This window comes from Chitinophaga sp. CB10, from assembly GCA_001870995.2.
Lineage (GTDB): Bacteria > Bacteroidota > Bacteroidia > Chitinophagales > Chitinophagaceae > Chitinophaga.
Window position 1 is genome coordinate 57,672 of record MLAV02000011.1, and the last position, 115,343, is coordinate 173,014.

Consider the following 115,343-nt stretch of genomic DNA (forward strand, 5'->3'; position numbering starts at 1 on the left):
CAGCAACTTTAACTTATTGCCAAACGGCGGGTACTTCGTCGGCACATCCAGCCAGGTCCCGGTTTTCAACACGCTCTTCGGATGCGTAAACGTTTCAAAACTGTACCGCCCGTGGTATTGCCCCATACCGCTATAGCCCGTACCTCCAAACGGCATTTCAGGATTGGTTAAATGCACCAGCGCATTGTTGATGCAGCCGCCGCCAAACCGTACCTGCTCTATCAACGCCCTTTCCGTTTTCTTACTTTTTGTAAATACATACAACGCCAGCGGATATGGCAGCTTGCGGATGGCCCCTATCGCCTCTTCCAGCGTATTAAACGGCAGTATCGGCAGCACCGGGCCAAAGATTTCTTCCTGCATCACCGGCGCATCCCAGGTCACATCCGTCAGCAGGGTAGGGGCAATGTACTTGCTGTTACGGTCCGTTTGGCCGCCATGCGCAATATGCCCCTGTTGCAGGTACCTGGCCACGGCGTCAAAGCGCCTTTCGTTGATCATCCGGGCGTAATCCGCACTGGCTGCAGGGTCCTCGCCAAAAAACTCGCGGACAGCCTGTATAAGCGCATCCGTAAACGCCGCTTTTACCTTTTCATGCACCAGTACATAATCCGGCGCAACGCAGGTTTGGCCGGCGTTCCAGAATTTCCCCCATGCTATGCGTTTAGCCGCCACCGTTATATTCACCTTTTCATCCACCACGCAGGGGGATTTACCGCCCAGTTCCAGCGTTACAGGCGTCAGGTGCGGCACGGCCATCTCCATAATCTTTTTGCCCACCGGCGTGCTGCCGGTAAAAAACACATGGTCAAACCGGTAGGACATCAGCAGGGGAATCACCTCCGCTCCATCTCCCTCCACCACGGCAATATACGCCGGATCAAACGTTTCCTTTATCAGGCTGGCCAGCAGGGCAGAGGTAGCCGGCGCCAGCTCGGAAGGCTTCAGGATCACGCAGTTGCCCCCGGCAATAGCGCCCAGCAACGGGCTGAGCAAGAGCATGAAAGGGTAGTTCCACGGCGCTATGATCAGGGTAAGCCCCAGCGGCTCCCGGTACACCCGGCTGCTGCTCGGGTAGGTAACCAGCGGACTGGTAACCACTTCCGGCTGCATCCAGCCTTTCAGATGTTCCAGGATATAATTGATCTCTTCATATAAAAATCCCACCTCGCTGGAATAGGCTTCCAGCGGGTGCTTGTGCAAATCCTGGTGTAATGCGTCCAGGATGCGGGCCTCATACTGCTCAATCGCCTTTTTCAGCCGCTTCAGCTGGGTTTTCCGGAAATTATACGGCAGGGTAGCACCCGATTCAAAATATGCCTGCTGCGCCTCATATAACTGTCCCGCCTGGGTATTGCTGATCATAGGGATGAATTTAAACTGTTTGATATAGCCGAATTTACCATTTTCCGGGCAGGAAATTGCCCGAAAACACAGCATTATTTGAATATATTTGCGTTAATCAGCAAGCAATTTTAGTGGTGATTTGCTTTCGATTTTATTTTATTGGAATTTTTAAAATGTCACCTCTTGGATTACAGTAAATACGAAACCGTGATTGGGCTTGAAGTTCACGCCCAGCTGCTGACGGAAAGCAAACTATTCTGCAGCGACAGTGCCGCATTCGGGGGAGCCCCCAATACCCATATCAGTCCGATTACCATGGCGCATCCGGGTACTTTGCCCCGCATGAATAAAAAAGCGGCCGAATATGCCATAAAACTCGGCCTGGCCTGTCATTGCGAAATAGAGAAGGACAACTACTTCGCACGCAAAAACTACTTTTACCCTGATCTCCCCAAGGGATACCAGGTTTCCCAACATACAGCGCCTATCTGCAACGGCGGATACGTACGTATCACCACGGAAGCGGGTACACGCGATATTAAACTGAACCGCATTCACCTCGAGGAGGATGCGGGCAAACTCCTGCACGACCAGGACCCGGCCTACAGCTATGTGGACCTGAACCGCGCCGGCGTGCCCCTCGTGGAAATTGTCAGTGAGCCGGACATGCACTCCAGCGAAGAGGCCTATCAGTACCTGACCGAGTTACGCCGCCTCGTTCGTTACCTCGGGGTTTGCGATGGTAATATGGAAGAAGGAAGTATGCGCTGCGACGCCAACATTTCCATCCGCCTGAAAGGCGCCACCACCCTGGGTACCAAAGTGGAGGTTAAAAATATGAACTCCATCCGCAACGTAAAGAGGGCGATCGACCTGGAAGTGAAACGCCAGATCGAACTCCTGGAAACCGGCGGTACTATTGTACAGGAAACAAGGAGCTTCGATGCCGCCACCGGCACATCATTCAGCATGCGTTCCAAGGAAGAAGCCAACGATTACCGCTACTTCCCTGAGCCGGACCTGGCGCCATTCCACCTCAGCGACGATTTCATCAACGCCATCAGGGCCACGCTGCCCGCCTTACCGGAAGAACTGATCCAGAAATACATCACGCAATACAACCTGCCGGAGTACGACGCCCGGGTTATTTGCGACGATAAGTCCACGGCCGATTACTACGAGGCGCTCATTGCCGCCACCAGTCAATACAAAGCGGCCGCCAACTGGCTCCTGGGGCCGGTGAAGTCCTACCTCAACGAAAACGGGACGGACATCGCTGCATTTCCCCTGCAACCCGCTTCCCTGGCCAAATTGATAGCGCTGGTAGACAGTGGCAAAGTGAGTTTCTCCATTGCTTCCTCCCGCATCCTGCCGGAAATGATCAGCCATCCTGCCGAGCCGCTGGAAATCGCCACCAGGCTGAATCTCATCCAGGATACCAATGCCGATAACATCTCGCCTATCATCGACGAAGTGCTGGCCAAATACCCGGATAAGGTAGCCGCTTACCGCGGTGGCAAAAAAGGATTACTGGCACTGTTTGTGGGAGAGGTGATGAAAGCTTCCAAAGGCAAGGCCGATCCGCGCCTCACCAATGAATTACTCGCCGAAAAACTGAAGGGTTAAGGTCAATCCGGTAAATTAACCTAATTTGGGGGCTTGCAGATATGAATTTTAAAAACTGATTGCATGAAAAAATACTTCTTATGGCTGTCTGCCGCCGCTTTCCTCGCAGGATGCGCCGGCCAGCAGCAGGAAAAGGGAGAATTCAAAATTGACGGGCAGTTCACCAACCTGCCTGTAGGACCTGTAGTACTGGAGCAACTCAGCCTCTCCGATATCAAAGTGGTAGACTCCACCAACGTGAAAGATGCCGGCGGCAAATTTACCCTCAAAGGCATGGTGCCTGAACAGGGCCTTTACCGCATCCGCTTCAGCAATGGCAAGTTCATCATCCTCTCCCTGGATGCAGGCGATATGAAACTGGAAGGCGACCTCGATAACCTCGATAAACTGAAAGTGGATGGTTCCGAACCAACAGCGGAACTGCACCAGTTCCTGGCCAGCATCAGCAAGCAATCCATCGCGCTGACGGAAGAAATGCGCACCCTGGATAGCCTCCACAGCGTTAAAACGCCGGACAGTGTGCTCCATCCTAAAGTAGAAGAGCTGCAACGTAAGGAGAAGGAATTCGAAGAATACTTCTTCATTACTGCCGATAAAACCAAATACCCTGCGAATGCGGTATTTGCGATCAGCCAGGTGCGCGATGCCGGCGAAATCCTTGCCCACAGGCAGGTACTCACCAATATGCAGAAGCGCTTCCCTGAAAATACGCTGGTGAAAAGCCTCGTAGGTAAAATCGATGAACTGGAAAAAGCCCAGGGCGCCGGCGGCGATGCAGCCGGTGGTGAAGAACCGTCTATCGCAGTGAAGATCGGCGATACGGCTACCGATTTCACCCTGCCTGACCCGAACGGGAAAATGGTGAGCCTGAGTTCATTCCGCGGAAAGTATGTCCTGGTGGACTTCTGGGCCAGCTGGTGCGGACCTTGCCGGGCTGAGAATCCGAACGTGGTAAAAGCTTTCCAACAGTATAAAAACAAAAACTTCACGATCCTCGGCGTTTCGCTGGACAAAGAGAAGAAGAACTGGACGGACGCTATCCAGCAGGATGGCCTGGCCTGGACGCAGGTGAGCGACCTGAAATTCTGGGAGTCCGCCGTGGTAAATACCTTTGGCATCAATGCGATCCCTGCTAATTTCCTGATCGATCCGCAGGGTAAGATTATCGCGGCCAACCTTCGCGGTCCCGCGCTGGAAGCCAAGTTGAAAGAGGTGTTAAAATAATTTTTTTAGAGAGAAAGATTTAAGCTCCCGGTGGATAAATCCATCGGGAGTTTTTTTATTGCGCGGGGGCCATGCCGTTGTCGACCGTGTACCGCTAATGCGTTGAACAAACAAGAAGGGTGTACCCGATGGAGAGGTACACCCTTACTTGTTTACTGATTATTATCTATCAATTCACTACAGGAAATAGTGTAATCATTAGTAACCAGGGTTTTGAGCTGCTTTCAATGTAGGATTGGAAGCGGTTTCTGTAGCAGGGAAAGGCCACAGGAAACGGTAATCCGTATAGTCGATAGCCTTGATACCGGAAGGAATTACCTTGCCGCTGCCGGCTACATAATCAGCACCACTGGAGGCGAGTACGCTTGGATCAACTTTGGCAGGGATGCCTGGGATACCGTATTTGGCATCTTTGGCAAGGCGGTGGATATCCGGCCAGCGGCGACCTTCAGCCAGGAACTCAACACGGCGCTCATTCAGGATGGCGGCAGTCATGTCGGTAATACCCGGGTTAACGTCTGGCAGGTAACCTGCGCTACCTTTTTCGTTGGATCTGTTGTGTACGAATTTATACAGGTCATAAGCCTTTGCAGTATTGCCGGTGCGGGCATATGCTTCAGCAGCGTTCAGCAGTACTTCTGCATAACGGATGATTGGCGCCCAGTCGCCTTTGTTGGCATACTCGGTGTACTTACCTGTAAAGTAGATGCGTTTGGTCGTTTTGGTAGAATCCTGCAGGATCAGCAGCTTACGGCGTGCATCGTTAACAGGCCAGAAGGTGGCATTGTAGATGTTTGGACTGATGGATACCAGGCCACGGCCGGAGGAAGTGGATGGGCCAAACATCTGCGCCAGCGCACCATTCACGTCGCCGTTGGCGGCAACGCTGTTCGCGATGGAGAAGATGGATTCTACGTTGCTGCTGTAGGAAGTAAATACAGTAGCAGGATTTGGCGTCAGCTCATACGCGTTGATCGGACTTTTTGGAACATCGAGGTTAGCGCCCAGCTTGGCTGCTTCGGCAATCACCCCATTCCAGTCGCCCATATGTTGCTTAATCCTTGTTTTTAAAGCGATAGCAGCGCCTTTGTTGGCTTTGGAGATAGCATTACCGGTACCATTCGCTTCCGCAAAATCCAGGTCAGCCAGCATTTGCGTATAGTCTTCCGCAACGGTGCCTCTTCCCATTTTCAGGTTTTCCTGCACTTTCGCCACGGTGTTGGTAGCAAGGGTACGATAAGGTACGCCAGGCTGGCTGCCATTACCGTCTGCATAAGGGCGGCAGAAGTGGATCACCAGTTCGTGGTGAGCCAGGGCGCGCAGGAATCTTGCCTGTGCTTCCAGCTGTAAACCTTTGGTTTCAGTGATCACTTTGCTGCTTACAGCGCCTTTAACTCCTTCGATAAAGGCGTTTGCCTGGTTGATCAGGGAGTAAAGGTTCACCCACATGGCCACGTTGTTGGCAGAGGTGGTAGAGTATTGTGATTTGTAAGTGATTTCGTAGAAGGTAGCCAGGTTCACCATGTCCTCGCCACGCATCTCATCCTGTTCGATGGCAGCAGCCCCGAAAGGATAACCACGGCCGCTGTAGCTATCGTTATAACTACCTACCGTAGCAGTGTTGTACACGCCATTAAGGGCGAGTTCAATCGATGCGGAGTCGGCAAACACCTGTTTTTCATCCACCTGGTTCAGCGGAGTGATTTCTGTGAACTTTTTGCAGGAGGTCAGTGCAGCCGCCACCAGTAACCCTGCTGCCAGCGCCTTTCCTACAGTCCGGCTATATTGAGATTTAAATACGTTCATCATAATTATTTTTTTTCACAAGATTACAGACCAATGTTAATACCAAGAGTATAAGTACGAGGAACCGGAGAAGTGTTATAATCCAAACCAGGTTCGATGTTACCAGCCTGACCGGAAACGTTCAGGTTCAGCTCAGGATCCACACCTTTGTATTTTGTGATTACGAAAGCATTTTGCACCTGTGCGTAGATACGAACGCTGCTCAGTTTGATATGCGTCAGCAGATCTTTAGGCAGGTTGTAACCCAGGCCTATGTTCTGTGCGCGGATGAAGTCGCCGTTTTCCAGGAAGCGGCTGTTCAGGTTACCGTTCTGCAGAATGAAGTTGTCGGAACCCTGGTATAATTTAGGCACAGAAGTTACCTGGCCGGCAGTAGTCCATCTGTCGAGGATTTCTTTACCGTTGTTCTGGAACTTCTGGTTGTTCAGCGTTTCCTGGCGGGTTACGTTGTACACTTTGTTACCGCCTGCAAAGGAGAAGAAGATATTGAAATCAAAACCTTTGTAGGTAACGGTGTTGTTCAAACCGCCATAGTAGGTAGGCGTAGATCTGCCGAGGAACTGTTTGTCAGTGGCAGTCAGTGCAGGAGCCGCCTGTGAAATGTCATCCGGTTTGGATGGATCATATTTTCTGTAGTCTGCAGTAGGGAAGTTACCCTGAACGATGGAGCCGTCAGCTTTTACCCACAGCGGGTTACCGTTTGCGGGGTTTACGCCGGCAGATACATAACCGTAGAACTCACCGATAGAACGGCCAACGCTGGTAACGTTGTAGTTCTTCACGATGTCCTGGTTGTTAACGAGCGCCTGTACCTTGTTGCGAACGAAGGTTACGTTAGCGGAAGTGGTCCAGGTAAATTTACCGTTGTCAATGTTGGTAGAAGTAACGGTGAACTCGTAACCCTGGTTGTACATTTTACCTACGTTCAGGCTGATCTGGTTAGGAGCGCCTGCGCTTGGAACACCGAGGGATGGCGCTACCGGTGCGGACAATACCATGTTATCGATGTTGTTTCTGAAGTAGTCAGCAGTAACAGTGATACGATCGCGCAGCAAGCCCAGATCCAGACCCAGGTTCACTTTTTTACTGGTTTCGAAAGTCAGGTCAGGGTTGTACACGTTGTTGTACACCAGGCCGCCCACAGTACCGTAAACAGCGGCTTTGTAAGAACCTACGTATGGATACGCGCCAATGTCTACGTTACCTACTTTCGCCCAACCGCCACGGATTTTCACGTTGCTGAATACATGGCTGATAGCGCCTTCCTTGAAGAAGCTCTCTTCAGACAGTCTCCAACCAGCGGAGATGCCTGGCAGGTTAGCATCCTGTTTGCCCGGAGGCAGGGAAGAGATCGCATCTCTACGGAAAGTTCCGGATAAGATATAACGGTCAGCATAAGAGTAGGAAACCCTTGCGAAGCTTGATTTGAAAGCTCTTTCAACAATACCGCCACCGGATTTTTGAGTAGTGTAACTGTTGGAGATCAGGTTATTTTCACCAAAGAATGGGCTGCTCAGGCCATTGGCAGAACCCCAGAAATATCTTTCTCTGCTTTTCTGGAATTCCAGACCCACTACCGCATTCACGTTGCTCTTACCGAAAGTCCTGTTATAGGAGAGGGTGTTAGCCCAGTTGTAGCGGAAGCTTGGGATTTGTTGTTGGAATACATAACCACCGGAAGATTTACCATCGCCGTGGATTGGGTTCCAGTATTGGTAGTCCTCACCGCTCAGCAGGTTAATACCCAGCTGTGTTCTCAGGTTTAAGCCTTTCAGTATCTCTACGTTCGCAAAAGTGTTACCGGTGAAGGTCAGGTTTTTATTGCGGTAGATGTTGTGATCCAGCACATAGCGGATGTTGGTATAGTTGTCTGCAATGGAAGTCAGGTTAGCGCCTTGTCCGAGCAGGTTCGCCTGTTGGTCGATGTTGTAGGTACCATCCGCATTGAATACCGGCACGTTTGGCAGCGCGCGCAGCGCGTTAGGGATGGAGCTGGACAGGCCGGAAGTACCGGAGTTGAAACCATTGTTGGTAATGTGAGATACGGCAGCATTCACACCCAGGGTAACAACATCCAGGGCTTTCTGCTCAATCTTCATGCGCAGCTGGTATTTCTTTTGATCGTTACCCACCAGCATACCTTTCATATCACCGTAGTTGAGAGAGAGGTAGTAGTTGGTATTTTCGTTAGCACCACTAACAGAAAGGTTGTGGTTCTGCTGGAAACCGGTGCGGGTAACCTCATCCTGCCAGTCGGTGTCATAGTTGCCGCCAGCCGGGTTAGGCGTAGGTTTTGCCGGTGCGGCTTTACCTGCGTTGGTATATTTTTCGTTTGCAATGGTGATGAATTCATCTGCGTTCAGCAGGTCAAATTTCTTTGACGGGGACGCAGCAGCAAACCATGCATCGTAAGCGATTTTAGCTTTACCTTGTCTACCTTTTTTGGTAGTGATCAGGATCACGCCGTTCGCAGCGCGTGAACCGTAGATAGCCGTAGCGGAACCATCTTTCAGCACTTCCATGCTTTCGATATCATTCGGGTTGATATCACCCAGCGGGTTGGCAGGCGTTACGCCGGATTGGTCGCCGGTGATGATCGGCATTCCGTCTACTACATACAGCGGATCAGTACCGGAGCTCAGGGAGTTTGTACCGCGGATACGGATACGTGCAGGCTGACCTAACACGCCGCTGGCAACAGTAGCCTGTACACCCGCTACCTGACCAGCCAGCTGGCGGTCAACCGCAGGAGCTGCCGTGTTTTTCAGCGATGCTCCGTTGATAGATGCGATAGAAGCTGTTACGTTTTTACGCTCCTGCGTACCGTAACCTACTACCACTACTTCGCTCAGCGCTTTCTGGTCGCCTTCCAGCAGTACGTTAACGTTTACTTTGTTGGCCACATTTACTTTCTGCAGCATGTAACCCACAAAAGAGAATTCCAGTGTGGAAACTTTACCGTCAACGGTAATTTTATATTCACCTGTAGAAGTGGTGAGCGTACCGATGTTGGTACCAGGGATTTTTACAGTAACGCCAGGAAGAGCGGAGCCGTCTTTCGCGTCGATTACCTTACCTGTGATCGTTCTGGATTGCGCCAGTGCCTGGAAGACACTGAGGACTGCAAGCAGCCATAGGAATAATCCTTTCTTCATAAGCAATTTTGATTAGACAATAAAAAGTAAAACTTTAGTAGTTGGTTGATGTATAGGCATGACATACCCGTCAGACACCTTGCATGTCTTTTTTTTGTTACTGTCACCAAATACAATATCATGTAATTGTAACCCTGGTGCTACAGCGGGTTACCTTAAAAAAACTAAACAAGCAATCTATTTTACCATCGCGTTTCCTTAACAGTGATTAATTTTAACTGCGTTCAAATTCGGTTGAAATAATAATCTTTCTAGCTATAATTTTTCCGTTTACTCATCAGTGCTGTACACGGACTGCAGCACTTCACAAGCTGTTTTCCATTAGTGTCCCCTGTCTTTTTTTTAGCATTTAAAAAGAATAAGCAAGACTTGCGTCCGGCTTTCAGGGATTTGGTTGCCATAAAATTCTGGAATAATCGTTGGCGATTCGTGTCCTCATAAGCATTAAGGCTACTACTGAACTATTCCTCTATAAGCAATTAGATTTCGAACATCAAAGGAGTACCATCTCGCAATGATCAAACAAATATAATGTAAATGGTTTTGTATTCCCTAACATTTTAGTGGGAAAATTTTAACATTATTTAACCTAAGGAAATGTTAAGATATTAATGATTGACAACGAATTAATTAAGAAGAGTGGTTTTCCGTGGAAAAGCCTTAACAGGCCCACATATGCAATATTTTTATAATTAAAATAGAAATCCCGGCCGCGAAAATCGCGACCGGGATAATTTAATGAACCTTATTTTGATGGTCCGTTTATATCCTCTTTATCCATACCAACGATGGATTGGAGCCCGGCATTGCATAAGCATTGCTGCTATATGGCGTTATTGCCTGCATATCCCCATTGGCATCTATATAGAATGGGAAAGCTTTAATTAAAGTGCCGTCTGGCAATGTCATGTCAGCACCTACTTCGATATATTCATCCTTTACCAGCTGGGCAGGATCTATACCGAACCATTCAATTAACTGAGCACCTGTGATGGTGATGTTTTTGACTGGCAGAGTTACGTTTGCCTGAATCAGGTGTGTATGCTGATAATCACCATCGTAGGCTGCATAGATATCAACTTTCGTAGCTTTCAAAGCATTCGGAAAGTAATAGTCCAGGTCAAATGTAGCCGTAAAGGTGGTGATATTATTCAGATTTGCACTACCTGCAGTCTGAGTAAACTTCGGCAGTACTCCCTCGCGGATATTCTCTGGTAATTTTGGATTATCGTTCTTGCGGCAGGAACCTAATACACAGACCGCAAGAAGCATTAATATCAATGTTACTGGATTCTTCATACTTACAATTTTTAATGCTTGAATACTGCAGCTTATTTATCCCAAAATACAGGATAGGAATCAGGTTGTTTTTGAGCCGGAGCGTTTCTGTTTACGTTTAATTCATCTGCTGGCCATGGCAGTGACAACGGGTATCTTCTTCCAAGCACAACCCTCACAGAAGGTTGGTCTTTACCTCCCAGCGTTGGATCACCCAAAAGCGGTGGCTGATATCTACCACTAGGAGCCTGACTGGGGTCGTTAGGATCGAACAGGATCGGATAACCTGTGCGGCGATAATCAGTATATTGATCACAACTGAAGCCATAGCTTTGAATCCATTTCTGGGTCATAATGATCTCCAGCTTCTTTGCAGTATTTGCAGCGCTATATGCTCCCATAATCTGGTTAATGTAATTAGTTACAGCGGCGGAACCTTCCAGCTTTGGAATATTCTGTCCTTTGTTGGCTTTTCCAGCTACATAGTCAACCTGTTTGAAAGATTCCTCGATTGCTTTCTTCAGGGTTGCTCCACCGTCATCTGGAATTAATCCGACATTCATACATTCTGCCTTCAGGAACAAAATGTCCGCATAGGTAAGCAGCCTCAAAGGAGCCGCACCAGTGGCGCTGCTGGAGGAAACGCCTCTGATATTAGTCTGAGCCGTCTTATCGTAATTTTTATAGTTATCATCATAACGGCCTCCAACAGGATAAATACCGAAAACAGTAATACTGTTATCATTTGACCTGTCTCTGTTAGGTCCTACTGAACCAAAGAGAATAGAAACAAACGCACTATCACGATAATCAGTGTTACCGATACCAGCAGCAGTAGTATCAGTAGTCTTAATCTGATTATAGAAGTAATAAGGAATACGTGGATCTTCAATGCCGGTAAATAACCTTGGATTATAACCTTTAAGGATTGAATAGAACCATGGGCTCACGTAGTGGGAGCGCTGTGTAGCGTAGTAATCGTTAAAACCAGGATTCCTGTCATCCGGAGAGTTACTCGGACCATAAGGCATCATGAAGCTCTCATCCAATTTACTGATAAGATCACCATTAAACAGCGTATTCACATCCGCTGATACATCTTTAATCAAACGTTGCTGAACCAGCAATTTCAATTTGATACTTTTTGCCAGACGAGTCCATTTTTTAACGTCCCCGCCATAAAAAAGATCATCTAAATCAGGTACCAGTGAATTTGTAGCTGTAGCTGACAGGTTATTCAATGCGGTATCCAACATCTTTAACAGTTCAGGATATATATCCTGCCCCTTGTCAAATTTTGGATATCCATTCTTGGTAAGATAAAACTGATTAGCTTCTGTATAAGGAACATCAGCAAAAATATCCACCATTTGGCTAAGGCCGTATGCTTTGAGGATTCGGCCCACGCCGGCAAATATCAGATTATCTTCTGCTTCTGCCTGGCGAATCATCACGTTCGTATTCTCCAGGAACCCGCTGTACCCGAACCCATTCGATTGGGCACTATAAAATTGCGTCCAGGCATTATTGATGTCGAACTGGTCACCCTGCGCATTATATTGATCCTGTGATTCACGCACCGTTACCTGGTGCATGTACACGGACAATACTTCGGTGAATCCCACCGCACCTCGGCCTTGGTTACTGAAACCCATGGCATACGCCAGCCCTTGCTCATTTGCAGTAAGCATTTGGCTTAGCGTTGCTGTGGACGGGTTATTAGGGTCTTTATTTATGTCCAGGAAACCTTTTTTACAGCCAGCTGCCATCAAAAGACCACCTAACAGTATTATGGAAATTCTTTTCATCGATTGTCTTTTTTTCATGAATACTAGAAAGTCACTTTCACATTTAAACCATAACGGCGGGTAGTTGGTGCACCAGACAACTCGATTCCCTGAACGTTAGTAGAACCGAAACTTCCTACCTCAGGGTTGAAGTTGGAATATTTAGGCATACCAGGCGCCATGTACCACAGGTTACGACCCGTGAGGGTTACAGTTAAACCACCGATAAATGTTTTGTTGAACAGAGACTTAGGGAAATCATACCCCAATGTTACCTCACGCAGCGTATAAACTGTTGCGTCATATACGTTCCACTCTGTGGCGGAGTTGATCGCAAAAGACTCACCGAAATAAGCATCAAACACCGTTATTGGAGTTGAGTTAGGAATTGGATTTCCTTTATCATCTTTCAGCGGTGTTCCTGGTTTGTTAACATCACCATAATATCCAGGGATAATGATCATCTTCTCACGATCCTTAGTATCCTGGGTAACGCCACGACCCAACAGACTACTTACAGTTACGGAGTATATATCCCCGCCTCTGGTAAGGTCAAACAATGCATTCAGGAAAACGCCTTTATAATTGAAAGTAGTAGTCAGACCTGTTTTGAAATCAGGATTGGGATTTCCGACCATTCTCTGATCACCGGTCGGGATGAGTAACCCTGTGCTTGGATCGATCAGGAGGTTGCCATTTTCGTCCCGTGCATCATATGTACCTCTTAGATAACCATATGGCTTGCCGGCTTCCAGGTATGGGCTGATTCCATCAAGAATACCTGCCAGACGCAGACGGTCTACACCATCTCTGAGTTTGGCAACCATATTTACGTTCCTTGAGAAAACCCAGTGGAGGTTCCAGGTGAAGTTTTCGGATTTAACAGGCACCAGATTCAGGTCAATTTCAAATCCCTTGTTTGTAATTTCTCCGTAGTTATCTATAAACGTGGCATAACCGGATGTTGGAGCCAGTGTGATTGGAGCAATGAGATTGGTAGACTTTCTGGAATACCATGCGAAGTCTAATGCAATCCTCCTACTGAGGAACTCCAAAGTAGCACCTACTTCAATATCCTGGGTAAACTCTGGTTTCAGGTTCGGATTACCAGCCCCTGGATTCTGAATTACACCTGATTGACCAAGGAATGGTACGTTAACTGACATGATATTCTGCAGGCTGTATGGATCGGCATCGCGACCCACTTTCGCCCAGCTCGCACGCAGTTTACCGAAGTCAAACCAGCTGCTCTGAATTTTGAGCGCATCTGTAAACAACCAGGAAACGGCGGCACTTGGATAGAAGTAACTGCGATTTTCCTTTGGCAGGGTAGAAGACCAGTCGTTTCGACCTGTTAATGTCAGGAATAACCATTTTTTATAGTCGAGGTCAATCTCTCCAAAAATGCCCCAGAGCCTTCTTTGAATCAGGACGTCCTCATTTGGGAGTACGCTTTTGGTATTGTTCAGGTTGTAAATACCAGGTGCTACAATACCTTTACCAATCATGATAGTGGAGTTGGTAGTACGTTGGTTTACGTTATAACCTACGATACCTTTGAAACCGAAATCTTCATTTTTGAATCTTGGTGTAAATGTACCGATCAGGTTGGACTCGATTTCTGCGAAACGGTAGCTTTGTTCAGTGATCTGCCCAATTCCTTCAGCACCACGGGAACCCAGGTCAACAATCTCCTTACGTCCCAGGTTGTTCACGTTGGTCCCGATCTGATAGCTTGCATTGAACCATGGAAGAATATCGTAGTTCAATTTTAATCCGGCAACATACCTGTCTGTTCTGGTATTAACGGTATTATGCCTGAAGGACCACAATGGGTTATCAAACTGTGAATACAGCGGTTGTACAGGGAAACCGTTTTTGTCTTCATTAGGATAACCAGCGATATCCCAGTTTCTGGCCAGGAACAGGTTACGCGCAAAAGAAGATGCCACACCGTCTACCTGGTTTTCACCGAATTGGGAGCCAAGCTGATTTGTAGTACTATAGCTGAAATTTCCACTTACATGCAAGCCATTAGTGAGCCGGGTTATACCCCCTACGGAAAGGCTTCCTCTGTTAAAGCTCGAGTGCGGAACATAACCATCCTGACTCATGTAGGTTGCAGTAGCACTTACGGAAGATTTTTCATTTCCACCGTTTACGCTGATAGAGTTTTCAGAAATAAACCCGGTCCTGAACAGGTCTTTTACGTTGTTAGGTACAGCCCTGTAAGGGATTTTAGATCCGGGAGGATATAATTCCGGAAACGCATCCGAATATGGAGCCCATACGGTAACCGAATCGATGGTACCAAATGCAGCACCCCAGGATCCATTGGATACGCCGGAATAGTTAAAGTTACTACCAGCGCCATAAATATTTTGATATTTAGGATAGCTGGCTACGTTTTCAAATGCGATAGAAGAAGAATAGGTTACTTCGGTTTTCCGTTTAGAGAGAGTGGAAGAACCGGATTTGGTAGTGATTACCACCGCTCCGTTTGACGCCCTTGAACCATAGAGTGCGGCAGCTGCTGCACCTTTCAGTACGGTCATGGAAGCGATGTCATTCGGATCGAGTGCGGAAAGACCACTGGAATAAGCTCCACCACCGGTAGTTTGGGAAGAGGTGGTTACCTGGTCATTGTTGTAGGGAATACCATCCACAACGATGAGGGGCTGGTTGTTACCAAAAAACGAGGTATTACCACGGATTTGGATACGGGTAGCTGCACCTGGCGTACCCTGGGAAGTCCTGATGTCCACACCTGCAACTTTACCCTGCAGGCCCTTTAACATGTCAGGCTCAGATTTTTGAAGAATCTGTTCCGGCTTTACTGTGGATACGGAATATCCCAGTGCGGCCTCATTCTTTTTCAGACCTACGGCGGTCACAACAACTTCTCCGAGTTGTTTCTTGTCGGCCTCCAGCGCAACATCAATACTGTTGCCGGCGCCTACCGGTACTTCCTTGGTGATGTAACCCACGAAAGAAAATACCAGTGTTGCTCCATTTTCCACTCCGTTCAGGCGGTAAGTACCGTCTCCGGAGGTGAACACTCCTTTTGTTGTACCCTTAATCACAACGGTAACTCCGGGAATAGCAGAGCCATCTTTTGCATCACTAACTTTTCCGCTGATCGTTCGCTGTGCGACTGCGTTTACTATGCAGCCAAACAGGAGCAGCCAAAGTAGTAGCCCTTTTTTCATAAGCGACTTGGTTTTGATTGACTAATAAAAAGAAGATTGCAGGCTAGAAACTTATCAAGGCGTAACCGAATTAACCATTTTATAACTGTGACTAGTAGTTATAAAATCTTCATAAGCTAACAGGGTTAAGCTCTCATAAACATCAACCATTAGAACCTATATAACTGTGACTAGCAGCTATATAGGTTTAATTATTTTATCATATGATTTGAAATAAATAAATGTTAAATAACAGGTTAATAACAGAAAAATTCAAACTTTGTTTCCTTTGACCAAATATAAAATAAATCCTTATCAGAAAACCAAATTGCCTACAATTTTTATTTAAACAAACAAAGTATTTCGTTATAAAGTTCTGTTAAATAGGCATAAAAAAAGGGTGCCCCGCCGTAGCGAGGCACCCTTTATAGTTACAACATGCTTGTCTAGTTATTCGTAACCTTGGTTCTGTTCGATACCAGGGTTGGTGTTCTTTTCCTTTTGAGGGATAGGCCAGATAATATTATAGGCGTCCGCCGCGATGGTGCACGGCGCTTTAATAGCCAGGATGCTGCCGCAGAAGTTACGGTCCACACCTTTACCGTTCCTCAGCAGGTCAAAATAGCGGTGACCTTCGAACATGAACTCCCTTCTGCTTTCAGCCAGCACTGAATCCAGTACGGCGGCAGGCGCGACGCTTGTCAACTTATCAAGATTGCGGTGTTCCCGAATCACATTCAGGTCCTGAATAGCGGCATCCGGATTTGCGGTACTGTTCGCTTCAGCACGGATCAGGTACATTTCAGCCAGGCGCAGCAGTTTAGGACTGGTCATACCAGCTTTACCTGTCTGACCGGAGAACTTCTTATTGGTAGTTTCTGTATCCAGGGTACCGAAATACACGAGGCGGCTGTCTTTTGCATCAAACTTGCTGGTCAGGTCCGGAGATACGCGTAAGTCGCCATAACCAGGTTTCAGGTACATCTGACCGATATTATCAGAACCGGTGGTTTCTGCATCGGTGAATACCAGGGTGAAGATTTCTTCACCGCTGCCCGGCACATTGTAGTAATCGGCAGAAGATGGCTGCAGGGAATAACCGGCGTTGATAACGTTGGTAGCTTCGGCTGCTGCGTTAACTTTATCTCCTTTTTGCAGATATACTCTTGCCAGCAGGGCAGATGCTGCATATTTGCTAGCGTGGTATTTGGTAGACTCGCCTACATCAGCAAGCAGTTCTTTGGCTGCTGTCAGGTCGGCAATCACTTGATCGTACACTTCCTTCACGGTAGCACGGGGAGGCATATCGATTACAAATTTCAATTTTAATGGCACACCAGGCTGGCTGCCACCCCCCTGTGCATAAGGACGTGCAAACACATTTACCAGGTCAAAGTGCATGAGTCCGCGTAAAAAGAGGGCTTCTCCTTTAATCACCTTCTTAACCTTTTCGTCACCAGGGATATTATCTATTGCTTCCAGGATACGATCGGCACGCATTATACCCATGTAAGCAGTAGCCCAGAAATCTTCCACGTCTGCATCCTGGGTATTATAATCGTGGCGGAAACTGCTCAGGAACCTGTTACTGTTACTTGCAGCAATGTAAATATTATCCGCATTCGCTTCGGTCATCACCCAGTAGTTACGACCATAGTATTCGGTTTGCTGTAAAGCGTCATATACACCGTTCAGCGCGGTTGTTGCACCGCCTACATCTTGCAGGGCGTCTCCCACCCCAAGACCATCAGAAGGCCTTACATCCAGCTTATTGCTGCAGGCTTGCATAAACATTCCTGCTGCGGCTATTGCTATGAGAATTTTTTTCATAATTGTTTACTCCATTAGATTTTACAAAGTGATGTCCACACCAAAACTTACAGTTTTGTTAACCGGGTATTTGAAGAACTCATAACCAGTGTTGTCGATTTCAGGATCTACACCGGAATAGCCGGTAATAGTCAGCAGGTTCTGTGCCTGAACGTACAGACGAACATTCTGGATCTTCGCTGCATTCAACCAGGTTTTAGGCAGATTGTAACCCAGTACTACGTTACGCAGACGGATATAGGAACCATCTTCGAGGTAGCGGGTAGACAGTGCTGTAGAGTTTTTGTTACCACCCGGAATTGGTTTAGGCCTGGTAGCGTTTTGGCCTGGAGTAGTCCAGTAGTTTTCACCGGCGGCTACATTGTAGTTCCAGTTCAAACGCGCACCGTCTGCATCGCCATACCTGGCAGTACCATTCATCACCTCGTTACCCTGTGCAGCATAGATAAACGCAGACAGTGTGAAGTTTTTGTAATTGAAGGTATTGTTGAAACCAAGCGTAAACTTAGGCATGGTAGAGCCAAAAGTACGGTAGTTAGCTTCGTTGATATTGTTGGTGGTAGTACCATCGGCCTTGTACCACAGTGGATCTCCGTTTGCAGGGTCCACGCCAGCCCACTGCCTTAAGTACCAGGTATAAGCGGGTAACCCTACACGGTGAATGGTTCCTGTATATGCTGTCCCATCCGAACTTGTTGGGTTAATGATATCCTGATTCTCAAACATGGAGAGAATTTTGTTTTTATTGGCAGCAAATGTCACGTCAGTAGACCATTGGAAACTTTTATTCTCAATGTTGCGGGATGAGATAGTGGCCTCAATACCTTTGTTATACATGGAGCCAATGTTTTCCAGGCGGTCACGATAACCGGAGGTTGGAGGCAATGGTTTGTTCTGTAACAGGGAAATGGATTTTCTGTAATACAGATCCACAGAAGCAGTCAATCTGTTATTGAGGAAGCCCATATCCAGACCCACGTTGGTAGATATGCTCTTTTCCCATGTCAGGCTGGCATTACCAGGCTGGTATGGATTGGAAGCAGGAGAGCCGTTGTAGGCAATGTTGTACCTGTAAATAGCCATCCAGCCGTAGTCGGAGATACCGCCGGCAATACCGGATGTACCATGGCTCACGCGGAGCTTGGCATCAGAGAAGATGTGCTGATTTTTCATGAAGGCCTCATCGATAACGCGCCAGGAAGCACCCAGGGAGTAGAATGAAGCCCATTTGTTACCAGGAGCAAAACGGCTGCTACCATCTCTTCTTAAAGATCCTGTCAGGTAATACTTACCATTGTAGGTATAGTTTAACTGGCCCAGGTAGGAGAGGAAGCGGCTATCGCTCTGGCCACCACCAACACCCAATGGAACTGCAGCAGCGTCCAGTACAGGCGTTTTAGGGCTGGCAAAACCAACGCCTTCTGCGCTGAAGGAATTATCGTGAGTTGGCGCATACTCCATCATTGCCAGATAATCAAACAGGTGTTTCTGGCCAACGTTGAATTTACCGCTCAGGGAAGTCTGGGAGGTAATGGTTCTTACGTTACGCTGATATTGGTACACGTCACCGCTTTGGTTTGGATCAGCAGGGTTGAAACCATCGCCGGTGGTAGGATCCTGGAAAGTTTTCTGCTGAGCGCTGATGTAGTCGATAGACACGTTCTGACCGAATTTCAGCCAATCGGTGATTTTGTAGTTCAGGTACATTTTACCCAGTACGCGTACGTTTTCAACACGGTTGGTGTTCAGTGCGGAAGAGTACAGGAAGTTATCGCCGGTGTTGGAAGTGTTCTGCCACAGGTCTTCCAGACCAGTGTACAGGCTGCCATCCGGTTTGTAAGCTGGCAACAGCGGGCTGTTGGCAAAGCTACCCAGCAGCGGGCTGCTGTAACGGTTACCAGCGCCTGCGTTGTTCAGGTCAGCGTAAGAGAGGTTCAGGTTCAGACCTACATCCAGCCTGTCGCTTACTTTATTCTGTACGTTGGATACAACGGAGTAACGTTTCATTCCGGAATTGATCATGGCGCCATCCTGGCTGAAATAACCACCGGAAATATAGTACTGCGTTTTATCATTACCACCGCTGGAATTGATTTCGTAGTTCTGGGTTTTACCGTTTTGGAAGGCCAGGTCTCTCCAGTCAGTCGCATATTTCAGCAAGGAATCAGGAACAGCCTGGTTGATTTCATCTTCCGTATAACCGTTCAGGCGATACACATTACGTTTGTAATCAAACGCCTGTTGTGCATTCATCTGATCCCAGTTACCAAAGCTTGGCATGTTGTAACCATACTGGGCTTTGAAACCAACTTTGGAACTGCCGGCTTTACCTTTTTTGGTAGTGATTACGATTACGCCATTACCACCACGGGCGCCGTACATGGCCAGAGCGGACGCATCTTTCAGCACGTTGATGCTTTCGATGTCGTTCGGGTTAATGTTCGCCATTACGTCGGTAGACTGCGTCTGTGTGATTTGGTTTACCTGACCGTTGTTGATGATGATACCATCGATCACGTAGATAGGATCAGAGCTGGCGCTCAGGGAACCGATACCACGGATGCTGATACTCTGCTTGGCGCCTGGCTGACCGGAACCGGAAGCAGATACCACACCTGGCGCACGGCCCTGCAGCAGCTGGTTTACATCCGGCATAGGCACGTTTTCCAGTTGCTTGGAGCCTACTTCAGAAATAGAGCTCACCAGTTTCTTACGGTCTACTACCGTGTAACCGGTTACCACTACTTCACTCAGTTGCTTGTCGTCAGTACCGAGCTTTACGTTCAGTACTTCGCTGGAAGCTGGTTTTTCCTGTGCTGCATAACCCACGAAGGAGAATACCAGCACGGCATTAGCATCAGCGGCAATTTTGTAAGTACCATCCACAGAAGAAGTAGTACCCTTGTTGGTACCTTTAATTTGGATGGTTACACCCGGGATAGGAGAGCCGTCCCGAGCATCAGTAACTTTCCCCGTAACTGTGCGACCCTGTGCGAATACATTTCCGGCAAGGGACAACACGGCCAGGAGGAGAACTAATACTTTCCTCATAAGCATGTTTTGTTTCCGTTGTTGTTATCTATCCTTTTAAAAAATAAAAAGCTAAGTCAGGACCCTAAAAAGAGCCAAATGATACAATACCCAGGTTAAATGTAGGTTTGGTTTTCTGCTGATTAATGTTGTGAAGAATGCACAGGTTTCTATGGCATGGTCGTGTTCACTAAAAGTTGACAATTACCAAGAATATTACTTCTTTGTTGTGATTATTTCAATAAATCACACAAAGAAGTAGTTATCCTTTTTCTCACAAGCAGTTTCCTTAATAATTTTCCAATCAGACTGTAAATATAGACTTTATTAACAAAAATTTAAAGGTTGCAACTTGTTAATAACATCCCGATAACAAGGCTTTAACTTTTTATTAACATATAATTTAAACAATTAAATTATTAATTAGATAACAAACAATAATTTATGAATTCACAAGAAAAGTATGCAGTAAAATAATAACATAAAAAAAGGAGATTTTGCAACTGTTAAAGGGTTAACCAATGGTTGAATTAACAAAAAAACCCGGCCGAAACGTTCAGCCGGGTCAATGCCATTAGGTGAAAAAATCAGGATAAAGTGAGTGGATATGATTTCAGCATTTCCAATAAAACCGTAAAGAGGTCATCTCCACGATAATTAAATCTGAACTCACATTCTTTTAAATGCAGATAGGCAGTGTTTCTGTTCAGCCCCTTGAATTTGGCCAAACGGTGCTTGGTCAGCCCCCAGAAAGCATCTACCTCGTCCATCTGCGGCGTGCCGGAGGCATCGGTAGGCTTACTGCTTAATCTGTACAGGCGATACTGCCCCAGGTCAACGACTCCCGAATAATTGCGTAAACGCTCGGTCGTGTTGATCTTCTCCAATACAGACCTGCCACGGGTGGCAGCATGAATCATGGAACGGCTGACGTCAGGGAGCAATTCGGTGTGTAACCGGTCAGCAACTTTTACAATGCCGAAGATAACAGGGCGTACTGCCTTGTCTACCTCGGACTTCACTGCTACCAGGGTATCATCGTCCTGGTCAAGCGGGGATTCCATTTCCCGCTCATACATTGCAGCAACAGGGACAGACACAGGATGCAACGTTTCACAATAACGCGCAATCTGGCTTCTTAACTTCTTCAGGTAACTGTTAATCGTTACCCGGCTTACGCCACTGATATTCGCTATCTGCGTGGCTGTAAGATCATCGGCAAACAGCCGTAAGATCTCCTTAAATTTCCGCTCACTCAGGTGAGCGCCCTTTAAGTATTTGTTTTTCATGAACTAGTGGTTAGAATGGCATTATAAACCTCTCATTTTTTTATGTGGATATATACAGTTTTGTGACGAACGGTCATTAATGCGGATAAACGTTTTTTACTAGATTAGTTTACGCACTTTTTTTGTCCGATTTAGCTAAATGTTTAGCATTCCCTGTAGAAAAACATCCCCAAAAATGAAAAATGCAGTGACTACCAACGGTAATCACTGCATTTTCCTGATAAGTTGTTTATGCCGGGTTTTCTAGTCCTTATCACCCATACCCAGCTGATCTATAGCGATATCTTCTTCCTCATCCAGCGGTTTCCACAAGGCTTTCTTCTTCGCCTGTTTCAACAATGCCTTCTCCATCCACAACAACAATGCCGGCAGGATTGTAAGGTTCGTGATCATTGCGACGATTAAGGTCAGAGAGGTTAACCAGCCCAAAGCCTTCGTGCCGCCAAATTCTGAAAAACTAAATATCATAAAGCCTGCAAACAGGATCAGCGAAGTATAGATAATACTCAGCCCTGTTTCGTGTATAGTCTGCTTTACCGTCGCACTGATATTCAAATCATGATGCGGTAACTCCTGCTTGAAATTCACCAGGAAGCGGATCGTCACATCTATAGCAATCCCCAGCGCCACGCTGAATACCAATACGGTAGAAGGCTTCAGCGGCACGCCTACCCATCCCATCACTCCGGCCGTTACCACCAGCGGAATCAGGTTAGGCACCAATGAAATGATCACCATCCGCCAGGAGCGGAACAGGTATAGCATACAGGCCATGATCAGTACAAAGGCCAATATAATACTCTCCGTTAAACCACTGATAATAAACCGCGTACCTTCCTGAAAAATTACACTGGTGCCGGTGAAAGTTACCTTATACTTACTGCTGTCGAAGATTTCATTGACTTTAGGCCGCAGGGAGTCCAACAGTTCCGGCAAACGTTTGGAACCCACGTCCGCCATGTTTACACTCACCCTCGCCACCTGTTTGGTGCTATCCATAAACGAATTCACCAGTTTGGAAAAAGTAGTATTGGCGCCCGCGCCGGAAGGGGCTTTCATGCGCAGATAAGGCGCCAGGAAACCCAAGTCAAACTGATTCGGCACTGCATAGTTGCTGCTATCCCCATTATAGTATGCCTGCTTCGCAAACTTAATCCCTTCCACTACGGACAATGGCCGCGCAAAGTCAGGCTGCGCCGCTATCAGCTGCGTCAGCTGATCCAGCTTGCCCAGCGTCTGCAAATTGACGACGCCGTTCTTACGCTTGGTATCCACTGCAATTTCCAGCGGCATTACGCCCTTAAAATTCTTTTCGAAAAATTTCAAATCGGTATAAAGCTTATCGGTATGCGGAATATCATCCAGCATATACCCCACCGATTGCAAACGCATCATACCCACCACGGATAATACCACCAGCAGGGCGCTCACACCATACACCGCCTTCCTGTATTTGAATACCAGCGTTTCCAGCAACTGTAATACCCTGCTGAAGAAACCACTTTCGCGATAGGAAATATGCTTCGTTTTAGGCGCAGGTAAATAACTTAATACACTGGGCAGGAACACGAACGAGATCATGAAAATCAGCATGATGTTTACGCCCGCTACCACGCCAAACTCTTTCAAAATAGCGCTGTTGGTAAAACAGAACACGCCGAATCCAATCGCAGCCGTGATGTTGGTAAACAAGGTAACAATCCCCATCCGCTGTATCATCCGCACCAACGCCCGCGTTTTGTTATTATGCTTTGCATATTCCGTATGATACTTACTGATAAAGTACACACAGTTAGGAATCCCAATTACTACAATCAACGATGGTATCAAACCTGTCAGCAACGTAATTTTATATCCCATCAGCACAATGGTTGCCACAGACCATATCACGCCGATAGCCACTACCACCATCGACATCAGAACGGCGCCGAATGACCTGAAAAACAGGAAGAGTATCAACCCTGTCAACAGAAACGAAATCTTCAGGAATAATTTCAGTTCATCCGCCACTTTAACGGCCATGACCGTACGAATCAGCGGGAGCCCGCTCAGCCGCACTTCTGTATGTTGCTTTGCTTCAAACGCCCTGGTGATCTTATAAATAGAATCCACTACAGCCGTTCGTTTCGGCGAGTTGAACACATCCTTGTTTACATAAATCGCCATCAGGTAAGCATGGCTATCGGGATTGTATAAGAGCCCTTTGTAGAACAGTAAGGTATTGAAGACAGCTGCCAGACTATCAATCTCCTGTTGAGAGGTTAAATCACCTTTAAATAAAAGCCCTGCTTCCAGCTTTCTGGTGCTGTCATTCTTCACCAGGTTGATGGCTGCCGGCACGCTCAGGATATTTTCCACGGCGTGGATAGCCTTAATATCTTTATTGAGTTGGAGGTAATCCCGGAAGAATTCCTGCTGGAAAAATTTATCGGTTTGTACTCCCAGCACCATCATATTCCCATCTTCCCCGAACTTTTTCTTAAACTGCTGGAATTCAAGGTATCTGGGGTTATCATGCGGGATCGTGGCCACATAATCATAGGACATTTGCACTTTACTGGCAAACCAGGCCATCACACCCGTCGAAACCAGTAATAACAGTAGTAGTGTTAAGCGAAATTTGAGCACAAAGCTGGCTAAGCGTTGCCACATGTGGATTTTTCAATTTGTTAAGGGCGTAAAGGTAATTAAAATAGGGATTGGCTGTTAACCGCTGCTTTTAGCTAAATTGCATGCGGATTATATGTTACACAAGACAAGAGGGATAGTACTAAGGACCGTCAAATACGGCGACACGAGCATGATTGTAAGCATTTTTACAGAACTGTTCGGGATGCAATCCTATATTGTAAACGGGGTACGGTCCAGCAAGCCCAAAGCCGCCCGCGGCAACCTGCTGCAGCCGGGTAATATACTCGACCTCGTCGTGTACCACCAGGAGATCAAAAACCTGCAACGGATAGCCGAATTCAAACTTGCCTATATCTTCAGCTCCCTGCATTTCAGCATCGTTAAGAATACCGTAGCGCTGTACATGATCGAATTGCTGCAAAAATGCCTGAAACAACCGGAGCAACACCTGGAACTCTATTATTTCGTGGAAAATGCCTTTGAGGTACTGGACAAGTCGGAAATACCCGTTGCGGCGAACATGCCCTTATTTTTCACACTGAAGGTAGGGGAGTACCTGGGGTTCAGGATCAACGGCCGCTATTCGGAATACACCCCCTACCTGGACCTGCAGGAGGGCCATTACACGGACCTTCCGCCGCACCATATCCATCACCTGGAGCCGGAGTCGAGCCAGTTTACAGACGCGCTGTACCAGTGCACGGCTACGGAAGAACTGGCGGGTATTGTAATGAACAAAGAAAGAAGAAGGAAATTACTGTATGCCTACCTGGAGTTTCTCCGATTACACCTGCCTGATTTTGTGGAGATGCAATCGCCTCCTATTTTACATGACATCCTAGACGCCTGACCTGGCAGCTTTTTCTCCTGCCGGCGTATAATAGTGCAGGGTGGTTTCCCGCCCGTCAAAAACGGCATAGGAAGTGTAATTCAGCCAGTCGCCCAGGTTGATATAACGGCTGTTTTCCCCGACTTTAATATCCAGCGGCAGGTGGCGGTGTCCGAAGATGAAGTAATCGAAATGTTCCTTTTGCAGCACTTCTTTGCTGTAAATAGCCAGCCACTCGTTCTCCTCCCCGAGGAATTTCTCTAAATCCTGGCCGGTAGCGGCTCTGCTTTTACGGCTGAAGTAATTGGCCATCCCGATACCAATGGCGGGATGCAGGGCGGAAAACAACCACCTACAAACGGGGTTGCGGAATACTTTTTTGAGGAATTTATAACCGTGGTCGCCGGGGCCGAGGCCGTCCCCATGCCCGATGTAAAAGCGCTTCCCGGCAATGGTGTAGGTTTGCGGTTCATAGTACACGGGGATGTCCAGCTCGGTTTCAAAATAGCCATTCATCCACATGTCGTGATTACCGATAAAAACGGAAATACCGATACCCTTATCGCGAAGAGCGGCCAGTTTACCGAGGATACGGATATAACCTTTAGGAATTACGTGTTTATATTCAAACCAGAAATCGAAGATATCGCCGACAAGGAAGATGTGTCCGGCGTCTTTTTCTGCCTCTTCCAGCCATTTGATGATGAGCTTTTCACGCTCCCTGCTGGTATGGGCATCAGGCACTCCCAGGTGGAAATCTGAGGCAAAATATATTTTTCTGCCCGCAGGCAAATTGATATCCATGCTATTCGTCTACTAAAAATACGTACACTTCTTTGGGTCCGTGAATACCTACTACCAGTGTTTTTTCGATATCTGCGGTTCTGCTGGGGCCTGTTGCAAAGGAGATAGCAGAAGGCAGGTCGTTGCCGTATTTGTCCTTCAGCTTATGCAGGGCATCCTTCAGGTCAAATACCAGCTGGTGCGTGTAGGCGATCATGATATGCACAGGGGCGTAAACCGGCAGGGCTCTGCCGCTAGGCTGGGCCGCGCTCAGCACAACGGTTCCCGTGCGCGCTACCAGGTACTCTACGTCAGTAATAGCGGCATCCGCATCGTGCATGTTGCCCTGGTTGAGGCAGGGCAGCTCGTCCGTATGCAGGTGCTTGAGCAGGGAAGGGGTCTGGCAGTGTACATTGTGCCATTCCTTGTTGTCGCAGAGTGCGCGTAAATTTTCGATCAGTTCCGTTTTACCTGCGCAGAAAACAAATTTTCCCTGCAGGCGGGTAAACTCTTCAGCGAACCTGATTTCCATTCCTTCGCTCTCTGTCTTAAAGACAGCAGTGTTGCCCTCCGAGTTAGGGAAGGGCAACTGTACTGACTGACTTAAAGCATTTCGTACTCGCTTCAGAATATTTTCCTTGGCAGGAGAAACCTTCATATGACTAATTACGCATTTGCAGGTGATGGTGATGGATTAATGATATCAGATGGGTGAACGCCGTCTGTCGTAAATCCTTCTTTGCTTGCATGGTGTTCCTTATTGATGTCGAACGGACGTTTTCCGATCAGCCTTTCCAGGTCCGCCTGGTACAGCACTTCGCTTTTCAGCAGTTCGGAAGCGAGGATTTTCACCTGTTCCAGTCTTTCTGTGAGCAGGTTTTTCGTTCTGACATAAGCGCTGTCGATCAGTTTTCTTACTTCTTCATCGATCAGCTTAGCGGTTTCTTCGGAGTAGGGTTTTGTAAACGCCTGATCGTTGTTTGGATCATAGAAGGATACATTACCTACTTTATCGTTCATACCGTAAACGGTTACCATTGCGTAGGCCATGCGGGTGATTACCTGCAGGTCGTTCTGCGCGCCGGTGGAAATCTTACCGAAAACGATCTCTTCTACTGCGCGGCCGCCGAGGGTCATGCAGATATCGTCCATCAGTTGTTCGGTATTGTAGAGGTATTGTTCTTTCGGAAGGTACTGTGCGTAACCCAGGGCGGCAACGCCTCTTGGCACGATGGTTACTTTCACCAGCGGGTTTGCATGTTCCAGGTACCATCCGCAGATAGCGTGACCGGCTTCATGGTAAGCGATCACTTCTTTCTCTTCCGGAGAGATGATTTTGTTTTTCTTTTCCAGGCCACCGATCACACGGTCAACGGCATCGTTAAAGTCATCCATTTCCACCTCTGTTTTCCCTTTACGGGCAGCGATGAGGGCGGCTTCGTTACAAACGTTGGCGATGTCAGCGCCGGCAAAGCCGGGCGTCATGGAAGCCAGTTTCTTGATGTCCAGGTTGGGGGAGGTTTTGATCGGTTTCAGGTGTACCTGGAAGATCTGTTCCCTTCCGGCCAGGTCTGGCTTATCGATGGAGATCTGGCGGTCGAAACGGCCCGGGCGCAGCAGGGCGCTGTCCAGTACATCCGGGCGGTTGGTAGCGGCCAGGATGATGATACCGCTGTCGGTGCCGAAACCATCCATTTCCACGAGCAGCTGGTTGAGGGTGTTTTCCCGCTCATCGTTGCTCATCATTACGTTTTTACCTCTGGCGCGACCGATCGCATCAATTTCATCGATGAAGATGATACACGGCGCTTTTTCGCGGGCCTGTTTAAAGAGGTCGCGTACGCGGCTGGCACCCACGCCCACGAACAGTTCCACGAAGTCGGAACCGGACATGGAGAAGAAAGGCACCTGCGCTTCCCCGGCCATGGCTTTAGCCAGGAGGGTTTTACCGGTACCCGGAGGGCCTACCAGCAATGCGCCTTTTGGTATTTTACCACCGAGGGAGGTGTATTTTTTAGGATTTTTCAGGAAATCCACGATTTCCATCACTTCCACCTTGGCTTCGTCGAGGCCGGCTACATCGTTGAAGGTGATGTTTACGCGGGTTCCTTTGTCGAACAGGGTGGCTTTGGATTTACCGATGTTGAAGATACCGCCGGGGCCACCGCTTCCGCCGCCGCCCGGGCCGCCAACTTTACGCATCAGCAGTACCCACAAACCGATGATCAGCAGGATAGGCAACAGGAGCTGGAATACGGGCTCGAACCAGCTGGTCCGTTCGTCGTATTTGATTTTAACCTGGTTTTCAGGCGCCACGCCCTCCTGGGCTTTGTCCATATCTTTCTTGAAGCTCTCTTCGCTACCAATGGTAAAACGGTAATGAGGGCCGGGGTTATCACCACCCAGGCGGCTTTTGTTAACGTCTTTGAATTGAGGTTCTTTCAGTTTGTCTTTCTTTATGTAGACTTCTACATATTTCTTGTTTACTACGACCAGCTGTTCTACGTCGCCAGGTTTCAGGTAGTTTACCTGGAATTCCTGGAAGCTGATCTCTTTTGGATGAGAGCCGAAATCGAGTAAGTTCATGGCAAGCAGGGCTATACCAATAAAGGCATACACCCAGTATATCGTAAACTTAGGTCCTTTCTTAGGCGATTTGTCTGACCCTCTGTTGAAGTTATTGCCTCCTTTTTCCATAATCTTTCGCTCCTTTACGGATGTTTATTGCTATCAGAATTATAATTATAATAATACGAAATCGGCTGATTTTGTTTTAGTCCTGGTGTTCCATCCTTTCGGCGTCACTCCACATTTCTTCCAGATTATAGAAATTTCTTGTTTCCGGCAGGAATACATGTACCACAACATTCACATAGTCAACCAATATCCATTGCTGAGCGGTAAAACCTTCATGTTTGTAAGGCGCTTCCCCCAGCTTCTTCTCTACTTCGTCAGCCACGAAGTCGGCGATTGCCCGAACCTGTGTGTTGGAGTTTGCTTCACATATGATAAAGAAATCGGCCACTGCTTCAGGAATCTGGCGCAGATCCAGGGAAACGATATTTTCCCCCTTCTTCTCCTGTATGGCCTTAATGATGGTGGTAAAAATTTCACTTTCTCTGGTTAAGCGCGTCTGCGCTTTTTTCCTCGTGCTCAGAACGGTTAAGGGTGCCAATAAATCACGTTTTTGTTAAAAATAATCTTTAATTGTCAAAGTTACTAAACAAGCCTTAATATCAGCTTGAGAAAAATGGTATGGGGGCCTCCTAATATGTTAAGAAAACAATAAAATGAACTACTTTGCCGGCCTTGTACAGACTAAAAAAGGATTCAAGTGATAGGACACCCATTTTATATTCTGGAAAAAACAGACAGCACCAATAACTATGCCATGGCACAGGTAAATTCCGGGGAGGTGACATCCGGAACAGCCTGGTTTACAGGGTACCAGACGGCGGGTAAGGGAACCAGGGGTAAAAAATGGCTGGCGGAACCCGGGGACGTGAGCGCGCTCTCCATCGCCCTGCAACCTGCGGCCTTGCCACTTTCCCGGCAGTTTTTGCTGAGCGCTGCCGTAGCGCTGGGCGCTTATGACTGCTTCAGCTCCTTTGCCGGGGATGAAACGGCTATCAAGTGGCCAAATGATATTTACTGGCGTGACAGAAAGGCAGCCGGCATCCTCATAGAAAACGTCATTCGCGGTACTATCTGGCAGTATGCCATTATCGGTATCGGCGTCAACCTGAACCAGGCCAGGTTCCCGGAGGAGTTAAAGCATGCCGTTTCCCTGCGCCAGATTACCGGGAAGACCTGGGACGGGCCCACTTTCGCCAGGGAGTTATGCGCCTTCCTCCATCGCCGTATTGAGCAACTGGAAGCCGGGAATTATGCCGCCATTATGGAAGAGTATAAAAGCCGTTTGTTCCGGCTTAATACTCCAGCGGCCTACCGGAAAAACGGCGTTTCTTTTACGGGTACCATAAGGGATATACTGGATACCGGTGGCATGGTGATGGAGATAGATAATGTTCGTCACGAGTTCAGCTTCGGGGAAATTGAGTTTATTCTTTCCTAAAAAAATAAAAATTATAAAAAATATAAAAAGGAAAAAGGACGCTAAACAGCGTCCTTTCTGTATTTGGTTGAATGAGTTATCTTGTTCTTATAATAACAAGATTTTGGTTGATAAAGGCGTTAACAAATTGTGAATTCTTTTGAATATTATCAAAAATAAAAATGCAATAACGTTGCATTTTACCGAAAACATCAGTAAAATCAGGCATTGCAGCCAATCTTATTTTTTTCGTTATCATTTTTCGTTATTGTTTTTTAACAGGAAGTTGGCGTAAATTTGAGTATGTCATCAAACAGAATAACCCGCTCCAACAATATCCGGACATTTAAAATGACGGATATACACAACGATCTTTCACTTTACCAACACTTCGACGTTCAGCCCAAAGTACCTGTCAACGGGACTTTTGCCGCCTATTCGCGGAAGGAGCATCCGGTAAAGGAGGAGATCAGCGCCTCCCGCCGGGATTACTATAAGATATCGCTGGTTACCAAAGGGGAGGGGATTTTTACCATAGATGATGTGCGTTACGAGATCACCGAGCCTACCATCATTTTCCTGAACCCGCATTCCGTTAAGTCCTGGATTCCTACCAGCGCTGAGCAGGACGGCTATTACTGCCTTTTTACGGAGGAGCTGTTCTACAAGCAACCGCAGGAACTGCTTACCTATCCGCTGCTGCAAATGGGAAGTCAGGCGGTGTACCCCATCACCGGCGAGCAGGCGGAATACCTCAGTTCCATCTTCCGTCAACTGGCGAGGGAGTTCCAGGAAAATGCCGCTTTCAAACAGGAAGCGATTCTTATTTACATAAAATTACTGTTACTGGAAGGCAGAAGGATTGCCATGGATACTACGGCGCCGGAAAGAAACCTCACGGCGGCGCAGCAACTGGCTTACCGTTTTACGGATAAGCTGGAAAAACAGTTCCCGATTGAGCATCCTCATCAGCAGATCAGCATTAAGACGGCCAAAGAGTTTGCTGCGGTATTGAATACGCACCCGAACCACCTCAACGCCTCCGTTAAGCAGGTGACCGGCCGCACTATCAGCGAGCATATCCGCCAGCGGATACTGCTGGAAGCGAAGCTCCTGCTCATGCATACGGACTGGCAGATCGCTGAAATCGCCTGGTGCCTTGGGTTTGAGGACCCCGGCAACTTTACGCACTTCTTCCGGAACCACAGCAAGCAATCCCCACAGGAATTCCGCCAGCATTAATTACTTTGAAATTCACAAGTAATACTTTGAAGGCTACAATCCAAGTCCCTGTACCTGCATCTAAATTTGCCATCACAAAACCTCAATATTATGCAGTACAGAAAACTCGGAAAAACAGAAGCTTCCATATCGGCTATAGGACTGGGTTGCATGGGAATGTCATTTGCGTACGGCGATCCGCAGGAGATTGCCGCCAATGAACATGAATCACTGGCTACGCTGGAACTTGCGCTGGAGTTAGGCGTTAACTTTTGGGATACCGCCGACATGTATGGCCAGGGCGCAAATGAAGTGTTACTATCCAAGATACTCGCCACCAAAAGGGACAAAGTTTTTCTTGCCACCAAATTTGGCTTCCGCTTCAACGAAGATAATTCCTATTACTTCGACGGATCGCCTAAATACCTCAAACAAGCCTGTGAAGCCAGTTTGAAAAGACTGGGCACAGACGTGATCGATCTCTATTATGCACACCGCATCGATGATAAAGTACCGGTAGAAGACATGGTGGGCGCCATGGCTGAACTGGTAAAAGAAGGAAAAGTGCGTTATCTCGGACTTTCTGAAGCGAGTGCCGCTTCCATCCGTAAGGCATACGCTGTTCATCCGATCGCAGCTTTGCAGACAGAGTACTCTCTTTTCAGCAGAGATGTGGAAGGCGACATCCTGAATACTACCCGGGAACTGGGCGTTTCACTGGTAGCTTACAGTCCGCTGGGCCGCGGTATGAGTACGGGCACTCTTACCAGCGCAGGCCAGCTGGCAGATGGCGATTTCAGAAAAAATCTGCCTCGTTTTCAGGGTGGCAACTTCGAACAGAACCTGCAAACAGTAGAAGCGCTGGGCGCTTTCGCAAAAAGCAAGGGTATCACCACCGGACAGCTCTCACTCGCATGGCTGCTGGCACAGGGCGATGACATCATCCCCATCCCAGGCACCAAACGCAGAAAGTATCTGCAGGAGAATGCTGCCGCTGCTGATATTCAGCTGGATGCACAGGATCTGGCATCCATTGAAGCCATACTCCAAAAAAACCAGGTTGCCGGCGAACGTTATTCGGAAGGCGGCATGCAACTGGTAAACAGATAAGGTTTAGTTAAAAAAGCAAATACGAAAAAGGGGCTGATGTTTATCAGCCCCTTGTGTTTATTTAGTTTTTTACCGCTTATTTAGCTTTCTTATAGCCCCAGTCCTGCAACCATTTCAGGACTTTTTCCCGGTAATCTCCCTGGATGAGGATGATCCCGTCTTTTACGCTGCCGCCGGTACCACACTTGGTTTTCAGCTCCTTTCCCAGTTTTTCCAGGTCTTCTTCCTTTCCTGCAAAGCCCTCTACGATGGTTACCACTTTGCCGGCGCGTTGTTTGGTATCCAGCTTTACCTTCAGCAACTGGCTGGCAGGAGGGAGGGTTTCCACTTCTTCCTGCTGCTCCGGTTCAAAGGAAAAATTAGGGTCTGTTGAGTACACCATACCACTATTGTTTGCTTTCTTTTTAGACATCTTCCCAACATTTTAAGCGTTATGAATTAACAATTACCCGGATGGCTTTTTCCTGCACCCGCAGTTTTACTTCGTTGCCGGTGAAAGGAACGGCGTCCCCGTCGACCTGCAGGAATTGCAGGCTATTACCGGCAATGGTAATTGTTTTACCTGTATAATGTTTAAGATAACGTGTTTTATCAATATTTCCCCGAAGAGAATGTAAACTAACGGGAATCAGGTCCAGGAATTTTACCGGCGGCATGATACAGAGGTCCAGCATACCGTCGAAAACACTGGCGTTGGGCGCGAGTTTGAACTCGTAGCCGAACTGGTTGCCATTGGCAACGGTGAGCAGGAAGGCTTTTTCCTGCAGCCGGTTACCGTCGATATGGATGGTATAGGCGTCCGGCTGGTAGCTGTTGAAGCGTTGGATGACGAGTTTGGCGTAGCCGTACAGGCCGCGTTTGGTGGTGTGCCTGAACTCTTCCGCTACCAGGGCGTCGAAGCCAACGCCGGCATTGCTGAGGAAGAGGTGTTCGTTGGCGTAGCCTACGTCCATAGCCTGCTGTTGGTCCGCCACGATGAGTTGCATGGCTTTATTTACGTCCAGCGGGATTTTCAGGGCTCTGGCCAAACCGTTGCCACTGCCCAGGGGGATGATGGCGAGGGCGGTATTTGAGCCTACGAGGCCCTGTGCAATTTCATTGATGGAGCCGTCGCCGCCTACGGCCACCACGGTATGAACGCCGTTTTTCACCGCTTCTTCCGCCAGGTCCTTACCATGGCCGAGGTAGGCCAGGTGGGTGATCTCCACGTTATAGGCGTTGGCAGGGAAGTGCCGGGCGATAGCGCCATCGAGTCGCTTCTGCCTGTCGGTGCCGGCTTTCCGGTTGATGATAAATAGAATCTTTTTCAATATAGCGGTTTATAGAATAATTGCTTTCAGGCTGAAGTCCAGGCTCACGGCGTGATGAATAATAGCGCCGACGGAGATGAAGTCCACCCCGGTTTTTGCATACTCCTCGATGGTATCGAGGTTGATACCGCCGGAGGCTTCTGTTTCTACCCGGCCGTTGATCAGCTTCATGGCTTCAACAATCTGGTCGGGCGTAAAGTTATCCAGCATGATACGGTCCACATGGCCTACGGCCAGGGCTTCCCTAACATCTTCCAGGTTCCGGGTTTCTACTTCTATTTTCAGGGGGAGATGTTTTTGCTGCAGGTAAGCTACTGTTTTCGTAACGGCAGCGGTGATCCCGCCGGAAAAGTCGATGTGATTATCCTTCAGCATTATCATATCGTACAATCCCATGCGATGGTTTACCCCACCGCCAATGCGCACGGCTTCTTTTTCCAGCATGCGGAAATTGGGCGTGGTCTTGCGGGTATCGAGGATGCGGGTATGGTAGCCTTTCAGTTTTTCTGTGTACTGATGGGTGAGGGTGGCGATACCGCTCATGCGCTGCATGCAGTTGAGTACGAGGCGCTCGCCCATGAGCAGGGTATGTACGGCGGCATTCACTTCGAATGCCACTTCCCCGGCTTTCATGGGATCTCCGTCCTTTTTAAAAGGGGTGAAAACGGTGAACATATCCAGCCATTTGAAAATAGCTTCCGCTACTTCCATCCCGGCGAGTATGCCATCTTCTTTTATTTTGAGCCTGGCGCTCCCTTTGGCATCGGCAGGGATGCTCGCCAGCGTGGAGTGGTCGCCTGTTCCGATGTCTTCTGCCAACGCGCTTCTGATAAATGCGTTGAGCGCTTCCTGGTCTAACATACGCTTAATTTTTAGGTGCTTTCTTGCCCGCAAGATGCGCAAAAATAAAAAGTGCCCCGCATTTTATTGCGGGGCACGCGGGGTTTTTCAACTAATTTATGTGTTGTACATCTATTTGTTCTCGAAACGGAGTTCATTTAACACCATAGAGTTACCTTTCTTCTGCAAGAAGAAGGACAGGCGGTAAGAGCCTCCGGAAGTGGTCAGGTTACCAATACCGAAACGGGAACCGTCCCCACCCTGGTGGACCAGCTCAAAGGCTTTCACCTGGTTTTTTGCAAAGAAATCCTTTAAAATAATCTCAGCCTGAGCTTTACTGTAGGAATTGGATTTTCCTGCGATGTTGATTTCTACGTTCGCATCCAGGTAACGGGATAAGCCATTCACATCTCCCTGTTTGATAGCTCCCACAACATCTTCAAAAGGCCCCGCTACTGAAACTTCATACGAGCTTGCCGACAGCGTAAATGCTGAAATAACTCCTCCCAACAATATCCCCAGCACAATCAAAAGCTTTTTCATTGTCAGTTATTTAATTAAAAATGTGATTTTTCCAACTCAAATTAAAAGCTAAAACTATGCCAAAGGCCCTGTAAGTCAACAAAATCCCACCATCGTGGTAGGTATTAATCCGGTAACCATTTCATCTCATTTATATATCATTAAAAACATATATATAAATACCGTATAAAACCCTGCCCGCTTATCATGTTAACGGAACGTGAAATACCTTTGTGCCCGAAATATTTAGAAAGTATTTCAACGCAATATGAGTATTTTCACCCCCCGGGAACAAATTTAAAAATAACCTTAATAGGATATGGAAAAGAAAAGAGCCATTCTCGTCATCATGGATGGATGGGGCGAAGGTAAAGTACCTTCTGCAGATGCCATTGCAAACGCTAAGACACCTTTTGTAAGCAGCTTATATAACAAATACCCGCATAGCCACCTGGTTACCTGCGGTGAAGACGTGGGTTTACCGGAAGGGCAGATGGGTAACTCCGAAGTGGGGCACCTCAACATCGGCGCCGGCCGCATCGTGTACCAGGAACTGCAACGCATCAACGTAGCGATCCGTGAAGGAGAACTGGCGAAAAACCAGGTGTTGCTCGACACCCTGGCGCATGCTAAAAACAATAACAAGGCTTTACACCTCATCGGCCTCGTGAGCGACGGGGGCGTACACTCTCATATCAGCCACCTAAAAGCATTGACAGACATTGCCAAAGCTAACGGCGTGGAAAAAGTATTTATCCATGCCTTCACCGATGGCCGGGATACCGATCCAAAGAGCGGGCTGGGCTACCTGGAAGACCTCAGCGCTCACCTGAAAACATCCGTAGGGCAGATTGCCACTATTACCGGCCGTTACTACGCGATGGACCGCGATAAACGCTGGGAACGCGTACAACTGGCCTACGATGCGCTGGTAAAAGGCATCGGCGCGCCTACGGAGGATGTGATCACCGCTGTAAAAGCTTCTTACGCGGAAGGCGTAACGGACGAATTTATCAAACCTATCATCGCTACGAACGCGGAAGGCCAGCCGCTGACCACGATCCAGGAGGGGGACGCCGTGCTTTGCTTTAACTTCCGCACGGACCGCTGCCGCGAAATCACACAGGTACTCAGCCAGCAGGAATTCCCTGAATTCGGCATGAAACCGCTGGACCTGTACTATACCACCATGACTGAATATGACAAAACCTTTAAGAATGTACACGTTATCTTCGAAAACGATAACCTGAACATGACCCTTGGCGAAGTCATCTTCAACCATGGCCTGAAACAGATACGTATAGCCGAAACGGAAAAATACCCGCACGTTTCCTTCTTCTTCTCCGGCGGCCGGGAAAAAGAATTCGAGGGTGAACGCCGCCTCATGGCGCCTTCTCCGAAAGTAGCCACGTACGACCTGAAGCCTGAAATGAGCGCCAACGAAATTACGGATATGATTGTACCGGAGCTGGAAAGCAAATCGGCCGACTTCATTGCGCTGAACTTTGCCAATGCGGACATGGTGGGCCATACCGGCGTATTTGAGGCCGCGGTAAAAGCGGTGGAAACGGTAGACCGTTGCGTGGAACGCGTGGTAACTGCCGCACTGGCCAGCGATTATGTAGTATTCCTGACTGCCGACCACGGCAACGCGGACTTCATGATCAACGAGGATGGAACGCCTAATACTGCACATACGTTAAACCTCGTACCGTTCTTCATTATCAGCAAGGATTTCCAGGGTAAGGTAAAAGACGGTAAACTCGGCGATATTGCTCCTACCATTCTGCATTTCATGGGGTTACCCATCCCGGCGGAAATGACCGGAAATTTATTGGTGTAATATTTTATATTTTTTCGCATTATTTGAAGGTTGTCGCATACATTTGTGACAACCTTCTTTATTGTAAAACCCCGGTACTGGCCAACTTTACAAGGTACTAGATAAATAAACGATCCTTTTTTCTGATACCCTGTAACATTTGATCATTCACTGACGTTTAATAGCTACAAACCGATTACAATGCAGTCTACATGACTGATATTCATATTTTTAGTGCTCTCGACAGATTTGCTCATGCATCGATGCGCCGTTTTTACGGCGCATTTTTTATGCCCCCTGATAAGTGTTAATTTTGCAGTATGAGGAACCACCCGGCATTCATTTTACTGGCATCTATGCTGGCATTTACCGCCTGCAGTCAAATAAAAAACAAACCCGTTACAGGGCAACCTGATAAATTTATCGATCTCCCCGGCTATTTTAAATCGGAAGAAAAACTGCTGGTACAGTCGGGCAGCGCCATGGAAAAGACCGTGCTGCTCAACGGGCAGGCGGCGAAGTCCACCTTCGACAGTAAGGACTCCAATGCAGTACAGCACCTGCTGAAGCCTTTCCTGGACATCGACCTGAATAAGCCCTCCCTGCGCGACGCGTACGATACCACGACGCTGGCCGATCCGTTTTCCGGCCGGAAGTCCGTCATCTACAAATCAAAGGGAGCGCAAACCAGCCCGGAAGAAATTACCATGGAGGTGGACAAGCATGGCACCATCCAACAGGTGACCGTACAGTCCTATACTTCCAACCTTGTGTATGAATACAGGGAACACCTGGTTTACCAGCGGGGGAAATCTATTCTCATTAATACCTACCAGAAAATCGCCTTTCTTTCGCCGAAAGAAGTGGAAATATCAGTTAAAGCGGTAGCTAAAAATCAGCTATAATCATGACGGGAGCAGAATTTCAAAGCATTTCACACACGATACCGGTACAGGCAGGTATTTACAAATACTACGACGAGCATGGCACTTTGTTGTATGTGGGAAAGGCCAAAAGCCTCCGCAAACGTGTCAGCTCCTATTTCGTAAAAAACCATGACAATTATAAAACGAGGAAACTCGTTGAACATATCCACCATATCGAGTTTACCATTGTAGACTCCGAACAGGATGCGTTCCTGCTGGAGAACTCCCTGATCAAGCAGTTCCAGCCGAAATACAACATCAACCTCAAGGACGATAAAACGTATCCTTACATCGTGATCAAACACGAACCTTTCCCGCGGGTATTCCTGACCAGGAATGTGGTGAAGGACGGTAGCGAGTACCTGGGGCCGTTTACCTCCGTTGGCCGCGTGCGGGAGCTGCTGGAGATCATCAAATACAACATTCCCCTGCGCACCTGCAATCTCAACCTTACGGAGCAGAATATACGAAAAGGGAAATTCAAGGTATGCCTGGAATACCACCTCGGCAACTGTAAAGGCCCCTGCGAGGGTTTGCAGACGGAGGAGGATTACCGGGAGAACCTCTCCCAGGTGAAAAACATCCTCAAGGGCAACCTGGCGCCGGTGATGAATCTTTTCAAGGAAGAGATGATGCATTACGCCACCAACATGGAGTTTGAAAAGGCGGAGATCATGCGCAAGAAGATCGAAAGTCTGCGCGCCTACTCGGCTAAATCCACCATTGTAAACACCCGCCTCGGCAACCTGGACGTATTCAGCATCATCAGCGAAGGCAACCACGCCTATGTGAACTACCTGCGCATCCTGAACGGCACTATTGCCGACACGAAAACCGTTACCCTGGAAAAACAGCTGGAAGAAACGGAGGAAGAAGTGCTGGTATATGCCATCGCTTACCTGCGGGATGTGTTTAAAAGTGTTAACAGGGAGATTATAGTGCCATTCCCGGTGGAGTACCCGGAACATGAGGTAACTCTTACCGTGCCAAAAGGAGGGGATAAGAAAAAGCTGCTGGAACTCTCCGAGAAAAACGTCAACTATTTTAAAGAAGAGCTGTACCGCAAAAAGATCCTGCACCTGGAAGGCAAGAGCGATATGGAGCGCAAGCAGGTGTTGTACCAGCTGCAGGCCGATCTTGAATTGCCGGTGTTGCCTGTGCATATCGAGTGTTTCGATAACTCCAACTTCCAGGGCGCTTACCCGGTATCCGCCTGCGTGGTGTTTAAAGACGGGGTGGCTTCCAAAAAAGACTACCGGCATTTTAATATCAAGACCGTTCAGGGGATCAACGACTTCGCTTCCATGACGGAGGTAGTACACCGCCGTTACAGCCGGCTGCTGGCGGAAAACGAGCCGCTACCGCAGCTGGTGATCATCGATGGCGGTAAGGGGCAACTGGGCGCCGCTATGGAAAGCATCCGGGCGCTGAACCTGATTGGCAGTATGACGGTGGTAGGCCTGGCCAAAAATGAGGAGGAGATCTTTTTTCCCGGCGATTCCGAGAGTATCAAGCTGCCTTTCAACAGCGAAAGCCTGAAGCTGATCCGCCGCATCCGCGATGAGGTTCACCGTTTTGGGATTACCTTCCACCGGAATAAACGCTCCAAGGGCACGTTTAAAAACGAGCTGGAAGGCATCAGGGGCATCGGGCAGACAACGGCCACACAGTTACTGAAAACCTTCCGTTCCGTCAATAAAATCAAGCAGCTCTCCCAGGACGACCTGGCGAAGGAAGTGGGCAATGCGAAAGCAAAAATCATATGGGATTATTTCCATCCCGAGGCCGGTGGCGCCAACGCTGATGTTAATACGGATGCGCCGCAGCCACAATAGCTCTTTCCGCCTGGCGCAGGTGCCGCTGCATATGCGCGATGAGGAAGGCAAAGGTATCCCCGGCGGACATACGGATGAAGTTTGACAGGGAAGTAGGGACTTTTACTTTTTCCAGGTTAATGCGGGTGGCTGCCACCAGCAGACTTTCCATTTCCACCTGTTGTTCAATGAATTCTTTCAGTACTTTATCCGCAGAGAGCTGGGGAACCGGCTGATGGTCCTTTGGCGCCTGCATTTTGGATTTAGGCTTACCGTTGGCATCCGGCAGCATAAGGCGGGTAAACCAGCCGCCTACCAGGCCGCTGCGAAAAGCGGCATTGGCCCTGGTTCCTTTTATGACTGCCTGTTCAATGGCTTTTCCCAATGCCGGGAGGTAGAAGCGACCGTAGGAATTCAGGTGTTCGAGGCATTGGATTGCGCTCCAGCTGCCGGGTTCCGGCTGTTGCAGCAGGGTAGCTTCCGGCTGTCCGCCGAAATGTGACTCAGCCAGGCGGCGGGCTTCCGTCACCTGGTTTTTAAGTTGTTGCAGGAATTGCTGGGAATTAACGGGGGCCATCTGCTACAATTTTCAACAAAGCTATAAAAGAAAAGGCAATCAGTGATACTGATTGCCTTTTCTGTATGATCAAGGTCAGATGTAGCGATTAATACTGCCAGAGGTCCTGTTCTTTGTTGAAGATACGGTCTTTGATGGCCTGACCTTCCAGGAGGCGCATTACACCGTCTTTGATGTAATCTTTGATTTCGCGGTTATAGGTGTTGTTTTCCTTCACGATATAACTGCCAAAGAAGCGCATTTCGAACAGGTCTTCCCAGCTGATGGTAGATGCGTCGTTATTCTGGTTGTACACATCGTATTTAGCCAGCACAGGGCGCATATCAGGGTAGTACACCCAGAACAGCGGGATGGAGGCGCGAACGGAGCCGTCTTCGTTCATACGGGACATCAGCGGGGCAATACCGAGGATGCGGACTTTGAGCTGAGAGGCTTCTTTGTCAAACACCCATACTTCTTTGATCTTGTATTGCTTGATGGTATTCGGATCGAAGTCGTCGCGGGTGGTTACCAGCTTTTCTTCGCCGGTAACAGGGTCGATGGAACGCACCTGTCTTTCTTCCCCGGAGATTTTCTTTTCGATCTCTTCGTACGGCATTACGGTAGTGAAGCGGTCGTCAATAGGATTGAAGGCTTCTACTTCCTTGTTTTTAATTGCAGTGAGCAGAATGTTGATAAACAGCTGATTGGTACCTGCTTCATCCTCAACGTTGTATTGGAAAGGCAGGTTGATTTTTTCCCTCACGTCAATGATTTGCCAAACGCGTTTTTCCCAGAAACGGTCATCTTCGCGGATGTAGTCGTACACGATAGGTACGCGTTCTCTCGCGAGGTTACGTTCTACCACACCGTCGACACGCAGCGATTTACGCGGCGTATCCACAGGGCCTGCAGCTGCGGGGGCGGCTGTAGGCGTTGGGGGCGGAGGAGTAGCAACAGCGTTACCTGTTGCCGGGTTCACTACCGGCGCGTTGGGGTCTTGTTGAGGAGGGGCAGCCTGGGTTGCAGTTCTGCGGCGGGTGGTACCGCCACGGCGCTGCGCTTCAGCTGCTGTTGCCAGCATTACCAGCAACATGGTACACCAACCAATTCTGTTAAAGATTACTGCTCGCATATTTCAGCAATTAATTAATCCGTTAGTTTAATTTATACATAGTAGAAGGCATGGTACGAACAACGCCGTCCGGTCCTTTTACTTTTACGTTATCGATGTGAACGATATCACCTGGTCGCAGTGAACGGATAGAAGCCGCGAGGTTAGCAGGGAAGTAAGGAGATGAAGCATCGCCTTCCTGGTATTCTTTACCTCTTGATTCGATACCGATACGGAAACCAACTACATCGTATTTAACACCTTCAAATTCGAAATCTTCCAATACTGCGCGAACACCTTGCTGGATTCTGAATTCAGCTGCTTTAACGCTACCGCCTTTATAGGTACCAACCTGGAGGGTTGGATCCGGCACGCGTTTTACGCGGAATTCCTTCTGGCCGAGGGAACGGGTTTTACCGTCGATATTGGCTACTACGTTGATAACAGCTTTACCCGGAGAAGAAACGTTCACTACATAAGTACCTGCTGATTTTTTAGTAATGCTGCCATTTCCGGAGAGGGAAGCAGAAACACTTTCAGCCGGTACGCCTGCTGCAGAGATAGAGATCGGGTTTTGTACGCCGATGTACAGTACGTTCATTTTATCTGCAGAGATGGAAGTGCTGGAAGCACCTACATTATAAGTTTCGGTAAAAGGGAAGGACTGTGGTTCGCCACCGTTAGGGGAAGGCAGTGTTACTGTACCAGAGATGGTTTTTTCACCGATACCGCTGGCAGTAGTTCTGAAGGTACCCAGACCGTCGTGCGCTTCAATTGTTTGACCATTCACGGTGATAGAAGGATTCACAGTAGAGCTGTATGCACCCACTGCGATGCTTGCTACCAGTTCCTGACCATCCATCAGGTTTTTGGAGTTCAGGGAAATGAAAGGTCTGATTTTGTCGAATTTGAAGTCTTTTTCACTGATCTGTTTGAACAGGTTGTCAATGATTGCGGCTTCAGAGTTTTTGATATCGTTCTGGAATTTGCTCAGGATGGTTACAGCTGCGATAGTTGGAACCATGTTGAAGTGGTAGGTGGTCCATGTTTTTTTGGTTTCGGTATCATGGCCGTTGGATTTACCAACTTCAATTTTGAGCGGGAGTGATTTTTCGAAAGCCGGTTTATCGGTAGCGGAAACGTAGGAGAGGAACTGATTGCGGAGCGCTTTCAGTTTAGCTTCCAGTTCAGGACCTTTCTTATTGTTTTCCATTACGCGGGTAGGCGCGTCGAGGTCGCTCATACCTTTGATCTGACCGTTTTCATCCAAACCGCCTGCTTCCGTGATAATTGTTTTTTTCAGGCCTTCGATATAGTCGAAAGCTTCTTTGGAGGCAGCTTTTACCAGGTCGGCCTTTTGTTTGTAGGGACCGGCTTTGGCGGCATCAGATTCCATTTGTTTTGCGAACTGAGCATAAACTACGTCGTTTTTCTCAGTGATGGAACTGTTGGAGGTATTGATAGAGTTATTAACGATAGTAAATGCGTTCAATATTTCAGCAGAGACGTTCAACGCCAGCATGGCCGTCAAGACCAGGTACATGATGTTGATCATCTTCTGCCGGGGATCTTTAGGTAGTGCCATAGTTTGTTTTCAGAATTTAAGAATGTTTTTGATTCGAAACTAGTAGCATTTCCTTATCTGGCACCGTGCATAGCGCTCAGCATGTTACCGTAAACAGTGTTGAGGTTGCTGAGGTTTTTAGCAAGCAGTGTGATTTGTTCCTGTGCTTTTTTAGCATCTTCGATGCTGTTGCTCATAGCGGCTGAAGTATTCTGCAGGTTGCTGTAGAATTTGTTCATTGCTTTGAGGTGGTTGTTGGTATCCTGCATTTCCAGCTCATAGATCGCGTTGAGGGAAGCCAGGTTTTTGGTCATACCCTGCATCTGAACATGGAATTCTTTAGTAGATTCAGAAGCGCTGTTGAAGGAAGATACCGCAGAAGCAGCCTGTGTGTACGCGCTGGCTACGTTGCCGATAGCGGCGGCAGCTTCACGTGTTTTGGCAGTGTAATCGCCGGTGGCGGCTACTACATCGCTGATATCTCTCATTTTGTCAACAGTGGTACCCAGTTTCTGGAAGTTTTCGCTCAGGCGTTGCAGGTTAGCAGGCGTGATGTCCGCTTCCTGGAGCATTTTGTCGAGGCCGGCAACGGCAGGGCTGCCCGCCACCACAACGGCGCCGCCTTCAGCATGACCGCCACTGGTGTCCGGAACGAATGCGTAAACAAAGAAGATGAGGGCCTCTACGCTAAGACCAACGATCAGCGCGATATCAGCTCCGCGCCAGTGCTGCAGTTTAAAAAGTGCGCCTATAATTACAATAGAGGCTGCAATACATACGAAAAAGTTCAGCCAGCTAGCTTTCTTAGGATTCATAGCCATAGGTTAAAATTTAATCTGGTTAAAGTGTTTAGTGTTAAATTTCTGTATGGAATAGTTATTACTCAACGATTTGCGGATAGTGTACATCATAACTTAAAGGCTTTAATTGTTTTTAATAATTCCAGCCATTTACCTTAGTGACGTCCTTTGCTCCTGCGGCTCAGCGCAATGGTGCATCTGAAACCTACGTAAGACTTAGCACTGTCTTGATACTCATATGTCCTGGTACCAGTCTGAAGGAAATAGCCGATATCTTTCCAGGATCCTCCCCTGATGGCCTTACGTTTCATTTTCAGCGGCGCATCATCCGGAACATCCATTCTTAAATACGGGTTCATATCAGAGGTAAAGGAATAAGCATTTTCGTAGAAGATATCCGCAGTCCACTCCGCTACGTTACCAGCCATGCAGTACAGGCCGTAGTCGTTAGGCCAGTAGGCGTCTGCGCGAACGGTGTAGAATCCGCCATCTTCCGGATAGTTACCGCGGCCTGGTTTGAAGTTGGCCAGCAGACATCCTTTTTTATTGCGGATATAGTAACCACCCCATGGGTAAGGAGTTTGTTCTCTACCACCGCGGGCGGCGTATTCCCACTGCGCTTCAGACGGCAGCTGGAATTTATCTTCCGTGAATAATTTCTTAGAGGTACGATAGTCTTCCCAGAACTTACTTCTCCATTCGCAGAAGGCGGTAGCCTGGTGCCAGTTTACGCCTACTACCGGATAGTTGTCGAATGCCGGGTGCCAGAAGTACATACGGGTCATCGGCTCGTTGTAGGCATATGAGAAGTCCCTGATCCAGCACAGCGTGTCCGGATAAATGGGCACGTCTTTTTTCACGATGAACTGGGAACGCGGTTTACCGGCATTTTCTCTCAACTTGGCTTTATCCCAGTTGAAAGTTTCCTGGTGGTAAATCAGTTTTCCCACGTCGATATCCTTGCGGCCGTACAGGCGATCCGCTTCGGAGTAGATGATAGCATCCAGCTTTTCGGTGATTCCCTTGTCTTTCCAGTTGATCTTCTGCTTCCAGTCGATCACGTCCTGCCCATCTTCCTGCTTCACATGGCCGAGCAGGATATGCGCGATGGAGTCACGAACCCAATCCACAAACTGGCGGTATTCGTTATTGGTGATTTCCGTAGCATCCATGTAGAAGCCGGAAATGGAAATAGACTTGTTACGGGCTGTAAACGCGTAGTTCACATCCTCGTCACTAGGTCCCATATGGAATGTTCCTGGTTGTACGTAAACCATTCCATAGGGTACAGGGGGATAATACTTTGGTCGTGGACTAACGCCAATCAGTTGCCCTTGCGCATTTTTGGGGGTTTTACTACCTCCACAGCTGGCAAGCAGGGAAACCAGCAAAATTGCCAACAGACCTCTTAAATAGTTAAGCTTCATAAGGGTAGCTTTCATCAGAATATGTTTTTCTATTAACCAGCCAGGTGTTTTTGCCAGTAAACAAGGGAACACTTTTTCTCATATTATCACCCGCTGCGTTTATATGAAAGATAGCAAATGTAATAATTAATTTTAATCCGTAGTTACTTTTTATCCAACTTTTTCAATTCCACATACTGCGACCCGGTAACTAATTTAAACGTATTTTTTAACATTTTATTATATCCATATAATAACATTTTTCAATTTATACGCATCCCTTACAGGGTGCAAGTTACATAATAATTATATTAAATTAATAATTTCGCTTATATAAAAAACGGGCTTAATGCAATGGTAATCTTTACATAAGTACACCAGGGTTTCATTTTCCCGGAGGCGGTCCGTCAGCAACGGCATATCCTCCTTATTTTTTTCCGCTCCCAATAAAACCCGGTAGGGGATGAACCATTTACCCGCTTCGGATAACCTGGCCTGGTAGTCTTTCCCGACTACCGCGATTTCGGCTGTGCCCTGTACAAACTGTAATAACTGAGACGCCCAAACGCCAAATGAGGTGGGGTATCTTACCGCGGTTTGTGACAGTCCTGACACCGCGCCTATGGCCTTGTCTGCCAGACTTTTATCTCCGAAAACAACGGAAAGCGCCCAAAGGTTCTGCGCCATTATCGCATTGCCGCTAGGCGTAGCGCCGTCGTACACTTCTTTTTTCCTGACTATAACGTCTTTTTGGTCGTCTATTGTATAATAAAAATATTGTCCACTTTCGTCTGAAAAGTGCGCTATCACAAAGTTAGCCAGGTTGCGGGCGGTATAAAGATGACCCAGGTCACCGGTGACTTCTGACAGTGCGATCAGGGCCCTGATCAGGTAAGCATAATCGTCCAGGAATGCCGGGTACTTTGCTTTTGCGTCCTTCCAGGTATGATAGAACGCATAACTCCCCTCTTTTATGCGGAATTCCTGCAAACAAAATTCGATGTTCCGTATAGCCGCTTCCCGGTAGGCCTCCACGCCCAGCGCGGCGTAAGCTCTGCAATAGGCATGCGCCATGAGGGCATTCCAGCCCAGCAGCACCTTATCGTCCAGCCCGGGCCTGACCCGCTGCGCCCTAATGGCCATCAGCTTTTCCCGGCAGCCTTGGAGCATGGCGCCCAGTACGGCCGGATCGTAGCCTTTTTCCGCGGCAAACTGCTCCAATGGCTGCTGTACCCAGAGGATGTTGGTTTCTTCCCAGTTGCCATGTTCGCTTACGTCGTAATATTCGCAGAAGGGGCCTGCCTGTTCCCCCAGGATATGATGGATTTCCGCTTTGCTCCAGGTATAGAATTTCCCTTCCACGCCTTCGGAATCAGCGTCCAGGGCGGAGTAAAAGCCTCCCTGTGGCGCCGTCATCTCCCGGGCTATAAATTCCAGTGTATGCTTTATCGTTTGGGCATATACGTCGTTTTTGGTAAGCTGCCATGCATCGCAAAGGACATCGATGAGCAGGGCATTGTCGTACAGCATTTTTTCAAAATGCGGGGCCAGCCACTTCTCATCCACGGAATAACGGGCAAAACCGCCACCCAGCTGGTCATAGATGCCGCCCCGGATCATTTTGTCCAGCGACAGTAACGCCTGCTGCAGGGATTCCGGGTCTTTATAAAAATGATGATACCGCAGGAGATAGGCGATGCTAAAGGTTTGCGGGAACTTGGGCGCGCGGCCGAATCCACCCCAGACCTTATCCCCCTGGCGCAGGATATTTTCCCGGATGGTATCTGCCTGTTCTTTGGTAAACAGCTCTTCCACCGGTACTTTCAGGTTAAGGCCGGCCTGGATGCCAAACTGGCTGGCCTGTTCCAGGTGTTGTGTAAGGGTATCGGCCTGCTGCTCGATTTCGTCCCGTTTATGGGCATAGGCATCGGCGAGGGAATAGAGTACATCCTTCCAGGAAGGCCTGTTGTACGCCTTTACCGGCGGATAGTAGGTGCCTCCGTAGAAAGGCTTTTTATCCGGGGTGAGGAATACGTTGAGCGGCCATCCGCCGGCGCCGGTCATGGCCTGCACGGCGTCCATGTATATATGATCGAGATCGGGCCGCTCTTCACGGTCAATCTTGATGTTGATGAAATGCTCATTCATGATACGCGCTGTTTCGGGATCTTCGAAACTCTCGCGCTCCATCACATGGCACCAGTGACAGGCAGCATATCCAATGCTTACCAGGATGGGTTTATCCTCCTTCACGGCCCTTTCGAGCGCCTCTTCGCCCCATGGATACCAATCGACAGGGTTGTGTGCATGTTGCAGCAAATAAGGGCTGGACTCGCCTATCAACTTATTCATGGATTCCGGTTAGATTTAGATTGGATCTGACAGTTAGTTCGTGTAACGTGGTACAAAGAAATATCTTTTCATGATTTATTGAAATTATTTTTTCCTTTTCTGTCCAACTTCCTGAAAAAGTTGCCTGGGGCCGCTTTGCGCGCTCGGGCGCCATCCGGGGGGTGTGACGGAACTGCAGCTTCGCCGCAGTCCATAAAAAAAGGGACAGCGCCATGGCTGTCCCAGTCAGTTATTTCAAGCGTTTTGCGCTTATTTCTTACTTGATATTGCGGCAAGGTATTGTTCCAATGCTGCTACCATGCTTGGCGCCTGCGGAGCAGGAGCTTTTACATCCAGTCTTAAACCTGCCTCTTCCACAGCGGCTGAGGTGGTAGGTCCGAACGCTCCGATACGGGTACCGTTTTGTTCAAAATCCGGTACGTTTTCGAAGAGGGACTTAACGCCATAGGGACTGAAGAAAACGATCATGTCGTATTTGTTCGTAGCCAGCGCTTCCTTTACGTCATTGGAAACCGTTCTGTAAAGGGTGGCAGTTGCATACTCACATTTGTTTGCCTTCAACCATTCCTCGATGTCTTTCTTCTGGCTATCCGCACTTGGGAACAGGAATTTCTCATTGTCCTTGTGCTTGTTCATCACCTCAAGAACACCTTTGGTAGAGCCATCCGCTCCATAAAACACCTTACGCTTGCGGTAGAGGATGAATTTTTGGAGGTACAACGCTACTGCTTCGGTAATACAGAAATACTTACAATCCTGAGAGACTTTAATTTTCATTTCCTCGCAGATCCGGAAAAAGTGATCCACAGCATTGCGACTAGTGAAAATTACTGCCGTGTAATTCAGGATGTCAATCTTCTGCTTCCTGAACTCCTTAGCAGGTAACCCTTCCACTCGAATGAACGGTAAAAAATCCAACTTTACATTGAACTTCTTGGCCAGATCAAAATAGGGAGACTTTTCTGTTTCAGGCTTAGGTTGAGAAATTAGGATTGACTGAACTTGTTTACCTTGCAAATCTTTTTTTGGCCCGCCTTTAATCATACTTTTTTATGCTCTAGTGTTAACAATAGGCGGTAATCAGGGATTACCAGTTAACCAGATATTCAGCAACACCTTTGTTAGTATTAAAACCGGTGCTACTTCGAATGCGCAAAGGTAAAGAAAAAAATGCAATTTACTGAAGGACAGGTATTGCTTTACCAATGAATAAGACCTAATATACCTATAGATAACCAGTAATATAATGAAAAATATCGAAATATAAAGGAAGGTCTGGGCAATTTCCGCACTGCAAAAGGCTAATATTACCACGAAGGGCACCAACAGCACGCCCAGAATCTTGTTGATCAGGTACAAAATAAAAATATAGGCATCCGCGAGTTCGGCATTGCCGAACAGCCAGCCGCAAAACCGCAGCACTATGTATTTGGTACCGTACACGATCCCCACCAGCGCTATCAGCCCGGGTATCAGCATCCAGGGCTCCGCCTGCGGAAATACCTGCTTGCGGTACAATACCAGGTAGAGGTACATGCCCAGGGAAATGATGAAAAACGCATTGAAGAGGAAGTTGGGGAAGGGCGACTGGGACAGCTGGTCCTTCAGCTGGCGCTGGCTCAGCGTAGGATTCAGGAAGGCCCGGAACAGGTCCGTAAAATATTTCATGTACGACAACCGGATAATGGCGATCAGCAGCAGCACGCCGCCTACGACATATACCAGCCAATCCATGTTCTTAAACGGCCGCACTACATTTACATCCTTGTAAACGGGCTTGCCGGCTTTCAGGAACATGTTGGTACCGGCTATTTTTTGCATGTAAAGGTCGTAGTAGGATACAGGCTTGGGTTTGGGCGCTGCCGCCAGGGTATCTGCGGCCTTTTTAGCAGTATCCGCAGGGTTTACAGCGGCCACCGCAGCGCGTTGCGCGGTATCCTTCCTGGCAGCGGCGGCTCTGGCAGCCGAATCTGCCCGGGGCTTTGCCGGCCGGGGTTTAGGACGTACCGTATCCGCTGCCTGACGGGCAGCGGTATGCGTAGGGGCAGGCGCCTTCGCGGAGTCTGCCTGTTGGGCCATCAGCGGCAGATAACAGATAGTAAGTAGTAGCAATAACCAGTTGCGCACCCGGAAATGATTTTTCAATGAATTGAAAGAATGGCAAATAACGGCATCCTGTTCACAAAACAAAATTGAAACGTAATTTTGATGTTTGCAAAGATATTAAAATAGTCCATAGTTGGCCCGCGCCAATAAGGATAAGGAAAGCATTCATGTCGGGCATTTACATACATATTCCATTCTGCAAGCAGGCCTGTTACTATTGTAACTTCCACTTCTCCACCTCCATGTCCCAGAAAGATGCCATGGTAGCGGCCATCATCCGGGAGATTGGATTGCAGCAGCATTACCTTGGAAAGGATACGGTACATACGGTGTATTTCGGGGGCGGCACTCCCAGTTTGCTGGCTAAGGCAGATATTGATGCCATTATGCAGCAACTGCACCGTTTTTTCACCATTGCCCCGGACGCGGAGATTACGCTGGAAGCCAACCCGGACGACCTGAGTATGGAAAAGCTGCAGGAGCTGAAAGCCTCCGGCGTGAACCGGCTCAGCATCGGCGTGCAATCCTTTCATGAGGCGGATTTGCAGTGGATGAACCGCGCGCACAACAGTCAACAGGCGATGGACTGCATCACCAATGCGCAGGCGGCGGGTTTTCAGAACATCACGATTGACCTGATATACGGGGGTCCCGGCCTTTCGGACGAGGGGTGGGCATTTAACGTACAGCAGGCCATACGCCTTGGCGTGCCGCATCTTTCCTGCTATGCCCTTACGGTAGAACCGGGGACGGCGCTGGATACCTTTATCCGTAAAAAGAAAATGGAAGCAGTAGACCCTGAAAAGGCGGCCAGGCATTTTGAAATGCTGATGCAGTGGGTGGAGGCAGCCGGCTATGAACACTACGAGATTTCCAATTTCGCGCTGCCGGGCTGGCACAGCCGCCATAACAGCAGTTACTGGAAAGGCTTGCCATACCTGGGTTTGGGCCCGTCCGCACATAGCTTCAACGGGCATTCCCGGCAATGGAATATCGCCAATAATGCATTGTACATCAAAAGCATTGAAAAGGGGGAAGTGCCTTTTGAGATAGAAACCCTCACTGCGGAAATGCAGTTCAACGAATACATCATGACCTCCCTGCGCACCAGCGCAGGCTGCGATATGGGATGGGTGGAGGAGCGTTTCGGAGCGGACCTGGCTCATCAACTGCGGGCTCACAGCCAGGCGTTTATCGGGAAGGGGTGGATGGAACAAGTGGACACGTTCCTACGGCTTACTCCTGCCGGGCGATTGTTCGCGGACGGAATCGCGTCCGACCTCTTCATTTAATCTTTCTCCCTAAAAAATAAAAAAGTCGTGACGCCCATGCGTTACGACTTTTTCGCTTTAATATCTGTCACTGACTACCAGCCAAGGATATACGCAAACATCAGCGGCGCTACGATAGTAGCATCTGATTCTACGATAAACTTAGGCGTGTGGATATCCAGTTTACCCCAGGTGATCTTTTCGTTAGGAACAGCGCCGGAGTAGGAACCGTAAGAAGTGGTAGAGTCAGAAATCTGGCAGAAGTAGCTCCAGAAAGGAACATCGGTCCATTCCAGGTCCTGGTACATCATAGGCACTACGCAGATCGGGAAATCGCCGGCGATACCGCCACCGATCTGGAAGAAGCCAACGCCTTTACCGCCGGAGTTTTGGCGATACCATTCAGACAGGAAGATCATGTATTCGATACCTGACTTCATGGTAGAAGTTTTAAGGTCTCCTTTAATGCAGTAAGAAGCAAAGATGTTACCCATGGTGCTGTCTTCCCATCCTGGTACGATGATAGGAATATTTTTTTCAGCGGCAGCGAGCATCCAGCTGTTTTTAGGATCGATCTCGTAGTGTTCTTTCATGACACCGCTCAGCAGCAGCTTGTACATGAATTCGTGCGGGAAATAGCGCTCACCGGCTTCTTCAGCATCTTTCCAGATTTTGTAGATATGCTTTTGAATGCGGCGGAAAGCTTCTTCTTCCGGAATGCAGGTATCTGTTACGCGGTTGAAACCTTGTTCCAGCAGTTCCCATTCTTCCTGAGGGCTGAGATCGCGGTAGTTTGGTACACGTTTATAGTGTGTATGCGCTACGAGGTTCATGATATCCTCTTCCAGGTTTGCACCGGTACAGGAGATGATATCAACTTTTCCCTGGCGGATCATTTCTGCGAAGGAAATGCCCAGTTCAGCTGTACTCATGGCACCAGCCAGTGTCACCATCATTTTACCACCTTCCAGTAAGTGTGTTTCATATCCTTTGGCAGCATCCACCAATGCAGCGGCATTAAAGTGGCGGTAATGGTGCTGGATAAATTGAGAAACAGGTCCCTTGTTCATGTCATTTAATCATTTATACATTAACAGCCTGGCTAATAAAGCCATAACAGGCAGCAAAGTTAAGATAAATTTACCGGTGATGACATGAAAGGGGGTATTAAGCTTTCTGGAGTTTCTCTTTGAGGGTGAGGTTACCGTTCTCATCTGCCTTTACTTTCATCCAGGTTTTTTCGCCTTCGAGCATAATCATATACACTGTGCCTCCGGCAGATACGAACTCCACGATGGATTGGATACTGTTACCGGGATATTTCTTCATGAGTTTATTCACAACGGCCAATGGCAGGCTTTCTGCTTCAATCCAGCGGGACGTTACCAACAGCTCGCCCTCAGCGTCGAAATAAGCGTTTACGCGGGTGTTGTTGAGCGTGAATTTGGCGGTGAAGGTTTTGTTATCTTCTGTGAACCATTTAACGTCGGTGACATGAGCGAAAGCATTGTCGAACGAGGATTTCACCTTGGAGCTAACGGTGGTTTCGTATGCCAGCGCATAAATGTTTGCGGAGGTAAGTGTCAGGGCTGCAACGACTGCAATCAGGAACTTTTTCATAGTACGAACTTTTAGAGGTTTTTGGAAAATTTTAGTTTCCGGTTTTTTTAATAATTGGTTTTTGTTTGTTCTATACTATAAAGTAGACTGAGTGAAAGGAAAGTTGCATGGGCATAGGTTAAAAGAACGTTAAATAGGGCAGGCCGATAATAGGGGAAGGAGTATTACATTTGTTTGAACTCAACAGCAGCTTAATTATATGAATCACCTGGCCCACGCATATCTTTCTTTTGGCGATCCTGATATTATTACCGGCAACCTGATTGCCGATTTTGTGAAGGGGAGAAAACAGCTTGCACTGCAGGAAAAGGCCGTGCAAAAGGGGATATTAATTCACCGGGCCATAGACGCCTTTACGGACCAGCATCCTGTCATTACGGAGGCGAAGGCCTATTTCAGGCCGGCGGCGCGGCTGTACAGCGGCGTGTTTACCGACCTGGTGATGGATCACTTCCTGGCTACGGATGACTCCCGGTTTACGGATGAGAGCCTGTACACCTTCAGCCGGCAGGTATATAAACTGATCGACGGGCGGGCGGCGGGCCTGCCGCCGGCGTTCCTGGATATGTTTGGTTACATGAAGCAATACGACTGGCTGTTCAATTACCGTTATGTGGAAGGGATAGGCCGTTCCCTGCGGGGTATTGCCCGCAGGGCCAAGTACCTGGAGACCTCCGGAGACATCATTTACGCCGCTTTCATGGAGCATTACGACGGGCTGAAAGCCTGTTATGAAGCGTTTTTCCCGGAGCTGGAAGGTTATGTAAGGGGGATTAGCGGGCACGCAAAGTCCTGACGCACAGCGCCCTGGCCCGCTACTTTTTCGATTGCCCAAAAAGCGGTAGGTTTGGGCCCAATTTCCATATCAAGAAAAAATTCTAATCCGGATGATGAAAAAAGCAATGGTAGTTGCCTTTATGATGGGCATGTTTTGTTTGAATGCAGCAGCACAGGATAAAAAATTACCTCCTTTGGATGCGAGCCCGATGGACATGGCCTATTACCCTGTAATGTACCCTTATGTAGTAAAAGTAAAAGGCGAAAATGCCGGCCCGCTGGTAGCCCGGGTGATATACAGCCGCCCTCAGACCAAGGGCCGCGAGATCTTCGGCAACCTGGAGGAGTATGGTAAAATCTGGCGGTTAGGCGCCAACGAGGCCACTGAGATTGAGTTTTACCGCCCGGTAGTTATCGGCGGCAAGTCCATTCCCAAAGGACGGTACACGATGTACGCCATCCCTACGGAAAAGAACTGGACTATTATCCTGAACAAGGAAACGGACATCTGGGGCGCGTTTAAGTACGACCCTGCCAAGGATGTGGTAAGGACGACTTTACCGGTACTCCCGCTGAATACGCCGATTGATGCGTTTACGATGGTGTTTGAGAAAGCGGATGCAGGCGCTAATTTGATTATTGCCTGGGACAGGGTAAGTGTGAATATGCCGATTAAGTGGACGGATGCGGCGAAGCCGACGACAAAGAAATCAAAATAATTACGTTAAAAAAGGAAAGGCGGTAGGAATACCGCCTTAAAAATTTTAACCATATCCTATGAAAAACCTGAACAAATTTAGGTCGATTATCTTTTGCTGACCATTCGAATCCGTGAACGCTAAAAAATTGTTCGTAAGCGTAAAAAATAATACGATAATATTCTAATATTAGCTAAATCGGACAAGTAATAACCCCATCCGCCCGCGTTTTTGTTCCTTACTCTTTCTTAAAACGAATGTATATTTGGTAACCACCAGAATTGTTCATTATAAATTATTTAAGACATGAAGCTGGGTACCAAACTCATACACGCAGGTGTAGCTCCCGACCCGTCGACCGGGGCCATTATGACCCCTATTTTCCAGACCTCCACCTTTGTACAGGCAGCCCCGGGGCAACACAAGGGCTACGAATACGCACGCACGCAAAACCCAACGCGCGACGCTTTGCAGAACGCGCTGGCGGCCATCGAGAACGGCACGCACGGCATTTGCTTCGGCAGCGGCCTGGCTGCTACGGACGCGGTGCTGAAGCTCCTGAACCCGGGGGATGAAGTACTCGCTACCAACGACTTATACGGCGGCACCTATCGCATTTTTACTAAAATGTTCGAGCGCTATGGCCTGAAGTTCACTTTCATACCCATGCAGGACGCCCGTAACATAGAAGCCCATATCACCCCGCAAACCAAGATGATATGGATCGAAACGCCTACCAACCCGCTACTCAACATTATTGATATACAGGCAGCTGCGCAGGTGGCACGCAAAAGTGAGGTCATACTGGCGGTGGATAATACCTTTGCCTCTCCCTACCTCCAAAACCCGCTGGACCTCGGCGCGGACATCGTAGTACACTCGGCAACCAAATACCTGGGCGGCCATAGCGACGTGGTGCACGGCGCCGTCATCGTGAAGAACGAAGCCCTGGCCAAACAGCTGTACTTCATCCAGAACAGCTGCGGCGCAGTACCGGGCCCGCAGGATTGCTTCCTCGTACTCCGCGGGATCAAGACCCTGCACGTACGCATGCAACGCCACTGCGAAAACGGTGCAGTGATCGCCAATTACCTCCGCAACCATAAGAAAGTGGACAAGGTGTACTGGGCCGGCTTCCCGGACCATGTGAACCACGATATCGCCAAAGCGCAGATGCGCGGTTTTGGCGGCATGATTTCCTTTACCCTGAAGGACGACAATGTGGAAGCAGCCAATAAAGTGCTGAGCGGCACGCACCTGTTTAGCCTGGCGGAATCCCTCGGCGGAGTGGAGTCCCTCATTGGCCACCCGGCTACGATGACCCATGCGTCCATCCCAAGGGAAGAGCGGATTAAAAACGGCCTGGCCGACAGCCTGATCCGCCTCAGCGTGGGCATTGAGGATGCGGACGACCTGATTGCGGACCTGCAGCAGGCGCTGGGTTAAAAAGTTAGGCGTTTAGAGCTATCTTTACCGACACCTGATTGATAACCATATCCTCAGCCAGTTTACCAGCTGCATACGTGCATGGCTATACGTACCGGCATGTATGCAGCCGGGCTGTTGATACATTTACAGAACATTATGAAGATGCAGCAGCTCCGGGATTTTCTGAACGCCAAAGCCGAACAGTACGACCATCCGGACTTTATTACCAACGATCCTATCACCATACCGCACAGCTTCAGCAAGCTTCAGGATATTGAAATCTCCGGCCTCTTTGCCGCCATCCTGGCCTGGGGCAACCGTACTACCATCATCAATAAGTGCAGGGAACTGATGCAAATGATGGACAATGCGCCGTACGACTTTATCAGGCACCATAAGCCAAGGGAAAGAATGAAACTGATGTCGTTCCGCCACCGGACCTTCAACGGCCTGGACCTGCTGTATTTCGTTGAATTCCTCCAACATTATTACTCTAACGTGACCTCGCTGGAATTCGCGTTCAGCGGGCATATGTCCCCCGAGGACGAAAACGTGGAAAAAGGCCTGATCGGCTTCCGCAAGGTATTTTTTTCCATGGAGCATCCGGAACGCACCGGAAAACACATCTCCACGCCGGCGCGCAACAGCGCCTGTAAGCGATTGAATATGTACCTTCGCTGGATGGTGCGCAAGGATGAAAATGGCGTGGATTTTGGATTGTGGAACCACATCTCGCCGGCTCAACTTGTTTGCCCGATGGATGTACATGTGAGCAGGGTAGCCACCCGGCTGGGCATCATCCAGGCGCCCAAGGCCGACTGGAAAACAGCCGTGGAGCTGACGCAGGCGCTGAAGAAACTGGACCCGGAAGACCCTGCGAAATACGATTTCGCCCTGTTTGGACTGGGAGTGATTGAAAAATACGTTTGATAAAATATACCAATGATGAAAAGATTACTGGGCATTACGCTTACGATGATGGTAGCCGCATTCCAGGTGCAGGCACAGGAATACGCCGACTTACATTACCAGTTCGAGAAGGGGCAGCAGTTTGAACTGGAACAGAAGAGCCGCAACGAAACCTATATGACTGTGAACGAAGCGCAGCAACGCACCACCCGGGATTACAACAATATCATCGTCATTGATGTAACGGAGGTAAACCCAGGCAAAGCCGTTCTCAGTTTTTACTATAAAGACCTGAAGTTCAACTTTAACGCCAAGAACACCAATATTGCCGTAGACGCTAAGGGCCCCGCTTCCGAAGAGCCTTTCCAGGAAGGGCTGAAGCAGATCCTGAAAAAGCCTTTTACCGTGGAGATCAACGCCTTTGGCGTGATCAACAAGATCGAAGGGTTGGATGAACTGCTGGATAATGCGGCCGTGGCGTTCGACAAGCTGAAGAAGGACGAACAGGCAGCCTATAAAAAGCTGATGAAAGACCAGTTTGGCAGCGAAGCTTTCAGGAGCTGGCTGGAACAGCTGCTGGTGATGTATCCGGCTCATGGCATTAAAACCGGTACCCAGTGGGAGGAGAGCGTGCCGATGCGGGGTGGCCTCGTCGGCTCCATCGACCTGTATTGGAGCCTGCAAACCTGGGATTCCCAAACTGCGAAGATCAGCGGAACCTCCAAAATAAGAACGGATAAGGTACAGTTGCTGACCCTGGACGACGATATCAAGGCGACCGCTGAGATCAACGGCAGCACCCAATCCAACTACCTGATCAACCGCAGCTCCGGGCTGCCCAGCATTTGCGTGCAGAACACCGAGTTGAACGGGGCTTATAAATACAAGGTGAATAAGGCAAAAGGTATTAAAAAAGAGATTCTCGTTCCCGTAAAGATCATTACCAACGCGAGCTACAAGATCAAACAAATGAAATAGCCATGGCACAGCCGATACATTTGCAGGAGACGGCCGAATGGGCCTCCCGGACTTTTGAACTGCGTGTACCCGGCGCCGTGAGTTACGGGGAATTGCAGCAGTTGCTGGCTGATAGGCTCCAGGCTATTATCAGCAGCGACTTCCAGCAGTTTATATACCTCCTGTACCGGATTGATGTATCGGAAAAGAAAGTCGAGGCGATTATCCAGGAAGCTGCCGCAGTGCAGACAACACCTTACCTGGCCATTGCTGCGCTCATTATAGAGCGGCAGTTGCAGAAAATTGAAACCAGGGCCGCTTTCCGGCAGCAACCGCCGGAGGATGAGGAGGAGAAGTGGTGAGTTACGGGGCTCATATCCTGCCAGACTGACAAAGCAATAGCACTTCCTATTTTCGGCTGGCTTCAGTACCACCCTACATCAAAAAAGCCGGATAATCCTGCGATTACCCGGCTTTTTTGATTTTATGGAGATGTCAATTACTTATTGAACATCAGTTCCTTTACTTTTTCCTTGTCTTCTTTTTCCTTATCCAGGTCAAAGAAGGTTCCAAACACTACATCCCATACAGAGGAGCTTACGCCAAAGCCTTTGTCCTCGCTCTTATAGTGGTGCAGGTGGTGATTACGCCAGAGTGGCTTCATGAATTTGAACGGAGGGTTCCATGCATGAATAGCGTAGTGCATGCTGCCGTAGATCAGGTATCCCAACAGAAATCCCGGGAAAAACATGAACGTCCACTGCCGCAGGAAGAGGTATTGCGCGCCGAAAATGGCCGATGCCAGGATCAGGCTGGGTACCGGCGGCATAAACAAACGCTGCTTATCGCGCGGATATTCATGGTGGTTGCCGTGCATTACATAAATAAACCGCTGCACTTTGGGATTATCGCTCGCAAAGTGGAAAATAAAGCGGTGCATGATATATTCGAAGAAGGACCAGAAAAACATAGCCCCGAAGAATACCATCGCAACCGTACCTACTTTGAACCCCAGCGTGTCGTGGCTATAATACAACATGTAGCCGATGATAGGCAAATACATACCCCAGATAACCAGCGGATGCGTTTTCGTGAGCATCTCGAGGTATTGGCTCTCAAATAATCTTGCCTGTCCTTTGTTCTTGATCTTTTCAAACTTCATGACTCCCCAGTTTTTAAGTGGATTACGGGAAATGAATAAAACCTATCTAATCTTTGTATTGAATCAATTTGGGAAATTGCCCCTCACTACCCTCCGAAAAGGATGTTTAAAAATGCGGTGCAAATTTACTGAGAATAATTTATTCTGTACGGATTCAAATCAGGAGTGTATGCACGTTTTCTCCCCAATTCATATTCATAAATTATCTCACCCGTCTCTTTGAAGAACGGGTACCCCACTTCATCATATTCATATTTATTATCATTCAAAACTCCATCGCTATTAACATAAATACTTCCCGTAAGCATAAATTCCACGTTATTTTTGAAATCGACGATATAAGCTGCGTCGGTTAAAAATCCATATGACCAACCTGCCTTATTGAATACACGTATATACCCCGGTATGTTTTGGCGGCCTGCTTTAAAAAAGAAAAACTTCGTAAAACTATTGTAGTACTCGGCAGTATCGTAGCGGGGATCGGTACACTCCGAGGGGTATTCGGACATATATTGGTAGAGAAAACGATAATCGCTGCTGTCGAGGTGGAACCTCCGGGCAGCAGGTACAGCGGCCGGGAAAAGCACGGATTGTAAAACCTGCTGTAAATCTTCCAGTGCGAATATATTATGCCGGGTAAAATCCATCGGTTCCGGCACCAGTTTATCGTCTTTATCGAAGTAGCCGTTCCCGATAGTAATACGTTTGCTGTAGTCGAACTGCATATCGCTGCAGGCAGGCGCCTGCGTGTACAGCAGCACGCTGTCCTTATTCACGAACCGGATAGCGGGGGAGCAGCGGTTTTCTTCTTCCGTGGAGGGCATGAACCGGCGAACGATGCGGGTGTTTTTATATCCCATCTGTTGCAGCCTTTCATTAATCCGTTGCTGGCCTACGAATTCGTATAGCCGGTTATAGGCGTCATTGTCGCTGATCAGGAATATTTCTTTCACATAATGACCGATAGAAGGCAGGCCGCTGGCCGCAGTGGTGTCTACATGCACATTTATCTGCCCGCTGCGGGTGCTATCCGTCAGCATGGTAGTGTTCCTGTCCACGCCTTTGCTGCGGAGCGATTGCAGCTTTTCCAACGCCAGCACGGCTACCGGCAGTTTGACCGTACTGGCAGGATTATGGTATTTGCCGGCGCTGACATGGAAGTAATAGTTCTTAAAATGCGGTACGTTCCACTGATCCCTGTTTATCTCTGTATAAATCAGCTGGTAACGAAATGAATCCGGCTGTTGCAGGATCCTTTGCAGGAAGGGGCTGGCCTTTTTTGTCAACAACTGTTCCAGCAAACTGTCTGTCCGCTCCTGGGCCAGGAGAAACAATGGTAAGCAATGGAGTATCATCAACAATTTATAGCGCATATAGAGTTGGTTCTGAATAAAGACGTGCTGCGGGAAAATTTCCCCTACCTTGAAATTATAAAAAATATTCCGGCGGCTGAAGCCCCAACCTCACATTTCTTATATTTGACCATCATAAATCATACAACCAGCACTTACACAAAATCATGAAACTCGTTACCTACTTAAGAGAAGAAACCGACCAACTTGCCATTTTGGTAGACGGCTTATTGTATAATACGCAAGACCTTCACCCCGAACTACCTAATAACATGCAGATGTTTCTGATGGCCTGGGAAGATGTGATTGATATAGCGAAACATGCTGACGCCAGGCTGAAAGCCGGCAACAGGCCTGCAAACGGCATCCCCGTGGAGTCAGTACAGATACTGGCGCCGGTGCCGTTTCCTACCTCCTGCCGCGACGGCTACGCATTCCGCCAGCACGTGGCTGCCGCCAGAAGGAACCGCAAAGTGGAGATGATCCCGGAGTTTGATGAATACCCCATCTTCTATTTCACCAACCACAATGCCATCCAGGGCCCCGGGGAAGTGGCCTGTATGCCGGACCACTTCGAGAAACTTGATTTTGAGCTGGAAGCGGCCATCGTGGTATGTAAGGCCGGACGCAATATTACCGCAGCGGAAGCGGACGATTACATCGGCGGCTTCATGATCATGAACGACATGAGCGCGCGCACGCTGCAAATGGAAGAAATGAAGCTGAACCTCGGCCCCGCAAAAGGAAAAGATTTCAGCACTGTGATAGGCCCCATGCTGGTAACGCCGGATGAACTGGAGTCGTACCTGGTACCGGCAAAGCCTGGCCACACGGGCAAAAATTATAACCTGAAAATGACTTGTAAGGTAAACGGTATCCAGGTAAGCGAAGGCAATATGGGGGATATGGACTGGACCTTTGCCGAAATCCTGGAGCGTTGCGCATATGGCGCCAACATTCTCCCGGGCGATGTGATTGGCAGCGGCACCGTGGGTACCGGCTGCTTCCTGGAGCTGAACGGTACCGGCAAGCTCAATGACCCTGGCTACCAGGAGCAATGGCTGCAACCCGGAGACGTGGTGGAAATGGAAATCACCGGGCTGGGCGTATTGAAAAATACCATCGTCAAAGAAGACAGCGATTTCTCCATCCTCGCTTTAAAGAAAAAACCATAAACCATGCAGATCGATCCGAAGTCCATCAAAACCAGCGAACTGCATGCCTACCTGCTGGGCGCCATCTCGCCCAGGCCTATCTGCTTTGCCAGTACGGTGGATAAAAACGGGGTACCTAATTTATCGCCGTTCAGCTTTTTCAACGTATTCGGGAGTAACCCGGCTACGCTGATATTTTCCCCCTCCCGCCGGGTGAGGGATAATACGGTGAAGCATACACTGGAAAACATACAGGCCACCGGGGAAGTGGTGATCAACGTGGTGAATTACGCCATGGTACAGCAAACCAGCCTGGCCAGCTGCGAATATCCCGCAGGGGTAAACGAATTTGAGAAGGCAGGGTTTACCGCCCTTCCATCAGAAAAGGTAAAGCCTTTCCGGGTGAAGGAAAGCCCAGTGCAGTTTGAGTGCGTGGTGAAAGAGGTTATAGCTACGGGGCAGGAGGGAGGCGCCGGTAACCTGGTTATCTGCGAGCCGGTATTCATGCATATCAACGAAGATATCCTGGACGCGCAGGGTAAAATCGACCCGCATAAAATAGACCTGGTGGCCCGCATGGGAGGCGACTACTACTGCCGTGCTTCCGGCGATGCCGTGTTTGAAGTGGCCAAGCCCAATACCAAACTGGGCATCGGCGTAGATGCGTTACCGTTGTCCATCCGCCAAAGTCATATACTTAGCGGCAATAACCTGGGCCAGCTGGCCAATGTTAATGAGATGCCGGTAATAAATCCCGCTTTCGAGGATGACCACCTGAAGCAAATTGTACAATATTACAGCATCACCCCTGACGAAATGGAAAAAGAGCTGCATCGCTATGCGCAGCAGCTACTGGCGCAGAATAAAGTGCAGGAAGCCTGGCAGGTGCTGCTTTCCGGCAATATTTAACGTAAAAATCCCCGCTGGTAATACCGGCGGGGATTTTGGATTTTTATAGAGCGATTACTATTTCGCTCCGAATACTTTCTTCAGGATATCAGTAGTCCGCGCGACAGGGTTAGCCCGGATGTTCTGTTCCTCCTTACCTATCTGATCAAAAAGGGCTGCTACGGCTTTTGTGGTTACATAATCCTGCAGGTCCGGATTGATTTTATTAAAGGTAGTTGGCAGCTTGTTATAGCTGTTTACCAGGTCCCCGTAATATTTTGTAGCGAGCGTGCTATCCAGGCTGCTTTTTACCACCGGCGCAAAAGCAGCTTTCAGCTTATCGGTTGTTTTGCTTTTGAAATAATCAGTAGCGGAAGTATTGCCGCCTTTTACGAGGTTCAACGCATCCGTCAGCGTCATTTGCTTGATGGCGTCCACGAAGATAGGCGCTGCGTAACCCACCGCTTTTTCAGCGGAGCGGTTGATCTGCAGGATAGCCTTGTCTACCAGGCTGCCCATGCCCAGCTGGCGCAGGGTGTTGCCAATCTTCACTGCATCTTCCGGCAGCAGCATTTTATAGATTTCATTGCCAAAGAAACCGTCAGTTTTATTCAGCTTCTGGATACCGGCAGTCACACCTTTTGAAAGCGCTTCTTTAATAGCGGTGGCAGCATCGCCCTGGGTGATGCTGGACAAAGAGGTGGTGCTGGAGGAAGTAGAACTGGTGGTGGTAGTTTTTGACTGGCCCAGTTTTTTGAGTTTATCCAAAATCTGCGCCTGGCTGGCCTGAAGGGAAAATACACCCAGCAGTACTAACAGTGATCGTTTAAGCATAGTATTATGATGATTACCTATAATAAATCAAAAGTATAAATTTATTCGTGGATTGTGAGCAATGGGATATGAGTTTTGAAAGCCAGCCTGCTGGTGCTGCTTCTCTTGAAAATGCTCTCGAACAGGCCATGCTTTTTGGGTATGGTCAGTATCAGGTCCGCATTATTGCTCTCTGCAAATGAAACAATGCCTTCCACTACATTCGGATTATCGATGAAGTGATACACCGGGTTATAGCCTTCCAGGAGGGTATCCAGCATCAGCGTTTCAAACGGCGTGTCAGTGGTAAAGTGCCTGCTGCGATGGTCGATATTGATCACATGGATTTCCGCATGGAAGAGGTTCAGCAGTTTATGCAGCAGGTCCATGGGCGTGGTGTCCACTACCTGGCGGAGGTCGCAGGCGAAAACGATCTTTTCGATCGGTTTGAACTTCGCGTGGCCGGGAATGACCATCACCGGGGTGGTGGTGTGTTTTACGACATCAACGGTATTGGAGCCTACCAGTATTTCCTCGAGTTTGCTACCTCCTGTAATACCCATGATAATCAGATCAGCCTCTTCCTGTTGGCACACATCGTTGATGGTGGCTGCCAGGAGCGTGTTATCCGCGCGGGTCAGCAGGGTTACTTTATCCGAAGCCAGTGGCTGTAACTCTTTCCTCATCTTTTCGAGTCCTTCCAGGCTTGCCTCCCGCAGCTCGTCCGCATTGACCATAGGCACGGCGGTGGGTACGTCGGGGATGGGCACTATCAGCTCGTAGGCATGATAGAAGATCACCCTTTCGGCGCCAACGGAGCGGGCGAGGTCTACAGCGTAGGTAGCTGCATTATAGGCAATGTCTGAGAAATCGGTAGGAACGAGGATCGTTTTCATGTCGGGTAAGTTTAAGGATCACATTTACTTAACGAAGTAAGCGCTAAAATGTTCCGTTCCTGTAATGCAAAAAGCTGACCAGTTAATGCCGGTCAGCCTTTTACAAATGTTATTTAGTGTTATTTCTTTTTTAGTCCATTTTTTCCTGCTTCATCTGCGGGAAGAACAGTACATCCTGGATGGATGGCTGATTGGTCATCAGCATGGTCAGCCTGTCGATACCAATGCCGATACCGGAGGTTGGCGGCATACCGTATTCCAGTGCGCGGAGGAAGTCGTAGTCGATGTACATGGCTTCGTCATCGCCGCGTTCCATCAGCTGCACCTGCTCTTCGAAGCGCTCGCGCTGATCGATAGGGTCGTTGAGCTCACTATAGGCGTTGGCAATTTCCTTACCGTTTACCATCAGCTCAAAGCGCTCTACCAGTCCGGCTTTGCTGCGGTGTTTTTTGGTGAGCGGACTCATTTCAACCGGGTAATCAGTGATGAAGGTAGGCTGGATATAATGGCCTTCGCATTTTTCGCCGAAGATCTCGTCGATCAGTTTGCCTTTACCGATTTTAGGATCCACATGGATACCCAGTTCTTTGCACACTTCCCGCAGCTGCTCTTCGTTCATGTCTGAGATATCGAAGCCGGTATGTTCCTTAATGGCATCGTACATGGTTACACGACGGAATGGCGCTTTGAAGTCGATTTCCTTATCGCCAACCTGTACCTTGGTGGTACCGTGGAGGGCAATGGCCACTTTTTCCAGCAGGGTTTCGGTGGTGGTCATCATCCATTCGTAGTCTTTGTAGGCCGCGTACATTTCCATTACGGTGAATTCCGGGTTGTGGGTACGGTCCATACCCTCGTTGCGGAAGTCTTTCGCAAATTCGTACACCCCTTCAAAACCGCCTACGATGAGGCGTTTGAGGTACAGCTCATTCGCGATGCGGAGGTACAGCGGCATATCCAGCGCGTTATGATGCGTCACGAACGGACGTGCGGCAGCGCCACCCGGGATAGGCTGGAGGATAGGCGTTTCTACTTCCAAGTAGCCGAGGTTGTTATAGAAGTCGCGGATGGTTTGCATGATCTTCGTGCGTTTCACGAATACATCCTTTACCTGCGGATTGATGATCAGGTCCACATAGCGCTGACGGTATTTAAATTCAGGATCAATAACGGCGTCGAAAGTTTCGCCTTCTTTTTCCTTTACGATCGGTAACGGGCGCAAAGCTTTTGCCAGCATGGTGAATTCGCGGGCATGTACGGAAGTTGCACCGGTTTTGGTAACAAATGCGTATCCCTTCACTCCAATTAAATCGCCGATATCTGCCAACTTCTTAAAAACCACGTCGTACATGGTCTTGTCTTCGCCGGGGCAGATGTCGTCGCGTCGGATATAGAGCTGGATACGGCCTGCGGCATCCTGTAATTCTACGAATGCGGCCTTACCCATATCACGAACACTCATAATACGACCTGCCAGGCATACATCCTGGAATTGCTCCTTCGTTTCTTCCGAATAGTTCGTTTTGATGTTTACGGAAGTATCATTAACCGGGTATTCAGCGGCAGGATAAGGCTCAATGCCCAGTTTCTGCAGTTCCTGTAATTTTTCCCGGCGGATAATCTCTTGCTCAGATAATTGTGTCATGTGATTTAATTGGAGTGCAAATTTAACTGAATAATGCAGAAGGAACAAGGAAACTGATTTATATGCATAGGAAAGGGCTGTAAGACTACAGCCCCTTACTTTTTGACCATATCCTATGAAAACCGGAATAAAATTAAGGGCGGGCACTGCGATTTGTGGAAATACTTTGCATCCGGGGCGTTTGAGCGGGTAGGCGGGGGATATTCTTTAATAATAGGCGATACAGCCCTCCGCTCATGGAATTTTATACCTCTCTTATGTGCATGAATCCGTATTTTCGCCCACCAACACTATCTAACAGCTAAAGACATATTATCACTTTATGAGAATTGTACAGCGGTTGAAACCAACCTGTATTACCGGCGCAGCCTTATGCCTGCTGGCCGTTCCCCAGCTGAAAGCACAAAACAAGCAGGACATCAGCTTTGAGCAGGCTTTTAAAGGCAAAGCCAGCAACATCACGGTGCCATTACCGGCGGTGAAGGGCTGGGCCGATGGAGAGCATTACATCGAGATCCGCCAGGGGCAGGCGTACAGCATTGATGCCCGCACCGGTAACGCTACCGTATATACGGCGCCGGTAGGCGGCCCGCAGGTGGAGGTTCGCAACAACGACATCTTCTATACCGGCAACGATGGTAAAACCATTCAACTTACCAACGATAAAGAGCAGGAAAAGAATCCGACGCTTTCCCCCGATGGCAGGTATGTGGCATTTACCCGGAACAATGACCTGTACAGTGTGGAAATAGCCACCAGGAAAGAAACCAGGTACACCAATGATGGGACGGATGTCATCTACAACGGTTGGGCATCCTGGGTGTATTATGAGGAAATCCTCGGCCGCCCAACGAAATACCGCGCTTTCTGGTGGAGCCCTGACAGCCGCAACATTGCGTACATGCGCTTCGACGATACCAGGGTGCCTGTATTCCCGATCTACAGCGAAAAGGGGCAACATGGCTACCTGGAAAATACCCGTTATCCAAAAGCCGGCGATCCTAACCCGGCCGTAAAACTGGGCGTGGTGCCGGTAACCGGCGGCGCAACTGTTTGGGCCGATTTTAATGAGCAGGATGACCAGTATTTCGGTACGCCTTTCTGGACGGCGGACAGTAAAAGCCTCTGGGTGCAATGGATGCCCCGCGGGCAGGACAACCTGAAGATCTACAGTATTAACCCGCAGAGCGGCGCCAAGAAAGAGATCTACGATGAAAAGCAAAAAACCTGGATCGACTGGTTTGACGCCGTGCCTTTCCTGGACAACAACAAGGGCTTCCTGCTGCAGAGCGATAAGACCGGCTGGTCCCACCTGTACCTGCACAACATGGACGGCAGCCTGAAAAAGCAGCTGACTTCCGGCAACTGGACTGTGAAAGAGGTACTGGAAATAGATCAAAAGAACGAAATGGTGTATTTCATAGGCCGCAAAGAAGCGTCTACCCGTTTTGATCTGTATAAAGTAAGCATGAAAACCGGCGCGCTGACCCGCCTCACCAGTGGTAATTACCACAACATAGTGAGCATGGCGCCGGGAGGTAAATATTTCATCACCACCTACAGCAACTTATCTACCCCTGCTAAAATGGCCCTGATAGATAATAACGGAAAGGTGATCCGCCAGCTGGGCGACAGCAAAGGGCCTGACTTCGATAAGTACAATGTGGCCAAAACGGAGCTGAAATATTACAAAACCCGCGACGGACTGGAGCTGCCTATGACCATCTCCATGCCGGTGCATATGGAGCCGGGCAAGCGCTATCCTATCCTGATCAGCATTTACGGCGGCCCTAACGCGGGTACGGTGTACGATACCTGGAAGCAAACCCCGGTAACCCAGTGGTGGGCGCAGGAAGGCGTTATCCAGGTGGCTATCGACAACCGCAGCAGCGGGCAGCTGGGTAAAGCAGGGATGAATTACATCCACCGCAACCTGGGTATCCATGAAATCGAAGATTATATGGACGCTACCCGCTGGTTACGCTCCCAGCCCTGGGCGGATACCAATAAGGTATGCATCACCGGCGGCAGCTTCGGCGGATATATGACCTGCATGGCGCTGACCTACGGTGCGGACGTCTTCAACTACGGTATGGGCAACTTTGCCGTAACCGACTGGCAGCTGTATGACAGCCATTATACCGAACGCTATATGGACACGCCGGCAGAAAACCCCGAGGGTTATAAAAAGACAGCTGTGATGCCTTACGTGGAAAAATACCATGGCCTGCTTCGTATTACCCATGGCACTATGGACGACAACGTGCACATGCAGAACTGCATCCAGCTGATTGATAAAATGGAGAACCTGAACAAGCATTTTGAGTTTATGCTGTATCCGGGCGAACGTCACGGATGGGGCCCTCCGAAGAATGTGCATTCCAACAGCGAATCTTACCGGTTTATCTATAATAACCTGCTGGACAAGCCATTCCCGGCTGCTTTCACCAAGTAAGCGCCAGCACCTGGAAACGCTATAAAACACGAAAACCCGGCCAGCAGGCCGGGTTTTTTGCGTATATAATAATATAGGGATGATCTAATCTAAAAAGAAACGGGGCTGCAAGACTACAGCCCCGAAAAATTTTAACCATATCTTTATTGAAAAACCTATACCAAAGATGGCCGTTTTTACCGGATGGTAAAAGTCCTTTTTTGTGAATGATATATTTTAACCGGTGAACGCGTAGAAAATCGGGGTTAACGTATGAGTAGTAAAATCACTTTATAACTTTTCATATGTAATAATTGTGGGGCAACATCCACAGGTATTGTCGGTATAGGGATAAAATGGACAGGTTTTTTCTCAGGGAGAGAAAGAAAAAAGGGTGGTAAGACTACCGCCCTTGTAATAATTTTAACCATATCCTATGAAAAACCTAGAACAAAGATATATCGTTCATTTGCTCCTGTGCTTTCATTTCCGTGAACGTCGTGGTTTTGTTCGTGAAGAGGGGATAATGGTAAATATCTAGTTATATTAAAAAAATCGTGATATTATTATAAATAAATAATTAACGACAATACATATATATAGTCGACTAAGTATCAAGTTAAAATGGCCACTAGATTAGTTCGTATTATTTTTTTACGCTATGCGCAGTCCGTTTTCCACCGGGAGCCCGGGCTGTAAAAGCGTTACAGTTTTATCCGGGCCTACCGCGCCAAGCACCAGGCATTCGGACATGAACTTAGCAATCTGCTTTTTTGGGAAGTTTACGACCGCAACGATCTGTTTTCCAACGAGGTCTTCTTTCTTATACAGGACGGTAATCTGGGCGGAGGATTTACGCATTCCTATTTCGGGTCCAAAATCAATAAGCAATTGGTAGGAGGGGTTACGGGCCTCCGGGAAATCATTCACTTCTACTACTGTTCCCACTCTCATTTCTACTTTTTCAAAATCCTGCCAGGTAATTAATTCCATACTGTTGAGTTATGTAATAAATATAATGATGATTCTACAAAATGTCAAGCTCAAATATTAAAGATATCTAGTGCAAAAACCCTTGATATTTCCGGGTTTAAAGCATCAGTCTGGCATAATTATTGGACCTCTGGGAATCAAATTTTAGGTTAAAAAATAGGTTAAAGCGAAAGAACCCCACCTGCAGAGGTGGGGTTCTTTCGTTGTGGTAATATCGTGATAGGGAGGCGCCGGGAACTGCCCGCCCTGCTATTTATGCAAAGTCGTATCCTTCTGCACCTTCAGTATCGCCGCAGGCGGGCGGGTAGGCGCAGGCGGCGCCACCGGGGCATTGCCACCGGCCTGTACGCCCGTCGGCACAGCGGACGCCGGCGCCACTGTCGCATTCGCAGGCGGTGGCGGAGTAGCCGGAGTAACCGCCGAAGGCACTGCGTTCACAGTCGAATCTTCGGACATGGCGGTACTGTCTTCCAAGGTAATCGGCCCGCTTACGCTCAGGATCTTTTTCACGGAAAAATCTTCATTGGCTTCCAGCCCCCAGCCATGCAGCTGGGAAGTAGGGGTGGTAATGAACACTTCCTTGGTAGAATAGAATATCTTGCGGTGAGGATCGTAATTCAGCTCATTGCTTTCCAGCTTTTCTCCTTTTACAGTGATCAGCTCCACGCTGTCCCGCAGGTACACGAACCCTTCTTCCTCCATATACTTGCCATGTTTGGCCGTCAGCGTACTGGTGAGGTTGAGCAGGGAGTCGTACATCAGCACTTTCAGCCCTTGCTTGAACTCAACATAGCTGGGCCTTTCCAGGCTCCTTTCCATCACCGGGGCCGTCAGCTTGGCGCTCACCCGGCCTCCCTGGCTGAAGATCGTTACGATATCCGTTCCGTTTTCCACAGCGGCCTTCTTCGCATCAAACGCCATCACGGCGTCAATATCGTTTTCACAACTGCTGAGCAGCGCCGCTATCAATAAACAATATGAAATCCTTTTAATCATGGACCTGTTAAAAAAAGAAATGCAGTGAATGCGAGGCGAAGATAAAAAGAATTTACCTCCCCAACCATACACTGCATTACTATTAAGTTATGTAGCTAAACAGGCTGCCCTGTTAGTCGTATTTACGTTTGATAAACCACCTGTCGCTCAGCGTAAAGCCAATAGAGAAGCGATAAACGGTTTCTTTCAGCGCTGTTTCGGAATTGCCGCGGTGCGCTACTTCCAGCGCCAGGTTCAGCATGCTGTACTGGTTGCTGTAAGGCAGGCGGCGTACCGGCAGGCCCGCGCCAATGGTAGCGCCGAATAAAGGCATGTCCTTCTGGTTCAGGTAAATATAGTCCTTACCGTAGTAAGCGCCGAGGCGGTAAGCCACGCGGTTCCAGTAACCGCTGAGCGCCGTCAGGTTGGGCACAAACTGACCGCCGACGGACATCTTCCAGCTATTCTGGGTTTCAGCGTCCGGGTTGCCATAAACTTTGTAGTTATTTTCCCAGCTGGTAGCCGTGAAATCCGCTCCAATCTGCCATTTATCCAGCTTACGCAGCAGTAAACCGCCACCGTACTCGGTAGGGTACACCACGGTGCCTTTGGCGCCTTTTGCGTATAATACGGTATCCTGGTTGGTGAAATCGTTCGTAGAAGCGTCGTAGATCACTGATTCATGCAGCTGCGTTCTCCGGGCGTTCATGTTCTGGTTCAGGCTTCCGGTAGCGCCCAGGAGGAGCTCCATATCTTTATTGAGCTTCGCCTTATACTGTACCCCCGCTTTGTAGAAGAAGCTGTTGTAGCTGATGCGGTTGGAACGGCGGGAAGCGAAAATGGTATTTCCCGGGTAGATAATAGTAGTATTATTTTCCAGGCTACCGAAGAGATAACCGATGTTTACCCCGATGGAGAAGTTGCCGATACCCACGCCCGTACCGCCATATACCTGGTACAAACCGCCACTGCCTTCGTAACGGTTGATCAGCGGCAGGCGCACCGTATCAAAGAAGTTGCCGGTAACCGGCTCCTGGATATTGTATGATACCCTTGTAACCGGGCGCAAACCCAGGTTCATACCCCATTTTTTCCGGAGGGGAATACCCAGCTGCAGATAGGACAGGGTTCCAAAACCGCTGCTGAAGCTACCCTTGCCATCATTGATGTTGCGGGCGCCGCCTTCAACGGCAATATCTAAAGACGTTAACAGTAAATTGGAATAACTGGCGGGGTTGATGAAGTTCACAGACGTTGGATCGTTATATGCCTGAGAAACGCCACCCATACCGCGATTCACAATATTCTGGTTATTGTTCAGATCACCCAGTCCGTAACGGGAGTATGGTGAATTATCCTGTGCTGTGGCATTAATTGCAAGCAGTAAAACTGCCCCTAAAAAACAAAGAATGCTGGCTTTTGTCCGATGCATTGAGTTACAGAATTGTTTTTAAACCCGTTATCAGATTAATTATGGGTCTGCAAATATCTAATTTTTAAGGCGGGAAGCAAAAAAAACCAAATTAAGCCCTGTTAAAACCTCGTTAAAGTTGGCCGATTTTTCTCCGCAAATCCTTGCCAGATCATCATCTGCATAAAATTTATCAAATATCTCCGGCGGAGAGGTTCCGGAAATGGCCGTTGAGTTTTACCCGCTCCTTCAGGCGCTCCATTTCCGCCATCATGGGGATAACTTTATGCAGGTGCTGCTTCAGGTATTCCAGCCGCTGCACCTCGTAAAATAAATGCAGGATGTTGTATTCCTCTGATAATGAAAGGCCTGCGTGATGCGCCACGTCATAGGACATCAGCTCTATATCCGGTTTGGAGAAAGATTTATGCACCTGTAATATGGCATGCAGCTCCCGGACGCCGTGCAACACTTCCTCCCGCAGGCGGTCGCTTACCGACATATCGTTCTGCGGATAGCTCACAATAGCGCCGGCATACAATTTATCCGGAATTTGCTGGACGAGCTCCAGCACCCTGAACACCCGCTCGCCCCGGGTAACAATATCCATCTCCCCGTTATCATACAGCTTTTCCACCTTCTCCACCTTCACCAGGGTGCCATATTCCATGACCTTTTTTTCCACCACCGCCGGGATGCCAAATGGCTTCCCCTCCGCTACACATTCCGCCACCATTTGTTTATACTTTGGCTCAAAAACGTGCAGGTTCAACTGTTCCCCCGGATAGGCCACAATGCCCAAAGGAAATATGGGAATAAAATTTGTCATTGCAACAAGTTATTAAATATCACCAATATTTGGATAGCATTTTTAGGCTAAAATACATATCATAAAAAAATCGTTACTGTCACGACAAGTATTTATATATTGTAGGTTTTTCGTAAAAATTTAAATCTGACCTAGCCAATGCCAAACAATCTGACTCGTTACTCATCACTGATTAAAAAAATCAGGAACTGGCCACTCTATTGGAGCAGGAAATTTAAAGATGGATATGAATCTCTTGAATTTATTACCCGGAAAAACCGCCTGAGATTTCGTACTCCCTACAAATCTTTATATCTTGTTTTCAAGGAAATTTTTGTGGACGACGTCTACCGGATCGATTCACTGGTAAAGCAACTGCCGCAGCAGCCGGTGGTGATCGATATCGGGGGAAATGCCGGCTACTTCAACCTGCTCCTGTTTAACTATCTGCCAAACGCCAGATCCATCGCGTATGAACCAATTGAAGCGAACTATAAGTTATTTAAGTACCATATCGACGCCAATCCTGCCCTGAAAGGCAAACTGGCCGTAAACCACGCCGCCGTAGTAGGCCAGGAGCAGGAATCAGTGGAGCTGTTTGTGGAAACCAGCGCATCCAACTCCGTGACCGCCTCCATCTACGAGGACTTTGACCGCGATAATACCTTCCATGTTACCGTTAAAGCGATTACCCTGGACCAGATCCTGCGTCAAAACCAGCTGTCCCACGTGGATTTGCTCAAAGTGGATTGCGAAGGCAGCGAATACCCGATTATCTACGAATCGCCGGAATATGTGTGGCAAATTGTAAAAAAAATTATCATTGAGGTCCATAACCTGGACGAACATCAAAGAAATGTTGAATCTTTGCAAAAGTATCTTGAAAGCAGGGGTTATACCTGTAGCAGAAACACCCTTCATAACCACTGCTATATGCTATTTGCTTGCAAAAACTAATAAGTAACAGAACTACAGCTACGACTATTACACTATGGCACACTACGTCTTCGACTGTGAGAGAATGAAATACCCTAACACCGGCTTGCATACCTATTGCCTGGAACTGGGGAAAGCCATGCTCAGGCAGTTGCAACCTACAGAAGAACTCACCTTCTTCGCCAACTTTAAGAACAAACCGGATTTTGGCCCGGGCGCTAAATTCCTGGAGCAAAAATCACTGCATAAATTCTTTATGCCGTACCGCCAGCGTTACGACGTTTGGCATTCTGCCTACCAGACTTCCCAGTTCAAACCCGGCAACCAAAAAACCAATCGTGTACTCACCATACACGACCTGAATTTCCTCTACGAAGAAAAGACAGCCGCCAAGCGGAAAAAGCTGTTGAAGCGTGTGCAGCAAACAGTGGATAGCAGCCGTTACATCATTGCCATTTCAGATTTTGTCAAACAGGATGTGGAAAAACATATTGACCTGGGCAACAAGCCCCTGAAGGTAATTTACAACGGCATCAACGTAGCTGAGTTCCCCGGGTACGATACTCCCGGCTACCGGCCTGAAAAACCATTTATCTTTTCCATCGGCACTGTATTGCCTAAAAAGAATTTTCATGTGCTTCCCTGCCTGCTGCAACACAATGATTACGACCTGGTGATTGCCGGCACCATCCGGGAATCCTACCTGGAAAAGATCATGGAAGAAGCCGCCCGGTTTGGGGTAACCCACCGCGTAAAGGTAATCGGCCCGGTAAAGGATGAAGATAAATACTGGTACCTTAAAAACTGCGCGGCATTTGCATTTCCCTCCCTGGCGGAAGGCTTCGGCATCCCGCCCGTGGAAGCCATGCACTTTGGCAAACCGGTCTTCCTCTCTGATAAAACCAGCTTACCGGAAATAGGCGGTACGGCCGCCTACTACTTCCGCTCCTTCGAGCCGGAAGCCATGCAAAAGGTATTTGCAGAAGGCATGCAGCACTACCAGTCCGCCCAACCGCAGGACAGCATCATCGCGCACGCAAATTCCTTCTGCTGGAAAAATGCGGCAGCCCAATACCTGGAAGTCTACCGCACATTTGGCCAATAAGCCGCCGTTATCCTATTTTTGTAAGAAACCAGGAGCGTCATTCATGCAGCAGGAATATATAGCCGGCCTTTTAAATGGAGATATAAAGTCGTTAGCCAGATGTATTTCCCTGGTGGAAAACGGCGCCCCCGGCTATGAATCGCTCCTGGAAGCGCTTCCCGCAAGCTCGCCCACAAAAGTAATCGGTATTACCGGCCCTCCCGGGGCCGGTAAAAGCACCCTCGTCAATGCGCTCATCCAACACCTGCTGGCCGCAGAAAAAAGAATTGCCATTATCGCGGTAGACCCCTCTTCGCCATTCAATTACGGCGCCCTGCTGGGCGACCGGATCCGGATGAGTCAACATTATAATAACCCGGATGTTTTTATCCGCTCCATGGCCAGCCGTGGCGCGCTCGGCGGACTTAGTCCAAAAATCATCGAGGTGAGCGACCTCGTTAAGGCCGCCGGGTTCGACTACCTCTTCATCGAAACAGTAGGAGTAGGGCAGAGCGAAGTGGAAATCGCCGGCATTGCAGATACCACGATCGTGGTGGTAGTGCCCGAAGCCGGGGATGAGATTCAAACGATGAAAGCCGGCCTGATGGAAATAGCCGATATCTTTGTCGTAAACAAGGCTGACCGGGCCAACGCGGACGAATTCGTAAAAAACCTGCGCATCCTGGCCCATACCCGCCAAAATGATGCATGGGAAATACCCGTGGTCAAATCCATCGCTACCCAACAGCAAGGCATACACGAAATTATTGCGGCGATCGATAAACATCAGCAACTGGTAAGCGGCAACCGGCGCCGGCATTCCCTGCTGCTGGCAGAAAAGGCCTATCAGCTGATACAGTACCGGCGTATGACGGACATCAGCAAAAAAGCGCTGCAGCAGGAAATTGAAGAGCGCTTACAATCCTCTTCGTTTAACCTTTACAGTTATATCAGGTCCAAAAGCTGAATATGAACTACCTCCAACTGATCACGACAGAATTTGAAAAAGCCGCCAATGCTACCGAAGCGGTGGTTATGAAGCAATACATGCGGGATCAGTTTGAGTTTTTCGGCATCAAATCGCCCCGGCGCAAACTGATACAACGCACGCTGAAAGCGGCGCACGGCTTACCTGCCATCGGTGAAATGCCCGCGCTGGTAAAAGCCCTGTGGGAGCTGCCGCAGCGGGAATACCAGTATGCGGCCATCGATACGATGCAGCTGCTGCATAAACAATTCCTGCCCGGGCACATACAGTTATTCGAATTCATGATACTGGAAAAATCCTGGTGGGATACGGTGGATAACACCCTCAGCGCATTGGTATCTCCCTGGTTCAAAAAATTCCCTGCACAACGGGCCGGCATAACAGACCGCTGGATCGCCAGCAACAACTTATGGCTGCAGCGGGGCGCCATCATTTACCAGAATGGCTGGAAGCAGCAGACGGATGAAAAGACGCTCTTCCGTTATATCCTGCAATGCAATCATTCCAGGGAGTTCTTTATCCAGAAAGCGATCGGATGGGCCCTGCGGGAATATTCCAAAGTCAATCCCGAAGCCGTTAAGCAGTTTGTAGCGGCGCATCCCCTGGCCCCGCTTAGCAAAAGAGAAGCGCTGCGATTGTTATAAGTTGCGGACATCTGAACCTCTTCCCCGTAAAAAATGTTATCTTTGCGGCATGCGAACCTTTACAACAGGCATATTAATCGCGTACGCAGTTTTCAATTACGGTCTCTAATTATTGACTGCAGGGCTTTCTACGCCCATGCTTCCCTACTATTATTCTGTATCCTTTATTTTTTCATTTCATAAATCTGGTTATTATGGCTTGGTTATTCCTTTTCATCGGGGGATTATTTGAAGTAGGCTTTACTATCTCGCTGAAGTATTCCGAAAATTTCTCAAAGCTGTGGCCTTCCATCAGCTTTATTATCTGTATTTCGCTGAGCTTCTTTTTCCTGAATAAAGCTATTAACAACGGGTTGCCTATAGGCACCTCTTATGCAGTATGGACGGGCATCGGCGCTGCCGGCACTGCTATTGCCGGCATGATCTTTTTCAAGGAGCCGGTTGCCATGTGGCGCATCTTTTTCATCGCTACGCTGATTGCCTCTATCGTAGGTTTAAAATTCGTTTCCGGGGGCGAATAACGACGCCCGTATCTGGCGGTGCGACAGCAGGCAGTTGGTGGCATACGCCGCCGCACAGGCTATGCTGACAGCAGGAAGCACCTGCGCTGAATGACTCATTTCGATAGTAAATATCAACGCAGTGAGAACAGCGCGGGTACTCCCCGTCAGGAACGCCGCCATGCCCGCCAGCGCAATCAGCGTACTGCTCACATGTAAGTGCGGGTTACAAACCTGAAATGTAAAACCGACCAGGAGGCCCCAGGCGGCGCCGATGACCAGGAGGGTGGTGACGGAAGTCCCGATCATGGACGTACTATTATAGAACAGGCTGCACATAAATCTCCCCAAACAAATCAATAAAATTACCCGAAGGGTAACCCCTCCATGCAAAAGCGGCGCGAGCAAATCATTACCAGGTCCGTAGGCCTCGGGGTAATACCATATCGCCAATCCTGTGATCAGGGCAGGCGCCAGCAGCAGCCATTGTTTTTTTGGGGGGAGAGAGATCGATTTGCGCTGCAGCCATAAGTACACGTTCCTGAACAATACCGCGAGGAGGCTGCCGAATATCCCAATTGTTCCGTAAAGCCATAACAGCGTGTATTCGTCGCTGTTACTAACCAGTAAATCGTAGGATGGCGGATGCAGTTGGAAAATGGCGCTCATAGCCACTACGATGAGCAATGGCAGTATGGTTGCCAGGGTTATCTCCGCCAGGAACAGCTCCAGGCAGCAGGCCACGGCGGCAACCGGCGTCCCGAAGCACCAGGCGATAGCGCCGCCCACCGCGGCAACGGTGAGTATTTCCACTTCCTTATCCGTTAATTTAAAACGTTCCTTTACCTGTATGATCCAGGTACTGTTGAAATAGCTGATTGCCCCGTCCATCCCCCAGGGGATGCCGGTAGCCAGCAGGGGAATAAGACTGAGCTGATAACCGGGGCGGCCTTTGCGTTTCAGCCATAGCCACAGGGCCGTGGCGGCAACCGGAAGCAGGACCATCAGCAAGCCCACGCCGCTGTAATACACATCAAATGAATCGAAGGAGAACCGGCCGAGGTATAGCAGGTTGCCCAGGAAGAAAAATGCGGCATCAATGCCCCGGGCAAAAATGGCCCCCATCAAACCGGTAAATAGCGCCCGTAAACATATCCTGATAAGTTTAACGGGTTGCTGCGGAGCCGCATCCGGAGCGGGAAGCAGGCCCGGAGCCAAAACAGGGGTATGAACACTATTGAATTTACGAAGCCGGTTATACATAGAATTGTACTGCTGTTATTCAAATCTATTAAAAAAATTACATACCGGATAACCCAAACGCACACACGCTGATTGTTAATCACTTGCAAAAATTTTCGCCGTTAGGAAACCTTATCATATATTGTATTAAGCAAAGAGAGCGCTCAAATACAGAGTTGACATGTTAAACACAACCACGCCTGCCGACGTGCCTGGTGACACGGCGGATCAGCATTTCAGAGACCTGGTATTACTAAGACGGATGCTATTGTACACAAAGAAGGATGATGAATACCTGCAGCTTGCCGCGCCGGTCATCAACGCATCATCCGCTCAGATTATGCACGCCTGGTACGATTACATCAGTGCGGACCCCTATCTGTCCAACTACTTCAAACCTGGCACAGCGGAGGAGTTTGCCCATTCCCGGTTTAGCGACTGGCTGCAGCAGTTATGCAACAGGGGAGGGCTCCGTCAGTGGGAAGCCCTGGAAAAGCAGGTTCCGGAAAACGCCGGGCCTTTAAAGCCTTTGCAGCCCGAATTGCTGCGGTATCTAACGGCTTTCGCCTTCCCGGTGATACAGGCCGGCAACGAGGCTTTACATGCCGCAGGCATGGACGCCCCCACGCTGGCGAATGTAAAACAAGCCTGGTTTAAAGCCGTTACCCTGAGCATTGCGTTATGGGCATATCCTAATAAAAATTAGGAGGGCTGTATTCTTATCATGTGGCTACGATGATCGTAATGTCACTAATATGCTATTTACACCCATATATTAATATTGTACCTTGCCGCCAAACTATTAAGGACAGCACGAAATTTATCATGGGGAAAGTATCCACATTCAGCCCCGAACAGCAGGCGGACAATACGTCCAGTAAAGTTGTCGCCGCTTTGGAGCGTTTATCAGAAGCCTTTAGAGTGCTTCTCTGGCAGGAGGCCACACAGTTTGGATTGAGTCCAATTCAGATCCAGGTGTTAACTTATTTGTTGCACTACCCGGAGGAAAAACGTACGGTTACAGCGCTGGCGTCTTATTTCAACATGACTAAAGCTACTATTAGCGATGCGGTTAAATCGCTGGAGCAGAAGAAGTATCTTGTAAGAAAGGCCAGTGTGACTGATACGCGCAGCCACAGCTTACAGCTGGTAAAAGAGGGGAAAGCGGTAGCGAAGAAAGTAGAGCGGTTTGCACTGCCTTTGGAAGAAAGTGTAGCGCAGGTACCGGCGAAAGAACAGGGCATGTTACTGGAGCAACTGATGCAGATGATTTACTCACTGAATCAGCAGGAGGTGACCACCACACAAAACATGTGCTTTAACTGCCAGTATTATACCCTGAAAAAGGGCCATCACTGCAGTTTAATGAAGTCGACCTTAAAGCCGGCTGAATTACGGTTGGATTGTACTTCCTTTGAAATGCGGCTGGAAGAAGCCTGATCAGAGAGCGGGCGAAAACCAATCACCTAAAACATTTACGGCAGGAGGACCTCCTGCCGTATGTTCATTATTTTAAGCCTGTTTATTGCTTTGCCACCAACGGAAAGCGAGGAACCCAATGATGGCCAGCGGGGTAACCGCCAGCATGAGGATACCATTGTTCAGCCCTTTGGCAGGGCCTTCTCCGAGTTGCTGCGCTGTTTTGGTACAGAGAGAACACTGTGCCATCAGCTGGTTACCCGTTGTCAGTAACCATCCCATCAGCGTTATTACACACAGTTTCTTCATCGATTACTAGTTTATACGGTAAAATTACAAAAGAATCGGGAGCATGCCCCGGATTTTCCATTAGTGGTAGTAAGGGGAAATCATGATGTACACCACTACGCCTGTAACTGCCACATAGAACCAGAGGGGCCAGGTGATCCTGGCAATTTTCCTGTGCCGCGGGATGTCGTTCTGGAAGGCTCTCAGCAGGGTGAACAGCACGAACGGAACAATAATAGCGGCCAGTACGATGTGGGTCAGCAGCAGGAAATAATAGACGTACCTGATGCCGCCAACGGCTGCCTTTTCAGCGGCTTCCACGATGCCATTGTGGTTAATATCGGCAAACTTCGTTTCCGGCGCCATGGAGTGGTAGGTCACGTAGGAAAGCAGGAAGATGACCGACAGGGCCACCGCGATGATATTACTCACCTTATGGGCCTTAATCTGCTTGTTTTTGATAAAATAGAGGCTGGCCACCAGGAGTACGGCAGTTGCCGAGTTCAGGATGGCATGGAACAGCGGCAGGATCCTGATATCGAAACCGGGATGAAAATCCGGCTTTGGCATGTAAAAAAGGATGGCCACCAGTACAGGGATAACAATTGATACGATTGCTATCGGGACGTTCAGATTCTTATTTTTCAGATTCATGATATTCCGTAAAAGTGAAAGGTGAATAAAGAAAAGGTGAACACCCTTTCTCTATTCACCTTACCTATTTAAGCAATATTATTTTCCGGAGAATAGTCCTTTGAGGAACTTCACGAATCCGGGCCGTTTCTTCTCTTTGGCGAGATGGAGGATGGCCACATCGGTAGCCAGCCGCTTGATATCGGTAGAGTCGAGCCCGTTATAGTATCCGCGAATATGCCTGTCTTTATCGATGAGCACCACTTTCTCGGTGTGAACGAAATCATCCGGGCCACCATCGCCTTCCGTTACGGAAACGAAGAAGTCGTGACGGGCCAGGTCATAGATTTCTTTCTTGTCGCCGGTGAGCAGCCACCAGTTATCAGGATTCACTTTATAGTCGTAACCGTAGTTACGGAGCTTATCCACGGAATCCCTGACAGGGTCCACTGAGAAGGAGAGTATTTGCAGGAGCGAATCATTTTTGATGTATGCGCTTTGCAGTAATCTCAGGTTTTTGGTGAGGGTAGGGCAGATGCTTGGGCAGGAGGTGAAGAAGAAGTCCACCACCAGGATTTTGCCTTCCATATCCTTCAGGCTCACCTTTTCCCCCAGTTGGTTGTACATGGAAAAGTCTCTTATGGTATGGTAAACCGTATCATAAGAGACTTTGCCGTCTGTCATGATAGTATCGATTCTCTCGGGGGAGTAGTAACGCGGGATGGGGACGACGTTCTTACCGTAGTGATCTACAATCAGATAACCCGTCAGTGGCACCAATATCGCCAACATTACTCCTAATAAAGCCCTGCGTGAGATGATCCTATCTATTTAATGTAAAGAAAAATATTAGTAGTGTTTTCCGTGACCTTCAGCAGCTGGTGCTTTAGGCGCTTCTACTTTAGTACCCGGAGCGAGGTCTTTTCTCATGTTTTTCCAGGAGTGACCATCGTACAGGAATGCGATAATGAACCAAATGAACAGCAGCAGCGGCATAAGGATGGTCATTACCAGGTTCTTGATTTCATGACCGAGGTGCATGAATTCAGCTACGATATAGAAAGCTTTAAAGAAGGTCAGGATAATGAAGATACCGTTCAGGAACATTCTGTTAGGAAATCCTGTTTCCAGGTGTAAGAATGCCAGCCCTACTTCAACAACTGTGATACCCAACAGGATCCAGAACGTTCTCCAGATCTTTTTTGTGGAAGAGTCGTGGTGAACAGGTTCAATTATTTCTGAGGATTGAGTATGTTCCATTTCTATTTCTGTTAATAAAATTCTTAAATCAATTTCCAGTAGTCAATAAACCTTGTAGTACAATCTGTTAGAGCAGGTAGAAGCAGGTGAATACGAATACCCAAACCAGATCTACAAAGTGCCAGTACAGACCTACTTTTTCCACCATTTCGTAATGACCTCTTTCTTCGTAGGTACCTTTCAGTACGTTGATGAGGATAACGATATTCAGCACAACCCCGGAAGTTACGTGTAAACCGTGGAAACCGGTGATAGTGAAGAAGAAGTTGGTGAAGTTGGTAGAGGCTACAGTACCATCTACGTTAGCGAAAGGATTGCGGCCCCACCATGCGCCTTCGTGGTAGAGGTGAGTCCACTCCCAGGCCTGGCAGCTCAGGAACGCGATACCGCCGATGATGGTCCAGGTGAGCCATTTAGCTACTGCTTTTCTATCTCTGTGGTGACCGGCGTGTACGGCCAGTACCATGGTTACAGAACTCATGATGAGGATGAATGTCATCAAACTCACGAACATCAGCGGAAGGTTCGCGTGTCCCATTCCAGGGAAGGATTTGAAGACTTCATTCGGATCAGGCCAGGATGGGCTGGAAAACCGGATGGTACCATATGAAATCAATAATGCGCCGAATGTGAACGCATCTGATAACAGAAAATACCACATCATCAACTTGCCGTAGTTCACATTGAATGGAGAATAACCTCCGGCCCACCATTTTTTCTTCGCTGTAACTGCTGTATCCATTGTTTATTTTATAAAATTTTACAAAGTTTATCTCGCGATACTTAAAAAAACCAACAGGTAAATCCACAGTATGTCTACAAAGTGCCAGTAAGTGGCAGCTACTTCAATAGGTACTGCGCTGTAGGAACGCACACGGGTTCTGTAAGCCCTGAAGAACATTACCAGTAAGGCAACTACTCCTCCGAGTACGTGCAGGATGTGTACTCCTACGATTACGTAAATAAAGGATGCGGAAACGGGGCCGCTGAGTGGTAATCCTTCAGATTTCATCTGGGAAAAACCCAACCATTGGCAGACTGCAAAAACTACTCCCAGCAGCGCGGTAAGCGTGATCAGCTGTTTGTAGCGTTGCATATTCCTTTCCTTGAATTGCTTTAACGCCAGGTGTATGGTCACACTGCTGGTTAAGATCACCGCAGTGGAAAGCCAGAAAATATGTGGCAGTTCAAATGCCAGCCAGTTAGCCTGGGATCTCTTCACAACGTATGCACTGGTAAACCCGATGAACATCATGGTAATACTACCCATGGCGATCCACAGAGAATACTTGTGCGGATGTATCTTTTTACGTTGCATGCTCATTGTTTGCATCACTTCCTCCTGTTTCTGATTAATATTTATCCAGCAGCTGCACCAGTTGCACGATCGTCAGGTAGATGTAGGAACCGAACATCAGTTTGCGGGCAGCGGGAACATCGTTCTTGCGGTACAGGTTCACAGCCCTGTAGAAGAAAAATAATCCGGCTACGATCGCAACGATGGCGGATACACTACCCGTGATATGTAACAGATAAGGAGCTACGCCTGCTGGTATTATCAACAGTGTGTAAATCACTGCCTGCAGGGCGGTGAATTTATTGGGTTCACCGTTGGCAGGTAAGAGCTTAAAACCGGCCCTGGCATAGTCTTTATGTGCGATCCAGGCGATAGCCCAGAAATGCGGGAATTGCCATAAGAACTGGATAGCGAAAAGTGACCAGCCGCCTTCTGAAAGATTGTTAGCGCCGGCAGCCCAGCCGATCAGCAGGGGCATGGCGCCGGGAATTGCGCCTACCAGTACGGCCAGCGAATTCCATTTCTTCCAGGGAGTGTACACGAAGCCGTATAACACCAAAGACAGCAGGCTAAGGCCGGCGCTCAGCCAGTTGAAGCAGTACCCCATGATGAGGATACCGGCTACACCGGTGATGATTGCCAGGACGATCGCTTCGCCTTCGGTCATACGGCCGGCAGGCAGCGGACGTACGGCAGTGCGTGCCATCAGCTTGTCTGTTTCCTTTTCCCATATCTGGTTGATGGTATTGGCTGATCCGGAAACCAGCAAACCACCAGCAAATAATAAAAGAACTTTTACAATGTTGAACTCCACCTCGGGCACCAGCAGATAAGCCACCACGGATGAAAACACCACCATGAAGGTGAGATTAAACTTCATCAGCTGAGAGTAATCCTTCACCTTGCTTGCTACTGCATAAGATGTCGACAATTTTATGGAGTTTTCTTGCAACATTTTTTTTCTATCCACGTCCTGAATGTTAATTCAGGACAAATTTACAAACATCACAGTTAACAGGTTCCGGCAGATAAATTTAATACCTGCCGGCGCCTGTAAAAATATTGTTAGTGAGCTGATTCGTTCGGACCGATTGGTTCAGTCTGAGGAATGAAGTCTCTACCATCTTTACTGTAGTCATAAGCCCAGCGGTGAACTTCAGGAATCTCGCCAGGCCAGTTTCCGTGACCAGGATTGATTGGAGTAGTCCATTCCAGGGAAGTAGCTTTCCATGGGTTCATGGTGGTCAGCTTTCTTCCTTTGAAGATGCTGTAGAAGAAGTTGAACACGAACAGGAGCTGGGTAGCGAATACGATGATTACCACGAAGCTGATGAACTGGTTCAGTCCTTCGAACTGGTTGAAGGAAGTCCAGGAAGAGTAGTCGAAATACCTTCTTGGCATACCGGCCATACCTTCATAGTGCATAGGCCAGAAGATCAGGTAAGCGCCCACCAGGGTAATCCAGAAGTGGATATAACCCAGGGTGTTGTTCATGAAGCGGCCGTACATTTTAGGGAACCAGTGGTAGATCGCTGCAAACATACCGAAGAATGCAGATACACCCATTACGATGTGGAAGTGAGCGATTACGAAGTAGGTATCGTGCAGGTGAATATCGATAGAAGAGTTACCCAGCCAGATACCTGTCAGACCACCGGAGATGAATGTAGATACGAAACCGATAGAGAACAGGGAGGCAGGCGTAAAACGGATATTACCTTTCCAGATTGTCGTGATCCAGTTAAACACTTTGATGGCAGAAGGTACCGCGATCAGGAGTGTTAACAGTACGAAGAAGGCGCCGAGGAATGGGTTCAGACCTGTTACGAACATGTGGTGCGCCCACACCAGGAAGGCGAGGATACAGATAGCGAACAGGGAACCGATCATCGCGAGGTAACCGAAGATAGGCTTGCGGGAGTTAACCGCCAGTACTTCAGACACCATACCCATTGCAGGGAGGATGATGATATATACCTCTGGGTGACCCAGGAACCAGAATAAGTGTTGGTAGAGGATGGCGGAACCACCTTCGTTGGCGAGCGCTTTACCGGCGATGAAGATATCGGACAGGTAGAAGCTGGTGCCTGCGTGACGATCCATGAGCAGCAGGATGAAACCTGACAGCAGAACAGGGAAAGACAGTACGCCGAGTACGGCGGTGAAGAAGAATGACCAGATTGTCAGTGGCATTTTGGTCATGCTCATACCTTTCGTACGCATGTTGAGGATGGTGGAGATATAGTTCAGACCACCGAGCAGCTGAGATACTACGAACAGCGCCATGGAGGTCAACCAGAGATCCACGCCTATTTTAGAACCGATAGAAGCGTCACCCAGTGCTGACAGCGGCGGATACATTGTCCAACCACCGGAAGCAGGACCTGTTTGTACGAACAGGGAAGCCATCATTACCAGGCTGGCCAGGAAGAAGAACCAGTAGGAGAGGCAGTTCATGAAAGGGGAAGCCATGTCGCGGGCGCCTACCTGCAGTGGAATGAGCAGGTTGGAGAAGGTACCGGACAGACCGGCTGTTAATACAAAGAATACGAGAATGGTACCGTGCATGGTTACCAGGGCGTAATATGCTTCAGGGGTGATACGACCGCCTTTAGCCCAGTGGCCGAGGATGCTTTCCAGCCATGGGAAAGTAGCATCCGGATAGCCGAGTTGCAAACGAAACAGTACAGAAAAGAAAGCACCAATGATAGCCCAGATAATACCTGTGATCAGGAATTGTTTGGCAATCATTTTATGGTCCATGCTGAACACATACTTGGATATGAAACTGTCATGGTGCTCATGATCGTGGTGATCATGCGCCCCCGCGCCGTGCATAACCTCCTGTTGACTGTGCAAAGTTGCTTCGTTACTCATAATCGGTTCGGTATTTATTAAACTAACACCCGGGAAGTTTTGTCGTTTGTCAGTTCTTTTTTAATGTTATTAATTGGACTCCGTCAATAAAATCTTCTTCACAAAATTAAGGCTTACTTGATATTGGCAGCCACAGTTTTTGTGCTATCAGCTTTAGCGTCAGCGGCTGGCGCAGCAGGTGCTGCGGCAGGGTGAGCCAGGCTGTATTGAGTAGGCTGTTTAGCTACCCATGCATCATATTCTTCCTGTGTTTCTACCACAATCACGCCTCTCATGGAGTAGTGACCGGCACCGCACATCTGGTCGCAGGAAATTTCGTAGGTGAAATCCGGGTTACCGGTTTTCTCTTTCATCTGCTTGGTAGTGTATTTAGGAGTGAACCAGAGTGTGGTTGGGATACCAGGTACCGCATCCATTTTCATACGGAACTGAGGCAGACCAACGTCGTGGATTACGTCGCGGGAACCGATAACAAATTTCACCGGTTTACCAACCACCAGGTGAACTTCAGTTGCCTGGAAGTCGTCGTGGGACAGTGGATCGTTCCAGTCGATACCAATTTCATTGGAAGCTGCCGGATCGATCAGGTTATTGGCTTTACGACCGAGCTGACCATCTTTACCTGGGTAACGGATCAGCCAGTTGAACTGTTTACCGGTTACTTCCACTACTGCTGCATCGGCAGGAGCGTCGGAAGTTAACTGGAACCAGTGTTTCAGACCGAAAGCTACGAGTACAGTCAGGGCGATTGCCGGAATAACTGTCCAGATAACTTCCAGTTTATTGTTATGCGGGAAGTAGAAGGCTTTCTGACCTTCTTTTTCCTGGTATTTGAATGCAAAAACGAAGAGGGCAATTTGGGTGATAACGAATACTACACCGGTAATTGCAAGGGTAACATAAATGAGGGTATCCACACCTTCACCCTGCACGGAAGCAGATTCGCCCAGGATTTTCCCTTTCAGCAAATTGTTACAGTAGTAAACTCCTATAAGCCCCAGCACCAGGAATGCTATCAGCAGGAAGCCGTTAATACGGTTACTCTGCTGGCGCGCTTTCTTTTCTCCCTTCAATATGGACACATATTCGCTCGCCTTCGCAATCTGGAAGATGACTATGAATATGAGAACAACAACTAAGACTGCTAAAAATCCTGACATTGCTATATGAAATAATTAAGTTATCTAATGCTTTTCTTTTATCTGATCTCCTTTCTCACCCGATTAGGTGTGGTGAATGATACTCTCTTTCAAGTATGGGTGATTTTTTGGAACCAGCGCAGCTTTAGTCAGTGCGTTAGATACCAGGAATATAATCAACCCCACAAAACCCAAGCCTAATCCCAGTTCGTACCAAGGGAATATGAGGTGTTTCACGGTACCAGGATAAACCATTTGCCAGAAATCAAGCCAGTGTCCGAAGATGATCACGATAGCTATGAAAACGATAGCGGTATAGTTACGTTTGGTATCCCTTTTCATCAGGAACAGCAACGGAACGATAAAGTTAATCAGCAGGTTCAGGAAAAAGATTGGTCTCCACTCGCCCCAAACGCGTGGTTGGAAGTAAGCAGTTTCTTCAGGGAGGTTAGCGTACCAGATCAGCATGTACTGGGAGAACCAGAGGTAAGTCCAGAAGATACTGAAGGCGAACATGAATTTACCCAGGTCGTGCAGGTGCTCTTCTGTTACATAAGTCAGGTAACCGTGTTTTTTCAGGTACACTACGAACAATGCAATCAGGGAGAGGCCGGAAACCCAGGAGCTGGCGAAGGTGTACCAGGAGTACATGGTAGAGAACCAGTGAGCGTCGATGCTCATGAGCCATAACCATGGAGTGGTAGAACCCACGCTGAGGGTATAGATTACGAGGAAGCCACCGGCTACTACGGTATTTCTCCAGAGGATCTTTTTACCGGTTGCTGGTTTCAGATCCCAGCCATCTTCTTCGATGGACATGTTGCGGAGTTTCAGGGTAAAGAAAACCCACAGGCCCACGGTGATGAGGGTAGCGATGGTAAAGAATGATTTATTCAGGAAAGCGGATTTCCATGAAAGAACTTTGTCTTCGTGTACGTGGTGTGTATTTACCCAGTGGTAGATGGTGTCTTTACCACCGAATACCAGGCTGAACACAACCAGTAACAAAATCACAGACAGTACCGGTACTGCCATTGAAATAGCTTCGGGAACGCGGCGGAATGCGATCTGCCAACCACCATGTGCCAGGGTTGTAGCAGCAATAAAGAATGTGCTGGCTAATGTAATCAGCAAAAAGAAGCTGCTGTTCTGCAACAGACCGGCCCAGAAACGTGTGGCGTTCTCACCTTGAAACGCGAATAATCCGATCAATAAAGTCAGCAAGCCCACGCCCATCAAAACGAAGCTGGTCTTTTTTAATCTTGCTGGAACTACAAATTGGTCTTTCATTATCGTATATTAAAATACTAGTTTGAAATTCAGTTTAACTCTCTCTTACTTATTTCGCTGCTGCAGCGCTATCTGTTGCAGGAGCTGCGGCTGCTGCCGGAGCGGCAGACGGAGCGTTTTTGCTCTTGATATACGCGGCAATCTTCCAGCGTTGTGCCCTGTCCAGCTGGGAAGCGTAGCTACCCATTGCGTTGAAGCCGTAAGTCATCACATGGAACAGGCGACCTTCAGAGTACGCTGCTTTAGGACCGGATGCCAGGTTAGCAGGGGCAGCAGGGTAAGGACCCTCTCCGCCTTTATACAGAGGACCGTTACCATCCAGTGCTGTACCGTGGCAGATACCGCAGTAAATGTTGAATAAACGTTCACCTTCTGCCAGATCAGCTGCTGTGATAGTCAGCGGATTTTTTACCAGATTAGCCAGAGCAGTATCTGATTCTTTCAGATGGTATGGTAATACTTCACCTCTTTTTACTGTTCCTTCCACTGGTTTCATCCCTGACAAACGAGCATTGTAAAATTCATACGCACGGGATTCATACATGTCTGGCATATAAATCCTGCCGGGCTTTCTGTTATGCTCCCCTCTGTTACAAGCTGCCAGGAAAGCTCCAGTTGCCAATGCGGCTACAATCAATATGTTGGAAGTCCTTTTCATCAGAATTTATTTAACTGGCAGTTACTGCTTTTTGTAAATACAGGAGGTAGTAACTGCCACTGTCGTTTTTGCTGTTTTTAATTACGCGTTAACCGGTTTAACCTTACGGAGATAAGGTTCATCATCCTTATCGAATCTGCCGAACCACCATCCGGCTTCAGCCTGCTGCTCATGAATGTCATGCGCGCCTGCCGCCTGGAGGAAGCTTTTCACTTCTTCCGCGTTGGTTTTTTCAGTCAGTTCGATTACCATTACAAACTTATCGTCAGTCTGTCTTGGGTGGAAGATGTGCTTCTTAACACCTGGCATGATTTGACACAACCAGCAGAAAGTCATCACCATACCTACTGCAGCGAAGAGTACTGTTAACTCGAAGGTGATAGGAATGAAAGCTGGTAACGGAAAGTGAGGCTTACCACCGATATTCAGCGGCCAGTCTACGTTAAACACCCAGCTCATGAAAGATAATGCCGTAGTTGTACCGGTGATACCATAGATAAAACCGGCTGTGTGCAGGCTGGTTTCCCGCAGGCCCATCGCGTGATCAAGGCCATGCACAGGGAAAGGAGTGTACACATCGTGTAATTTGTAACCAGCTGTACGTACTTTCTTTACCGCTGGAAACAACACTGCCTCATCGTCAAACAACCCTACAACAAAATTTTTAACAGCCATATATTTAAAAATTCAAAGTCCAATAATTAATTCTGTTTCTGTCTGTCTTTTAGTGTGCGTGAGCAACGTCGTGAGCAAATTTCTCAGCGCTTTCTTCTTCGTACACTTCCATTTTCTCTTTAAAGTTCTCACCGGAAGTTTTCAGAACAGATTTGATCTCTGCTACGGCAATTACCGGGAAGTATTTAGCAAACAGGAAGTAGCAGGTGAAGAACAGACCGAATGTACCCATGTAGAAACCAACTTCCGGCCAGGATGGACGATAGTAAGACCAGCTGGATGGCAGGTAGTCGCGATACAGGGAAGTACAGATAATTACGAAACGCTCGAACCACATACCGATGTTTACGATGATGGACATTACGAATGTTACCATTACGTTTCTTCTCATCTTACGGAACCAGAACACCTGTGGAGAAATTACGTTACAGGTCATCATGATCCAGTAAGACCAGCCCAGAGGACCTGCTGCGCGGTATTTGAAGAATGTATCGAACTCGTAAGGGTTAGCGCCGTACCAGGCCATGAACAGCTCGGTCAGATAAGCGCAACCTACCACGGAACCGGTCAGTACGATTACCTTGTTCATGGCTTCCATGTGACCAATGGTAATGTATTCTTCCAGTTTCAGGATTTTACGTGTGATGATCAGGAGGGTATTTACCATCGCGAAACCAGAGAAGATCGCACCCGCAACGAAGTAAGGAGGGAAGATCGTGGTGTGCCAGCCTGGAATTACAGAGGTAGCAAAGTCGAAAGATACGATGGTGTGTACGGAAAGTACCAGTGGAGTGGATAAACCTGCCAGTACCAGGGAGAGTGCCTCATGACGCTGCCAGTGTTTGGTAGAACCTGTCCAGCCGAAAGAAGCTACACCATATAATAACTTACGTAATTTAGTTTTTGCCCTGTCGCGGATGGTAGCAAAGTCCGGAATCAGACCTGAGTACCAGAACAACAGCGATACGGTAAAGTAAGTAGAGATCGCGAATACGTCCCACAGGAGCGGTGAGTTGAAGTTCACCCAAACCGGACCGCGGGTGTTGGGATAAGGCAGGATGAAGAACGCCATCCAAACGCGACCCATGTGAATGATAGGGAACTGGCCGGCGCACATTACCGCGAAGATGGTCATCGCTTCTGCCGCACGGTTTACCCCGGTACGCCATCCCTGACGGAACAGCAGGAGGATGGCCGAAATCAGTGTACCGGCGTGACCGATACCTACCCACCATACGAAGTTGGTGATATCCCAACCCCAACCGATGGTTTTATTCAGATTCCAAACACCGACCCCGAAATAGATCTGCCAAAACACTGAAAATGCGCCGAAGCCCAACAGTGCAAGTGATATAAAAAAGCCTACATACCACAATTTTCCAGGCTTAGCCTCGATAGGACTAATGATATCTTCCGTTACCTGGTGATAATCCTTAACCCCGTCTACTAAAGGTTCTCTCAGTGTGGATTCGTATTTTAAATGCATATTCTATAAGCTTTTAGCTGCTAGCTTCTAGCTACTAGCCCTTGTCTTTTGTTATGATCTCAGATTCTGTAACTTTTTCTTTTCCTCTTAACGATTTCCCGTCAAGATCTTACGCGTGGTGCGCTTCTTCCTTGTGAGCAGCTTCTTTTTCTGCTTTAGGTTCAGCGTCCTTGTTTCTGATCTTAGCCAGGTAGTTGATAGAAGGTAATGTGTGGGTTTCTTCCAGCACATAGTACATTCTCTCTGTCTGTTCCTCGTTACGGATCTTGTAGATAGCGCTGTTCTTATCGTTTACGTTACCGAATACGATCGCATCGGCAGCGCAAGCCTGCTGACATGCTGTTTTAGCTTCGCCATCCTTAACAGGGCGACCTTCTTTCTTGGCAGCCAGTTTAGCATCCTGCAGACGCTGTACGCAGAAGGAACATTTTTCCATCACACCGCGGCTACGAACCACTACATCGGGGTTCAGCACCATGCGGGTCAGGTTATCGTTCATGTCTGCCACATCGTACAGGTTGTTTTCGAAGCTGTCCGCACCGTTCCAGTCTCTCCAGTTGAGGCGACGTACTTTGTAAGGACAGTTGTTAGCGCAGTAACGGGTACCAATGCAACGGTTGTACGCCATCTGGTTGATACCTTCGTTGCTGTGGTTGGTAGCACCTACAGGGCAAACGTTTTCACAAGGAGCGTTATCGCAGTGCTGACACAGCATTGGCTGGAATACCACTTCCGGGTTGTTTTCGTCGCCGGAGAAGTAACGGTCGATGCGGATCCAGTGCATTTCATGCGCTTTACCCACTTCCTGTTTACCTACAACGGAAACGTTATTTTCAGCCTGGCAGGCAATGGTACATGCGCCGCAACCGAAGCAGGTGTTCAGGTCGATGGACATACCCCATTTGATACCAGGATATTCGTAGTTGTGATACAGGGTAGCGTCTTTGCGGAAATCCTTACCGAATTTCTGCAGTTCAGCCCTGTCTTCATTCACTTCGTGCGGGTTCTTTTTGAACTCTTCGAGTGTAGTTTCTTTAACGATAGGGCGACCTTCGTAGCTGTTGTGCGTTTGGGTCAGGGCCACATCGTATTTGGCGCCGGTGGCTTCTACCGCTACTTCAGGAGCGAAGTAGTCAACAGTTGTACCGTTGAAGCTGGAGAAGATGTAAGCGTTTTTACCGATACCACCTGCAGCTTTACCTACTTTCTCGCTACGGCCGTAACCTACCGCGATGGCAACCACGTCCGGGTGGATACCAGGAACGATCAGCAGTGGCAGTTCCACTTCCTTACCGTTCGCTTTTATTTTCAGTACTTTTTTACCGAGGTTGATTTCGTAGTCGTCACCCAGCTGAGTAGAGAAGGTTTTAGCCAGGGTGTTGGAGATACAAGCGTAGTTATCCCAGGTAGAACGCGTGATTGGATCAGGCATTTCCTGTAACCATGGGTTGTTTGCCAGGCGGCCGTTACCGATAGCTACTTTTTCGTAGAGTACCAGTTCCAGTTTACCACCTTTTTTAGCGCTGCTGATTTTAGCGGCAGCACCGGCTACATCGCCGCTGAATGCTGCGCCGCCACGGGCGGGAGCTGTAGCAGGTTCGATCACACCGTCCTGCAGGGCTTTATCCCATGCTTCGATGCCACCCAGTTTAGCTACCCATTCGTTTTTCAGGTAGTCTACCCATGGAGTGGTGTTGCCAGCCCAGGTCAGGAGGGAATCCTGTGCAGCGCGTGTTTTGAACAGCGGGCTGATGGTAGGCTGTACGAAGCTGTAATAACCAGGTTTAGCTTCTGCATCATTCCAGCTTTCGAGGAAGTGATGATCAGGAGCTGCATATTTACAAAGTTCAGTTGTTTCGTCTACGCGGTCGTTGAAGGAAACGGAGAATTTCACTTTTTTCAGACCTTCCGCGAATTTAGCGGAGTCGAAGTAATCGTAAACAGGGTTCGCGCCATAAACGATCAGGCCGCCGATAGCGCCTGCGTTCATATCGCTTACCAGTTTCGCCATTTCAACGTCGTTACCCTGGCGGTAGTTGCTTGGGTTGGCGAGGTCGATGGTGGTGCCGTTAGCGCCGATGGCGTCGTTGATGGCGTTAACGATGATCTGTACGTTTACGTCGTTGGAACCGGAAACTACCAGGGCTTTACCGGCGTTGGCTTTCAGGGAAGCCGCCGCTTTTTTAATGCCTTCGGCAACTTTCGGATCCAGGGTTGGAGCAGTAACGTTACCGCCTACAGCCGCCAGCAGGGCCAGGGCTACAGCGCCGGCTTCTGATGGTTTGTGCGTATAACGGTAATCCGCGTTCGCGCCGGTGAGGCTCATGGTGCTTTCGAAAGCGAAATGTCTGGACATTTCAGGATTCTTGGCATTGATCTTACGGGTGGCAGCGAAACCTTTCGCAAATTCGGCAGGGTTTAACCAGGTACCGAGGAAGTCGGCGCCAAGGCTAACTACGGTCCAGGCGTTTTCGAAGTGGTAGCTTGGAATAACTCTTTTACCGTAGGATGCTTCGTTAGCAGCCAGCATACCGGAGTAGGAAACTGCGTCGTACACTACATGACGGGAGCCAGGGTATTTAGCCAGGAACTCGCCGATTACTTTTTTGGTGGTAGGGCTCAGCAGGGTAGAGCTGAGTATTGCAACAGGAGCGCCACCCAGGCCTGCCAGCGCGGCAGATACCTGTTTGTCCAGCTCTGTCCAGGTAGTTTCGTTACCGCCGATAGTCGGGAAACGCAGACGAGCCGTATCATACAGGCTCAGTACAGCACCCTGGGACTTAGCGGTGGTAGATCCACCGGTGATGGTGGACATGGTGTTTCCTTCAATTTTGATAGGACGGCCTTCGCGGGTTTTAACCAGCAATGGAAGGAATTCACCATCAATAGTGTAGGAAGAAGCGTAATAGTTGGCTACACCCGGAGTGATCTCTTCAGGTTTGTTCACATAAGGTATAGCTTTCTTTATAGGCGTTTCACAGCTGGCTGCGATAGTTGCGGCAGCAGTAGTGAATCCGAGGTATTTAAGGAAGTCCCTGCGAGGGGTAGTAGCATTCAACAGGCTTTCACTCTCAAACGGCAGTTCTTCACTGAATTCGTTCTTCACAATTTCCTGATGCGCTTCGGTATTGTGCAACTCCTCCAAGCCTTTCCAATACTTTTTTTGCTCCATGTTATATTAACGAGTTACGTTTATAAAATTTGATATTCTTCTGATCTGAGATATTAGATCTCCAAATCCATCCTAGTAGTGACATTTTTGACAATCTGTACCACCTACCATTTCAACGGTTACGCTATCGATTTTACCATCTTTCACATCCTGGTGAAGTTTCTCGAAGATGCTGTAATAGCTGTTGTCAGCGAACTGCACTTTGGTAGTACGGTGACAGTTGATACACCAGCCCATAGACAGGTCAGCGAACTGGTGAACTTCATCCATTTCGGTGATAGCACCATGGCAGGTTTGACACTGCTGTTTACCGGCCACTACGTGTTGGGAGTGGTTGAAGTAAACGTGGTCAGGCAGATTGTGGATTTTAGTCCACTCAATAGGACGGCCAGGTTTGGTATATTTACCAGCCTCTGGATCCCATCCTACGTAATCGTATAATTTATGGATCTCCGCAGTACCATCAACTTTTTTGCCTTCTGCTGTAAACAGCTCAGGGCCAGAGTAAGAGTTGATAGACTTGTGGCAGTTCATACAGATGTTTTCGGAAGGAATCATCGCATGTTTGGACTTCTCAGCACCGGCGTGGCAGTACAGACAGTTGATCTGGTTGATGCCTGCGTGTACCTTGTGGCTGTAGAAGATCGGCTGCTCAGGCATGTAGTCCTTCTGACGACCCAGGCCGATAGCGCCCTGGATAGTGTAGTAACCCCCCACCATGAATAACAGCAGAATACCCAGTGCGATGTAAGCTTTGTTCTTGTAGAAAGGAACCGGTTCAGGAGTAGCTACGCCTTCTTTATCACCAGCCAGCTTGTTCAGGTTGCTGTTGATCTGCATCAGGATCAGCGCTACAATCGCCAGGATCAGGGTGATAATACCGAAAAGGAGGCTATTATCGCTTGATTCACCACCGGCAGGAGCACCATTCGCATTAGAGCCACCAGCTGGGGTAGGCGGTTTCGCAGTTTTGATGTACTCCAGAATGTTGTCGATATCAGCATCACTGAAAGAGGCAAAAGCCGGCATGGCCTGCTTACCGTAGGAATTGAACAGATCGTTCGCATACTTGTCGCCAGAAGCAATTACTGACGCTGAGTTGCGAATCCATTGGTGCAGTAATTTCTTATCTGCCCATCTGCCCTCCACACCTTGAAGTGCAGGACCTGTCACCTTTTTGAAGACATTGTGACATGAGGCGCAATTCTGTTGGAACAGTGCTTTACCAGCGTTAGGATCCGCAGCTTTAACGGAAGAAAACGGAATTACTATACTAGCGCATAGAATAAGCACACTCACAAAATGCTTGCGCAAAAGAATGGAAACACGACGATACACAGCCTATATAGTTTAGATTTGACCTAAAGTTTCTTAAAAGTGCCAGCAAAAATAAGACAGAATGTTGACAATTTACCAACAAATAAAAAAAATAATTGCCGTAAATAATGCCAATTTTTTCCTATTTTCCGAGCCTTAGATACTTCAAAACGCTCACTGCTGGCTAATTATACAGCTCCCTTTTACGGATACCGCCCGATGTTATTAATTTATTAGGGGATTGGACGCCTCCGGCTAAACCGCACGCATATATAATATGGCATGAGGTTTCGCGGGGTTATAATATTAATATATGCAGATTGGAATTCTATAATAACCCCCTATATCCTGGTTCTCTATACAATAATATATATAAGCTCTTCCGTCGATTTTTTGAACCGGGTACCTTAATTTTACCCTTAATAACCTGCCACCTTACCATAATGTTCATTACCCTTAAAAAATTTACCCATGCGCGGACTACTATTCTTCATCACCCTCACCATGGCTTTCGCAGCCTGTAACAATAATAATAAGACAGCCCGGGAACAGCAGGACTCCATCCGCATCCATCAGACGGCCCCGGGGCAAACCACCAAACTGGCCGGCACCTACCAGGGCACCCTTCCCTGCGCCGACTGCCCAGGCATCGATTACCAGATTTCTTTATATGATGACCACACCTACAGTGAACTGACCGCCTACCAGGGCAGGGGAGAAAATATTGCGACGGTCGAAACAGGTACCTGGAGGGCCGTTAACGACTCCATCGCCATGCTGGAAAAGAAAAACGACAGCGTGTCCTTCGTGGCGGCGGAGAATAAACTTATCCTGCTCGACAAAGCCGGCAAACGCATCGAAGGCATGCTCGCCAGCAACTATATACTCAAACCCGTGGAAGGAGGGGACCGCCGCCAACTCCTGGCAGACAAGAAAACCCAGGGCGTCACCTTCTACGCCAACGGCAATGAACCCTTCTGGCAACTGGAACTGGATAAGAAGAATATCCGGTTTAAAACCCCGGGGGGCGACAGCATCTACACCCCGTTGCCGGCGCCGGCGCTTAATACAGACTCGCTCAAGGTGTACAAAGGCAAAGGCATTACCATTCATATCCGCCCAACCGCCTGCGCGGACGATATGACCGGCTACATGCGGCCCAATACCGTACAATTGCAGGTGGGCGATAAAACATATTCCGGATGTGGCGAGTTTATTAAATAGCAAGTGCTAATTTTGCACCTGGTTTCAAACAACGTAACATTGAAAAATATCGCCATATTCGCCTCAGGCACAGGAAGCAACGCACAAAAGATTATTGATCACCTGAGGAACTCCACCAAAGGCAAAGTAGCCCTGATCGTATGTAACAAGCCGGGAGCCGGCGTTTTACAGATCGCGGCCAATGAAGGAATACCTTCCGTTATTATTGAAAAAGAAGAGTTTTTCCGTGGCGACGCCTACGTGAAACTGTTGCAGGAAAAAAATATAGACCTGATCGTACTGGCAGGATTCCTCTGGAAAATCCCCGCCAACCTCGTACAGGCGTTCCCGGATAAGATCATCAACATCCACCCGGCCCTCCTGCCCAAATACGGCGGAAAAGGGATGTACGGCCACTTCGTTCACGAAGCCGTGATAGCCGCCGGGGAAAAGGAAAGCGGCATCACCATCCACTTCGTGAATGAAAAATATGACGATGGCGCGCCTATCCTCCAGGAACGTTGCGAGATCACCGCTGAGGATACCCCGGAGACCCTCGCCAAAAAAGTGCAGGTGCTGGAACACCAGTGGTTCCCCCTAATTGTGGAACGATTATTGGAAAAATAAAAGGAGTTGACAAGCTCCTTTCTAACCCTTCAACTGTATGAAAAAGACACTGCTGTTAATATGTCTGTTAGTATCCAGCTTCCTATATTCCTTCGCACAGGAAGATAAACCCTTCCGCCGGAATACCTACCTCAAGGTAAATCCCACCACGTTAATCAATGAACTGGACGTGTACCTGGAACAGGAAATATCAGACAAGCTCAGTATAGAACTGGGTATCAGTGGTATCTATACGGATTACCCGGACTACGTTCTCACCAAAAAAATCGACTTCGGACAAAAGAAACCCGATATCAGCACGGAACAATTCGTGGACGGCCGCGGCCTCGGATTCAGGGCCGGCGTTAAACTGTACCTCGTTTCCAGGGAGCTCGCCCCGGCACGCGCCGCCGGCACCTACTTCGAACCCATTCTGCTCTATAAAAAAGTATTTTATCCCAACGAAGACGTAACCATTAACGGCGCCGGCTACTCCAACAACGCCACCAAGGACGTGTACGGCATCCAGCTGCTGGTAGGCCGCCAGTTCCGTAAGGATAAACTGATCCTCGATCCGTTCATCGGCCTGGGCGTCCGTGGTAAAGTGTACCAGTACACCACCTACCACGGCGTGGAAAATAACGGCGTACAGGTAAACGATGGCCGCCTCGTAAGCGTACTGCCCAGCCTTCACCTGGGGATCAAGATCGGGTTGAACCTCGCCCGCTAAAAAGGTACGATCACCTTCATACTGATATTCCTTCCCATGTTGTAAATACCGGACCTGCCGTTCGGCGAAGCGCTGTAGTATTCAAAATATTTCAACCGGTTCAGGCCCGACTGGTAAGCCTTATCGAACAGGTTATCCGCCTGCACGTACAATTCAAACAGCGGCTTGTCCTGCTTATTTTCAATGGTAGCGCCCACGCCGACGTTTACCAGCGTATAGCCAGGGGTATAGGTTTCCGTGTTATCCACGCCGTAGTAGCGGGACTGCGCGGCATATACATCCACCCCGCCGCGGATATAGGCCTGGCGGAAGCGCTTCCAGCCGGGCGCCGTGAGCTTCAAATCCGAGCGGATATGCAGGGGCGGTATCAGCGGCAGGTATTTCGCCAGCCTGCCATATTGGTCAATCAGCTCCCTGTTCCTGTTTTGCCCCTCCGTATAAGCCAGGCTGTTATTCCAGCTAAACCATGCCCAGCGCCGCGGATGCAGGTTAGCCGTAACTTCTGCGCCAAACAGGCGGGCCTTCGACTGCTGGTAACTGTACGTCACATTGCCCGGCACTATCACCACCGGCTCCCCGTTGGCATCGTATAGCCGCGCCTGATAGATATAATGCTGGATGTTATTATTGAACAGTTCCACGCTCAAATCCAGGTCCGGCAGGTAAGCGAGGAACCCAAGGTCCTGCTGGAAGCTAAACTCCGGCTTAAAGCCGCGGTTGCCCAGGTACACGATGTGCGCGCCCGGATCAAGGCCGTTGGAGCCGATCTCCGTAATATTAGGCGCACGGTACCCCCTGGCGATATTCCCTTTTATCAACACCCGCCCGCTGAGGTTGTACGTAATCCCGAGGCTCCCCGACATACCCGTGTAATTGTTGCTGAAGGCAGGAAACTGAAGAACGGCGCCGGCACTATCGTTGGCGCGATGACCAAAACCGGTATTCTTATCTTCCCCCACATAAAAATCATCCCACCGGATATGCCGCAGATCATACCGGATACCGCCGGAAACATCCAGCTTCCCGAAAGATTTCCTGGCAAACACAAAGCCGCCGATGTCAAACAACCGGTAATCAGGGATCGGAAAATCAGTAGCGTCCTTGCTTTTATTCACCTGGTACATCCCGTTTACGCCCACGGAAGTTTCCACCCCGGCCATCGCGGGGAGATTGTGGCGCAGGTCGTAATTGAGGGTATTCAACACTACGTATAGCCCTGCCTGTGAGGGGTAAACCGGATGGTTATACTCCCGGCGGATACTCTGCTGGAACCCCAGCGTACCCGTCAGCTCGCCGCCGCCCAGCCGGAACATGCTGCGGTTATAGAGGCGGTAATGCTGTATGTGCTGGTGCAGGGGGTTCAGGGAGTAGGTCTTCAGGTCCGCCTCCGGCACAATTGGCCTGTTACGGATATCGTCCTCATCGCCTTCCCTGACCTGCCGGGTAAATTTCCTGGTAAGGGAATCCCGGCTCCCATCGGGTATTTCCTGGAGGTTGTTGTAGAGCGTGGCCCCGAAATGGGTGTAACCCCATTTTTTATCTAATTGGGTGAGGGCAGATAAATTAGTTTCGCGGAAGGCAGTACCATACACGTATCCATCCACCGGATTCCGGTAGCTGTGTGCCGTGCGAACGGTGCCGCGCAAGGCATATTTCCAGTCGTTACGTTGCAGGGAAAAGCCCAGCGAAGATCCAACCAGGCCGTTGTTAGTCTGGTAATCCGTCAGGAAGCTGCCCTGCAGCTTATTTTGCGGGCCTGCCGGCACTTCCGGGATGATGTTGATCACGCCGGCCAGGGCGTCCGAGCCATAGGTAAGACTGGCGGGGCCTTTCACCACTTCCGCGCGGGATACGCCGTACTGGTCTATTTCAATACCATGCTCATCGCCCCACTGCTGGCCTTCCTGCCGCAGTCCGTCGTAAAGGGTCAGCACCCTGTTATAGCCCAGCCCGCGGATAAAAGGCTTGGAGATATTAGGGCCCGTGGTAACGGCGCTGATGCCCGGCACGCCCCGCACGATGGCGTCTATCAGGTTGGTATTCACCTGGGCGACCATCTCCTTCTTTCCGATAATGGCAACAGGAACGGGATTTTTGCGGGCTACCGTGTTGCGGGAAACGCCGGTCACCACTACTTCGTCCAGGCGGGAGAGGTCCTCAGCAAGCTGCACTTCCGGCAGCGTTTCCGCCGTGCCGCTAAAAGTATGGGTAAAAGTTTTAGGCTGATACCCCATCATGGATACCGCCACTTCCCAGGCGCCGGGCTTAACGGCGAGTTGGTAATTACCCCCCTTATCGGTAACGGTACCGGTGCGCAGGGCGGGTATGGCAACCGTGGCAAATTGCAGCGGCCTGCCGGCGGCGGTCACCCTTCCCTTTACGGTGGCCTGCTGCCCGAATGCCAGTACAGTGAATAATTGCAGGTACAGAACAGTAAAAAATCTTTTCATCTTCAGGTCCTATTATCAATTTTTAAAACAGGGCATTGGATAGTAACAAATGTTTAGACTTCCGAAGCTTATTTTTTACAAAACTATAATGAAGAATTTAAATTTGCTTTAATTATTTTTTAGGTCAACCTAAATTAATAGATTAAAAAAGGGTCTTTGAAGGGTTTTCCCTGCAGGTAATCCGCCACTTCCTTTTCTGTACAGAGGCAGCTTTCCAGCTCTTTCACCACCGTATCCCGGTCCATAAACTGCCCGATGATCACCAGTTCGTTATAACGATCGGCAAACCGGGCATCCCAGCGGCCGGTAATCAACTGCAAGGTTTCCTCATCTACCTGCCAGCGCTGCCGCGGTATGGCGCACCACCAGTAGCCGGCTTTATCCGCCCGCACGGAGCCGCCCGCCTGGCTCCAGTTGATAGCCACCTGCGGCCGGGATGCCAGCCAGAAGAGGCCTTTGGAACGTATCACATTACCCGGCCACTGCTGCTGGATGTAATGCCAGAAGCGCTCCGGGTGGAAAGGCTTGCGGCTGCGGAAGACAAAGGAGGAAATCCCGTATTCCAGCGTTTCCGGCGTATGATCCGCTTCCAGCTCCGCCTGCCAGCCCGCGCTTTGGGAAGTGCTGTCAAAATCAAAGAGTTTGGTATCCATAATTTCGTGCAAGGGCACGGCGCCGTTAATGGTCCGGATAATCTTTGCATGCGCGTTCAGCTTGCGGATCATAGCGGACAGGACTCCTAACTTTTCTTCGCTCACCAGGTCGCATTTATTCAGGAGGATCACGTCGGCAAATTCCACCTGGTCGGTCAATAAATTCACGAGCGTGCGGCCGTCGTCCTCATCTGTCAAACCCTTGTCCTGCAAGCGTTCCATGCTGCTGAAATCATTCAGGAAATTAAAGGCGTCCACCACCGTCACCATGGTATCCAGGCGGCTGACGGCGCTGAGGTCGATCCCATTTGCTTCATCCTGGTAACAGAAAGTTTGCGCGACTGGGATCGGCTCTGAGATGCCCGTGGATTCGATCAGGAGGTAATCAAACCTGTTTTCCGCGGCCAGTTTTTCCACTTCCTGCAGGAGGTCTTCCCGGAGCGTACAGCAAATGCAGCCGTTGCTGAGTTCCACCAGCTTTTCTTCCGTCTGATGCAGCACCTGTTGGCTCTTCACCAGTTGCGCGTCTATATTCACTTCGCTCATGTCGTTGACGATTACCGCCACTTTCATTCCTTCGCGGTTATGCAGCACGTGATTAAGGACAGTAGTTTTCCCTGCGCCGAGGAAACCACTCAGCACCGTTACCGGTAATTTGTTCATATGTAAGTTTTTTAGTTGGCGGTAGTAGCAGATCCGGATGGATGTTTAGGGTGACTGTGGCGGAGGTTGATCCAGTGGGCGGCTACCAGCAGGCCCGCGCCCAGCGCAATGATCCCTCCTTCGTAAGCATGAAATAATTCAACAAAATGACCCGCTACCAGGCATACAAATCCCAACCCGAAAAGCAGCAGCGGCCATACTTTCCTATGCCGGTAACGGTAGCCCCGCCCCAGGGCCAGGCAGCCGGCCAGGAAGGAAACCGTGAGCAGACAATATTCCAGGAGCCCATGCCCCGTAAAGTGCAGCCCCAGTAGGGGCAGCGCAGAGAGGAGCAAAGGCAGCAAAGCACAATGTATGGCGCATAGTACAGAGGCGCTAATACCCAATACATCCAGGTTCAGCCTGGAAAAAAGTCGGTCTATCATCTCTTAAATTATTTCTACCCGTTAAATTATTTCTACCCGGCAAAAATATATTATTTTTGCAACAGAGTTGCATTTTTATTTAAAATTTTCAGGTTTTGTTAAAACCAGCAAGGGCAGGAGCGGGATGATGGGCATCTGTCAAGTAAGTGCTACCTTTGTATATTGAACAAACTTTAGAAGAAAAGGCTATGTCAAAGAAAACGATAGGTTTGACGATATTCTTTGTGGTATTGAGTATAGTGTTTTTGGGATATGCAGGATATGTCATCAAAGGCGAAAGGGGTACATTTTTCGGCGTGGAAAAATTACCGGTGCTGGGTTCACCGGGCCACACGGTTCCGGGGTTTTCTTTTACTGACCAGGAGGGCAATACCCGCACGCAGCACGATGTAAAAGGCAAAATTTACGTGTCCGAATACTTTTTCACCACCTGCACCGGCATCTGCCCGAAAATGAATGCCAACATGGAAAAGGTGTATAAGGAATACAAGGATAAACCGGATTTCCTGATACTTTCCCATACAGTGGACCCTGATCACGACAGCGTACCGGTGCTGAAGACCTATGCAGCCAAACACGGGGCCGACAGCAAAAACTGGTGGTTCCTCACCGGGGATAAAAAGCAACTCTACCGGCTGGCGCGCCAGGGTTACCTGGTGGATGACGGCACTCCCGGCGGCGATGAAGACTTCGTTCATACCCAATGGTTTGCGCTGGTAGACAAGAAGGGGCAGATCCGCGGGCTGTACGAAGGCACCAAAACGCAGGATGTACAAAAGCTGATCGTTGATATAGACCGATTAATGAAAGAATAAAGCTCTTGATTATGGGCACCAAACAGCAAATATCAGAAAGGATCACGGCGCTGCTGAAAGAAAGTAAGCTGAGCGTGACAGAAACCAGGGTGAAGATCCTGGAGCTGTTCATGAAAAGCAATGGCGCGCTCGAACACAGTGACATTGAAACCCAAACCGGGCAGTCGTTTGACAGAGTAACGGTGTACCGTACCCTGCAAACTTTTCTAGATAAAGGAATTATTCATAAAATTCCAACAACTGACACATCTGTGCGTTATGCAGTATGTAAGTCGGAATGCTCGGAGCATGACCATCATGATCATCATGTGCATTTCAAGTGCGAAAGCTGTGGCACCACCACCTGCCTCGATGAAACGAATATCCCGGAAATCTCGCTGCCAAAGGGTTATGCAGCGCATAATGTGGAAGTAGTGGTGAGCGGGGTTTGCAAGACTTGTAAATAACCGGATGGGGGTAAATTTTCTGGTTGGATTTGTAGGTGGAGAATAATGAGATAGGTTTAAGATATAATCCGGTTGGATTGTTTGTGAAGAAATAACCAGATGGGTTTAAGATATTATCCGGTTGGATTTGTTTGTGAAGAAATAACCAGATGGGTTTAAGATATTATCCGGTTCAATTTGTTGGTGAAGAAATAACCAGATAGGTTTAAGATATTATCCGATTCAATTTGTTTGTGAAAAAGTAACCAGATAAGTCCAAGATATTATCCGATTCAATTTGTTTGTGAAAAAAGCCGGTCCACATGGACCGGCTTTCCTGCTTTATATGGCCTAAAGTTTATCCATTTCCTGTTTTACGAAATCTGCCAGGTCCTTTACATAAGCCGGCGAGAAGTCGAATTTAATACCCGCCGCCTTGTACAGTTCAGGCAGCGTTTTGGTGCCGCCCAGGCTCAGCGCGGCCACGTAGTTATCCAGCGCCTGCTGCGGGTTTTCCTTGTATTGCTTCCACATGGCGATGGCGCCCAGCTGCGCAATACCGTATTCGATATAGTAAAACGGTACTTCGAAGAGGTGGAGCTGCCGCTGCCAGGCCGTTTCGCGAAAAGCTTCCAGGCCTGACCAATCCACCACGTTAGGGGAAAACTCGTCCTGGATCTCATTCCATTTGGCCGTGCGATCTGCTGCGGTATGGTCCGGATGCTCATATACCCAATGCTGGAATTTATCGATAATGGCGATCCATGGGAAAATGCTGATGGAGCGCTCGAGTTGCTGGCGTTTGGCGCGGCGGAGTTCCTCCTCGTTGTCGAAGAAGATATGCCAGTGGTCCATGGTGAAGAGTTCCATGCTCATACTGGCCACTTCGGCAATTTCCATCGGGTATTCCTTAAAGGCCGCCAGTGGCAGGTTATGCGCCAGGAAGGAATGTACGGCATGGCCGCCTTCATGCACCATGGTGGTGAGGTCGCGCATCTGGCCGGCGGCATTCATGAAGATGAACGGCACGCCGGTTTCCGCCAGCGGACAGTTGTAACCGCCGGGGGCTTTGCCTTTGCGGCTTTCCAGGTCCAGGTGTTTCATTTGCTTCATTACCCGGAGGCAGTTGCCAAAGAAAGGCCCCAGTTCGTCGAAAGTTTTGGTGGCTTTATCCACCAGTTCATCGCCGGTATGGAATGGCTCCAGTGGTTTTACGCCTTCCGGTTCCGCATCGGTATCCCAGGGGCGCAGGGTATTCAGTTCCAGCCGGCGGCGCTGGTATTCCAGGATATCCTTCACCAGCGGCACGATATGCGTTTTTACAGCTTCGTGAAACTGGAAGCAGTCTTCCTTGGTATAGTCGAAACGGCCCAGCTCCACGAACTTATAATCGCGGTAGTTGGCGTAGCCTGCGTTTTTGGCTACCTGGTCGCGTTTGAGTACCAGTTCGGTATATAATTTATCCAGGGCTTCGCGGTCCTGCAGGCGGCGTTCGCCGGTTTTCATGAACACTTCTTCGCGCAGGGCCCTGTCGCTGCTTTGCAGGAATTTAGCCGCCTGTTGCAGCGTATATTCCTGGCCGTTAACCGTTACGGTTTGTTTGCCGGAGATGGCGCCGTATTGCTGGGCGGTAACGCTCAGCTCTGCCTGCAGGGGGATGTTCTCCTCCCGGAAGAGTTTTACCTGCTTTTCTACATTGCGGAGGTAGGTTTTATACAGTTCCTGGTCCAGCTCTTTCAGGTAAGGGCTGGCCAGCAGCTTTTTATTGATGGCATCTGCATAAGGCTGCATTTTGGGTTGTATTTCCATGCAGAAGAAGGCAAATGCTTCCTCGAGGGATTTATCAGTGGTATCGCAGGTCATGCGGATCTGGCGCCAGCAGGCGTCCTCACTGATTACCGCTTCGAGTTCGTTGATATCTTTGAGCCATTTTTCCAGTTCGGCTACGTTGCTGATGGGGCGTTGCTGCAGTTCATCGTAATAGGGCTGCAGTGCTTCCCAGGTGGTCACTTTAAAATCTTCGGGGAGAAAGTGACGGGGAGTTTTCTTAATGTCTGCGCTTAAATTCTTCATCTTACTAAAATAAAAAATTCCAGGCTTCCCGAGGGCAGCCTGGAATAATAGTTATGTTAAAAATCCGGAGATTACTCTTCGGTTTTCTTTTTGCGTGGTTTAGCGGCTTTTTTAGGCTCTTCACCTTCAGCGGCTTCTTCTTTTTTAGCTTTCGCAGCTTTTTTAGGTTTTTCTTCACCTGCAGCCTCTTCGCCTTCAGCTTTCGCTGCTTTCTTAGCGCGTGGCTTTTTAGGTTTTTCCTCTTCGGCTACTGCGGTAGCTTCAGCAGGAGCAGCTGCGGCTGCTTTGGTTTTTTTCTCCTTTGCCGGAGCAGCGGCAACTTCTTCAGCTACTGCTTCTTCAGCGCCTTCTTCTGCCAGAATTTCTTCAAATTTCAACAGGTTATTGGCTTTCAGGATGGCATACCATTTAACCATTTTTTTCATATCGCTCACATACACCCTGTCTTCATCGAAGTCAGGATATACATTCTTGAAGTAGGCTTTGATAGCATTGTTATCAGCTTTCGCATCCAGTGGAGGGAAGGCTGCAGCTTTTTCGTCCATCGCTTTGAAAACTTCCGCCAGGTTTACGTTTTCGCCGGTGGTAAAAACTTCAATACTTTCCAGTGGAGTAAAATTATGCACGCGGGAAGACACAAACCTGGTGCTTTTATCTTCCAGTGACCTAACGATGGCGCCATCTTGTTTGCTGGCTATTAACTGAAACAAACCGCCCAATCCGGTTACTGCAACAATTTCTCTGTACTGCATGTTCAAATTTTTAGGAAGCGCAAATATAAATAATTCTAATAGATTGCCCACTGACAAATTTACCGTTGCAATATGCGGTTGTCAGCAAGCCGGATCAATTCAAATTTCTTGCCATCACAACCGGCTCTTTCCAAAGCCGGTTCTGACCTTTGGGGTTAAATATTTCGATTAAAAATATATAAACACCTGCCGGCAAAAGTACTTTTTTTTCATCACATCCGTCCCAGGTCCAGGTGGCAACACCGGATAACAGTTGGTTCCTGACCAATGTACGTATATGCCTGCCTGTTATATCGTATATCGCTACGGTTCCCATCCACTGCTGGTTTCCCAGCTCGAGGGTACAGGCAGCCACCTGCTGGCCAAGGCTGGATTGCGGCGTAAAAAAAGGCGACATACTACTGATTTTTGGCGCCTCGCCCGCGCCGGCGGTCGCTGCGTTGATCCATCCCGGGGTGGCGTACCCTTCGTTGGATGGGGTGGAAGCCCAGTTTTCCGGGATTTCCGCCGGGCGCTCAAAACTAATCCTTGCCAGTGAGATGCCTTCGCCGTCGCGCAATAGCCGGAAATGCCAGTCGGGGCTGTATTTCAGCACATCCTGCACAACGGAGTCCGCGGAGAGGAGCTGCAACTGCCCGCCGGCCACGTAGGTAGCCGGCATATTGATTTCCTGTATGCCCCGGGGCTGCCTGCACGGGTACTTGCCGCACAGCGCCAAAGCGTTGGAAGTGAAGGCCAGGCATTGGCCCGGGAGGAGGAGGCGGTGATCGTTACTTAGCCGTTTGCCGGCATCGGCGCTTCCATCTCCCCTGATATTCCGGAATATACACTGCTGCAGGTCTACCGCATGCAGTCCGTTGTTTACCACCTCCACAAAAGCGGGCGCCTCTTTGCCGGGGTCAAAGAGTACCTCGCTGAAACGCAGCTGCCCGGTAGCCGCGGGTAAGGGGAGGGCTAACGGCATATCCGTGTACGCCAGGCTTTCCAGGCCGGTGCAGCTGATAAGTTTTTTGGTATGAAGGAGGTATTGCTGCCCCGGCAGCAATGGCATCTCCCATTCCACTAACACCCTGTCAAACAGGGGCGGTGTAACAGTTACCCGATGGGGTTTGCCTACGCCGGCCATCCCGGCGGTAGTCAGTTCGTAATTGGCCGGATCGGCTGCTGCTGCACTATCCAGCGGTATGGCAAAAACCAGTTGGGAATGTTGACTATCCGGCATAGCGCTGTACAGCAGGTCAGGCCGCAAATGCTCATCCCAGTCAGCCGCAGCGGCATTCAAACTCCCCGGCGTGCCGCCCGCCTCCGCCGTACTGGCCCGCCAGTTGGATTTCCCTGCGCAGGGAACAGCATCGTTCACCATTTCCAGGCTGTAGCCGCCGTCATCCCTGGCGGGATGGCCATACCAGCTACGGTTATACGAAACGGCATGTATCACCTCCCGCTGCGGATTATATAATACGATCAACCCTGTATCATCCGCAATGGGTAACCAGCGCGGCAAAGGGATAGTATTGGCATGCAAAAAGCTGTCCGCCGCAGCCTGCGGGCACAATAGTCCCGGCCCCCCAGGCGGCAGGGTGACTGCGGGCAACATTACCTCGCGGCTGTTTACCTTTAAAATGCAACCCTTCAGCGGTAGCGGGTAATTTGTCCGGTTCAGTATTTCCAGGTATTCCACCGGCGGAAGGCCCTTTACCGGCGTAGGTTTGGCCATGATCTCATGAATCGCCAGGTCATGGATATGTGGAATAATTGAATCTGTGTACAGGAAAAGCGTTGTATGCATGACCAATGCATGACAAACAAGGGTTAAAAACATAATAAAATAATTTAAAGAGAGGTTGAATTTACAGCACTTGAAAAGGTAATTCCTTTAGCAGATGTTAATGGCTGATAAAAACATGACAGAGATTATGAAAAGAGCCAATGATATATTAATTTTGGCCTTCCTAAAAATTAAAATGTAAAATAAAATGAAAGTTGCCGTAGTAGGAGCTACCGGACTGGTAGGCTCAAAAATGTTACAAGTGCTGACAGAAAGGAATTTCCCTGTCACAGAATTGATTCCAGTGGCTTCAGAGAAGTCAGTAGGTAAGGAAGTAACATTTAAGGGCAAGGGCTATAAGGTGGTTAGTGCAGATACGGCAATTGCCATGAAACCAAATGTAGCGATCTTCTCCGCCGGCGGTAGCACTTCTTTGGAGTGGGCGCCTAAATTCGCCGCAGCGGGCATTACGGTGATCGACAACTCCAGCGCATGGCGTATGGACCCCACCAAAAAACTGGTAGTACCGGAAGTAAACGGGGACGCGCTGACGCCTGAAGATAAAATCATTGCAAACCCTAACTGCTCTACCATCCAGATGGTATTGGTATTAAAACCATTGCACGAGCAATATAAAATCAAACGCGTAGTAGTTTCCACTTACCAGTCAGTAACCGGTACCGGCGTTAAAGCGGTAAACCAGTTGATGAATGAAAGGCAGGGCATCCAGGGCGAAATGGCGTATGCTTACCCGATCGACCTGAACGTTATTCCTCAGATCGACGTATTTCTCGACAACGGCTATACGAAAGAGGAAATGAAAATGACCAACGAAACCAAAAAGATCATGGGCGACGACCAGATACAGGTAACGGCAACCACTGTACGAATTCCTGTAATGGGCGGTCATAGCGAAGCGGTAAATATCGAGTTTGATAAGGAATACGAATTGGCGGATATCCGTTCCATACTGGCTAAAACGCCAGGCGTGATCGTGGTAGACAACCCTTCCAAAGCCGAGTATCCAATGCCTAAGGATGCGCATGATAAAGACGAAGTTTTTGTAGGCCGCATCCGCAGGGATGAAACCCAGCCTAAAACCGTGAACATGTGGATAGTAGCGGATAACCTGAGAAAAGGCGCTGCTACCAACGCCGTTCAGATCGCAGAGTACCTGCTGGCTAAAAACTGGCTGTAGTCATACTGTTGTGCTATGCCCCGCTTCCAAAATAAGGGCGGCGCCTTAGTACCGGTAACGGATAAACGAAGAATTATTTATAACATATTAAAAGCAAGCGAATTACCGCTTGCTTTTTTTTATTCTTTTTATAATAACATAACTTTCGACGTGTAAAAATTACACGGAAGTAGTATTGATTTGTGGTAGATAAAATTCAATTTTGGTATTAATAATCCTATGCCAGCTAAACTGATTCTGAGTAGTCCGATTTTAGAGCGCGTGTGAACTTTTTCGCTATTGTCTAACGAAAACACCCTTAAGTCCTATGAAAACCAACACCAATCGTGAGCTTTTGTTAATGCACAAGTTTACCGAAGAGTGGAGCAGTAACTTTTCCTCCCAGGTATCCAGGATCATGAACATTGTTGATCAGCAGGATACATTGGACGGCATTATTCCAATTGTAGAAGTAGCTAATGTTTACAATCAAAAATTTGCACACACCAGAACTGATAAGGAAGAACTCCTGAAAAGCAGGAAAGCGCGACCTTTTGAGTTTCTGATCCACAAGAATTAAGGGTTTTTTATGGCCGGCTGCAATTTATTAACCGGGCGGGATCAATCCATCGCCCGGTTAATAAATTGCAGCAAGGGTTGCATCAGGGAAAATGTCTTGAGTATATCTCTAACCAGCGCAGGCTGAACTACTGCATCGTCCGGGAGCGTACGGGTGACCACCAGGCTTTTGAGCCGGAGGTAGGCAATGGCCGGGTTGTCCGGCTGGTAGCCCTGCGGCGCTGTTTTCAGGGATTCCCCTTCTATCTTCCCGAAATGTTTGATAAACTCTTTATTGGAAATGATGCTTTCGAATTCCTCGAAATTGTAGTCAATTTCCTGCCTGACCTTTTTCAGTACCGGGGCGGGGGGCATCCAGAGGCCGCCACCGGCAAAACTGTTTCCGCCGGGCTCCAGGTGGAAATAATAACCCGCCAGCGGCGATTTCTTGCCACCCTGCTGGAAAGCAGCGCCCATATTCGTTTTATAAGGCGTCTTGTCCTTGGAGAACCTCACATCTTTATATATCCTGAAAACGCAATCTTTTACCTGTAACCCTGCCAGGGTGGGGTCCTGCTTTTGCAGGCCGTCAATCACCTGCTGCACCAGCGTTTCAAAATCCTCTTTGGCAGCTTCATATTCCTGCCGGTGATCATCAAACCAGGGTTTGGTATTATGTTGTTTTAAAGTCCGCAGAAACTTTAACGTGGAAGACTGTAACATTATCGGGAATTAATTTTTCCCAAGATAATAATTGTTACGAAGAAGTGCATCCTGTTCCCCATAACAAGTGGGAAACCCTGCGGAGCCAGGGGCGGCCGCAGGGCATTTTCTCATAAAAGCAGCAGGCAGGTTATAATCCTTCGTAGGTGTTAAAAGTGGTATGTTGCAGCAAATAATACGTTGGCAGTAGTAGTGGTGGCAGCGCCATCCTTTTTCTGGAACAGGTCCACGGAAGACTTGTCAAACCTGAATTCCGGGATTAATGTTAGGTTTCCTATCTTATAGTTGAAGGACAGGGTACCGGCCACGATGTTTCCTCCTTCCGGAGAGGCCGCATACACTTTGAGCGCATCCTTGTCGCTGAAATATTCTCCTCTCAGCGTCAGGCCGAATTTATCCGTAAAATCGGCATTGATGTACAGGGCAGATCCCCACCATTTCGTATTGGCATTGGCTTCTCCCTTCAATTTGGTATCGAGGTAGGTGCTGTAGGTACCGTTATAGCCCAGGCCGAATTTCTCCGTGATCTGGTAAGTGGCTACTACGTCCACCTGGTGGTTTTGCACACCGCTGGTATCTTTTCCTTCCAGGTAGTTGAGGTATAATTTAACCGGAGTTTCTGCCGGCGCCCAACCGAGTTGCGCACCAATGTATTTATGACTGTTTAAGGTCACAGACTTCAGGTCCGTCGGGTTAAAAACGCCCACCATGGCGGAGAGGGAAGAGGTCAGCGCCAGGTCCGCCTTCACGCCCGTGTGGAAGAAGGGGCCGTAGCTGAACATATAGCTCATGCTATAGTTCCGGTTGAGATACGCATCCACCAGCTCGTAGCCTACGTGCGTACCGTAGCTACCCATGCTCAATTTAATTTTATCAGTTACCTGGTAGGACACATACAATTGTTTGATGGCCATGGATAAGCCATTGGCGGAACCGGGTACATCGTTGTAAGAAAATTCACCGGCACGTTTTCCAAATCCCAGGTCGGCTACTATACTACCTTTTTTAAAGCTATGTTCCGCTTTCAGCGATACCATACCCAGCTCAAAGGAGTTGTGGGAGTTGGTAAAGCTGGTTTTATTATCCGTATAGTTACCGTTCAGGTTGTATTTATAATATACATCCGCAGAACCGGATAATTTAAATGCCGGGGCAGTAGTCGTATCTGTCGATGTTTGTGCATTTGCAGACAATAAGCTGCCAGTCGCGAATAAGGTGGTAAGCATTCGTTTCATTTACGTATGAATTTGGTTGATAAAATGGTAAGACGTATAAATGCTGCCTTTTCTGCGTTGTTTTGGGGATGCGTGCGTACTTTACGCGGGTTCGTTTTAAGCTACAATACTCAATAAGTAACGTGCATGCGATAGCTTGGCTAGTTAGGAACGGATAGTTAACGAAGCCGCTTGCAGGCAGTTCCACCATTGTCGGCTTCCTGCGTTAACTATCCATTCCAGGGTCTTCTAACGTGTCCGGATATACGAACAGTTATTAATACAGTTGATAAAGGTCCAGATCAAAGAACTTTAATTCATTTGCTATGTTAAAGTGGCGCGTTGTTCAGGAGTGCGCCAGTTCTGCTTCTTCTTTCAGGTCTCCTTCAGTATCTACAGTCATCAGCGCAGGATGATAACTTTCGTTGTGCTGGGTAGCATCCAGGCCGAGGGATTCTTCATCGTCGCTAACGCGCAGCGGGTGAACCCAGTCGATCACTTTGAAGATGCCGTAGGATACCGCGAAGCTGTATGCTACTACGAGGAACAGGCCCAGCGCCTGGTTTTTGAACAGCTCGAAGTTACCATAGAACAGGCCGTCATTACCTGCGCTGTTGATAGCTTTGGTAGCAAATACGCCGGTGAGGAGCATACCTACCATACCGCCTACGCCATGGCAAGGGAATACGTCCAGGGTATCATCGATGCTGGTTTTGGATTTCCAGTGAACCATCATGTTAGAGATGATCGCAGCAACAAATCCGATGAATATACTTTGCGGGATAGCAACAAAGCCTGCGGCAGGCGTGATGGCAACCAGGCCAACTACAGCGCCGATACAGAAACCGAGAGCTGAAGGTTTGCGGCCACGCACCACATCAAAGAATACCCATGATAAACCGGCAGCAGCAGTAGCGGTATTGGTGGTTGCAAAAGCAGTTGCTGCGAGGTGGTTAGCGCCCAGGGCAGAGCCGGCGTTGAAACCGAACCAGCCGAACCAGAGCAAACCGGTGCCGAGGAGTACGAATGGAATATTTGCAGGTTGTAATTCTTTCTTTTCAATATGGTCTTTCCTGCGTTTCAGCACAATAGCGCCGGCGAGGGCCGCGCAACCGGCAGAAATATGTACTACTGTACCGCCGGCGAAGTCGAGTACGCCCAGCTTAAACAGGATGCCATCCGGATGCCAGGTCCAGTGCGCAATTGGCGCATACACCAGGATGCTGAACAGCACCATAAACAGTACATAAGAGGTAAAACGGATTCTTTCCGCTACGGCGCCTACCACGAGGGCAGGAGTGATGATGGCGAACTTCATCTGGAAGAGCGCGAACAGCAGCAGCGGGATGGTAGGCGCAAGGCTCCAGGGTTCGCCGCTGCCTACATGGTTAAACATAAAAAAGGTGGTGGGGTCACCGATCAGTCCTCCGTGGGACTTACCAAATGCCAGACTAAAGCCAACAACTACCCAAACAATGCTGATAAGGCCGGTAGCAATGAAGCTTTGCATCATTGTGGAGATTACGTTCTTTCTATTCACCATACCGCCATAGAAGAAGGATAATCCCGGGGTCATTAAAAATACCAGTGAAGATGCTACCAGAATCCAGGCGATGTCAGAGGTATTATATTTACTAGCATCTGCATAGGATGGAAGAGTGGGTATAAAAATCCCGATTGTGGCAACTACCGCTAAAAAAATAAAGGGTAGATAGTCTTGGAATGATTTTTTCATCATAGCATTTGATTTTAAATTTCTCAAATAAAAGTAGGAGCGAAATTTAAAACGTCAAATAGATGGGCTTAAAAATAGAATTCTTTGAATTTAAGGGCTAAATATTGAGCCGGTTCTAATCAAATAATAATTAATTATAATATTAATTATTGTTTTTTAGGATATGGGGAAAGATTTAAGGCCGCTTATAAGTGTTAAAACGTTCACAATCACTTATTTACGTAAACGTTATGCCAAGGTTAACAAATTTCTAAAATGGTGGCAACAGTTGCTACTGCAATTAAGAAAACATCACATTAAATAATTTACTATAAGTAAAATACGTATGAAATTTTTTTTAAGACGAAATGAAATCGCCTATATCATATAATAAATAATTACATATATGATATAGGCGATTGAATGTTTAATTATTCCGTCTGGAGGCAAAAAATTGTGGTTTTTAGCCTTTCATTTCCTGCAGTTCCCTTTCCATGGCAAACATTTGATCCCTTAAACGGGCTGCTTCCATAAAATCGAGGTCCCTTGAGGCCTTTTCCATTTCCTTCTTCACCCTGGATATGGCTTTTTCCATTTGCGGAATGGTTTTCACCGTTGCGGCGGATGATTTGGCTACTTCCATCGCTGCTTCCGCTACCAGGGTTACCTCATCATGCACGGCATAAGGGGAGTTCTCGTCGTAATTCTTTATTTCCAGCACGCCGGTTTGCGCCAGGATCTGCTCTTTGCTCTTACGTACCGTACGTGGCGTAATGCCATGTTCGATATTATAGGCAATCTGTTTTTCCCGGCGGCGGTTGGTTTCATCAATCGTTTTCTGCATACTGTCGGTAATCTTATCGGCGTAAAAGATTACCAGCCCATCTACGTTACGGGCGGCGCGGCCGGCCGTTTGGGTCAGGGAGCGTTCGTCGCGGAGGAAACCTTCCTTATCCGCGTCCAGGATAGCCACCAGGGATACTTCCGGCAAGTCCAGCCCTTCCCTCAGCAGGTTCACCCCTACCAGCACGTCGATATTACCCAGGCGCAGGTCGCGTAGGATTTCGATGCGTTCCAGGGTATCCACTTCGGAGTGGATGTACCTGGATTTAATATTAATACGCTGCAGGTACTTGTCCATTTCCTCGGCCATACGTTTGGTGAGGGTGGTAACGAGTACGCGGTCCCCTTTCTGCACACGGCGGTCTATTTCGTCCAGCAGGTCATCCACCTGGTTAACGCTGGGCCTGATCTCAATAGGCGGCTCCAGGAGCCCGGTGGGTCGTACCACTTGCTCTACCACCACCCCTTCCGTCTTCTTCAGCTCATATTCGCCGGGGGTAGCGCTCACAAAGATGGCCTGGTTAATCAGGTTCTCGAACTCGAAGAAGTTCAAAGGCCGGTTATCCAGTGCGGAAGGCAGGCGGAAGCCATATTCCACCAGGTTCAGTTTACGGGAGCGGTCGCCGCCGTACATACCGCCAATCTGCGGCACGGTTACGTGGCTCTCGTCTATGACCAGCAGGTAATCTTTCGGGAAGTAGTCCAACAGGCAGAAGGGGCGGGTACCCGGCGTACGCCTGTCCAGGAACCTGGAATAGTTCTCAATACCGCTGCAGTAACCCAATTCCCGGATCATTTCCAGGTCGTAGTTCACACGTTCCGAGAGGCGCTGCGCTTCTATGAGTTTCCCGTTGGCCTTGAAGTATTCCACCTGTGCCATCAGTTCATCCTGTATTTCGTAGATGATTTGCTGCATCATATCCTTTGGCGCCAGGTAGAGGTTAGCCGGGAATATGGCGGCATTGTCCATCTTCCCGATACGTTTACCGTTCTGCACATCGAAGCTTTCTATTTCTTCGATCTCATCTCCAAAGAAGGTAATGCGGTAGCCGTAGTCCACATACGGGAGGTTGATATCCACCGTATCTCCCTGTACGCGGAAGTTACCGCGGTTGAAATCCCCGGTGGTGCGGGTATAAAGAGAGTTCACCAGGCCATGCAGGAAAGTATTGCGGCTGATGGTTTGCCCCTGGTGGATGCGGATGATACCGTTTTCGTAATCCGTAGGGTTACCCATACCATAAATGCAGGAAACGCTGGCTACCACGATGATATCCCGCCGGCCGGAAAGCAGGTTGGAAGTGGCTTTGAGGCGGAGTTTATCCAGCTCCTCATTAATGGCCAGGTCTTTTTCGATATAGGTATCGCTCACCGGCATGTAGGCTTCCGGCTGGTAGTAGTCGTAGTACGACACGAAGTACTCCACGGCATTATCCGGGAAGAACTGGCGCAGCTCCCCGTACAGCTGGGCCACGAGCGTTTTGTTGTGGGTCAACACCAATGTAGGGCGTTGTACTTGCTGAATAACATTGGCGACAGTAAAGGTTTTACCCGAGCCGGTTACCCCGAGCAGGGTCTGAAACTGTTCACCTGCGTTGATGCCTTCAGTCAATTGTTTTATCGCTTCCGGCTGGTCACCAGCAGGAGCATAAGGCGCTTGTATCTTAAATGGCATAATGTGAATCTTAAATTGAGCAGTATGTAAAAATACTAAAGAAGTTGGGACAAAAGTGTTAAAAACCTCTTTACTTTTGCCCATTCAATCAGGAATAACAGTATGAGAAAAAAACTAATCTTTACCTTGCTGCTGGGTATTATGCTGCCTTTTGCCAGCTTCGCCTGGGGGCCAATCGGCCACCGCATCGTGGCGGAAATTGCCTATAACCATCTTACACCGCAGGCCCGCAAAGCGGTGGCAGCCATCCTCGGCCGTACTTCCATGGCCATGGTGGCTAACTGGCCGGATTTCATCAAGTCGGATACTACCCATAAATATGACCATACGAATACCTGGCATTACCTGGATTTTCCCGGCGGAATTGAGCGCACGGAATTTGATCAGCTGCTGAAAGCGGCCACCGGCGAAAACCTGTACACCGAAACCAATGCCATGATCAGGGACCTGAAAAACCGCC

97 protein-coding genes (2 of these 97 cut by a window edge) are annotated in these 115,343 nt (G+C 48.7%); 34 read left to right on the plus strand and 63 right to left on the minus strand.

Annotated features, from left to right (window positions below; all coding sequences use genetic code 11):
- Window positions 1–1,365, minus strand: partial view of an aldehyde dehydrogenase gene (locus tag BOC67_RS16330; RefSeq protein WP_291911691.1) — the 5' portion only. The gene continues 15 nt to the left of window position 1, outside the view; only the first 1,365 of its 1,380 coding nucleotides appear in the window; the start codon lies at window positions 1,363–1,365; the stop codon falls past the left edge of the window.
- Between the two features lie 165 nt (window positions 1,366–1,530).
- Between BOC67_RS16330 and gatB the strand changes: the two genes are divergently transcribed.
- Entirely contained in the window at window positions 1,531–2,973 is a 1,443-nt protein-coding gene (gene gatB, locus BOC67_RS16335; protein ID WP_291911692.1) for an Asp-tRNA(Asn)/Glu-tRNA(Gln) amidotransferase subunit GatB, read from the plus strand.
- Window positions 2,974–3,036: 63 nt separating this feature from the next.
- Window positions 3,037–4,197 carry a TlpA disulfide reductase family protein gene (locus tag BOC67_RS16340; RefSeq protein WP_291911693.1) on the plus strand — a complete coding sequence of 387 codons (1,161 nt, stop codon included), beginning with the start codon at window positions 3,037–3,039 and terminating at the stop codon, window positions 4,195–4,197.
- A 198-nt stretch (window positions 4,198–4,395) separates the two neighbouring features.
- Here the strand turns inward: BOC67_RS16340 and BOC67_RS16345 are convergent, their stop codons facing one another.
- The 9 genes from BOC67_RS16345 to BOC67_RS16385 all read right to left on the minus strand — a co-directional run bounded on the left by BOC67_RS16345 (window position 4,396) and on the right by BOC67_RS16385 (window position 24,212).
- A complete protein-coding gene (locus BOC67_RS16345; protein ID WP_291911694.1) occupies window positions 4,396–6,006 on the minus strand; it encodes a RagB/SusD family nutrient uptake outer membrane protein in 1,611 nt (536 codons plus the stop codon).
- Window positions 6,007–6,026: 20 nt separating this feature from the next.
- The gene (locus BOC67_RS16350) at window positions 6,027–9,158 is read right to left on the minus strand and encodes a TonB-dependent receptor (RefSeq protein ID WP_291911695.1); all 3,132 of its coding nucleotides are present in this window, start codon (window positions 9,156–9,158) and stop codon (window positions 6,027–6,029) included.
- A 762-nt stretch (window positions 9,159–9,920) separates the two neighbouring features.
- Window positions 9,921–10,457, minus strand: coding sequence for a hypothetical protein (locus tag BOC67_RS16355; RefSeq protein WP_291911696.1), 537 nt, complete (start codon window positions 10,455–10,457; stop codon window positions 9,921–9,923).
- A 32-nt stretch (window positions 10,458–10,489) separates the two neighbouring features.
- Entirely contained in the window at window positions 10,490–12,244 is a 1,755-nt protein-coding gene (locus tag BOC67_RS16360) for a SusD/RagB family nutrient-binding outer membrane lipoprotein (RefSeq protein ID WP_291911697.1), read from the minus strand.
- A 23-nt stretch (window positions 12,245–12,267) separates the two neighbouring features.
- Complete coding sequence (locus BOC67_RS16365) at window positions 12,268–15,432, minus strand: SusC/RagA family TonB-linked outer membrane protein (RefSeq protein ID WP_291911698.1); 3,165 nt, start codon at window positions 15,430–15,432, stop codon at window positions 12,268–12,270.
- Window positions 15,433–15,861: 429 nt separating this feature from the next.
- The gene (locus BOC67_RS16370) at window positions 15,862–17,241 is read right to left on the minus strand and encodes a RagB/SusD family nutrient uptake outer membrane protein (RefSeq protein ID WP_291911699.1); all 1,380 of its coding nucleotides are present in this window, start codon (window positions 17,239–17,241) and stop codon (window positions 15,862–15,864) included.
- Between the two features lie 21 nt (window positions 17,242–17,262).
- Window positions 17,263–20,292, minus strand: a complete 3,030-nt coding sequence (locus BOC67_RS16375; protein ID WP_291911700.1) for a TonB-dependent receptor — start codon at window positions 20,290–20,292, stop codon at window positions 17,263–17,265.
- Window positions 20,293–20,858: 566 nt separating this feature from the next.
- Window positions 20,859–21,560, minus strand: a complete 702-nt coding sequence (locus BOC67_RS16380; RefSeq protein ID WP_291911701.1) for a hypothetical protein — start codon at window positions 21,558–21,560, stop codon at window positions 20,859–20,861.
- A 243-nt stretch (window positions 21,561–21,803) separates the two neighbouring features.
- Window positions 21,804–24,212 carry an efflux RND transporter permease subunit gene (locus BOC67_RS16385; RefSeq protein ID WP_291911702.1) on the minus strand — a complete coding sequence of 803 codons (2,409 nt, stop codon included), beginning with the start codon at window positions 24,210–24,212 and terminating at the stop codon, window positions 21,804–21,806.
- Window positions 24,213–24,303: 91 nt separating this feature from the next.
- On the opposite strand from BOC67_RS16385, the gene recO reads away from it, so the two are divergent.
- Entirely contained in the window at window positions 24,304–25,041 is a 738-nt protein-coding gene (gene recO, locus BOC67_RS16390; protein ID WP_291911703.1) for a DNA repair protein RecO, read from the plus strand.
- On the opposite strand, the gene BOC67_RS16395 is transcribed toward recO, so the two are convergent.
- The 4 genes from BOC67_RS16395 to rsfS form a co-directional block, all read right to left on the minus strand.
- Entirely contained in the window at window positions 25,030–25,824 is a 795-nt protein-coding gene (locus BOC67_RS16395; RefSeq protein WP_291911704.1) for a UDP-2,3-diacylglucosamine diphosphatase, read from the minus strand. The genes recO and BOC67_RS16395 overlap by 12 nt on opposite strands.
- Before the next feature lies 1 nt (window position 25,825).
- Window positions 25,826–26,335: a lactate utilization protein gene (locus BOC67_RS16400; protein WP_245805667.1), complete on the minus strand. Its 510-nt coding sequence runs from the start codon at window positions 26,333–26,335 to the stop codon at window positions 25,826–25,828.
- A gap of 134 nt (window positions 26,336–26,469) precedes the next feature.
- The gene (ftsH, locus tag BOC67_RS16405) at window positions 26,470–28,500 is read right to left on the minus strand and encodes an ATP-dependent zinc metalloprotease FtsH (RefSeq protein ID WP_291911705.1); all 2,031 of its coding nucleotides are present in this window, start codon (window positions 28,498–28,500) and stop codon (window positions 26,470–26,472) included.
- A gap of 76 nt (window positions 28,501–28,576) precedes the next feature.
- Window positions 28,577–28,978: a ribosome silencing factor gene (gene rsfS, locus BOC67_RS16410; protein ID WP_291911706.1), complete on the minus strand. Its 402-nt coding sequence runs from the start codon at window positions 28,976–28,978 to the stop codon at window positions 28,577–28,579.
- A 159-nt stretch (window positions 28,979–29,137) separates the two neighbouring features.
- Here rsfS and BOC67_RS16415 point away from each other — a divergent pair, with 159 nt between their 5' ends.
- The 3 genes from BOC67_RS16415 (at window position 29,138) to BOC67_RS16425 (ending at window position 32,188) form a co-directional block, all read left to right on the plus strand.
- Window positions 29,138–29,878 (plus strand): biotin--[acetyl-CoA-carboxylase] ligase, encoded by a 741-nt coding sequence (locus tag BOC67_RS16415; protein WP_291911707.1) that lies wholly within the window; start codon window positions 29,138–29,140, stop codon window positions 29,876–29,878.
- A 282-nt stretch (window positions 29,879–30,160) separates the two neighbouring features.
- Window positions 30,161–31,099, plus strand: a complete 939-nt coding sequence (locus tag BOC67_RS16420) for an AraC family transcriptional regulator (protein WP_291911708.1) — start codon at window positions 30,161–30,163, stop codon at window positions 31,097–31,099.
- Between the two features lie 90 nt (window positions 31,100–31,189).
- Window positions 31,190–32,188 (plus strand): aldo/keto reductase, encoded by a 999-nt coding sequence (locus tag BOC67_RS16425; protein ID WP_291911709.1) that lies wholly within the window; start codon window positions 31,190–31,192, stop codon window positions 32,186–32,188.
- A gap of 76 nt (window positions 32,189–32,264) precedes the next feature.
- On the opposite strand, the gene BOC67_RS16430 is transcribed toward BOC67_RS16425, so the two are convergent.
- The 4 genes from BOC67_RS16430 to BOC67_RS16445 all read right to left on the minus strand — a co-directional run bounded on the left by BOC67_RS16430 (window position 32,265) and on the right by BOC67_RS16445 (window position 34,881).
- Window positions 32,265–32,600: a translation initiation factor gene (locus BOC67_RS16430; RefSeq protein ID WP_291911710.1), complete on the minus strand. Its 336-nt coding sequence runs from the start codon at window positions 32,598–32,600 to the stop codon at window positions 32,265–32,267.
- Between the two features lie 19 nt (window positions 32,601–32,619).
- Complete coding sequence (locus BOC67_RS16435; protein WP_291911711.1) at window positions 32,620–33,498, minus strand: diacylglycerol kinase family protein; 879 nt, start codon at window positions 33,496–33,498, stop codon at window positions 32,620–32,622.
- A 9-nt stretch (window positions 33,499–33,507) separates the two neighbouring features.
- The gene (gene nadC / locus BOC67_RS16440) at window positions 33,508–34,359 is read right to left on the minus strand and encodes a carboxylating nicotinate-nucleotide diphosphorylase (protein WP_291911712.1); all 852 of its coding nucleotides are present in this window, start codon (window positions 34,357–34,359) and stop codon (window positions 33,508–33,510) included.
- Between the two features lie 111 nt (window positions 34,360–34,470).
- On the minus strand, window positions 34,471–34,881 hold the full coding sequence (locus BOC67_RS16445; RefSeq protein ID WP_291911713.1) for a DUF4783 domain-containing protein: 411 nt from the start codon (window positions 34,879–34,881) through the stop codon (window positions 34,471–34,473).
- 298 nt (window positions 34,882–35,179) lie between these two features.
- Between BOC67_RS16445 and gpmI the strand changes: the two genes are divergently transcribed.
- The 3 genes from gpmI to uvrC all read left to right on the plus strand — a co-directional run bounded on the left by gpmI (window position 35,180) and on the right by uvrC (window position 39,443).
- Complete coding sequence (gene gpmI, locus BOC67_RS16450; RefSeq protein ID WP_291911714.1) at window positions 35,180–36,703, plus strand: 2,3-bisphosphoglycerate-independent phosphoglycerate mutase; 1,524 nt, start codon at window positions 35,180–35,182, stop codon at window positions 36,701–36,703.
- Between the two features lie 299 nt (window positions 36,704–37,002).
- Window positions 37,003–37,587 carry a hypothetical protein gene (locus BOC67_RS16455; RefSeq protein WP_291911715.1) on the plus strand — a complete coding sequence of 195 codons (585 nt, stop codon included), beginning with the start codon at window positions 37,003–37,005 and terminating at the stop codon, window positions 37,585–37,587.
- A 2-nt stretch (window positions 37,588–37,589) separates the two neighbouring features.
- Window positions 37,590–39,443, plus strand: coding sequence for an excinuclease ABC subunit UvrC (gene uvrC / locus BOC67_RS16460; RefSeq protein ID WP_291911716.1), 1,854 nt, complete (start codon window positions 37,590–37,592; stop codon window positions 39,441–39,443).
- Here the strand turns inward: uvrC and BOC67_RS16465 are convergent.
- The 8 genes from BOC67_RS16465 to BOC67_RS16500 all read right to left on the minus strand — a co-directional run bounded on the left by BOC67_RS16465 (window position 39,415) and on the right by BOC67_RS16500 (window position 49,293).
- Complete coding sequence (locus tag BOC67_RS16465; protein ID WP_291911717.1) at window positions 39,415–39,999, minus strand: DinB family protein; 585 nt, start codon at window positions 39,997–39,999, stop codon at window positions 39,415–39,417. The genes uvrC and BOC67_RS16465 overlap by 29 nt on opposite strands.
- Before the next feature lie 88 nt (window positions 40,000–40,087).
- Complete coding sequence (gene gldN, locus BOC67_RS16470; protein WP_291911718.1) at window positions 40,088–41,113, minus strand: gliding motility protein GldN; 1,026 nt, start codon at window positions 41,111–41,113, stop codon at window positions 40,088–40,090.
- Between the two features lie 22 nt (window positions 41,114–41,135).
- Entirely contained in the window at window positions 41,136–42,677 is a 1,542-nt protein-coding gene (gene gldM, locus BOC67_RS16475) for a gliding motility protein GldM (RefSeq protein ID WP_291911720.1), read from the minus strand.
- Between the two features lie 53 nt (window positions 42,678–42,730).
- Window positions 42,731–43,477 (minus strand): gliding motility protein GldL, encoded by a 747-nt coding sequence (gldL, locus tag BOC67_RS16480; protein WP_291911721.1) that lies wholly within the window; start codon window positions 43,475–43,477, stop codon window positions 42,731–42,733.
- A gap of 134 nt (window positions 43,478–43,611) precedes the next feature.
- A complete protein-coding gene (locus tag BOC67_RS16485; protein WP_291911722.1) occupies window positions 43,612–44,898 on the minus strand; it encodes an SUMF1/EgtB/PvdO family nonheme iron enzyme in 1,287 nt (428 codons plus the stop codon).
- Between the two features lie 270 nt (window positions 44,899–45,168).
- Window positions 45,169–47,214, minus strand: coding sequence for a thioredoxin domain-containing protein (locus BOC67_RS16490; RefSeq protein ID WP_291911723.1), 2,046 nt, complete (start codon window positions 47,212–47,214; stop codon window positions 45,169–45,171).
- Between the two features lie 249 nt (window positions 47,215–47,463).
- The gene (locus BOC67_RS16495) at window positions 47,464–48,258 is read right to left on the minus strand and encodes a uroporphyrinogen-III synthase (RefSeq protein WP_291911724.1); all 795 of its coding nucleotides are present in this window, start codon (window positions 48,256–48,258) and stop codon (window positions 47,464–47,466) included.
- 36 nt (window positions 48,259–48,294) lie between these two features.
- Window positions 48,295–49,293 carry a DUF4271 domain-containing protein gene (locus tag BOC67_RS16500; RefSeq protein ID WP_291911725.1) on the minus strand — a complete coding sequence of 333 codons (999 nt, stop codon included), beginning with the start codon at window positions 49,291–49,293 and terminating at the stop codon, window positions 48,295–48,297.
- A gap of 194 nt (window positions 49,294–49,487) precedes the next feature.
- Between BOC67_RS16500 and hemW the strand changes: the two genes are divergently transcribed.
- Window positions 49,488–50,612 (plus strand): radical SAM family heme chaperone HemW, encoded by a 1,125-nt coding sequence (gene hemW, locus BOC67_RS16505; protein ID WP_291911726.1) that lies wholly within the window; start codon window positions 49,488–49,490, stop codon window positions 50,610–50,612.
- Between the two features lie 74 nt (window positions 50,613–50,686).
- On the opposite strand, the gene BOC67_RS16510 is transcribed toward hemW, so the two are convergent.
- Together BOC67_RS16510 and BOC67_RS16515 are read right to left on the minus strand one after the other, a co-directional pair.
- Window positions 50,687–51,661, minus strand: a complete 975-nt coding sequence (locus tag BOC67_RS16510; protein WP_291911727.1) for a deoxyhypusine synthase family protein — start codon at window positions 51,659–51,661, stop codon at window positions 50,687–50,689.
- A gap of 97 nt (window positions 51,662–51,758) precedes the next feature.
- A complete protein-coding gene (locus BOC67_RS16515) occupies window positions 51,759–52,211 on the minus strand; it encodes a hypothetical protein (protein WP_291911728.1) in 453 nt (150 codons plus the stop codon).
- Between the two features lie 199 nt (window positions 52,212–52,410).
- Between BOC67_RS16515 and BOC67_RS16520 the strand changes: the two genes are divergently transcribed.
- The 6 genes from BOC67_RS16520 (at window position 52,411) to BOC67_RS16545 (ending at window position 57,342) form a co-directional block, all read left to right on the plus strand.
- Window positions 52,411–53,007, plus strand: coding sequence for an ACP phosphodiesterase (locus BOC67_RS16520; RefSeq protein ID WP_291911729.1), 597 nt, complete (start codon window positions 52,411–52,413; stop codon window positions 53,005–53,007).
- Window positions 53,008–53,098: 91 nt separating this feature from the next.
- Window positions 53,099–53,707, plus strand: coding sequence for a DUF2911 domain-containing protein (locus BOC67_RS16525; protein WP_291911730.1), 609 nt, complete (start codon window positions 53,099–53,101; stop codon window positions 53,705–53,707).
- Between the two features lie 285 nt (window positions 53,708–53,992).
- The gene (locus BOC67_RS16530; protein ID WP_291911731.1) at window positions 53,993–55,132 is read left to right on the plus strand and encodes a cystathionine gamma-synthase; all 1,140 of its coding nucleotides are present in this window, start codon (window positions 53,993–53,995) and stop codon (window positions 55,130–55,132) included.
- An 81-nt stretch (window positions 55,133–55,213) separates the two neighbouring features.
- Window positions 55,214–56,044 (plus strand): TIGR02757 family protein, encoded by an 831-nt coding sequence (locus BOC67_RS16535; RefSeq protein ID WP_291911732.1) that lies wholly within the window; start codon window positions 55,214–55,216, stop codon window positions 56,042–56,044.
- A gap of 12 nt (window positions 56,045–56,056) precedes the next feature.
- Window positions 56,057–57,001, plus strand: coding sequence for a DUF6263 family protein (locus BOC67_RS16540; RefSeq protein WP_291911733.1), 945 nt, complete (start codon window positions 56,057–56,059; stop codon window positions 56,999–57,001).
- 2 nt (window positions 57,002–57,003) lie between these two features.
- Complete coding sequence (locus tag BOC67_RS16545) at window positions 57,004–57,342, plus strand: hypothetical protein (RefSeq protein WP_291911734.1); 339 nt, start codon at window positions 57,004–57,006, stop codon at window positions 57,340–57,342.
- A 137-nt stretch (window positions 57,343–57,479) separates the two neighbouring features.
- Here BOC67_RS16545 and BOC67_RS16550 read toward each other — a convergent pair whose 3' ends face one another.
- Window positions 57,480–58,142, minus strand: coding sequence for a sterol desaturase family protein (locus tag BOC67_RS16550; protein WP_291911735.1), 663 nt, complete (start codon window positions 58,140–58,142; stop codon window positions 57,480–57,482).
- A gap of 125 nt (window positions 58,143–58,267) precedes the next feature.
- Window positions 58,268–59,515, minus strand: a complete 1,248-nt coding sequence (locus tag BOC67_RS16555; RefSeq protein ID WP_291911736.1) for a serine hydrolase — start codon at window positions 59,513–59,515, stop codon at window positions 58,268–58,270.
- Between the two features lie 146 nt (window positions 59,516–59,661).
- Between BOC67_RS16555 and BOC67_RS16560 the strand changes: the two genes are divergently transcribed.
- Complete coding sequence (locus BOC67_RS16560; RefSeq protein ID WP_291911738.1) at window positions 59,662–60,669, plus strand: fumarylacetoacetate hydrolase family protein; 1,008 nt, start codon at window positions 59,662–59,664, stop codon at window positions 60,667–60,669.
- 3 nt (window positions 60,670–60,672) lie between these two features.
- Complete coding sequence (locus BOC67_RS16565) at window positions 60,673–61,557, plus strand: flavin reductase family protein (RefSeq protein WP_291911739.1); 885 nt, start codon at window positions 60,673–60,675, stop codon at window positions 61,555–61,557.
- Between the two features lie 57 nt (window positions 61,558–61,614).
- Here BOC67_RS16565 and BOC67_RS16570 read toward each other — a convergent pair whose 3' ends face one another.
- The 3 genes from BOC67_RS16570 to lysS all read right to left on the minus strand — a co-directional run bounded on the left by BOC67_RS16570 (window position 61,615) and on the right by lysS (window position 64,890).
- Entirely contained in the window at window positions 61,615–62,370 is a 756-nt protein-coding gene (locus BOC67_RS16570; protein WP_291911740.1) for a DUF4197 domain-containing protein, read from the minus strand.
- A gap of 41 nt (window positions 62,371–62,411) precedes the next feature.
- The gene (locus BOC67_RS16575; protein ID WP_291911741.1) at window positions 62,412–63,245 is read right to left on the minus strand and encodes a universal stress protein; all 834 of its coding nucleotides are present in this window, start codon (window positions 63,243–63,245) and stop codon (window positions 62,412–62,414) included.
- Between the two features lie 130 nt (window positions 63,246–63,375).
- On the minus strand, window positions 63,376–64,890 hold the full coding sequence (lysS, locus tag BOC67_RS16580) for a lysine--tRNA ligase (protein WP_291911742.1): 1,515 nt from the start codon (window positions 64,888–64,890) through the stop codon (window positions 63,376–63,378).
- Window positions 64,891–65,212: 322 nt separating this feature from the next.
- Between lysS and BOC67_RS16585 the strand changes: the two genes are divergently transcribed.
- The gene (locus tag BOC67_RS16585) at window positions 65,213–67,345 is read left to right on the plus strand and encodes a S9 family peptidase (protein ID WP_291911743.1); all 2,133 of its coding nucleotides are present in this window, start codon (window positions 65,213–65,215) and stop codon (window positions 67,343–67,345) included.
- A gap of 633 nt (window positions 67,346–67,978) precedes the next feature.
- Here BOC67_RS16585 and BOC67_RS16590 read toward each other — a convergent pair.
- The 4 genes from BOC67_RS16590 to BOC67_RS16605 form a co-directional block, all read right to left on the minus strand.
- The gene (locus BOC67_RS16590; protein ID WP_291911744.1) at window positions 67,979–68,317 is read right to left on the minus strand and encodes a tRNA-binding protein; all 339 of its coding nucleotides are present in this window, start codon (window positions 68,315–68,317) and stop codon (window positions 67,979–67,981) included.
- Between the two features lie 249 nt (window positions 68,318–68,566).
- The gene (gene lptC / locus BOC67_RS16595; protein WP_291911745.1) at window positions 68,567–69,313 is read right to left on the minus strand and encodes an LPS export ABC transporter periplasmic protein LptC; all 747 of its coding nucleotides are present in this window, start codon (window positions 69,311–69,313) and stop codon (window positions 68,567–68,569) included.
- Window positions 69,314–69,425: 112 nt separating this feature from the next.
- On the minus strand, window positions 69,426–70,592 hold the full coding sequence (locus tag BOC67_RS16600) for a hypothetical protein (protein WP_291911746.1): 1,167 nt from the start codon (window positions 70,590–70,592) through the stop codon (window positions 69,426–69,428).
- A gap of 304 nt (window positions 70,593–70,896) precedes the next feature.
- Window positions 70,897–71,532: an LON peptidase substrate-binding domain-containing protein gene (locus tag BOC67_RS16605; protein ID WP_291911747.1), complete on the minus strand. Its 636-nt coding sequence runs from the start codon at window positions 71,530–71,532 to the stop codon at window positions 70,897–70,899.
- A 315-nt stretch (window positions 71,533–71,847) separates the two neighbouring features.
- Between BOC67_RS16605 and BOC67_RS16610 the strand changes: the two genes are divergently transcribed.
- From BOC67_RS16610 to BOC67_RS16630, 5 genes are all read left to right on the plus strand, one after another.
- Window positions 71,848–72,468: an FkbM family methyltransferase gene (locus BOC67_RS16610; protein WP_291911748.1), complete on the plus strand. Its 621-nt coding sequence runs from the start codon at window positions 71,848–71,850 to the stop codon at window positions 72,466–72,468.
- A gap of 34 nt (window positions 72,469–72,502) precedes the next feature.
- Entirely contained in the window at window positions 72,503–73,552 is a 1,050-nt protein-coding gene (locus BOC67_RS16615; protein ID WP_291911749.1) for a glycosyltransferase family 1 protein, read from the plus strand.
- A gap of 43 nt (window positions 73,553–73,595) precedes the next feature.
- On the plus strand, window positions 73,596–74,498 hold the full coding sequence (gene meaB / locus BOC67_RS16620) for a methylmalonyl Co-A mutase-associated GTPase MeaB (RefSeq protein WP_291911750.1): 903 nt from the start codon (window positions 73,596–73,598) through the stop codon (window positions 74,496–74,498).
- 2 nt (window positions 74,499–74,500) lie between these two features.
- Window positions 74,501–75,163, plus strand: coding sequence for a DNA alkylation repair protein (locus BOC67_RS16625; RefSeq protein ID WP_291911751.1), 663 nt, complete (start codon window positions 74,501–74,503; stop codon window positions 75,161–75,163).
- Between the two features lie 194 nt (window positions 75,164–75,357).
- Entirely contained in the window at window positions 75,358–75,684 is a 327-nt protein-coding gene (locus tag BOC67_RS16630; protein WP_291911752.1) for a multidrug efflux SMR transporter, read from the plus strand.
- On the opposite strand, the gene BOC67_RS16635 is transcribed toward BOC67_RS16630, so the two are convergent.
- A complete protein-coding gene (locus BOC67_RS16635; protein ID WP_291911754.1) occupies window positions 75,658–76,788 on the minus strand; it encodes a chloride channel protein in 1,131 nt (376 codons plus the stop codon). The genes BOC67_RS16630 and BOC67_RS16635 overlap by 27 nt on opposite strands.
- 298 nt (window positions 76,789–77,086) lie before the next feature.
- Between BOC67_RS16635 and BOC67_RS16640 the strand changes: the two genes are divergently transcribed.
- Together BOC67_RS16640 and BOC67_RS16645 are read left to right on the plus strand one after the other, a co-directional pair.
- Window positions 77,087–77,611, plus strand: a complete 525-nt coding sequence (locus BOC67_RS16640) for a protoglobin domain-containing protein (protein ID WP_291911755.1) — start codon at window positions 77,087–77,089, stop codon at window positions 77,609–77,611.
- 119 nt (window positions 77,612–77,730) lie between these two features.
- Complete coding sequence (locus BOC67_RS16645; RefSeq protein WP_291911756.1) at window positions 77,731–78,345, plus strand: helix-turn-helix domain-containing protein; 615 nt, start codon at window positions 77,731–77,733, stop codon at window positions 78,343–78,345.
- A 72-nt stretch (window positions 78,346–78,417) separates the two neighbouring features.
- Here the strand turns inward: BOC67_RS16645 and BOC67_RS16650 are convergent, their stop codons facing one another.
- The 15 genes from BOC67_RS16650 to BOC67_RS16720 all read right to left on the minus strand — a co-directional run bounded on the left by BOC67_RS16650 (window position 78,418) and on the right by BOC67_RS16720 (window position 94,437).
- Window positions 78,418–78,633, minus strand: a complete 216-nt coding sequence (locus BOC67_RS16650) for a hypothetical protein (protein ID WP_291911757.1) — start codon at window positions 78,631–78,633, stop codon at window positions 78,418–78,420.
- 60 nt (window positions 78,634–78,693) lie between these two features.
- Complete coding sequence (locus BOC67_RS16655) at window positions 78,694–79,266, minus strand: DUF420 domain-containing protein (protein ID WP_291911758.1); 573 nt, start codon at window positions 79,264–79,266, stop codon at window positions 78,694–78,696.
- A gap of 78 nt (window positions 79,267–79,344) precedes the next feature.
- Window positions 79,345–80,037 carry an SCO family protein gene (locus BOC67_RS16660; protein WP_291911759.1) on the minus strand — a complete coding sequence of 231 codons (693 nt, stop codon included), beginning with the start codon at window positions 80,035–80,037 and terminating at the stop codon, window positions 79,345–79,347.
- Between the two features lie 57 nt (window positions 80,038–80,094).
- On the minus strand, window positions 80,095–80,505 hold the full coding sequence (locus BOC67_RS16665) for a cytochrome C oxidase subunit IV family protein (RefSeq protein WP_291911761.1): 411 nt from the start codon (window positions 80,503–80,505) through the stop codon (window positions 80,095–80,097).
- 67 nt (window positions 80,506–80,572) lie between these two features.
- Window positions 80,573–81,247, minus strand: coding sequence for a cytochrome c oxidase subunit 3 (locus BOC67_RS16670; RefSeq protein ID WP_291911762.1), 675 nt, complete (start codon window positions 81,245–81,247; stop codon window positions 80,573–80,575).
- 27 nt (window positions 81,248–81,274) lie between these two features.
- On the minus strand, window positions 81,275–81,823 hold the full coding sequence (locus BOC67_RS16675; protein WP_291911763.1) for a cytochrome c oxidase subunit 3: 549 nt from the start codon (window positions 81,821–81,823) through the stop codon (window positions 81,275–81,277).
- A gap of 34 nt (window positions 81,824–81,857) precedes the next feature.
- Window positions 81,858–82,733, minus strand: coding sequence for a heme o synthase (gene cyoE, locus BOC67_RS16680; RefSeq protein WP_291911764.1), 876 nt, complete (start codon window positions 82,731–82,733; stop codon window positions 81,858–81,860).
- Between the two features lie 134 nt (window positions 82,734–82,867).
- Window positions 82,868–84,679, minus strand: a complete 1,812-nt coding sequence (locus tag BOC67_RS16685; RefSeq protein WP_291911765.1) for a cbb3-type cytochrome c oxidase subunit I — start codon at window positions 84,677–84,679, stop codon at window positions 82,868–82,870.
- Between the two features lie 113 nt (window positions 84,680–84,792).
- Window positions 84,793–85,839: a cytochrome c oxidase subunit II gene (locus BOC67_RS16690; RefSeq protein WP_291911766.1), complete on the minus strand. Its 1,047-nt coding sequence runs from the start codon at window positions 85,837–85,839 to the stop codon at window positions 84,793–84,795.
- Window positions 85,840–85,902: 63 nt separating this feature from the next.
- Entirely contained in the window at window positions 85,903–87,108 is a 1,206-nt protein-coding gene (locus BOC67_RS16695; RefSeq protein WP_291911767.1) for a quinol:cytochrome C oxidoreductase, read from the minus strand.
- Window positions 87,109–87,157: 49 nt separating this feature from the next.
- Window positions 87,158–87,766 carry a cytochrome c gene (locus BOC67_RS16700; RefSeq protein WP_291911768.1) on the minus strand — a complete coding sequence of 203 codons (609 nt, stop codon included), beginning with the start codon at window positions 87,764–87,766 and terminating at the stop codon, window positions 87,158–87,160.
- 81 nt (window positions 87,767–87,847) lie between these two features.
- Window positions 87,848–88,441: a DUF3341 domain-containing protein gene (locus BOC67_RS16705; protein WP_291911769.1), complete on the minus strand. Its 594-nt coding sequence runs from the start codon at window positions 88,439–88,441 to the stop codon at window positions 87,848–87,850.
- Window positions 88,442–88,490: 49 nt separating this feature from the next.
- On the minus strand, window positions 88,491–89,927 hold the full coding sequence (gene nrfD / locus BOC67_RS16710) for an NrfD/PsrC family molybdoenzyme membrane anchor subunit (RefSeq protein ID WP_291911770.1): 1,437 nt from the start codon (window positions 89,925–89,927) through the stop codon (window positions 88,491–88,493).
- 109 nt (window positions 89,928–90,036) lie between these two features.
- Entirely contained in the window at window positions 90,037–93,099 is a 3,063-nt protein-coding gene (locus BOC67_RS16715; RefSeq protein ID WP_291911771.1) for a TAT-variant-translocated molybdopterin oxidoreductase, read from the minus strand.
- Between the two features lie 72 nt (window positions 93,100–93,171).
- Window positions 93,172–94,437: a c-type cytochrome gene (locus BOC67_RS16720; RefSeq protein ID WP_291911772.1), complete on the minus strand. Its 1,266-nt coding sequence runs from the start codon at window positions 94,435–94,437 to the stop codon at window positions 93,172–93,174.
- Window positions 94,438–94,887: 450 nt separating this feature from the next.
- On the opposite strand from BOC67_RS16720, the gene BOC67_RS16725 reads away from it, so the two are divergent.
- Genes BOC67_RS16725 through BOC67_RS16735 form a run of 3 tightly spaced genes read left to right on the plus strand, consistent with a single transcriptional unit; the run spans window position 94,888 to window position 96,955 of the window.
- The gene (locus BOC67_RS16725) at window positions 94,888–95,640 is read left to right on the plus strand and encodes a copper resistance protein NlpE N-terminal domain-containing protein (protein WP_291911773.1); all 753 of its coding nucleotides are present in this window, start codon (window positions 94,888–94,890) and stop codon (window positions 95,638–95,640) included.
- A gap of 39 nt (window positions 95,641–95,679) precedes the next feature.
- Window positions 95,680–96,246 (plus strand): phosphoribosylglycinamide formyltransferase, encoded by a 567-nt coding sequence (gene purN, locus BOC67_RS16730; RefSeq protein WP_291911775.1) that lies wholly within the window; start codon window positions 95,680–95,682, stop codon window positions 96,244–96,246.
- 37 nt (window positions 96,247–96,283) lie between these two features.
- Window positions 96,284–96,955 carry a hypothetical protein gene (locus BOC67_RS16735; protein WP_291911776.1) on the plus strand — a complete coding sequence of 224 codons (672 nt, stop codon included), beginning with the start codon at window positions 96,284–96,286 and terminating at the stop codon, window positions 96,953–96,955.
- Here BOC67_RS16735 and BOC67_RS16740 read toward each other — a convergent pair.
- The 3 genes from BOC67_RS16740 to BOC67_RS16750 all read right to left on the minus strand — a co-directional run bounded on the left by BOC67_RS16740 (window position 96,952) and on the right by BOC67_RS16750 (window position 101,146).
- Window positions 96,952–99,405: a TonB-dependent receptor gene (locus BOC67_RS16740; RefSeq protein ID WP_291911777.1), complete on the minus strand. Its 2,454-nt coding sequence runs from the start codon at window positions 99,403–99,405 to the stop codon at window positions 96,952–96,954. The two genes, BOC67_RS16735 and BOC67_RS16740, sit on opposite strands and share 4 nt — an antisense overlap.
- A gap of 134 nt (window positions 99,406–99,539) precedes the next feature.
- A complete protein-coding gene (locus BOC67_RS16745; RefSeq protein ID WP_291911778.1) occupies window positions 99,540–100,721 on the minus strand; it encodes a GTP-binding protein in 1,182 nt (393 codons plus the stop codon).
- Between the two features lie 11 nt (window positions 100,722–100,732).
- Window positions 100,733–101,146: a MerC domain-containing protein gene (locus BOC67_RS16750; RefSeq protein ID WP_291911779.1), complete on the minus strand. Its 414-nt coding sequence runs from the start codon at window positions 101,144–101,146 to the stop codon at window positions 100,733–100,735.
- A 188-nt stretch (window positions 101,147–101,334) separates the two neighbouring features.
- Between BOC67_RS16750 and BOC67_RS16755 the strand changes: the two genes are divergently transcribed.
- On the plus strand, window positions 101,335–101,961 hold the full coding sequence (locus tag BOC67_RS16755) for an SCO family protein (protein WP_291911780.1): 627 nt from the start codon (window positions 101,335–101,337) through the stop codon (window positions 101,959–101,961).
- Between the two features lie 11 nt (window positions 101,962–101,972).
- Window positions 101,973–102,407 carry a Fur family transcriptional regulator gene (locus BOC67_RS16760; RefSeq protein ID WP_291911782.1) on the plus strand — a complete coding sequence of 145 codons (435 nt, stop codon included), beginning with the start codon at window positions 101,973–101,975 and terminating at the stop codon, window positions 102,405–102,407.
- A 330-nt stretch (window positions 102,408–102,737) separates the two neighbouring features.
- Here BOC67_RS16760 and BOC67_RS16765 read toward each other — a convergent pair whose 3' ends face one another.
- From BOC67_RS16765 to BOC67_RS16775, 3 genes are all read right to left on the minus strand, one after another.
- Window positions 102,738–104,459, minus strand: coding sequence for a M3 family oligoendopeptidase (locus BOC67_RS16765; protein ID WP_291911783.1), 1,722 nt, complete (start codon window positions 104,457–104,459; stop codon window positions 102,738–102,740).
- A gap of 71 nt (window positions 104,460–104,530) precedes the next feature.
- Complete coding sequence (locus BOC67_RS16770; protein WP_291911784.1) at window positions 104,531–105,211, minus strand: DUF5606 domain-containing protein; 681 nt, start codon at window positions 105,209–105,211, stop codon at window positions 104,531–104,533.
- Window positions 105,212–105,305: 94 nt separating this feature from the next.
- Window positions 105,306–107,000 (minus strand): hypothetical protein, encoded by a 1,695-nt coding sequence (locus BOC67_RS16775; protein WP_291911785.1) that lies wholly within the window; start codon window positions 106,998–107,000, stop codon window positions 105,306–105,308.
- Window positions 107,001–107,187: 187 nt separating this feature from the next.
- Between BOC67_RS16775 and BOC67_RS16780 the strand changes: the two genes are divergently transcribed.
- The gene (locus BOC67_RS16780) at window positions 107,188–108,177 is read left to right on the plus strand and encodes an aspartate-semialdehyde dehydrogenase (protein WP_291911786.1); all 990 of its coding nucleotides are present in this window, start codon (window positions 107,188–107,190) and stop codon (window positions 108,175–108,177) included.
- A gap of 307 nt (window positions 108,178–108,484) precedes the next feature.
- On the plus strand, window positions 108,485–108,736 hold the full coding sequence (locus BOC67_RS16785; RefSeq protein ID WP_291911787.1) for a hypothetical protein: 252 nt from the start codon (window positions 108,485–108,487) through the stop codon (window positions 108,734–108,736).
- A 41-nt stretch (window positions 108,737–108,777) separates the two neighbouring features.
- On the opposite strand, the gene BOC67_RS16790 is transcribed toward BOC67_RS16785, so the two are convergent.
- The 4 genes from BOC67_RS16790 to uvrB all read right to left on the minus strand — a co-directional run bounded on the left by BOC67_RS16790 (window position 108,778) and on the right by uvrB (window position 114,883).
- Window positions 108,778–109,437 (minus strand): DUF2461 domain-containing protein, encoded by a 660-nt coding sequence (locus BOC67_RS16790; RefSeq protein WP_291911789.1) that lies wholly within the window; start codon window positions 109,435–109,437, stop codon window positions 108,778–108,780.
- Window positions 109,438–109,586: 149 nt separating this feature from the next.
- Complete coding sequence (locus BOC67_RS16795; protein ID WP_291911790.1) at window positions 109,587–110,672, minus strand: porin; 1,086 nt, start codon at window positions 110,670–110,672, stop codon at window positions 109,587–109,589.
- Window positions 110,673–110,997: 325 nt separating this feature from the next.
- Window positions 110,998–112,389, minus strand: coding sequence for an ammonium transporter (locus BOC67_RS16800; protein ID WP_291911792.1), 1,392 nt, complete (start codon window positions 112,387–112,389; stop codon window positions 110,998–111,000).
- Between the two features lie 439 nt (window positions 112,390–112,828).
- Complete coding sequence (gene uvrB, locus BOC67_RS16805) at window positions 112,829–114,883, minus strand: excinuclease ABC subunit UvrB (protein WP_291911793.1); 2,055 nt, start codon at window positions 114,881–114,883, stop codon at window positions 112,829–112,831.
- A gap of 102 nt (window positions 114,884–114,985) precedes the next feature.
- Between uvrB and BOC67_RS16810 the strand changes: the two genes are divergently transcribed.
- Window positions 114,986–115,343, plus strand: partial view of a S1/P1 nuclease gene (locus BOC67_RS16810; protein ID WP_291911794.1) — the 5' portion only. The gene runs 434 nt beyond the window's last position; 358 of the gene's 792 nt are visible here — the first part of the coding sequence; it begins with the start codon at window positions 114,986–114,988; its stop codon lies beyond the right edge, outside the window.

Coding starts and splice junctions, on each gene's coding strand:
- BOC67_RS16340 (WP_291911693.1), top strand. CDS start 3,037: ATGAAAAAATACTTCTTATGGCTGTCTGCCGCCGCTTTCCTCGCAGGA.
- BOC67_RS16345 (WP_291911694.1), bottom strand. CDS start 6,006: ATGATGAACGTATTTAAATCTCAATATAGCCGGACTGTAGGAAAGGCG.
- BOC67_RS16350 (WP_291911695.1), bottom strand. CDS start 9,158: ATGAAGAAAGGATTATTCCTATGGCTGCTTGCAGTCCTCAGTGTCTTC.
- BOC67_RS16355 (WP_291911696.1), bottom strand. CDS start 10,457: ATGAAGAATCCAGTAACATTGATATTAATGCTTCTTGCGGTCTGTGTA.
- BOC67_RS16360 (WP_291911697.1), bottom strand. CDS start 12,244: ATGAAAAGAATTTCCATAATACTGTTAGGTGGTCTTTTGATGGCAGCT.
- BOC67_RS16365 (WP_291911698.1), bottom strand. CDS start 15,432: ATGAAAAAAGGGCTACTACTTTGGCTGCTCCTGTTTGGCTGCATAGTA.
- BOC67_RS16370 (WP_291911699.1), bottom strand. CDS start 17,241: ATGAAAAAAATTCTCATAGCAATAGCCGCAGCAGGAATGTTTATGCAA.
- BOC67_RS16375 (WP_291911700.1), bottom strand. CDS start 20,292: ATGAGGAAAGTATTAGTTCTCCTCCTGGCCGTGTTGTCCCTTGCCGGA.
- BOC67_RS16380 (WP_291911701.1), bottom strand. CDS start 21,560: ATGAAAAACAAATACTTAAAGGGCGCTCACCTGAGTGAGCGGAAATTT.
- BOC67_RS16385 (WP_291911702.1), bottom strand. CDS start 24,212: ATGTGGCAACGCTTAGCCAGCTTTGTGCTCAAATTTCGCTTAACACTA.
- recO (WP_291911703.1), top strand. CDS start 24,304: ATGTTACACAAGACAAGAGGGATAGTACTAAGGACCGTCAAATACGGC.
- BOC67_RS16395 (WP_291911704.1), bottom strand. CDS start 25,824: ATGGATATCAATTTGCCTGCGGGCAGAAAAATATATTTTGCCTCAGAT.
- BOC67_RS16400 (WP_245805667.1), bottom strand. CDS start 26,335: ATGGAAATCAGGTTCGCTGAAGAGTTTACCCGCCTGCAGGGAAAATTT.
- ftsH (WP_291911705.1), bottom strand. CDS start 28,500: ATGGAAAAAGGAGGCAATAACTTCAACAGAGGGTCAGACAAATCGCCT.
- BOC67_RS16420 (WP_291911708.1), top strand. CDS start 30,161: ATGTCATCAAACAGAATAACCCGCTCCAACAATATCCGGACATTTAAA.
- BOC67_RS16425 (WP_291911709.1), top strand. CDS start 31,190: ATGCAGTACAGAAAACTCGGAAAAACAGAAGCTTCCATATCGGCTATA.
- BOC67_RS16430 (WP_291911710.1), bottom strand. CDS start 32,600: ATGTCTAAAAAGAAAGCAAACAATAGTGGTATGGTGTACTCAACAGAC.
- nadC (WP_291911712.1), bottom strand. CDS start 34,359: ATGTTAGACCAGGAAGCGCTCAACGCATTTATCAGAAGCGCGTTGGCA.
- BOC67_RS16445 (WP_291911713.1), bottom strand. CDS start 34,881: ATGAAAAAGCTTTTGATTGTGCTGGGGATATTGTTGGGAGGAGTTATT.
- gpmI (WP_291911714.1), top strand. CDS start 35,180: ATGGAAAAGAAAAGAGCCATTCTCGTCATCATGGATGGATGGGGCGAA.
- BOC67_RS16455 (WP_291911715.1), top strand. CDS start 37,003: ATGAGGAACCACCCGGCATTCATTTTACTGGCATCTATGCTGGCATTT.
- uvrC (WP_291911716.1), top strand. CDS start 37,590: ATGACGGGAGCAGAATTTCAAAGCATTTCACACACGATACCGGTACAG.
- BOC67_RS16465 (WP_291911717.1), bottom strand. CDS start 39,999: ATGGCCCCCGTTAATTCCCAGCAATTCCTGCAACAACTTAAAAACCAG.
- gldN (WP_291911718.1), bottom strand. CDS start 41,113: ATGCGAGCAGTAATCTTTAACAGAATTGGTTGGTGTACCATGTTGCTG.
- gldM (WP_291911720.1), bottom strand. CDS start 42,677: ATGGCACTACCTAAAGATCCCCGGCAGAAGATGATCAACATCATGTAC.
- gldL (WP_291911721.1), bottom strand. CDS start 43,477: ATGGCTATGAATCCTAAGAAAGCTAGCTGGCTGAACTTTTTCGTATGT.
- BOC67_RS16485 (WP_291911722.1), bottom strand. CDS start 44,898: ATGAAAGCTACCCTTATGAAGCTTAACTATTTAAGAGGTCTGTTGGCA.
- BOC67_RS16490 (WP_291911723.1), bottom strand. CDS start 47,214: ATGAATAAGTTGATAGGCGAGTCCAGCCCTTATTTGCTGCAACATGCA.
- BOC67_RS16495 (WP_291911724.1), bottom strand. CDS start 48,258: ATGATTAAAGGCGGGCCAAAAAAAGATTTGCAAGGTAAACAAGTTCAG.
- BOC67_RS16500 (WP_291911725.1), bottom strand. CDS start 49,293: ATGGCCCAACAGGCAGACTCCGCGAAGGCGCCTGCCCCTACGCATACC.
- hemW (WP_291911726.1), top strand. CDS start 49,488: ATGTCGGGCATTTACATACATATTCCATTCTGCAAGCAGGCCTGTTAC.
- BOC67_RS16510 (WP_291911727.1), bottom strand. CDS start 51,661: ATGAACAAGGGACCTGTTTCTCAATTTATCCAGCACCATTACCGCCAC.
- BOC67_RS16515 (WP_291911728.1), bottom strand. CDS start 52,211: ATGAAAAAGTTCCTGATTGCAGTCGTTGCAGCCCTGACACTTACCTCC.
- BOC67_RS16520 (WP_291911729.1), top strand. CDS start 52,411: ATGAATCACCTGGCCCACGCATATCTTTCTTTTGGCGATCCTGATATT.
- BOC67_RS16525 (WP_291911730.1), top strand. CDS start 53,099: ATGATGAAAAAAGCAATGGTAGTTGCCTTTATGATGGGCATGTTTTGT.
- BOC67_RS16530 (WP_291911731.1), top strand. CDS start 53,993: ATGAAGCTGGGTACCAAACTCATACACGCAGGTGTAGCTCCCGACCCG.
- BOC67_RS16535 (WP_291911732.1), top strand. CDS start 55,214: ATGGCTATACGTACCGGCATGTATGCAGCCGGGCTGTTGATACATTTA.
- BOC67_RS16540 (WP_291911733.1), top strand. CDS start 56,057: ATGATGAAAAGATTACTGGGCATTACGCTTACGATGATGGTAGCCGCA.
- BOC67_RS16545 (WP_291911734.1), top strand. CDS start 57,004: ATGGCACAGCCGATACATTTGCAGGAGACGGCCGAATGGGCCTCCCGG.
- BOC67_RS16550 (WP_291911735.1), bottom strand. CDS start 58,142: ATGAAGTTTGAAAAGATCAAGAACAAAGGACAGGCAAGATTATTTGAG.
- BOC67_RS16555 (WP_291911736.1), bottom strand. CDS start 59,515: ATGCGCTATAAATTGTTGATGATACTCCATTGCTTACCATTGTTTCTC.
- BOC67_RS16560 (WP_291911738.1), top strand. CDS start 59,662: ATGAAACTCGTTACCTACTTAAGAGAAGAAACCGACCAACTTGCCATT.
- BOC67_RS16565 (WP_291911739.1), top strand. CDS start 60,673: ATGCAGATCGATCCGAAGTCCATCAAAACCAGCGAACTGCATGCCTAC.
- BOC67_RS16570 (WP_291911740.1), bottom strand. CDS start 62,370: ATGCTTAAACGATCACTGTTAGTACTGCTGGGTGTATTTTCCCTTCAG.
- BOC67_RS16575 (WP_291911741.1), bottom strand. CDS start 63,245: ATGAAAACGATCCTCGTTCCTACCGATTTCTCAGACATTGCCTATAAT.
- lysS (WP_291911742.1), bottom strand. CDS start 64,890: ATGACACAATTATCTGAGCAAGAGATTATCCGCCGGGAAAAATTACAG.
- BOC67_RS16585 (WP_291911743.1), top strand. CDS start 65,213: ATGAGAATTGTACAGCGGTTGAAACCAACCTGTATTACCGGCGCAGCC.
- BOC67_RS16590 (WP_291911744.1), bottom strand. CDS start 68,317: ATGGAATTAATTACCTGGCAGGATTTTGAAAAAGTAGAAATGAGAGTG.
- lptC (WP_291911745.1), bottom strand. CDS start 69,313: ATGATTAAAAGGATTTCATATTGTTTATTGATAGCGGCGCTGCTCAGC.
- BOC67_RS16605 (WP_291911747.1), bottom strand. CDS start 71,532: ATGACAAATTTTATTCCCATATTTCCTTTGGGCATTGTGGCCTATCCG.
- BOC67_RS16615 (WP_291911749.1), top strand. CDS start 72,503: ATGGCACACTACGTCTTCGACTGTGAGAGAATGAAATACCCTAACACC.
- meaB (WP_291911750.1), top strand. CDS start 73,596: ATGCAGCAGGAATATATAGCCGGCCTTTTAAATGGAGATATAAAGTCG.
- BOC67_RS16625 (WP_291911751.1), top strand. CDS start 74,501: ATGAACTACCTCCAACTGATCACGACAGAATTTGAAAAAGCCGCCAAT.
- BOC67_RS16630 (WP_291911752.1), top strand. CDS start 75,358: ATGGCTTGGTTATTCCTTTTCATCGGGGGATTATTTGAAGTAGGCTTT.
- BOC67_RS16635 (WP_291911754.1), bottom strand. CDS start 76,788: ATGGGGGCCATTTTTGCCCGGGGCATTGATGCCGCATTTTTCTTCCTG.
- BOC67_RS16640 (WP_291911755.1), top strand. CDS start 77,087: ATGTTAAACACAACCACGCCTGCCGACGTGCCTGGTGACACGGCGGAT.
- BOC67_RS16645 (WP_291911756.1), top strand. CDS start 77,731: ATGGGGAAAGTATCCACATTCAGCCCCGAACAGCAGGCGGACAATACG.
- BOC67_RS16650 (WP_291911757.1), bottom strand. CDS start 78,633: ATGAAGAAACTGTGTGTAATAACGCTGATGGGATGGTTACTGACAACG.
- BOC67_RS16655 (WP_291911758.1), bottom strand. CDS start 79,266: ATGAATCTGAAAAATAAGAATCTGAACGTCCCGATAGCAATCGTATCA.
- BOC67_RS16660 (WP_291911759.1), bottom strand. CDS start 80,037: ATGTTGGCGATATTGGTGCCACTGACGGGTTATCTGATTGTAGATCAC.
- BOC67_RS16665 (WP_291911761.1), bottom strand. CDS start 80,505: ATGGAACATACTCAATCCTCAGAAATAATTGAACCTGTTCACCACGAC.
- BOC67_RS16670 (WP_291911762.1), bottom strand. CDS start 81,247: ATGGATACAGCAGTTACAGCGAAGAAAAAATGGTGGGCCGGAGGTTAT.
- BOC67_RS16675 (WP_291911763.1), bottom strand. CDS start 81,823: ATGCAACGTAAAAAGATACATCCGCACAAGTATTCTCTGTGGATCGCC.
- BOC67_RS16685 (WP_291911765.1), bottom strand. CDS start 84,679: ATGAGTAACGAAGCAACTTTGCACAGTCAACAGGAGGTTATGCACGGC.
- BOC67_RS16690 (WP_291911766.1), bottom strand. CDS start 85,839: ATGTCAGGATTTTTAGCAGTCTTAGTTGTTGTTCTCATATTCATAGTC.
- BOC67_RS16695 (WP_291911767.1), bottom strand. CDS start 87,108: ATGAAAGACCAATTTGTAGTTCCAGCAAGATTAAAAAAGACCAGCTTC.
- BOC67_RS16700 (WP_291911768.1), bottom strand. CDS start 87,766: ATGAAAAGGACTTCCAACATATTGATTGTAGCCGCATTGGCAACTGGA.
- BOC67_RS16705 (WP_291911769.1), bottom strand. CDS start 88,441: ATGGCTGTTAAAAATTTTGTTGTAGGGTTGTTTGACGATGAGGCAGTG.
- nrfD (WP_291911770.1), bottom strand. CDS start 89,927: ATGCATTTAAAATACGAATCCACACTGAGAGAACCTTTAGTAGACGGG.
- BOC67_RS16715 (WP_291911771.1), bottom strand. CDS start 93,099: ATGGAGCAAAAAAAGTATTGGAAAGGCTTGGAGGAGTTGCACAATACC.
- BOC67_RS16725 (WP_291911773.1), top strand. CDS start 94,888: ATGCGCGGACTACTATTCTTCATCACCCTCACCATGGCTTTCGCAGCC.
- BOC67_RS16735 (WP_291911776.1), top strand. CDS start 96,284: ATGAAAAAGACACTGCTGTTAATATGTCTGTTAGTATCCAGCTTCCTA.
- BOC67_RS16740 (WP_291911777.1), bottom strand. CDS start 99,405: ATGAAAAGATTTTTTACTGTTCTGTACCTGCAATTATTCACTGTACTG.
- BOC67_RS16745 (WP_291911778.1), bottom strand. CDS start 100,721: ATGAACAAATTACCGGTAACGGTGCTGAGTGGTTTCCTCGGCGCAGGG.
- BOC67_RS16750 (WP_291911779.1), bottom strand. CDS start 101,146: ATGATAGACCGACTTTTTTCCAGGCTGAACCTGGATGTATTGGGTATT.
- BOC67_RS16755 (WP_291911780.1), top strand. CDS start 101,335: ATGTCAAAGAAAACGATAGGTTTGACGATATTCTTTGTGGTATTGAGT.
- BOC67_RS16760 (WP_291911782.1), top strand. CDS start 101,973: ATGGGCACCAAACAGCAAATATCAGAAAGGATCACGGCGCTGCTGAAA.
- BOC67_RS16765 (WP_291911783.1), bottom strand. CDS start 104,459: ATGAAGAATTTAAGCGCAGACATTAAGAAAACTCCCCGTCACTTTCTC.
- BOC67_RS16770 (WP_291911784.1), bottom strand. CDS start 105,211: ATGCAGTACAGAGAAATTGTTGCAGTAACCGGATTGGGCGGTTTGTTT.
- BOC67_RS16775 (WP_291911785.1), bottom strand. CDS start 107,000: ATGCATACAACGCTTTTCCTGTACACAGATTCAATTATTCCACATATC.
- BOC67_RS16780 (WP_291911786.1), top strand. CDS start 107,188: ATGAAAGTTGCCGTAGTAGGAGCTACCGGACTGGTAGGCTCAAAAATG.
- BOC67_RS16785 (WP_291911787.1), top strand. CDS start 108,485: ATGAAAACCAACACCAATCGTGAGCTTTTGTTAATGCACAAGTTTACC.
- BOC67_RS16790 (WP_291911789.1), bottom strand. CDS start 109,437: ATGTTACAGTCTTCCACGTTAAAGTTTCTGCGGACTTTAAAACAACAT.
- BOC67_RS16795 (WP_291911790.1), bottom strand. CDS start 110,672: ATGAAACGAATGCTTACCACCTTATTCGCGACTGGCAGCTTATTGTCT.
- BOC67_RS16800 (WP_291911792.1), bottom strand. CDS start 112,389: ATGATGAAAAAATCATTCCAAGACTATCTACCCTTTATTTTTTTAGCG.
- uvrB (WP_291911793.1), bottom strand. CDS start 114,883: ATGCCATTTAAGATACAAGCGCCTTATGCTCCTGCTGGTGACCAGCCG.